Annotated in this window: 97 protein-coding genes and 1 tRNA gene (1 of these 98 running past the window's edge); 45 read left to right on the top strand and 53 right to left on the bottom strand. The window is 37.7% G+C overall.

Annotated elements, in window-relative coordinates; all coding sequences use genetic code 11:
* Positions 1 to 20: 20 nt before the first annotated feature.
* A complete protein-coding gene (locus FRZ67_RS02520; protein WP_147188034.1) occupies positions 21 to 527 on the bottom strand; it encodes a GtrA family protein in 507 nt (168 codons plus the stop codon).
* A gap of 150 nt (positions 528 to 677) precedes the next feature.
* Between FRZ67_RS02520 and argS the strand changes: the two genes are divergently transcribed.
* Positions 678 to 2,459, top strand: coding sequence for an arginine--tRNA ligase (gene argS / locus FRZ67_RS02515; RefSeq protein WP_147188033.1), 1,782 nt, complete (start codon positions 678 to 680; stop codon positions 2,457 to 2,459).
* A 196-nt stretch (positions 2,460 to 2,655) separates the two neighbouring features.
* Here the strand turns inward: argS and FRZ67_RS02510 are convergent, their stop codons facing one another.
* Positions 2,656 to 3,588 (bottom strand): PAS domain S-box protein, encoded by a 933-nt coding sequence (locus FRZ67_RS02510; RefSeq protein WP_147188032.1) that lies wholly within the window; start codon positions 3,586 to 3,588, stop codon positions 2,656 to 2,658.
* Positions 3,589 to 3,672: 84 nt separating this feature from the next.
* Positions 3,673 to 5,703, bottom strand: a complete 2,031-nt coding sequence (glgB, locus tag FRZ67_RS02505) for a 1,4-alpha-glucan branching protein GlgB (protein ID WP_225975482.1) — start codon at positions 5,701 to 5,703, stop codon at positions 3,673 to 3,675.
* A 407-nt stretch (positions 5,704 to 6,110) separates the two neighbouring features.
* Between glgB and FRZ67_RS02500 the strand changes: the two genes are divergently transcribed.
* Together FRZ67_RS02500 and FRZ67_RS02495 are read left to right on the top strand one after the other, a co-directional pair.
* Entirely contained in the window at positions 6,111 to 8,906 is a 2,796-nt protein-coding gene (locus FRZ67_RS02500; RefSeq protein WP_147188031.1) for an outer membrane beta-barrel protein, read from the top strand.
* A gap of 21 nt (positions 8,907 to 8,927) precedes the next feature.
* Complete coding sequence (locus FRZ67_RS02495) at positions 8,928 to 9,668, top strand: GLPGLI family protein (protein WP_147188030.1); 741 nt, start codon at positions 8,928 to 8,930, stop codon at positions 9,666 to 9,668.
* A gap of 259 nt (positions 9,669 to 9,927) precedes the next feature.
* On the opposite strand, the gene FRZ67_RS02490 is transcribed toward FRZ67_RS02495, so the two are convergent.
* From FRZ67_RS02490 to FRZ67_RS02470, 5 genes are all read right to left on the bottom strand, one after another.
* Positions 9,928 to 10,599, bottom strand: coding sequence for a hypothetical protein (locus FRZ67_RS02490; protein ID WP_147188029.1), 672 nt, complete (start codon positions 10,597 to 10,599; stop codon positions 9,928 to 9,930).
* 260 nt (positions 10,600 to 10,859) lie between these two features.
* Positions 10,860 to 11,876 carry an IS3 family transposase gene (locus tag FRZ67_RS02485; RefSeq protein ID WP_147188028.1) on the bottom strand — a complete coding sequence of 339 codons (1,017 nt, stop codon included), beginning with the start codon at positions 11,874 to 11,876 and terminating at the stop codon, positions 10,860 to 10,862.
* Positions 11,777 to 12,142 (bottom strand): transposase, encoded by a 366-nt coding sequence (locus tag FRZ67_RS02480; protein WP_147188027.1) that lies wholly within the window; start codon positions 12,140 to 12,142, stop codon positions 11,777 to 11,779. The genes FRZ67_RS02485 and FRZ67_RS02480 overlap by 100 nt, the downstream gene beginning before the upstream one ends.
* Before the next feature lie 44 nt (positions 12,143 to 12,186).
* On the bottom strand, positions 12,187 to 13,554 hold the full coding sequence (locus tag FRZ67_RS02475) for an IS110 family RNA-guided transposase (protein ID WP_158638286.1): 1,368 nt from the start codon (positions 13,552 to 13,554) through the stop codon (positions 12,187 to 12,189).
* 579 nt (positions 13,555 to 14,133) lie between these two features.
* Positions 14,134 to 14,595, bottom strand: a complete 462-nt coding sequence (locus tag FRZ67_RS02470; protein WP_147188025.1) for a hypothetical protein — start codon at positions 14,593 to 14,595, stop codon at positions 14,134 to 14,136.
* A 327-nt stretch (positions 14,596 to 14,922) separates the two neighbouring features.
* Here FRZ67_RS02470 and FRZ67_RS02465 point away from each other — a divergent pair, with 327 nt between their 5' ends.
* Entirely contained in the window at positions 14,923 to 15,582 is a 660-nt protein-coding gene (locus FRZ67_RS02465) for a M15 family metallopeptidase (RefSeq protein ID WP_147188024.1), read from the top strand.
* 122 nt (positions 15,583 to 15,704) lie between these two features.
* The gene (locus FRZ67_RS02460) at positions 15,705 to 17,111 is read left to right on the top strand and encodes a sialate O-acetylesterase (protein WP_147188023.1); all 1,407 of its coding nucleotides are present in this window, start codon (positions 15,705 to 15,707) and stop codon (positions 17,109 to 17,111) included.
* A 320-nt stretch (positions 17,112 to 17,431) separates the two neighbouring features.
* Here the strand turns inward: FRZ67_RS02460 and FRZ67_RS02455 are convergent, their stop codons facing one another.
* From FRZ67_RS02455 to FRZ67_RS02445, 3 genes are all read right to left on the bottom strand, one after another.
* Positions 17,432 to 18,466: an isoaspartyl peptidase/L-asparaginase family protein gene (locus FRZ67_RS02455; RefSeq protein WP_147188022.1), complete on the bottom strand. Its 1,035-nt coding sequence runs from the start codon at positions 18,464 to 18,466 to the stop codon at positions 17,432 to 17,434.
* A 528-nt stretch (positions 18,467 to 18,994) separates the two neighbouring features.
* The gene (fusA2, locus tag FRZ67_RS02450) at positions 18,995 to 21,130 is read right to left on the bottom strand and encodes an elongation factor G2 (RefSeq protein WP_147188021.1); all 2,136 of its coding nucleotides are present in this window, start codon (positions 21,128 to 21,130) and stop codon (positions 18,995 to 18,997) included.
* 267 nt (positions 21,131 to 21,397) lie between these two features.
* Positions 21,398 to 21,793 carry a hypothetical protein gene (locus FRZ67_RS02445; protein WP_147188020.1) on the bottom strand — a complete coding sequence of 132 codons (396 nt, stop codon included), beginning with the start codon at positions 21,791 to 21,793 and terminating at the stop codon, positions 21,398 to 21,400.
* Between the two features lie 444 nt (positions 21,794 to 22,237).
* Here FRZ67_RS02445 and FRZ67_RS02440 point away from each other — a divergent pair, with 444 nt between their 5' ends.
* Positions 22,238 to 23,125: a hypothetical protein gene (locus FRZ67_RS02440; RefSeq protein WP_147188019.1), complete on the top strand. Its 888-nt coding sequence runs from the start codon at positions 22,238 to 22,240 to the stop codon at positions 23,123 to 23,125.
* A gap of 354 nt (positions 23,126 to 23,479) precedes the next feature.
* Here FRZ67_RS02440 and hisF read toward each other — a convergent pair whose 3' ends face one another.
* The 14 genes from hisF to FRZ67_RS02370 all read right to left on the bottom strand — a co-directional run bounded on the left by hisF (position 23,480) and on the right by FRZ67_RS02370 (position 35,619).
* Positions 23,480 to 24,295 carry an imidazole glycerol phosphate synthase subunit HisF gene (gene hisF, locus FRZ67_RS02435; RefSeq protein ID WP_147188018.1) on the bottom strand — a complete coding sequence of 272 codons (816 nt, stop codon included), beginning with the start codon at positions 24,293 to 24,295 and terminating at the stop codon, positions 23,480 to 23,482.
* Positions 24,292 to 25,011 (bottom strand): 1-(5-phosphoribosyl)-5-[(5-phosphoribosylamino)methylideneamino]imidazole-4-carboxamide isomerase, encoded by a 720-nt coding sequence (gene hisA, locus FRZ67_RS02430; RefSeq protein ID WP_147188017.1) that lies wholly within the window; start codon positions 25,009 to 25,011, stop codon positions 24,292 to 24,294. The genes hisF and hisA overlap by 4 nt, the downstream gene beginning before the upstream one ends.
* Before the next feature lie 3 nt (positions 25,012 to 25,014).
* A complete protein-coding gene (locus FRZ67_RS02425; protein WP_147188016.1) occupies positions 25,015 to 26,421 on the bottom strand; it encodes a pyridoxal phosphate-dependent decarboxylase family protein in 1,407 nt (468 codons plus the stop codon).
* Between the two features lie 114 nt (positions 26,422 to 26,535).
* The gene (gene hisH / locus FRZ67_RS02420) at positions 26,536 to 27,126 is read right to left on the bottom strand and encodes an imidazole glycerol phosphate synthase subunit HisH (RefSeq protein WP_147188015.1); all 591 of its coding nucleotides are present in this window, start codon (positions 27,124 to 27,126) and stop codon (positions 26,536 to 26,538) included.
* Positions 27,126 to 27,896 (bottom strand): tryptophan synthase subunit alpha, encoded by a 771-nt coding sequence (gene trpA, locus FRZ67_RS02415; RefSeq protein ID WP_147188014.1) that lies wholly within the window; start codon positions 27,894 to 27,896, stop codon positions 27,126 to 27,128. Before trpA ends, hisH begins: the two co-directional genes overlap by 1 nt.
* Positions 27,897 to 27,991: 95 nt before the next feature.
* Complete coding sequence (gene trpB / locus FRZ67_RS02410) at positions 27,992 to 29,212, bottom strand: tryptophan synthase subunit beta (RefSeq protein ID WP_147188013.1); 1,221 nt, start codon at positions 29,210 to 29,212, stop codon at positions 27,992 to 27,994.
* Between the two features lie 136 nt (positions 29,213 to 29,348).
* Positions 29,349 to 29,990, bottom strand: coding sequence for a hypothetical protein (locus FRZ67_RS02405; RefSeq protein WP_147188012.1), 642 nt, complete (start codon positions 29,988 to 29,990; stop codon positions 29,349 to 29,351).
* 4 nt (positions 29,991 to 29,994) lie between these two features.
* Positions 29,995 to 30,489 (bottom strand): GNAT family N-acetyltransferase, encoded by a 495-nt coding sequence (locus FRZ67_RS02400; protein ID WP_147188011.1) that lies wholly within the window; start codon positions 30,487 to 30,489, stop codon positions 29,995 to 29,997.
* 13 nt (positions 30,490 to 30,502) lie between these two features.
* A complete protein-coding gene (locus FRZ67_RS02395) occupies positions 30,503 to 30,910 on the bottom strand; it encodes a GxxExxY protein (RefSeq protein WP_147188010.1) in 408 nt (135 codons plus the stop codon).
* A 50-nt stretch (positions 30,911 to 30,960) separates the two neighbouring features.
* Positions 30,961 to 31,596 (bottom strand): phosphoribosylanthranilate isomerase, encoded by a 636-nt coding sequence (locus tag FRZ67_RS02390; protein WP_147188009.1) that lies wholly within the window; start codon positions 31,594 to 31,596, stop codon positions 30,961 to 30,963.
* On the bottom strand, positions 31,586 to 32,383 hold the full coding sequence (gene trpC / locus FRZ67_RS02385; protein ID WP_147188008.1) for an indole-3-glycerol phosphate synthase TrpC: 798 nt from the start codon (positions 32,381 to 32,383) through the stop codon (positions 31,586 to 31,588). Before trpC ends, FRZ67_RS02390 begins: the two co-directional genes overlap by 11 nt.
* Complete coding sequence (gene trpD / locus FRZ67_RS02380) at positions 32,383 to 33,375, bottom strand: anthranilate phosphoribosyltransferase (RefSeq protein ID WP_147188007.1); 993 nt, start codon at positions 33,373 to 33,375, stop codon at positions 32,383 to 32,385. The genes trpC and trpD overlap by 1 nt, the downstream gene beginning before the upstream one ends.
* 51 nt (positions 33,376 to 33,426) lie before the next feature.
* Complete coding sequence (locus FRZ67_RS02375; protein ID WP_147188006.1) at positions 33,427 to 34,008, bottom strand: anthranilate synthase component II; 582 nt, start codon at positions 34,006 to 34,008, stop codon at positions 33,427 to 33,429.
* A gap of 198 nt (positions 34,009 to 34,206) precedes the next feature.
* On the bottom strand, positions 34,207 to 35,619 hold the full coding sequence (locus FRZ67_RS02370; protein WP_147188005.1) for an anthranilate synthase component I family protein: 1,413 nt from the start codon (positions 35,617 to 35,619) through the stop codon (positions 34,207 to 34,209).
* 352 nt (positions 35,620 to 35,971) lie between these two features.
* On the opposite strand from FRZ67_RS02370, the gene FRZ67_RS02365 reads away from it, so the two are divergent.
* Positions 35,972 to 37,153 (top strand): acyltransferase family protein, encoded by a 1,182-nt coding sequence (locus FRZ67_RS02365; protein ID WP_225975481.1) that lies wholly within the window; start codon positions 35,972 to 35,974, stop codon positions 37,151 to 37,153.
* A 3-nt stretch (positions 37,154 to 37,156) separates the two neighbouring features.
* Positions 37,157 to 37,441, top strand: coding sequence for a GNAT family N-acetyltransferase (locus tag FRZ67_RS02360; protein ID WP_147188004.1), 285 nt, complete (start codon positions 37,157 to 37,159; stop codon positions 37,439 to 37,441).
* Between the two features lie 160 nt (positions 37,442 to 37,601).
* Here FRZ67_RS02360 and FRZ67_RS02355 read toward each other — a convergent pair whose 3' ends face one another.
* Positions 37,602 to 38,006 carry an OsmC family protein gene (locus tag FRZ67_RS02355; protein WP_147188003.1) on the bottom strand — a complete coding sequence of 135 codons (405 nt, stop codon included), beginning with the start codon at positions 38,004 to 38,006 and terminating at the stop codon, positions 37,602 to 37,604.
* Between the two features lie 43 nt (positions 38,007 to 38,049).
* On the opposite strand from FRZ67_RS02355, the gene FRZ67_RS02350 reads away from it, so the two are divergent.
* Positions 38,050 to 38,889, top strand: a complete 840-nt coding sequence (locus FRZ67_RS02350; protein WP_147188002.1) for a hypothetical protein — start codon at positions 38,050 to 38,052, stop codon at positions 38,887 to 38,889.
* A 144-nt stretch (positions 38,890 to 39,033) separates the two neighbouring features.
* Positions 39,034 to 39,951 carry a lipoyl synthase gene (lipA, locus tag FRZ67_RS02345; RefSeq protein ID WP_147188001.1) on the top strand — a complete coding sequence of 306 codons (918 nt, stop codon included), beginning with the start codon at positions 39,034 to 39,036 and terminating at the stop codon, positions 39,949 to 39,951.
* Positions 39,952 to 39,985: 34 nt separating this feature from the next.
* Here the strand turns inward: lipA and FRZ67_RS02340 are convergent, their stop codons facing one another.
* From FRZ67_RS02340 to FRZ67_RS02305, 8 genes are all read right to left on the bottom strand, one after another.
* A complete protein-coding gene (locus FRZ67_RS02340) occupies positions 39,986 to 41,866 on the bottom strand; it encodes a T9SS type A sorting domain-containing protein (RefSeq protein WP_147188000.1) in 1,881 nt (626 codons plus the stop codon).
* A gap of 88 nt (positions 41,867 to 41,954) precedes the next feature.
* Positions 41,955 to 42,275, bottom strand: a complete 321-nt coding sequence (locus tag FRZ67_RS02335) for a cupin domain-containing protein (protein WP_147187999.1) — start codon at positions 42,273 to 42,275, stop codon at positions 41,955 to 41,957.
* 107 nt (positions 42,276 to 42,382) lie between these two features.
* Positions 42,383 to 45,040, bottom strand: coding sequence for a PKD domain-containing protein (locus FRZ67_RS02330; protein ID WP_147187998.1), 2,658 nt, complete (start codon positions 45,038 to 45,040; stop codon positions 42,383 to 42,385).
* A gap of 146 nt (positions 45,041 to 45,186) precedes the next feature.
* The gene (locus FRZ67_RS02325) at positions 45,187 to 46,017 is read right to left on the bottom strand and encodes an alpha/beta fold hydrolase (protein ID WP_147187997.1); all 831 of its coding nucleotides are present in this window, start codon (positions 46,015 to 46,017) and stop codon (positions 45,187 to 45,189) included.
* Between the two features lie 49 nt (positions 46,018 to 46,066).
* Positions 46,067 to 47,242 carry a lipoprotein N-acyltransferase Lnb domain-containing protein gene (locus FRZ67_RS02320; RefSeq protein ID WP_158638285.1) on the bottom strand — a complete coding sequence of 392 codons (1,176 nt, stop codon included), beginning with the start codon at positions 47,240 to 47,242 and terminating at the stop codon, positions 46,067 to 46,069.
* A 242-nt stretch (positions 47,243 to 47,484) separates the two neighbouring features.
* Positions 47,485 to 47,892 (bottom strand): RNA-binding regulator, encoded by a 408-nt coding sequence (rbp, locus tag FRZ67_RS02315; RefSeq protein ID WP_147187995.1) that lies wholly within the window; start codon positions 47,890 to 47,892, stop codon positions 47,485 to 47,487.
* A gap of 515 nt (positions 47,893 to 48,407) precedes the next feature.
* Positions 48,408 to 49,697: an MFS transporter gene (locus FRZ67_RS02310; RefSeq protein WP_147187994.1), complete on the bottom strand. Its 1,290-nt coding sequence runs from the start codon at positions 49,695 to 49,697 to the stop codon at positions 48,408 to 48,410.
* 607 nt (positions 49,698 to 50,304) lie between these two features.
* A tRNA-Ser gene (locus FRZ67_RS02305) sits at positions 50,305 to 50,389 on the bottom strand.
* A gap of 221 nt (positions 50,390 to 50,610) precedes the next feature.
* Here FRZ67_RS02305 and FRZ67_RS02300 point away from each other — a divergent pair.
* Positions 50,611 to 52,428, top strand: coding sequence for an ABC transporter ATP-binding protein (locus FRZ67_RS02300; RefSeq protein WP_147187993.1), 1,818 nt, complete (start codon positions 50,611 to 50,613; stop codon positions 52,426 to 52,428).
* 351 nt (positions 52,429 to 52,779) lie between these two features.
* Here the strand turns inward: FRZ67_RS02300 and trmD are convergent, their stop codons facing one another.
* Together trmD and FRZ67_RS02290 are read right to left on the bottom strand one after the other, a co-directional pair.
* On the bottom strand, positions 52,780 to 53,454 hold the full coding sequence (gene trmD, locus FRZ67_RS02295) for a tRNA (guanosine(37)-N1)-methyltransferase TrmD (protein ID WP_147187992.1): 675 nt from the start codon (positions 53,452 to 53,454) through the stop codon (positions 52,780 to 52,782).
* A 9-nt stretch (positions 53,455 to 53,463) separates the two neighbouring features.
* Positions 53,464 to 53,853, bottom strand: coding sequence for an Hsp15 family ribosome-associated heat shock protein (locus FRZ67_RS02290; protein WP_147187991.1), 390 nt, complete (start codon positions 53,851 to 53,853; stop codon positions 53,464 to 53,466).
* Positions 53,854 to 54,165: 312 nt separating this feature from the next.
* Between FRZ67_RS02290 and FRZ67_RS02285 the strand changes: the two genes are divergently transcribed.
* Complete coding sequence (locus tag FRZ67_RS02285; protein ID WP_147187990.1) at positions 54,166 to 56,745, top strand: phosphoenolpyruvate carboxylase; 2,580 nt, start codon at positions 54,166 to 54,168, stop codon at positions 56,743 to 56,745.
* Positions 56,746 to 57,018: 273 nt separating this feature from the next.
* Here the strand turns inward: FRZ67_RS02285 and FRZ67_RS02280 are convergent, their stop codons facing one another.
* Positions 57,019 to 58,323 carry an OmpA family protein gene (locus FRZ67_RS02280; RefSeq protein WP_147187989.1) on the bottom strand — a complete coding sequence of 435 codons (1,305 nt, stop codon included), beginning with the start codon at positions 58,321 to 58,323 and terminating at the stop codon, positions 57,019 to 57,021.
* A 142-nt stretch (positions 58,324 to 58,465) separates the two neighbouring features.
* The gene (lpdA, locus tag FRZ67_RS02275; RefSeq protein ID WP_147187988.1) at positions 58,466 to 59,875 is read right to left on the bottom strand and encodes a dihydrolipoyl dehydrogenase; all 1,410 of its coding nucleotides are present in this window, start codon (positions 59,873 to 59,875) and stop codon (positions 58,466 to 58,468) included.
* Between lpdA and FRZ67_RS02270 the strand changes: the two genes are divergently transcribed.
* Both FRZ67_RS02270 and FRZ67_RS02265 read left to right on the top strand, forming a co-directional pair.
* Positions 59,869 to 60,060, top strand: a complete 192-nt coding sequence (locus FRZ67_RS02270) for a hypothetical protein (RefSeq protein WP_147187987.1) — start codon at positions 59,869 to 59,871, stop codon at positions 60,058 to 60,060. The two genes, lpdA and FRZ67_RS02270, sit on opposite strands and share 7 nt — an antisense overlap.
* A 190-nt stretch (positions 60,061 to 60,250) precedes the next feature.
* Positions 60,251 to 60,922 (top strand): YggS family pyridoxal phosphate-dependent enzyme, encoded by a 672-nt coding sequence (locus FRZ67_RS02265; RefSeq protein ID WP_147187986.1) that lies wholly within the window; start codon positions 60,251 to 60,253, stop codon positions 60,920 to 60,922.
* A 46-nt stretch (positions 60,923 to 60,968) separates the two neighbouring features.
* Here the strand turns inward: FRZ67_RS02265 and FRZ67_RS02260 are convergent, their stop codons facing one another.
* Positions 60,969 to 61,640: an outer membrane beta-barrel protein gene (locus FRZ67_RS02260; protein ID WP_147187985.1), complete on the bottom strand. Its 672-nt coding sequence runs from the start codon at positions 61,638 to 61,640 to the stop codon at positions 60,969 to 60,971.
* A gap of 165 nt (positions 61,641 to 61,805) precedes the next feature.
* Between FRZ67_RS02260 and FRZ67_RS23995 the strand changes: the two genes are divergently transcribed.
* Positions 61,806 to 61,988, top strand: coding sequence for an Imm44 family immunity protein (locus FRZ67_RS23995; RefSeq protein WP_510184716.1), 183 nt, complete (start codon positions 61,806 to 61,808; stop codon positions 61,986 to 61,988).
* A gap of 316 nt (positions 61,989 to 62,304) precedes the next feature.
* Here FRZ67_RS23995 and FRZ67_RS02255 read toward each other — a convergent pair whose 3' ends face one another.
* Together FRZ67_RS02255 and FRZ67_RS02250 are read right to left on the bottom strand one after the other, a co-directional pair.
* The gene (locus FRZ67_RS02255; protein WP_147187984.1) at positions 62,305 to 63,819 is read right to left on the bottom strand and encodes a serine hydrolase; all 1,515 of its coding nucleotides are present in this window, start codon (positions 63,817 to 63,819) and stop codon (positions 62,305 to 62,307) included.
* A gap of 295 nt (positions 63,820 to 64,114) precedes the next feature.
* Positions 64,115 to 65,200: a Gfo/Idh/MocA family oxidoreductase gene (locus FRZ67_RS02250; protein WP_147187983.1), complete on the bottom strand. Its 1,086-nt coding sequence runs from the start codon at positions 65,198 to 65,200 to the stop codon at positions 64,115 to 64,117.
* A gap of 141 nt (positions 65,201 to 65,341) precedes the next feature.
* On the opposite strand from FRZ67_RS02250, the gene FRZ67_RS02245 reads away from it, so the two are divergent.
* On the top strand, positions 65,342 to 65,812 hold the full coding sequence (locus tag FRZ67_RS02245) for a thioredoxin family protein (protein WP_158638284.1): 471 nt from the start codon (positions 65,342 to 65,344) through the stop codon (positions 65,810 to 65,812).
* On the opposite strand, the gene FRZ67_RS02240 is transcribed toward FRZ67_RS02245, so the two are convergent.
* The 3 genes from FRZ67_RS02240 to FRZ67_RS02230 all read right to left on the bottom strand — a co-directional run bounded on the left by FRZ67_RS02240 (position 65,807) and on the right by FRZ67_RS02230 (position 68,801).
* Positions 65,807 to 66,370 (bottom strand): NUDIX domain-containing protein, encoded by a 564-nt coding sequence (locus FRZ67_RS02240; protein WP_147187981.1) that lies wholly within the window; start codon positions 66,368 to 66,370, stop codon positions 65,807 to 65,809. The genes FRZ67_RS02245 and FRZ67_RS02240 overlap by 6 nt on opposite strands.
* A gap of 149 nt (positions 66,371 to 66,519) precedes the next feature.
* Positions 66,520 to 67,785, bottom strand: a complete 1,266-nt coding sequence (locus FRZ67_RS02235) for an alkaline phosphatase family protein (RefSeq protein WP_147187980.1) — start codon at positions 67,783 to 67,785, stop codon at positions 66,520 to 66,522.
* A 254-nt stretch (positions 67,786 to 68,039) separates the two neighbouring features.
* On the bottom strand, positions 68,040 to 68,801 hold the full coding sequence (locus FRZ67_RS02230) for a superoxide dismutase (protein WP_147187979.1): 762 nt from the start codon (positions 68,799 to 68,801) through the stop codon (positions 68,040 to 68,042).
* A 407-nt stretch (positions 68,802 to 69,208) separates the two neighbouring features.
* Here FRZ67_RS02230 and FRZ67_RS02225 point away from each other — a divergent pair, with 407 nt between their 5' ends.
* A complete protein-coding gene (locus tag FRZ67_RS02225) occupies positions 69,209 to 70,039 on the top strand; it encodes a hypothetical protein (RefSeq protein ID WP_147187978.1) in 831 nt (276 codons plus the stop codon).
* A gap of 209 nt (positions 70,040 to 70,248) precedes the next feature.
* Here the strand turns inward: FRZ67_RS02225 and ccsA are convergent, their stop codons facing one another.
* Together ccsA and FRZ67_RS02215 are read right to left on the bottom strand one after the other, a co-directional pair.
* Positions 70,249 to 72,813: a cytochrome c biogenesis protein CcsA gene (gene ccsA, locus FRZ67_RS02220; RefSeq protein WP_147187977.1), complete on the bottom strand. Its 2,565-nt coding sequence runs from the start codon at positions 72,811 to 72,813 to the stop codon at positions 70,249 to 70,251.
* A 27-nt stretch (positions 72,814 to 72,840) separates the two neighbouring features.
* Complete coding sequence (locus tag FRZ67_RS02215; RefSeq protein WP_147187976.1) at positions 72,841 to 73,281, bottom strand: cytochrome c maturation protein CcmE domain-containing protein; 441 nt, start codon at positions 73,279 to 73,281, stop codon at positions 72,841 to 72,843.
* 378 nt (positions 73,282 to 73,659) lie between these two features.
* On the opposite strand from FRZ67_RS02215, the gene FRZ67_RS02210 reads away from it, so the two are divergent.
* The 5 genes from FRZ67_RS02210 to FRZ67_RS02190 all read left to right on the top strand — a co-directional run bounded on the left by FRZ67_RS02210 (position 73,660) and on the right by FRZ67_RS02190 (position 78,789).
* Positions 73,660 to 74,013: an ArsR/SmtB family transcription factor gene (locus tag FRZ67_RS02210; protein ID WP_147187975.1), complete on the top strand. Its 354-nt coding sequence runs from the start codon at positions 73,660 to 73,662 to the stop codon at positions 74,011 to 74,013.
* A 38-nt stretch (positions 74,014 to 74,051) separates the two neighbouring features.
* Positions 74,052 to 74,495: an SRPBCC family protein gene (locus tag FRZ67_RS02205; RefSeq protein ID WP_147187974.1), complete on the top strand. Its 444-nt coding sequence runs from the start codon at positions 74,052 to 74,054 to the stop codon at positions 74,493 to 74,495.
* Positions 74,496 to 74,727: 232 nt separating this feature from the next.
* Entirely contained in the window at positions 74,728 to 76,398 is a 1,671-nt protein-coding gene (locus FRZ67_RS02200; protein WP_147187973.1) for an ATP-binding cassette domain-containing protein, read from the top strand.
* Positions 76,388 to 77,464, top strand: a complete 1,077-nt coding sequence (locus tag FRZ67_RS02195) for a glycosyltransferase family 4 protein (RefSeq protein ID WP_147187972.1) — start codon at positions 76,388 to 76,390, stop codon at positions 77,462 to 77,464. Before FRZ67_RS02200 ends, FRZ67_RS02195 begins: the two co-directional genes overlap by 11 nt.
* 161 nt (positions 77,465 to 77,625) lie before the next feature.
* Complete coding sequence (locus FRZ67_RS02190; RefSeq protein WP_147187971.1) at positions 77,626 to 78,789, top strand: glycosyltransferase family 4 protein; 1,164 nt, start codon at positions 77,626 to 77,628, stop codon at positions 78,787 to 78,789.
* A 17-nt stretch (positions 78,790 to 78,806) separates the two neighbouring features.
* Here FRZ67_RS02190 and FRZ67_RS02185 read toward each other — a convergent pair whose 3' ends face one another.
* The 4 genes from FRZ67_RS02185 to FRZ67_RS02170 form a co-directional block, all read right to left on the bottom strand.
* On the bottom strand, positions 78,807 to 79,961 hold the full coding sequence (locus FRZ67_RS02185) for an amidohydrolase family protein (protein ID WP_147187970.1): 1,155 nt from the start codon (positions 79,959 to 79,961) through the stop codon (positions 78,807 to 78,809).
* Positions 79,958 to 80,698, bottom strand: coding sequence for a class I SAM-dependent methyltransferase (locus FRZ67_RS02180; protein WP_147187969.1), 741 nt, complete (start codon positions 80,696 to 80,698; stop codon positions 79,958 to 79,960). The genes FRZ67_RS02185 and FRZ67_RS02180 overlap by 4 nt, the downstream gene beginning before the upstream one ends.
* 60 nt (positions 80,699 to 80,758) lie before the next feature.
* Positions 80,759 to 81,643, bottom strand: coding sequence for a hypothetical protein (locus tag FRZ67_RS02175; protein ID WP_192903895.1), 885 nt, complete (start codon positions 81,641 to 81,643; stop codon positions 80,759 to 80,761).
* A 165-nt stretch (positions 81,644 to 81,808) separates the two neighbouring features.
* Positions 81,809 to 82,816: a glycosyltransferase family 2 protein gene (locus FRZ67_RS02170; RefSeq protein WP_147187968.1), complete on the bottom strand. Its 1,008-nt coding sequence runs from the start codon at positions 82,814 to 82,816 to the stop codon at positions 81,809 to 81,811.
* Between the two features lie 173 nt (positions 82,817 to 82,989).
* Here FRZ67_RS02170 and FRZ67_RS02165 point away from each other — a divergent pair, with 173 nt between their 5' ends.
* Together FRZ67_RS02165 and FRZ67_RS02160 are read left to right on the top strand one after the other, a co-directional pair.
* Positions 82,990 to 84,450: a B12-binding domain-containing radical SAM protein gene (locus FRZ67_RS02165; protein WP_147187967.1), complete on the top strand. Its 1,461-nt coding sequence runs from the start codon at positions 82,990 to 82,992 to the stop codon at positions 84,448 to 84,450.
* 219 nt (positions 84,451 to 84,669) lie between these two features.
* Positions 84,670 to 85,488 (top strand): class I SAM-dependent methyltransferase, encoded by an 819-nt coding sequence (locus FRZ67_RS02160; protein WP_147187966.1) that lies wholly within the window; start codon positions 84,670 to 84,672, stop codon positions 85,486 to 85,488.
* Here FRZ67_RS02160 and FRZ67_RS02155 read toward each other — a convergent pair.
* Complete coding sequence (locus FRZ67_RS02155) at positions 85,458 to 86,414, bottom strand: hypothetical protein (protein WP_147187965.1); 957 nt, start codon at positions 86,412 to 86,414, stop codon at positions 85,458 to 85,460. The genes FRZ67_RS02160 and FRZ67_RS02155 overlap by 31 nt on opposite strands.
* A gap of 439 nt (positions 86,415 to 86,853) precedes the next feature.
* Between FRZ67_RS02155 and mnmE the strand changes: the two genes are divergently transcribed.
* The 18 genes from mnmE to FRZ67_RS02065 all read left to right on the top strand — a co-directional run bounded on the left by mnmE (position 86,854) and on the right by FRZ67_RS02065 (position 106,024).
* On the top strand, positions 86,854 to 88,236 hold the full coding sequence (mnmE, locus tag FRZ67_RS02150; RefSeq protein ID WP_147187964.1) for a tRNA uridine-5-carboxymethylaminomethyl(34) synthesis GTPase MnmE: 1,383 nt from the start codon (positions 86,854 to 86,856) through the stop codon (positions 88,234 to 88,236).
* Positions 88,237 to 88,389: 153 nt separating this feature from the next.
* On the top strand, positions 88,390 to 88,821 hold the full coding sequence (locus tag FRZ67_RS02145; protein ID WP_225975480.1) for a helix-turn-helix domain-containing protein: 432 nt from the start codon (positions 88,390 to 88,392) through the stop codon (positions 88,819 to 88,821).
* Positions 88,818 to 89,921, top strand: a complete 1,104-nt coding sequence (locus FRZ67_RS02140) for a site-specific integrase (RefSeq protein ID WP_147187963.1) — start codon at positions 88,818 to 88,820, stop codon at positions 89,919 to 89,921. The genes FRZ67_RS02145 and FRZ67_RS02140 overlap by 4 nt, the downstream gene beginning before the upstream one ends.
* A 1-nt stretch (position 89,922) precedes the next feature.
* Entirely contained in the window at positions 89,923 to 91,428 is a 1,506-nt protein-coding gene (locus tag FRZ67_RS02135) for a DUF6617 family protein (protein WP_147187962.1), read from the top strand.
* Between the two features lie 96 nt (positions 91,429 to 91,524).
* Positions 91,525 to 91,827, top strand: coding sequence for a helix-turn-helix domain-containing protein (locus FRZ67_RS02130; RefSeq protein ID WP_147187961.1), 303 nt, complete (start codon positions 91,525 to 91,527; stop codon positions 91,825 to 91,827).
* A gap of 2 nt (positions 91,828 to 91,829) precedes the next feature.
* Positions 91,830 to 92,105: a helix-turn-helix domain-containing protein gene (locus tag FRZ67_RS02125; RefSeq protein ID WP_147187960.1), complete on the top strand. Its 276-nt coding sequence runs from the start codon at positions 91,830 to 91,832 to the stop codon at positions 92,103 to 92,105.
* A gap of 40 nt (positions 92,106 to 92,145) precedes the next feature.
* Entirely contained in the window at positions 92,146 to 94,383 is a 2,238-nt protein-coding gene (locus FRZ67_RS02120; RefSeq protein WP_147187959.1) for a DUF3987 domain-containing protein, read from the top strand.
* Between the two features lie 122 nt (positions 94,384 to 94,505).
* Positions 94,506 to 94,808 carry a helix-turn-helix domain-containing protein gene (locus FRZ67_RS02115; protein WP_147187958.1) on the top strand — a complete coding sequence of 101 codons (303 nt, stop codon included), beginning with the start codon at positions 94,506 to 94,508 and terminating at the stop codon, positions 94,806 to 94,808.
* Positions 94,808 to 97,885 carry an Eco57I restriction-modification methylase domain-containing protein gene (locus tag FRZ67_RS02110; protein WP_147187957.1) on the top strand — a complete coding sequence of 1,026 codons (3,078 nt, stop codon included), beginning with the start codon at positions 94,808 to 94,810 and terminating at the stop codon, positions 97,883 to 97,885. Before FRZ67_RS02115 ends, FRZ67_RS02110 begins: the two co-directional genes overlap by 1 nt.
* Before the next feature lie 4 nt (positions 97,886 to 97,889).
* Positions 97,890 to 99,764 (top strand): HsdM family class I SAM-dependent methyltransferase, encoded by a 1,875-nt coding sequence (locus FRZ67_RS02105; protein WP_147187956.1) that lies wholly within the window; start codon positions 97,890 to 97,892, stop codon positions 99,762 to 99,764.
* Positions 99,765 to 99,769: 5 nt separating this feature from the next.
* Positions 99,770 to 101,848 (top strand): Piwi domain-containing protein, encoded by a 2,079-nt coding sequence (locus FRZ67_RS02100; protein WP_147187955.1) that lies wholly within the window; start codon positions 99,770 to 99,772, stop codon positions 101,846 to 101,848.
* Between the two features lie 10 nt (positions 101,849 to 101,858).
* Complete coding sequence (locus FRZ67_RS02095) at positions 101,859 to 102,338, top strand: hypothetical protein (RefSeq protein WP_147187954.1); 480 nt, start codon at positions 101,859 to 101,861, stop codon at positions 102,336 to 102,338.
* Between the two features lie 524 nt (positions 102,339 to 102,862).
* Complete coding sequence (locus FRZ67_RS02090) at positions 102,863 to 103,240, top strand: ArsR/SmtB family transcription factor (RefSeq protein WP_147187953.1); 378 nt, start codon at positions 102,863 to 102,865, stop codon at positions 103,238 to 103,240.
* Positions 103,237 to 104,514, top strand: coding sequence for a mercuric transport protein MerTP (gene merTP / locus FRZ67_RS02085; protein WP_147187952.1), 1,278 nt, complete (start codon positions 103,237 to 103,239; stop codon positions 104,512 to 104,514). The genes FRZ67_RS02090 and merTP overlap by 4 nt, the downstream gene beginning before the upstream one ends.
* Positions 104,515 to 104,517: 3 nt before the next feature.
* On the top strand, positions 104,518 to 104,733 hold the full coding sequence (locus FRZ67_RS23840) for a GDCCVxC domain-containing (seleno)protein (protein WP_147187951.1): 216 nt from the start codon (positions 104,518 to 104,520) through the stop codon (positions 104,731 to 104,733).
* 9 nt (positions 104,734 to 104,742) lie between these two features.
* On the top strand, positions 104,743 to 105,288 hold the full coding sequence (locus FRZ67_RS02075; RefSeq protein WP_147187950.1) for a hypothetical protein: 546 nt from the start codon (positions 104,743 to 104,745) through the stop codon (positions 105,286 to 105,288).
* The gene (locus FRZ67_RS02070) at positions 105,285 to 105,617 is read left to right on the top strand and encodes a hypothetical protein (RefSeq protein WP_147187949.1); all 333 of its coding nucleotides are present in this window, start codon (positions 105,285 to 105,287) and stop codon (positions 105,615 to 105,617) included. Before FRZ67_RS02075 ends, FRZ67_RS02070 begins: the two co-directional genes overlap by 4 nt.
* Complete coding sequence (locus FRZ67_RS02065; RefSeq protein WP_147187948.1) at positions 105,614 to 106,024, top strand: VOC family protein; 411 nt, start codon at positions 105,614 to 105,616, stop codon at positions 106,022 to 106,024. The genes FRZ67_RS02070 and FRZ67_RS02065 overlap by 4 nt, the downstream gene beginning before the upstream one ends.
* A gap of 1,444 nt (positions 106,025 to 107,468) precedes the next feature.
* Here the strand turns inward: FRZ67_RS02065 and FRZ67_RS02060 are convergent.
* Positions 107,469 to 108,275: a hypothetical protein gene (locus FRZ67_RS02060; protein WP_147187947.1), complete on the bottom strand. Its 807-nt coding sequence runs from the start codon at positions 108,273 to 108,275 to the stop codon at positions 107,469 to 107,471.
* A gap of 95 nt (positions 108,276 to 108,370) precedes the next feature.
* On the opposite strand from FRZ67_RS02060, the gene FRZ67_RS02055 reads away from it, so the two are divergent.
* From FRZ67_RS02055 to katG, 3 genes are all read left to right on the top strand, one after another.
* Positions 108,371 to 108,862, top strand: a complete 492-nt coding sequence (locus tag FRZ67_RS02055; RefSeq protein WP_147187946.1) for a thermonuclease family protein — start codon at positions 108,371 to 108,373, stop codon at positions 108,860 to 108,862.
* Positions 108,863 to 109,074: 212 nt separating this feature from the next.
* Entirely contained in the window at positions 109,075 to 111,099 is a 2,025-nt protein-coding gene (locus FRZ67_RS02050; RefSeq protein WP_147187945.1) for a M13 family metallopeptidase, read from the top strand.
* 537 nt (positions 111,100 to 111,636) lie between these two features.
* On the top strand, positions 111,637 to 113,907 hold the full coding sequence (gene katG, locus FRZ67_RS02045; protein ID WP_147187944.1) for a catalase/peroxidase HPI: 2,271 nt from the start codon (positions 111,637 to 111,639) through the stop codon (positions 113,905 to 113,907).
* A gap of 304 nt (positions 113,908 to 114,211) precedes the next feature.
* Here the strand turns inward: katG and FRZ67_RS02040 are convergent, their stop codons facing one another.
* On the bottom strand, positions 114,212 to 115,343 hold the 3' portion of the coding sequence (locus tag FRZ67_RS02040; protein WP_147187943.1) for a sensor histidine kinase. It continues 593 nt past the right edge of the window; the window shows 1,132 of its 1,725 coding nt (coding positions 594-1,725); its start codon lies off the right edge, out of view — the gene reads right to left on this strand; its stop codon occupies positions 114,212 to 114,214.

Genomic DNA, 115,343 nt, shown 5'->3' with positions numbered 1-115,343 from the left:
CTGCCCGGTTCAAAAAAATACTACTCTGCTTCCTCTTTTGCTTTTTTAAAAGAGAAATGCCTTTGAGATAAATAACTAAATCCAACTACCAATACAGTAGTAACAGCTAAAGAAGGCGTAGGATACCAGCCCCACTGGTCAACAAAGAGTTTCAGGAAAATATAGTTAAGAAAGATGCAGATGAGCACTACCACAAAGTAGCGGAACAACTGAATGCGTTTACGTAAATATGATTCTGGAAAAACCACGAACATGCTTAAATAAAAGCCGATAGGAAATGTAATAAAGAATGAAATGATATATGCAGCAATATGCGGACTGATAGCTGTTACAGGGGTATAAACAATTTGTTTTTTCAGTATAAAATTATAAGTGATAGCATAAATAAGAATATTCAAAGCCATATTGCCACCACCACATGCTGCATAACGAAATGTTTGCAGCGGCATTATCTTTTTGAAGGGCGGGTAAAAAAAGTCAACCACCTCAAGAATAAAATGTTTTAACCAGTGATGCAGTTTTCGCATAATCGGCGGCGAAGGTAAATATTATGATGATTTATGCGTGTTAAAGAATTGAATAACATTGCAGAAAAATATAACTGCTAAGCTATCTGTGAACCAGGAACATAAAACTGGCAACTCTTTCACTATTTTTGCCACCCAAACAAAGATTGAATGAGCGTAGTTAACCAGATAAAGGAATCAGCAGCAACAGCTATAAAAGCATTGTATGATGTTGAAATTAAGGCAACCGATATTACGGTAAATGCCACCAAACCAGAATTTGAAGGCGATTACACCATCGTACTTTTCTCATTGGTAAAACAGTTGCGTAAAGCACCGGATGCGGCTGGCAATGAAATGGGTAGCTATCTTATCGAAAAACATGCAGATTTATTTTCTTCATTCAATGTGATAAAAGGATTTCTGAATCTTGTTGTGGCAGATAATTACTGGCTCAGTTTTCTTGCAGCTAATTACAATAATAATTCTTTCGGACATAAGGCAAAAAATGGCAAAAAGGTAATGGTAGAATATTCATCACCCAATACCAATAAGCCATTACACCTTGGTCATTTAAGAAATAATTTTTTAGGCTGGAGTACTGCTGAGGTTTTAAAAGCAGATGGTTATGATATTGTAAAAACCTGTATTGTAAATGATCGCGGCATTCATATATGCAAAAGCATGATCGCATGGGAGATGTTTGGTAATGGTGCAACACCGGAAAGTACAAATACAAAAGGCGATCATTTTGTGGGTGATTACTATGTAAAATTCAATGATGTTTATAAAAAAGAAATAGAAGAATTAATAGCTACTGGTGTAACAAAAGAAGTTGCAGAAAAAGAAGCGCCGATCATGAAAGCTGCACAGCAAATGCTTGTTGAGTGGGAAGCTGGAAAACCTGATGTGATTGAGCTTTGGAAACGCATGAATAGCTGGGTTTATAAAGGCTTTGACGAAACATATAAACGTATCGGCAGCAACTTTGATAAAGTATACTATGAAAGTGAAACCTACCTGTTAGGAAAAGATCTGGTAGAAGATGGCTTGTCAAAAGGAGTATTTAAACAAAAAGAAGATGGAAGTGTTTGGATAGATCTTACTGCTGATGGTTTGGATGAAAAGATCGTAAGAAGGAAAGATGGAACCGCTGTTTATATAACACAGGATATTGGTCTTGTTGTAAATAAATATGAAGAGTACAAATGCGATCAAAGTATTTATGTGGTGGGAGATGAGCAAAATTATCATTTCAAAGTGTTGAAGCTGATTGCACAGAAACTTGGATTGCCTTCTGCAGATGGCATCTATCATTTAAGTTATGGAATGGTAGAATTGCCAACCGGCAAAATGAAAAGCCGCGAAGGAACAGTTGTTGATGCGGACGATCTTGTTGATGAAATGATCAGCATTTCAAAACAAAAAACAGAAGAGCTTGGAAAGGTAAAAGATTTTACTGCAGATGAATTGAAAGAATTATATAATACAATTGGTCTGGGTGCCTTGAAATTTTTTCTCTTACGCGTAGATCCAAAAAAACGTATGGTCTTTAATCCTGAAGAGAGTATCGACTTTCATGGATTTACAGGGCCATTTGTGCAATACACCCACGCAAGAATAAAAAGTATTTTAAGAAAGTTAGCTGATTCTGGTAGTGATTTATCAGTGGTAAGTAATACACTTGCTACTCTCGAAAAGGCTGTCATAAATCAGCTTGAAATATTTACTGCTGTTATTGAAGAAGCAGCAACAGAGCATGACCCTTCCAAAATGGCTATTTATGTTTTTAATCTTGCAAAGACATTCAATTCATTTTATGCTGAACATTCTATAGCTAATGCAGAGAATGCAGAAAAGAAAGCGCTGCGTTTACAAATTGCACAGCTAACTGCACACACCATAAAAACGGCCATGCAATTACTTGGCATTAATGTGCCTGAGAGAATGTAGTATTGTTTTTTGAAGACAAACTGCAGATACATTTGGCATCGCCGGTTGTGTCACTCACTTGTACGTTTGTAACAGGTATGAGCTATCATGTATCAACATTCAGTAAGCGGAATGTATTTCAACTGAAATCTATTCTTCAGTACAAGAGTGCGACGCAACAAAAGCTTATACATGTTATAAAGCCCGGTACAAAAAATTATTCCTCCTGTAATTTATCTATCACTCTTCGTATTTCGTTATCGAGCTCTGTGGCGCTTAACTGGATGTATAAAAGAATGTTTTTGAAATATTCATTTTCAATTTTATCAGTATCTGCTTTTATTAATTCTATAAGGCCAAGCATATTTGCAAGCGGCCTTCTAACTTCATGAGATTGCAAAAAAGCGAGCTCTTTTAATTTTAGATCGTGGGCAAATATTTTTTGTTCGGCTACTTTACGCTCTGTTATATCAACCGCCCATCCGCCCACCAGTGTTTTATGATCAATTGTATTCAGCGGAAATTTATACACCAGAAAATTCCTGCTCTTGCCATTCCTGTCAATACTTATTTCTTCTGTTTTTAATACTTTATTTGATTCTATTACAATTGTATTATTCCTGAAATAGAGATCTGCAAGTTGTTTTGGATAAATATCCCATAATGTTTTACCTATATCAGCACGGGTTAAACCAGTAAAGTTTAGATAGTATTTATTCATGGTAACCAGCTTACCATCAGGATCACAGATCCACGCAGAAGCAGGACTATTGTTCATAAAACCGTCGATCAAATGATGAATGTTTATCATTGATTCGGCCCTTTTTGTAACGCTGTTTTGTTTTTGCGCAATACCGATAAAATGATCTTGATCAAATAATGAAAATTCCCATTGAATATTGTTTCCTTCGTTACTGGTAGAGATGAATTCTGTGTGGTTATTATTTAAATGCAAACGGTTCAGCTGTTTCCACAATTCTGTAATTTCTTCTGCAGAAAAAATAGCAGAGATATTTTTTTGATCGTGGTTGATAATGATTTCGTTCAATGATTCATTGCAATCTGTTATATTTCCTTTCAGATCAAACAGCACAACTATATTGTTTTCAGAACTTTTAAGCCATGAAGGAAGTTGGATAATTGTTTGCATTTATATATTATATAATTAATTCAAAGATGCAACAATAAATAAAACCCCGGAGATTTAATCTTCGGGGTTTATATAATTTAATGCTTAGCGAATTACCACAGCACTAAGTGCCGGTAAATGTATTTTTAGTTTATACCATTTATCATCCTTGCTTACTTTTTCTGATTTTATATCAGGATTGAACACATCACCTGTTCCCCAGAATGCTACGTTGTCACTATTGAAGATCTCTTTCCATTTTTTCTTGCCATAAACATGTATCTCCCAATCATGACGAACAAGTGGTGTCATGTTTAAGATGATCACAATATCATCTTCAGGATTATTTCCTTTTCGTTTATAACTTATCACACTTTCACTTCTGTGGTTCATATCCACCCATTCAAAGCCGCCCTGTTCAAATTGTTTTTCATACAAGGCAGGTTCACTGCGGTAGAGTTCATTCAATTTCTGCACGCAATACTTCATTCCTTTATGACTTACAAAACTCAACAGGCTCCATTGCAATTCGCTTTTATAATTCCACTCACTGGTAGCGCCAAATTCATCACCCATAAATAAAAGTTTGCCACCAGGATGTGTAAACATATAAGTATATAGTAAACGCAGGTTAGCAAATTTTTGCCATTCATCTCCAGGCATTTTGTAAAGCATGGGGCTTTTCCCATGCACCACTTCATCATGACTAAGCGGCAACATAAAATTTTCATTGTAGTAATACATCATGCTGAAGCCAAACTTATCCTGGTGAAATTGCCTGAATATCGGATCCATTTTAAAATAATCCAATGTGTCATGCATCCAGCCCATCATCCATTTCATCCCAAATCCCAAACCTCCATCATATATAGGTTTGCTGATCTTTGGCCAGTCTGTAGCTTCTTCCGCAATAGTTTGTATTTCCGGAAAATCCTTATACAGCATTATGTTCAGGTCCTTAATAAATTCTATAGCTTCAAGATTACCATTACCACCATGTATGTTTGGTTCCCATTGGCCTTCATTGCGACTATAATCCAAACGCAACATAGAACTTACTGCATCAACACGTAAACCATCTGCATGAAAACGATCACACCAGAATCTTGCATTACTGATCAGAAAACTTTTTACTTCACCACGCGCATAATTAAAAATATAAGAGTTCCAGTCAGGATGATAGCCTTTACGCATATCCGCATATTCGTAAGTATGCGTACCATCAAACATAAATAGTCCATGCGAATCGTACGGAAAATGCGAAGGCACCCAATCGAGTATTACACCAATGCCTGCCTGGTGAAATGCCTCTACCATTTTTGCAAAATCCTGTGGACTTCCAAATCTTGAAGTAGGTGCAAAATAACCGGTGCCCTGATAGCCCCAGCTGCCATCGAACGGATGTTCCATTACCGGCATAAACTCTACATGTGTAAAGCCCATTTCTTTTACATAAGGAACCATGCGCTCTGTTATTTGCGCATAAGTGTTGTAAGATTCTTCATCAAATCTATCGGGCCTCATCCAACTGGCGAGATGCACTTCGTATACGCTCCATGGTGCATTTAATTTATTATGCTCACCTCGTTTACTCATCCACTCTTCATCCTGCCAGTCATGAAATGTTCCCCATGTTATAGAAGCTGTTAATGGCCTTTTTTCCCACAGATGAGAAAAGGGGTCTCCTTTATCAAGCCTGATACCATTAAAGCCATGTATATGATATTTATAAGATTCGCCAGCCGGTAGATTTGGAATAAAACCTTCCCATATTCCCGAATGATCGAGCCGCACAAAAAGTTTATGCGCTTCTTTATCCCAATGGTTGAAATTTCCTGTAACGCTTACCTGTGTGGCATTTGGTGCCCATACCGCAAAATAGGTTCCCCACGTGCCCAATACTTCAAATTGTTTATTGCCAAATAACTCATACAACCTGTAATGTGTGCCACGCTGAAAATTTTCAATGTCTTGCTGCGAGAATAAAGAATAATTCCATACCGGTTTTGTACTGTCAACAAAATGTATGTCCTCATATTTTTTATGTTCATTCATGTGCGTTCCATTTTCGGTAGCCGTTGCTTTTTTTGTTTTGGTTGTGGCAGCAGCTTTTTTTTCTGTTGATTTAGATGGCATATCGCAACCGTTTATATTGATTAAGAACCATTAACGTAAAATTAGGAATAGTAAAATTGGTATCTCCATTTATTTCTACAATTTACAATTAAATACCAGGACTGTGCTATATTGATTTTGTGCAACTAATATTTTTTCAGCTCATTTTTTTTCAATGAATTTTACAATGAACGTACAGTAATTTTTCATGGCATCGTTTGTTGTGTCACTCACTTGTACGTTCGGTATCGTGAATCGTCAATGGTGAAGGGTCAATACTGCAGGCAATGTCTTTTATTCACCATTGCTCACTGTACATTCACCGGTACAAGAGTGCGACGCAACGGATGCTTAATGACAATACAAAACCCTGGCTCATAATATAAATTACAAAAACATTTTTAGCTGCAACTAACCTTATACCAAACATGAAAAAGACTTTATTACTGCTTATTACCGGTTTGTTTTTTTGTTTTTTGGCAAATGCGCAAAAAGCTACTGTAAAAGGCATTATCAGGGATACAAGCAGTAGGGAAAATCTTTACAACACCACTATTTCACTGCTGCACAGTAAAGATTCTATCCTGTATAAATTCACAAGAAGTGATACAAAAGGTAATTTTGAACTGAAAGGTTTAGATACCGGCAAATATGTATTGCTGATAACTTATCCGTTGTATGCAGATTATGTGGAAGTACTTAATATAAAAGATTCTGCTGCCGTAATGGATCTTGGTTCAATACCTGTTATACTAAAAGCAAATTTGCTGAAAGAAGTGATTGTGCGGCAAACTGTGAGCGCTATAAGAGTAAAAGGTGATACAACAGAATATGCCGCTGATAGCTTTAAAGTACAGGAAAATGCATCAGTAGAAGACCTGTTGAAAAAATTGCCGGGCATACAGGTTGACAGAAACGGGCAAATAACTGCACAGGGAGAAAAAGTACAAAAAGTTTTGGTTGATGGCGAAGAATTTTTTGGTGATGACCCTACACTGGTTACGCAGAATCTTCGTGCAGATATGATAGACAAAGTGCAGGTATTTGACAAGAAAAGCGACCAGGCAAATTTTACCGGTATTGATGATGGGGAAAAACAAAAGACGATCAATTTAAAACTGAAAGACAATAAGAAGAATGGATATTTTGGCAGGCTTAACCTTGGTGCAGGTACAGATGGGTATCATGATAACCAGATTATGGTAAATGCGTTTAAAGGCAAACAAAAGTTTGCTGCTTATGGTATAGTCTCTAATACAGGAACATCAGGTCTTAACTGGCAGGACAAGGGCAGTTACGGAGATAGCCCGTTGGGCAATGCTGATTATGATGAAGCTGGCGGATATTTCTTTATTGATGGAGGTGGAGATGACCTTGATTCGTGGGATGGAAGGTATAACGGGCAAGGTTATCCTCTGGTGCAAACCGGGGGCTTGCATTATAACAATAAATGGAATGATGATAAACAAAACCTGAATGCAAATTATAAAATCCTGCAACTGCATGTAAACGGTGGCAGTGCCACGAATTCACAATCTATTTTACCGGATTCAACATCTTTCTACAATAATTCAACACAGAATTTTGTGAATGAGATTTTGCGTAACAGGGGCAATGCCAGTTATGAATACCAGTTTGATTCCAGCTCTTCTATAAAAATTATGGCTGATGGTGGGATTGATCATAAAATAACCAGCAATGTTGCTTATTCGGAAGCGCTTGCCAATGACAAATCTTTAATCAATAAGTCTGACCGCAATACTTCAACCGTTGGTGATAACAGGAGCGTAAACAGCAGTTTGTTATGGAAGAAAAAGCTGAAGAAAAAAGGGAGAACAATTTCATTTAACCTGAAAGAGAATTTTAGTAACAATACTTCGGATGGCTATCTTTATTCTGATAACCATTATTACCAGGATGGCATTGACACTCGTGAGATAACAGACCAGTATAAGGATAATATTTCAAAAAATATTTCTTTCGACTCCAAGGTTACTTACTCGGAGCCTTTGTCAAAAGTTTCTTCACTTATTTTAAATTATGGGATAGTGCTCAACAATAGTAATTCTGAACGCAGTTCCTATAATAAATCCAATGAAGGTAAATACACAGACATTGATAGTCTTTACAGCAACGATTATGCATTCAATGTATTTACACACAGGGCCGGTGCCAATTATAGCCTCTTTAAGAAAAAAATAAAATTTAATGCAGGCAGTAATGTGGGCTTTACAAGCTTCGATCAGAAAGATATGCATACACAAACTTCTTTGAAAAGAAGTTTTGTAAACTGGTATCCACAGGCAAATTTTTCTTATAACTTCTCACAGCAAAGAAGAATATTTTTAAGATACAATGGAAGCACACAACAACCAACTATTCAACAGATACAACCCATAGCAACCAATGATGACCCTTTGAATATTGCTATTGGTAATCCAGATCTTAAACCTTCTTTTCGTAACAGTGTAAACCTTGGATTCTTTGATTTTAAGGTACTCACAGAAAGAAATATCTGGACTAATGTTGGTTACACTTTTACGCAAAACGCTATAACCAGCAGGGATTTTGTGGATGCTTCCACGGGTAAGAGGGTCTATCAAAGCGTAAATGCGGATGGTAACCGTTCTTTATACGCATATCTTGATTACGGTTTTAAGATCAAAAAAATTGACACCAGAATAGGGCTGAACAGCAATATAAATGGAAGCCGGTATGTAAGTATTGTTAATGATAGCATGAACGTTACCAATAGCAGCAGTTATAGTTTTGGTTTAAACATTAATAAAGATAAAGAGAAGAAATACAGCATCTATGTTTCGCCTAATGCAACCTATACTATCAGCAAGTCTTCTATACAGCAAAATCTTGAAACCAAATACTGGACATTTACTGTAAGCACCGGGGCAGATATATTCCTGCCGCTTAAATTTCAGATTCATTCTGATTGTGATTTCAATTTTCGGCAGAAGACTTCTGTTTTTGAAAATAACAACAACGCTATTTTGTGGAATGCGTGGGTAGGTAAAAAGCTTTTAAAGAAAGATGCATTGCTGATAAAAATAACAGGTCATGATTTGCTTAACCAAAACATTGGTTTCGACCGCACTGTTAACAGCAATTATATTTCGCAGAATACCTACAGCACTATCCAGCGTTTCTTTTTGTTATCACTTGTTTGGAATTTTACCAAAGCAGGAACACCCGGACCATCACAAGATTAATCTTATTAAACCTGTTATTGTATGAGATCATTAATAATAATATTCCTCCTTTTTTTTGCAAGCCTTGCAGCGCATGCACAGAATGCTATTTTTCTTAATGAGGGACGTATCGAATATGAAAAGAAGATCAATCTTTACGCGCAGTTAGATGATATTGACGATCCGGCCTGGCGTGATCTTATGAAGAAGACCATGCCACAATTCAAGACAACTTATTTCGATCTTACTTTCAACGGCAATAAAACATTGTATCAACCCGGTCGTGATAACGCAGACAATAACAGGATGTGGCAGCAGCCCGCAGAAGACAATACTATTTATACAGATCTTGAGACACATCAAAGCACCAGCCGCAAAAATGTTTTTGAAGAAGGATTTCTTATACAGGATACAGCACGTACTATTAAATGGAAAATCACAGATGAAATGCGCACCATTGCCGGCTTTGAATGCCGCCGTGCCAATGCACTTATCATGGATTCCGTATATGTTGTCGCATTTTATACAGAGAGTATTTTACCCAGTGGCGGCCCTGAATCTTTTACCGGTTTGCCCGGTATGATACTCGGTCTCGCTATTCCGCACGAACATATTACCTGGTTCGCTACAAAAGTTTATACAGAAACAATTCCAGAAACTTCAGTAAAACCACCGGTAAAAGGAAAGAAGATCACCAATGCAAATTTGCTTACTACACTGCAAGACAGAATGAAAGATTGGGGCAAGTGGGCGAGGAGATACATACTGCAGATAATGATTTAATTTTTTTACTTAGCTGCATTGCTACTATTAAGCATCGTTGTGTCACTCACTTGTGCGTTCTGTTCCACATTCAGCAACATGCTATTACTTCTAAAGAAACTAAATGCTGCACGAAACATGTTCAAAAAGCGGAGCAGACGAGCTTAAGCAACATTTCTTTTTTGATAGCTACGTTAAAGCATTTGTGAAGGCATGGAATTTCGCGTTCCGTCTGCCTGGTACAAACGCCTAATTGAAAAACTAAAGTTGAAGATAAGAACTACTGCCAAATGCTTAATGTCCTGCAAGAGTAGAAGATGATAAGAATTACTGCTGTACAAATACGGCTTGTCAACCATGCTTTTGCAAATGCCTTTGTTGTAGGCAGTGTTTTCTTGCGAAATTTAAGGGTTCGTAAAGCCTGTAACACCTTTTTCTCGTTGTCGGGTGTTAAGTTTTCACCATACAAGTTAAACCGGTCAACGTCAGAACCTGAAACCCAAAGACTGTCAATGTAAACACCAGTTGTCCCGATACCCGATTTTCGTGGGTAAACAATTTTAGCTTTTCGTCCGTCAATTGTGTCCCACAGAACGTTGTTCTTTCTGTATGTGTCGGGGTCAACTTTCATTCTGTTTTTAACGAAAATGACTTCGCTTGTGTCAATCATAGAAGTGTCAATGTTTGCCATCATGCTGCTGTCCAAAATTGTCGGGTCATATTCGTAAAGTCTGTTAGAATACCAACCAAGGTCAAAACCTATGGTATCTTTGTCATCAATAGCAATGCTGCCAACATAACTATCCATTCCATGTTCTTTGATTGCTGTCCAAGATTGCGGGGTTTCAATAGTGAATGAACCAAAGTCCATCGTCTTCGTGTCACCTTTGGGTATTGTCTGATTACAAGCTGTCAGTCCAATTACGATGATTGCATTTAGAAACTTTTTCATGGTCGGGAAACATTGCCTACAACGTTGAAGCATTGGCGATGTGGCGGTATTCTGTGTTCCGTCTGCCCGGTGCCGCTGCTGATTAAAGATATGACCCGTCCTGAAAAAAGTTGACTGGTTTTAGATAATAATCCTGTTAATGGTTGACTAAGATAATACATCCTGAATAAGGTTGATTTATTAAGGTGTTTATTTGTGTGTTGGCAAAAATATTTTCGTGCCCTCTACAGCTAAGGAAATATTTTTTGTGCGCTGGCTTATCAGGTTGGTTGCATGGTTACCTCCTTTTGTTTTGTGTTGTTTTGATAATAGTTTTTCCATCGTCTTATCTGTGGTCCTTTTTGTGTATGCACCTCAGCAGGTATTTGCCAATTTAAACTGCTGTGTCTTCTTCTGTAGTTGTAAATAGTAATGCATCTTGTGATGTGTATGGAAGCAGCATCGATATCATGATAATAACTGCTGATGAGTTCGGTTTTCAGAATACCATTTACTCTTTCTGCAATAGCATTTTCCAATGGGTCTCCATTGTTGGTCATTGATATTAATGCATGATGTTGCTGCAATAATTTTACATATTCTGTACTGCAGTATTGTATGCCCCGGTCACTATGGTGTATCACGATTGTTTCAGGAGGCTTTTGCGCCAGCGCTTTCTTTAATGCCAGTACAGCGGAACTGACTTTCATATCATCACTTATATGAAAGCCAACGATCTTTCTGGAGTACGCATCTGTTATCAAAAACAAATAAGCAAACCGCTCTTTGAGTGGTATGTAAGTAATATCGGCAACCCATAATTCATGCGCCTTTAGTGGAGTAAAATCCTTTACCAGGTTGGGATAGCGGTAAAAGTGATGTTTACTGTTTGTTGTATGAACGCTACGTTTGGTTCTTCTTACCAATAGCTTATTGCGCTTTAGCAGATCAAAGAATTTATCTCTTCCCATATGAAGATTGTGTTGCTCAAAAAAAGACTGAAGCATGATGAATAATTTTCTTCCGCCGCATCTGGGCTGTTGCTTTCTTATACTATCGATCTGTTCCAGTATTAACGCTTCATGATACTGTTGATGGAACTGTTTTTTATTATGCTTATGATAAGCCTGTGAGGAATAGCCCAACAGTTTACATAGTTGTTGTAAACTAATATTACCATGTATCTTTTTTACTGCTTTTACTGTTGGGCACCAGGCTTTTTTCTGATAGAGATATTGAGGTCTTTCTCTGCAATATTGATCATGGTATCTAAAGCTTCTGCGCGTAGCTTTTCCCATTGAAGCTGCTTCTCCAGTGCAGCTATTTTTTGCTGCAATGCTTCTGCAGATTGTAATTGTTCTGAAGTGAGTTTTTTCTTTGAACTGTTCATGCTGCTGGTGGAATAGGTTGACTGCTTTTCTGTGGGCGGCAAGTTATGTATTCCCTGGTGAATGAGCACCCATTTGCAAATGGTGGTTCTGCTGATGCCATACTTTGCAGCAAGCTTCCTGAAGCCGCAGCCTTGCGTTAAATACTCCGCAATAATCTGTTCTTTTAAGTCCATAATTTGGTTGATTTTTAGTCAACCTATTTCTGTACAACATTCATCTAATTAACTAATAGTGAAGTTCTTTCAAAAAGCCTTTTCAGTTCATTCCCATTTAGGTGAAGTGCCCCGATCTTTCTTTCAATTTGTTTTAGATGATTGATTTTATGTTTTTCATTATTCATTATAATTTCATTTTTCTTATACGGTTGAAGTTTAGTAATCATATTCCATATAATGATCGCCAGCTTTCTGGCAGTAGCGGTAATGGCTGCCACCCGTCCTTTTCTGAAGGCAACTCTTTTGAAGAAGGGTGTTAAGTCGTGATCTTTCTGGTTGCCAATAGAGTTAGCTGCCTGCCTTAATGCTACAGCAATGTAGTTTCTCCCTTTCGTAGTGCTATTGCCAATAATTTTGCCACCACTTACTTTGTTATTAGGTACTAATCTTAGCCAAGCCGCAAAACTCTTTGCAGATGAAAATTTATGAATATCATGACCCATGTTTGTCAGCAAGCAAAGAACAGTAGTGTGACTAATTCCCTGTATAGCAAATAAATCTGTACCAAAATATTGATATGCAATTTTTGAAACATTAAATGCAGGAGCGTGTTTTCTATTTTTTTTATTGGTTACCTTAAATTCTTTTTTTTCCTGACTGCGAACCGTGTGTTGTGGAAGATGTTTTATTAGTACCTGTTCTATTGTTTTATCACAATCAACGAGTGCTTTTTCATAAAGCTTATAAAACTCCAGCGCTGCTTTTAGTTCATATAGCAATTCATCGCGCCACCAGCCTCTTAATGAATCAGCAATTTCTTCTTTTGACTTTTTAACTCTTACGTCAACCAAAGATGCAAGATATTCGGGATCCCTATTGCCCGCCAATATGGCTTCAATAATGTTCAAGCCAGATTTTCCTGCAACATCCCTGATAGCAATATCCAACCTAATATTCATAAGCCTCAGAGCCTTCTGAATTTTATGAATATATAAGGCTGCCTGTTCTATCAAATGTTGACGATGATAATAGTATGTACGCAGTTCTTGTAAAACATTGCTTAAAAGAAAACTTCCTGATAACAGACCTAAAGAATGTAATTTTTGTATCCACATACAATCAATAACATCAGTCTTACGACCCTTAACGTTTTTTGTTTGATTACCGCCAACCAGCAATACTTCAAAGCCTTCAGCTTGTAACGCATCGAAAAGTGTTTGCCAATAAGTTCCGGTACTTTCCATTGCTACAGTAGTAATACCATGTGCATGCAAGTACTCAATCATTTGCAGATGATCTTTCGTGTACACCCCAAACTCACGTACATTCTCCTTATCCTGGTCGATGGCTACCATATGGCTTCTTGAACCAACATCTATTCCCGCAGCCTTGACATTAATGATTTGAAGTGTTAATTCTTTTTGTTCCATTTGATGTTTTTTTATTATGAAAAAACCTTCAGGGAACGTCTGAATAATAAAATTTTTTCTGTTCGGGATTCCATTATGGATCACCATTTAATTCAAGAGATGCTTCTACTTTAGCAGAAGTATCAACATTCCAGCCTTGATTTCAGGAGGGACTATAAGTTCCTTTTAGCTTTAGAAGGCTTGCTTCTGAAGGAACATCAAATTTACTGTAAAGCAGGCTGCAAGTTGTACTGGTTATTCAACCGTTTATACGGTCTTGAGATTTCAGGACGAGACATTTGTCCACTCGAATATCTGTCAACTACTTTTTGTGTTGACTCTTTGCAACTGAAAACAAACACGAGAAGTAAAAAGAAAGAGCATCGTCTCATAATCGCAGCTAACGAATCGGTATTGCTGCAGGTGGGATATTTTATAATGTCGAGCCCGAACTGCAGCTTAATATTGTTTTAAAAGTTGAAGTTAAGAACTAAAGCTAAATTATTAACGTTAGCCCAAACCGTTGCTGACAGCGATTTGCAGCCGATTGTTTCAACGCCCCGCCCCACTTGCAGCAATACTTTTGTTGGTGGCAGTTGTTTATTGTCGGTCGTAAATCCTTGCTGCCATTAATAAAATATTCCACAATGCAATTAAGTCGCTCCCTTTGTCTGCATGAAAAATATGTTTATTGTCGGCATAGTCAATAACGGTCACTTCGTGCCATTCTGTTTTTCTTGCATCTTGCAAACTAATTTTATTATTACCATATTTTTCAAAGGCAGTCGGACGAAAATTTCTTATGTCGCTAAAGTTTAGTCTAAATATTTTTTCATTGTCATTACAAACAACTTGTCTTGTGCAAACCAATGTCCACTCCTTTGTCGGCTTGGTAAAAAACAGAACTGGCGTTCCACTTTTTTCTTTGTCCACTTGAGTGTTCAAATAGTCTTGAAGATTTGGCGACAGGTCAGTAAAGAAAAATGCAAACTTGGTCGGCAATTCATATTTCTTTGCCTTCCATGTCAATCTATTTGCTATGAACTCGTCCGTTTTCTGCATTAGAGTTTAAGGAAAATTTAGTGTCTTGTCAAACTTGTTTTGAAAACTTAGGAAGTGTCACGATACAATTGCCACCAACGCCTTTATTGACGTCATTATACGCAATGTAATATTTTTTACCTTTATTGAAAACCAATCCTTTAATCGTTATACATTTTGGATTGTCGTTAGGACAATCCTCCGCCCAGGTGCGTGGCATACGCACCTTAACTTCGCTTCTATGAAAGTTCAATAAGTTATAATCGTACAAGTGTGCGACGCAACAAAAGCATCATGCTTATCCAAATGCCCGGCTCATAACTTATCTTTACTGTAAACGATCATATCATGTTTCAACGCTTAAAGCTGCAACAATTATTTATTTTATTTTTTATTAGTGTATTGCTTATAAGTTGCGCTGCAAAACCACCACAGGAAACAGGCGATTTCAAACAAACAGACCTTGTGGAATTAATAAAACTTGACTCAACGATCAAATTAGATATTCGTTATGCAACTAGTAATAACCTTGTGGGCAGGCCTGTATATGCGGAAGCAAGGGCTTTTCTGCAACGCCCTGCAGCAGAGGCTTTGGTAAAAATAAATGCAGCACTAAAACCATTGGGTTATGGTTTATTGGTTTTCGATGGTTACAGACCATGGAGCGTAACAAAATTATTTTGGGACATTACTTCGGAAGAAAATAAAAAGTTTGTTGCAGATCCCAAAAAAGGTTCAAGACATAACCGAGGTTGTGCAGTTGATCTTAGTTTATATGATCTTGCTACGGGTAAAGAAATTGAAATGACCGGCGTATATGATGAAATGAGTGAGCGTTCTTATCCCGATTATAAAGGAGGCACAGATCAACAGCGCAAAATGCGTGACCTGCTACGTTCAAAAATGGAAGCAAATGGGTTTACAGTTTATCCCTATGAATGGTGGCATTATGATTTTAATGGATGGGAGCATTATCATATTGGTAATATTCCTTTTTCAACCCTCTAAATCTCCCTAAAGGGAGACTTAGAATAAATTCCATTCAATATATTAATTTCACTTCTAATACAGGCATATATAAAAGCAATTGATTGATTCATTCGTATCTTGTTACACATAAAAAATTGCACATGAAAAAATTTCTTACGGTTGCCTTTCTTTTTGTTGTAAATATTTCCTTTGCTAATATTCAATTACCTGCAGTGTTGAGCAGTAATATGGTGCTGCAACAACAAAGCAATGTAAAGTTGTGGGGCTGGGCAGCACCTGCAGAAATGATCTACATCACCACTTCATGGAATAATAAAACAGATTCAGTAAAAGCCACAAGAGATGCCAACTGGCAACTAATGGTGCAAACACCCACTGCTGGCGGGCCTTACACAATTACATTTAAAGGACAGAATACAGTTGTACTTGATAATGTATTGATAGGTGAAGTGTGGATCTGTTCCGGTCAGTCAAATATGGAAATGAATGAGCAATGGGGTTTGCCAGATTTAAAAGCTGAGCTGCCAACCTGTGCCAATAAAAATATCCGTTTCTTTTATATTCCTAAAACAACATCATCAACACCACAGGATGATACAAAAGCGCAATGGACCCTCTGCGATTCCAATACACTCAAGCCTTTTAGCGCAGTGGGTTATTTCTTTGGTAAGAAATTAAATGCAGATCTGAATGTGCCCATAGGTCTTATCAATGCCAACTGGGGTGGCACTCCTGCAGAAGTATGGACGCCTGCCGAACTAGTCAATAATGATCCCGAATTAAAAGCTTCTGCGGCAAAGCAGCAACCATACGATTGGTGGCCATTAACACCCGGTGCAACTTTCAATGGTATGTTGGCACCTGTTACTAATTTTTCAATTGCAGGTGCTATATGGTACCAGGGAGAAGGTAATACAATTGCCCCAAACACTTATGGTAAATTATTTACAACAATGATCGACTCATGGCGCAAAGCATGGAATAAAGACATTCCTTTTTATTATGTGCAGATAGCTCCTTTTACTTATGGTAATAATTATATCGGCAGCATTATACGTGAGCAGCAAACAAAAGTAATGGCGCATGAAAATGTTGGGATGGTTGTTACTACAGATCTTGTAAATGACACCACAGATATTCATCCAAAAAATAAACACGATGTTGGCTACAGGCTTGCCAATTGGGCTTTGGCAGAAACGTATCACAAAGAAGGTATCACTTACAAAAGCCCTATGTATAAAAGTATGGAAGTGCAAAAAGACAAAGCCATTATTTCATTCGATAATGCACCCAATGGTTTAATGGCAAAAGACAAAAATATTACCGCGCTTTATATTGCCGGTGCAGATAAAATATTTTATCCGGCCATTGCAAAAATCGAAAACAATAAACTCATTGTTTCTGCTAAAGAAGTGCCTCAACCAGTAGCAGTTCGCTTCTCTTTTTCCAACGCAGGTGTAGGAAATTTATTTAGTAAGGAAGGCTTACCGGTGGCGCCTTTCAGAACAGATGATTGGGAGTTGGATACAAGCAAAACCGAAAAGTAATTTTGAGCCCGGCTTCCTGATAATATTAAAGCTTTCGTTGCGTCGCACTCTTCAACTGCATCTGGTAACCGAGCTTTCGGGGAAAGCAATTTGCCTTCGAATAATAGATTTTTAGAAAAAAAACTCAATTCATACCAATGATTTGTTAATTGAATCAACTGCTTATTTTATGGCATACTTTTTCTTGTTCTATTTGTATAAACAATTTAGAAAAATGATTTTAGTAAGCATCATATTAATAAGCGCCGGACTTGGAAGAGCGATTTACATTGAAAAGCAGGCTGATAAAAAAAGAATTTTATAATTTAGAAAGTAACTGTTTATTCTTTATAAATTTTTATTTCTTTCTTTCCTTCAGATGTAATGTATGCCCTGTACATCCCTTCTGTATTAAAGGGCATGGCAATGTTCCCATCTTTATCAATAGCAATCATACCGCCGTCTCCTCCAAGTGCACCAAGCTGTTTCATAATCATTTCATCAGATGCATCTTTTAAACTTTGATGCGCCAGTTCCATTCTGTCACTGATAGTTTTTGCCATTACCAGACGAATATAAAATTCACCCCAACCTGTACAACTGATGGCGCATGTTGCATTGTTGGCATAAGTACCTGCACCAATAATTGGCGCATCACCCACACGGCCAAATTTTTTGTTTGTCATGCCACCTGTACTGGTACCGGCAGCAAGATTGCCATACATGTCTAATGCTACACAGCCAACTGTTCCATACTTATAATCTCTGTTGCCTGGTTGTTTAAGTAGAGCTTTTGATGAGTCATGATCAAGCAACGTTTTAGTTGAATCTTCTGCTTTTATTTTTTGCAACGCATCCCATCTTTCCTTTGTAAAAAAATAAGAGGGATCAACAATGGTACAACCTGATTGCTGCGCAAATTTTTCTGCACCTTTTCCCGTCATCATTACATGTTCACTTTTATCCATAACAGCCCTTGCTGCTGTAATAGGATTTTTTATAGTAGTAACACCCGCAACTGAACCGGCTTTTAAATTGCTTCCATCCATAATTGCTGCATCCATTTCATTCCTCCCTTCATTTGTAAATACTGCTCCTTTACCTGCATTAAACAATGGGTTGTCTTCTAACACTTTTATTGCTGCAAGAACTGCATCCAGTGCGGTTCCTCCTTTTGCCAGTATATCATTGCCCGCAGTTAATGCATCGTTCAAACCCTGTGTGTATAGTTTTTCTTTTTCAGGTGTCATCTGACTTTTTAAAATAGTGCCGGCGCCTCCATGTATTACCAATGCAAATTTCTTATTGCCGTTCTGCTGAGCAATGGCACTTACAATACTTGTAAAAAATAAAATTGATAAAATATATTTTTTCATGCGTATAAGTTTAAAAGAGAAATTTTATGAACTCAGCTTTTACAATATTATCAACGCCTGTTGCGTCGCACACTTCAACGTCCAGTTTATTATGCAGCAATATATAACATCGTCATTTATCAGGAATATTTTCAGAAGCTAATGTTTATGAACAGGAGCAATCATTTTCTATATTGCTTGTTTACAATTGCTTAAGTATACTTTGTAATGATTATACTACAAACAGTGTAAAAAAATAATTACAATACATTCAGACATGTGTCTATTGTGCAACAACCATGATTGTAATTCCTTTGTATTACTACTTTGATCTAGTACATCAAAGGTATGTTTTCAAGAATTGGTTATAAGCCTGCTTATTCATAGGCGGGCTTTATTTTTTATAGCATGCATATTTTTTAATGTTCAATAAGGAACAAAGCGTATAAGTGAGTGACACAACGAAAGCTTAATAGTAGCAAAGCAGTTAAGTACATAAAACAAAATGCCCCCAAACTTTGAGAGCACTTTTTTGAGTATAGGTAATAACTAAACCAATTCTTCTTTCTCCGCTTTACTATATTCATCAATAAGCTTGCGTTGCAGGTCGTAAGGCACAGCAGCATATTCATGAAATTTACTTTTGAATTTGGCGCGGCCCTGCGTAATGCTGCGCAGTGATGAGGAATAACCTTCCATTTCTGCAAGCGGCACTTTGGCAATGATCTTTTGAAAATGCCCTTCTGCATCTATGCCTTCAACGATTGCCCTGCGTGTTTGCAGATCGCCCATTACAGCGCCGGTAATATCATCAGGACATAATACTTCTACCTGGTAAATGGGTTCAAGTATTTGTGGATCAGCCTGCTGGAATGCCTGCCTGAATGCCTGCAGGCCGGCTATCTTGAAGGAAATATCATTGCTGTCAACAGGATGCATCTTTCCATCATATACACATACACGCACATCACGTACATAAGAACCGGTAAGCGGCCCGGTCTGCATTTTTTCCATCACACCTTTTAGAACAGATGGAAGAAAACGTGTATCGATGGCACCGCCAACAATACAATTATAGAACACAAGATTACCACCCCAGTCTAATGGATAAGTATCCCGGCCACGTACATTTAAACCCGCAGGTTCGGGCATGCCTTCATGCCATGGCTCAATACGCATAAATACTTCACCAAACTGGCCAGCACCGCCACTTTGTTTTTTGTGACGATAACTTGCATCGGCCATTTTACGTATCGTTTCGCGGTAAGGAATTCTTGGTTTGGTAAACCTTACTTCAAGTTTATGATTGTGTTCAATTTTCCATTTGGCAACTGCAAGATGCATATCGCCCTGGCAATGTATCAGTAATTGTTTTAATTCCTGAGAATGTTCGATAATAATTGTTGGATCTTCTTCTCTTAACTGGTGTAATGCAACGGATAATTTCTCTTCTTCGCCTTTCTTAATTGTTTCAATGGCAACCGTCATATTTGGCAAAGGAAATTCGATTGGGGTTAATTCATAGTTCTTCCCTTTTATGTGCAATGTATTGTTTACATGCGTGTTTCTAAGCTTAAGTGTTGCACCAATATCACCTGCAACCAATTCATTTGTGTTAATACGTTTGTTGCCTTCTACCATGAACAACTGATTGATCTTTTCACTTACACCAGTTGTTTCATTTTCCAGTTCCATCCCACTCTTAACTGTGCCTGAATATACTTTGAAATAAGATAGTTCACCAACATGTGGTTCGCTCACTGTCTTGTAAACAAAGATGCATGCAGGGCCATTGGCATCACATGGAAGTATGTTCCCGGTTCTTGTTATTTGTGATGGCATTTCGTTGGCGCTAGGGCAAACATTGTCTATAAAACCCATCAAACGTCCGCTGCCCATATTGCGTTCTGCAGATAAACAGAAGAGTGGAAACAAGTCGTGATTGATCATGGCTTTTTTCAAGCCCATCTTCATATCATCTTCATCTAACTCTCCCTTATCAAAATATTTTTCCATCAGAAATTCATCATTGCTGGCAATAGCTTCAATCAGTTCTTTGTGCAACTCTTCTGCCCTTGCTTTTTCTTCATCGGGTATAGGTAATTTATCAGGTTTACCACCTGTATCACGAAACTTATACATGGTCATACGCAGCACATCAATGATCTCATGGAAGCCAGCACCTTGTTGTCTTGGGTATTGCACCACCAACACTTTATTTCCGAAATGATTTTTTGCTTCTGCAACTGTTCGGTCAAAATCTGCACGGTCATCATCCAGTTTATTTACTGCAAAGATCATCGGTGTTTTAAACTGCTCTGTATAATCCCAGATAATATCGGTAGTAACTTCAACACCCATAACGGCGTTCAATAGCATAACGCCAGTATCAGCAACGCGCAATGCAGAAATAACTTCGCCAACAAAATCATCATAACCCGGTGTATCAATTATGTTGATCTTGTAACCGCGCCATTTAGTGTGCATGAGCTTGCTAAAAATAGAATTACCACGTTCCTGTTCAAGCTCGTGGTAATCTCCTACGGTGTTCCGTTCGGCAATTGTTCCGCGGCGGTTAATTAGTCCAGCTTCATAGAGCATGCACTCCGCCAATGTTGTCTTACCAGAGCCTGCGTGGCCCAGCAAGACAATGCTTTTTACGTGTGAGGTATCAAATTCAGCCATGGCAAATAATTTTTTAATAGTGATAAAATATATTTCACCAGTATTATCTATTACGGATATTTTTTGAGCCAGGCTGTATTGCTACTATAATGCTTTCGTTGCGTCGCACTCTTGTACGCTTTGTATGCGCGTAAACAGGAATACAACACTATCTCTATGTTGATACAGTTTCAATAAATAAAAAGGTCCAGTCTATAAATTCTTTTACCCGTAATCTTTAATTCCGGAGAAGGGCTTTGTGCCGTTGCACAAGCAATCGTGCAATCGTTAATTATAATTTGCTGTTGCAATACTTCTTACATACTGGTAAAAATCTGTGCGTAATTCATCCAGCATATTTTGCAAAGAATGATATTCATCATAAAGATGTTCATGTTCTGCGTAAGTATCGTCAGTAATGTTTCCTTGATTTTCCGAGACTTCGAATTGGACTTTTTTGTCGTGAGATTTAACAGCCTGCTTAAGATCGTGGATGTTGATGAGTTGGATGTGGAGTTGATTTTGGTAGTGTTCGAGGCCTGTTAACTGATCTTTGGAGAGGGCTTTGTTAGCAACATTCTGAAGTTCGTGTTTGAGCTTGTTAAACTCATCTCTTAAGGAATGTAAACTCTCTCTCCATTGATTACACTCCTTTGAGAGCTGTGAGATGTCTGTCTGAACCATTGGATTAAATTTTAAAAGGTGATAAAATTCCTCGGCGGTTCGTCGGGGTGTGAAATGCTATACTAAATGTAAGATAGTTTTACTGAAAAAAATCATTTTTTTTATTTGATTTTACCCATTACATGAACGATAAAAATGTAGTGTTTGGAAATGAAGTTTTTAGGTTCGTTACAAATATTTTTTAGTAAATCTTTGTAGGGTTACGCCGCACAATATTATAGTGTACAAGAGTGCGACGCAAAGAAGATGCCATGAAACGCGATGGCTTGTAACCAAAAAATAATTATGTTCAATGTTAACGATATTAAAATAAAGTATTTTTCCTGAATCAATTTTAAACTGCGTTAATCTTTTTGATTTCCCTGTTGTCTCATACATTGCTATCATTTTTTTACTCCTGCTTCAAAAACGATTCATTCTTTATTTAAAACAAAAATTTACATCATGAAGCCTTCTTTGTCACGGCGGTTATTACCGCTTTGTGCCTTGCTGACCATATGCGTACTATCCTGTAAAAAAAATGAAAGCTCTGCTTCAACCACATCCCAACAAACCACAGAGACCTTGTTAATGAATGCAACCAATGTTGCTGCTGATGCAACAAATCTTCAAAGTATGGATATGGAAGATGTTATGGGAAGTGATTCTGCTGCAGATTGCAGAACCATAACTTATGACACTTTAAAAACAGTATATCCGCATGTTAAAACAGTAGATTATGGCACAGGCTGCATGGGACCTGATGGCGTTATGCGTAAGGGGAAAAGAATCATCACGGTATATGCTGATGCATTAACAGCAAGTCCCGGAACATTGATAAGCGTAACAACATTCGAGGATTTTTATGTGGATGATATAAATATAAAAGGTATGGTGCAATCTTATATTGATTCTACTTCAACTGCAGATGTGCCTGTCATAAAAAATGTTGCAGAGAAAATATTATCAACTTCAGATGGTGACTCCAAAACGATAAGCTCTGTTAATTACTGGAAAAAGATTGAAGGCGTTAACACGCTTAACCGTCATGATGATGTCTTTGAAATTACCGGATCTGCATCAGGCAATGAAACACTTGATGGCGCTACAGAAATGCAATGGTCTTCTCAAATAAACAGTGAACATCATGTAATTAAACCGGTAAGTTGTGATTTCAGAACCAAGGGTGCTATTGATATACAACTGCACATCATAACAGGTGGCAGTTCGAATTTTACAGAATATCTTGATTATGGTGATGGTACCTGCGATAATAAAGCAACTTTATCAATCAATGGAGGTACAGCAAAAGAAATTACACTACCGCTTTATTTTTGGCCGTTGAGTTTATAAAAACATCCCGGAAACATGCAAACAACAAGCCATCAAATTTTTTTGATGGCTTTGTTTTATAGAGAGATATTTTGATACAAACTGTAGATTGCATGGCATCATCGGTTGTGTCACTCACTTGAACTTTCTATTCGTTATTCTGCAAGCAGTGATAAATTGTTTTTATCTCTCTCCTTTTCGAGATTCTGAAATATTGGCTTTATCTGTTTTACTTTTTAATTCAATTATGTTTTCTAAATATGCTTTTCTTGCTTTATTTAATTGTTCTCTTCGATCTTTCCTTTTTATTTACATAGAATCCAAAATAAAGAGCAATTATTATAAGAAGAAGCCCGCCAGGTAAAGGGATATTATTCATATCCTCACATTTATATGGTGATTTGCTAAATACTCTTTCAATTCAGGAATTCCTACTTCTTTAAAATGAAAAATGCTGGCTGCTAAAGCTGCATCTGCTTTTGCATTTTCAAAAACATCTACGAAGTGCTGCATTGTTCCACCACCCCCGCTTGCAATCACAGGGACAGGAAGTGTTGTGGAAAGTGTATGGGTAATATCCAATGCAAAGCCTTGCTTCGTTCCGTCATGATTCATGGAAGTTAAGAGAATTTCTCCTGCGCCAAGATCAACTGCCTGCCTTGACCAATCAATACATTTCATTTCAGTTTTCGTTCTGCCTCCGTTGAGATATACATACCATTCGCCGTCTGCTTCTTTTTTTGTATCAATCGCAAGTACTACACATTGGCTGCCAAAATCTTTTTCCAGTTCTCTTATTAATGCAGGGCGTTTGAAAGCTGCGGTGTTAACAGAGATTTTATCAGCGCCATTTTGGAGCAACACACTAACATCTTTAACTGAGGAAATACCCCCGCCTACAGTAAATGGAATATTGATGTGATGTGAAATTTTGTTTACCAGTTCGCTAAGTGTTTTTCGTTTTTCAAAAGTTGCCGTAATATCAAGAAATACCAGCTCGTCGGCGCCTTGTTGTGCATACAATGCACCAAGTTCAACAGGATCGCCTGCATCACGAAGATCGACAAAGTTGGTGCCTTTGACAGTGCGTCCATCTTTTATATCAAGGCATGGTATGATGCGTTTGCAAAGCCCCCTCCGCCCCCTAAAGGGGGAACCTGAAACCTGTTCATTAGTTTCTGTCAGATTCATAGTATGAACTTTTTTAAATCGGTTAGCGAAATTCTGTTTTCATAAATGGCTTTACCAACAATAGCACCGCTACAGCCGATCTCTTTCAACTCTTCTAAATCTTTAAGTGAGCTTACCCCACCGCTTGCAATAAAATGCAGTTTAGGAAATTTTGTAATTATGTTTTTGTATAAGTGAATTGACGGGCCTTCAAGCTTTCCATCTTTGCTTACATCTGTGCAGAATATTTGCTGCACACCATGACCAATGTACTTCTGCATAAAGTCATAGATCCAAACATCTGTTGTTTCAAGCCAGCCACTTACTGCAATTTTTTCTTCTTTAACATCTGCGCCAAGTAAAAATTTATCTGCACCAAATGTGAGCAACCATTTTACAAATTCAAATTCATTCTTTACAGCAAGGCTTCCAATCGTTGCGAGAACGGCACCGGAATTGAAAACAATTTTTACATCTTCTTCTTTTTTTATACCACCACCAAAGTCAATCATCAAAGATGTTTTCGCAGCAATTGTTTCCAATACTTTCCAGTTCTTTACAGAACCTGCTTTTGCACCATCAAGATCTACAAGATGCAAACGCTGCAATCCTGCCTCTTCAAACTCTTTAGCTACTTCTAAAGGATGTTCATTGTATATTTTCTTTTGGTCATAATCGCCCTGTGTTAAGCGAACACATTTTCCATCTATAATATCTATTGCCGGAATTATCTGCATCTTTTATTTTGTTAGTTCATAAACTTCTTTCAATTCAGTGATAGCTATTTGTACATCTTCCGTTGTTGTTCTGTAATTAACAAAAGCTGCACGAATACAAAACTGACTTTTGTAAACAGTTGGCGTCATAAAAACTTTACCACGTTTATTTAATTCATTTAGAAGTGTTGCTATCTTCTCTTTAGCATTGTTTGTATCTTTTATGGTAAAGCAAACGGTATTCAACCTTACGGGTGCTGCCAATTTGAAATAAGAAGAATTTTCTAAAGCTTCACCAAGTTGTTGTGCAAGACTGATATTATGTTCAACGATTTGCCTGTGACCATCTTTACCATAAGCCATTAATGTAAACCATGCAGGCAAAGCCCTGAAACGTCTTGAATTTTCCGGCACATAATTTAAATAAGTAAAGTTCTGAAGCGGATCACCAAGGTAGGGCGCATTAGAATTCTGGAATGTCTGTACCTGCAGCATTGCATGTTCTTTGCGTGTAAAGATCACTGCACTGTCATAAGGGACGTTCAACCATTTGTGATTATCAACTGTAATGCTGTCTGCCAGTTCCCAACCTTTTAATAAATTTTTGTATGCAGGCGCACATGCGGCGAACCCTCCAAAGGCTGCATCAATATGCCACCAAAAATGGTATTTCCTTTTTAATGATGCAATGAATTGCATATCATCAAAATCAACAGTGTTAACTGTTCCACCACTTGCTATTAGAATAAAAGGTTCTTGCGGATGCTCGCTGATCATGTATTCAAATGCTTTTGTATCCATGCATTCGCGTTCAGGCAAAGTTGGTATCATGATAACATTGCTGCTGCCGATACCAAGCATTGCCAACGATTTTATTGCAGAAGAGTGTGGCACGGCAGTATAAATTTTTATACTGCTTTTGATACCTTCTATAGCAACATCGTATCCTTTTTGTTTACCATACCATTGCCTTGCTACTGCCAGTCCTGTAAAGTTTGACATGGTGGCGCCTGTTACAAATGCCCCCATAAACACTTCCGGTAATTCAAATAATTGTAACAATAATTTGATGGTATGCAGTTCCAGTTTTGCAGAAACATCACCATTGCCTTTTTCACTTTGTGTATTCTGATCAAACACGGCAGCCAGCCAGTCTCCTGCAATGGCCGCAGGTGTTGTACCGCCAGTAACAAAGCCCCAGTAACGTGGCCCTGATGAGGCAACAATATTGTCAAGAAACCCTTCCTCAAATAATTGTTGCGTTGCTACATATCCTAAACCTGTTTGTGGTAATGCAGATAATTTAAATTCAGCATTTGATTTTGATGTAGCCCTGCCCTGAATATTTTCAAGATAAGTGTTACTCAAATCTTTTACTGATTCAAGTATTGCAGATATATTATTGAGGTCGTTTTGTAAAATGGCATTCATATCTGTAATTTTTTTATGAGTCCTTCTTTTACTTATATATTGAGCTGCGTTGCGTCGCACACTTGTACATTGATTAAAACCTAACAGGTTTTAAAACCTGTTAGGTTTCCATATCTACATCTCTATAAAATTTTTAAGAATGCTTTCTCCGACCTGTGCACTTTTTTCCGGATGAAATTGTACACCATAGAAATTATCTCTGTGCAAACCTGAACTGTAGGGCTGCACATAATTTGTCGTTGCAATGGTATGTGCACCCAATGCGGCATAGTAGCTATGTACAAAATAACAGTAGCTGTTATCTGCGAGTCCTTTAAAAAGATCAGTCTTCAAATTGTAAATATTGTTCCAACCAATTTGCGGTACTTTAATTGATTTATCTGTTGGTTTGAACTGTTTTACTTCTTCGTCAAAAATTCCGATGCATTTAGTATCATTTTCCTCAGAATACTTACACATTAACTGCATGCCAAGACAAACACCAAGTACAGGTTGTGTTAGGCTTTTAAGTAATACATCTAATCCCCTTTCTTTTAAATAACGCATGGCGCTGCTGGCTTCTCCCACTCCCGGAAAGATTACTTTATCTGCAGACTTTATCTTTTCATGATCATCCGTAACAACAGCTTCTGCACCTATTCTTTCCAATGCATAAAGAACAGATTGAATGTTGCCCGCATTATATTTTACGATAATTAAATTCATTATTTCAAAATAGAATCAAGAAATATTTTTGTTGTTCTTTCAATATCTGTTGTATTTTCCAATGCTTTGATGTATGCAGTTCCTATTATTGCCCCATTTGCATGACTGCAAGCCATACCAAATGTGTGCTTATCTTTTATACCAAAGCCAACAAGGATTGGATTCTTTAAGTTCATCTTTTGCAATCTTTCCAGGTAAGTTTCTACAGGTGAAAAATCTTTATCGCTTCCTGTAATAGAAGAGGAGGAGACCGCATATAAGAAACCGCGACTTAATGAGTCTAATTTTTTTATCCGTTCTTCTGATGTTTCCGGCGTTACAAGAAAAATAAAATCTAATCCATAACGCTGAATAATTTCACCATACTCTGTTTCAAATTCATGCTCCGGTAAGTCAGGAAGAATTAATCCATCTATTGGTGCATCGGCACAGTATTGACAAAATTTTTCAAAGCCAAATTGTAAAACCGGGTTCATGTAGCCCATCAAAATAACTGGCACATAAATTTCTTTTCTAAAATCTTTTAGCTGTTGAAATAAAACATCAATGCTCATTCCATTCTCTAAAGCCTTGCTGCCACTGGCTTGTATCACTGGTCCGTCTGCAAGTGGATCACTGTAAGGCATGCCAAGTTCAATAAGGTCAGCACCATTATCCTGTAATGCTTTCATTACTTTTATTGTACTGTCTAACTGTGGATAGCCAGCAGTGCAATAGACGTTAAGTACTCTTTCTTTTTTTCTTTGGAATAATTCTTCTAACCTGTTCATTGATTGATTCTTTATTGCTCAATTATATTCTATCAGTACAAGTGTGCGACGCAACGATGTTTAATGCTTATTCAAAAGATTAGTACATAAAAAAATTATTCTTTAATATCCATGGCTTTCATATACGTCGCCAGATCTTTATCACCTCTGCCACTCAAACAAACAACAACAACATCACTCTGTTTAAATTTCATTTGATGCAACGCTGCCAATGCATGTGCACTTTCTAATGCAGGAATAATGCCTTCAAGTTTAGCCAATTCAAATGCAGCTTTCAAACTTTCATCATCTGTTGCACTTAAGAATGTGCCGCGACCACTCTCATACAAATGTGCATGCAAGGGACCCACACCCGGATAATCCAAGCCCGCTGAAATGCTGTGTGGCTCCACAACCTGACCATCTTCAGTTTGCATAACGAGACTTTTACTGCCATGCAAAATGCCGGGCTTACCAAGCTGCGTAGTTGCCGCACTCATGCCGCTGTTAACACCATGACCAGCCGCTTCAACAGCCACCAACTGCACACTCAACTCATCAAGATAATGATAGAACATGCCCGCCGCATTGCTGCCACCACCAACACAAGCCATTACATGCGTGGGTAATTCGGTGCCTGTTTTTTCTTTCAACTGCCAACGCGTTTCTTCGCTGATGATGCTTTGAAAACGCGCCACCATATCAGGGTACGGATGCGGACCAACCACGCTACCGATGATATAATGCGTATCAAGCGGATCATTGATCCATGCCCTGATAGCCTCATTGGTAGCATCTTTCAGCGTTTGACTGCCACTTGTTGCAGGCACCACTTTTGCACCAAGCATCTTCATGCGTGCAACATTTGGGGCCTGCCGTTCAATATCTTTCGAACCCATGTACACAACACATTCAATACCTTTCAATGCGCACACCGTTGCTGTTGCCACACCATGCTGACCGGCACCTGTTTCTGCAATAATGCGTTTCTTGCCAAGCTTTAACGCAAGCAAAATTTGCCCGACGGTATTATTGATTTTATGCGCACCGGTATGATTCAAATCTTCACGTTTCAGATATATATTTGTGTTGTGCAATTTGCTCAAACGCTTTGCCAGGTAGAGCGGCGTTGGTCTGCCCACATAATCATGCAGCAAATCTTTAAACTCTTTTTGAAACGCATCATCATACATTATCTCCAGGTATCTTGTGCGTAACTCTTCCACATTGCGATGCAGCATTTCCGGAATATATGCACCACCAAAATTTCCGTAGTAACCAAAAATATTTGGTTGCTTATATGTGCCTTTATTCAGCGGTGTTGTTATGTTTATCATTGTATATTTTTTATGAGCCCAACTTTTGAATTACTATGATGCTTTTCTTGCGTCGCACTCTTGTACTGAAAAACATTATTTGACTTCTTTGACTTATTTACAATTGTAAAATCAACTACTGTCCACTTTTTTGATTTTAAAAAACCATTTCTGAATACACATAAATCATTTTCCATGATCCATTTTTGTTGTCCAAAAAAGAATACGAAGAACCTCCACTTCTAAAACCGCTTATTATTGTATCGTGAACAATAGCCTTATTTTTCTCTTCATTAAAGAAAATTGTGGAAAGACTTAAAAGACCAATTGCTTTTGGGAATTTTTTATAAAAACTTTTCCAAAATGCATTTATATCTTTTCGATCATCTTTTATCCCGTCTACATCATTATCCATCTTTTCTATATCACTATCACTTATGAAAGTGATATCAAGCCCTTTGATGTTCGGAATAGCGACCTTTTCTAACTTTGCTTCGCGCAAACCCTCGATAACTATACTCCATGAAGCATCAAGTTCTGTATCTGTCGAAATGGTGTCATTATCAAAAAAATTTAAGAAGCAGATTTTATTATTCTTTACTGCATTGTTTAAAGATTCTTTCTTTATAGCCGACGAGCTTTTTTCATAAATAACGAAAGCATTATTTTTCCCTTCAAAATCCAATAATACCGCCTTATAAATTGATATTGTATCATTGATATTTTTGCTTTGCCCATGTGATCCTATGGAGAGCAAAATAAATGTCACTAATAAATTATACTTAGATAATAATCTCATCGACTCATTTGATTAGTAATTGCATAAAAACCAAGTCCAGCCACCTGTCAAATTTCCAGCCTATTTGTTTTAAATGCCCCGCTTCTTCAAAACCAAATTGTTTATGAAAATCTATACTTAGTTTGTTGTCTGCATCAATGCCTGCAATGATAGTATGAAGCTTCATTTCTTTTGCGGCATCAATCAATGGTTGCATTAATAATTTACCAATTCCTTTGCCACGTTGCCCGTCTTTTACATAAATGGAATTCTCTACAGAATATTTATAACCAGCCCATGCGCGAAATGGACCAATTGAACTAAAGCCAAGCACTTCATTATTCTCTTCTGCTACAAATACCGGAAATCCTTGCTGTTGCTTTGTTTCAAACCATTGCCTGCGCATGTCTAATGTGTGCGGTTCATAATCATACACAGCAGTTGTGTTTAAAATGGCATCATTGTAGATGTCAAGTATTTGCGGTAAATCTTTGTCTGTTGCTATTCTTGTCTGAACCATGATTTGGGTGGATTTATGGATTTACAGGATTGAAGCTGGGATTATATTTGTTGTTGCCAAGTCTTTTAACCTCCAGACTGCTTGTTCCAAAATTTAATAATAACCCAACTTCAACATTGTAAGCTTCTAAATAATTCTTCGCTTGTGCCAGATGAACATTTTCTAATTGTGTCAGGGCTTTTAATTCAATCATAATTTTGCCTTCAATTAAAAAGTCAACTCGTCTTTCTCCAATTTCTTCATCTCTGTAAAATAATTTCATGCTAAACTCTCTTTCAAAACTTAAGCCTGCATAACGAAGCTCAATTGCAAGTGCGCGTTGATAAATTACTTCCTGAAACCCGTTGCCAAGTGTTGCATGAACTTTCATTGCAGCACCAATAATCTTTTGCGTTATGTCTTGATATTTATATTCAGGCATAATTAATAATCTTCAAATCTTTAAATCTCCCCAAATCGAGGTTCAGACAATTAATCCTTCAACTTGTCAACAAATTCTTTAACCTTATCCATATCTTTTACGCCGGGCATTATTTCAAACTTACTGTTAATATCAACTGCGAAAAGATCTTTGGCAACTGGATCATTCTGAAATGTTTTTAAATTTTCTGCGTCATCCGGACTAATACCACCGCTTAAAAAAAATGGCTTGCGAATATTTTGCCCTCTCAACAATTGCCAGTTAAATTTTTTTCCGGTGCCTCCATAGCCCACGCCCTCTGTATCGAACATGTACATGTCAACCGCATCGTAATATTCGCGAATCTTCCACTCAATATTGTCATCGTCACTGATGCGGAACGCTTTGATAACTGAGACATAATTTGCGATGCGCTCACAAACACGTGGGCTCTCATCACCATGCAATTGCACAAGGTACAAACCACATGCATCAACGATCTTGAGCACTTCATCAGGATCAGCATTTACAAACACACCCACTTTATTGATCTTGCCACGAATCTTTTTTATCTCTGTTGCCGGCATACTTTTAAAAACATAGCGAGGCGACTTTGGATAAAAAATAAAACCGGCAAATTCTACCCCCAACTCATCGAGTTGTTTTACCTGCTCAGCTTTGGTCATTCCGCATACCTTAATGCGCATGTTGTTTTGCTTTTAGCTCTGTTACAAAATCAGCAAAAGCAATCGTTGGGTCTGGCTGTTTCATAAAATTTTCGCCGATCAAAAAACCTTTAAAACCTGCTTCTTTCAAAGTTACAATTGTATCTGTATTACTGAAACCGCTTTCGGCAATTGCCAATTTGGCTTTTGGAATGTGCGGAAACAATTGCAACGATGTATTGATATCAACATCAAATGTTTTGAGATTGCGATTGTTTACACCGACAAAATCAACATCATCACAAATATGTTCAAGTTCATCTTCGTTGTGAATTTCGAGTAATACTTCAAGATCAAGTTCTTTTGATAATGCTGCAAATTCTTTTACCTGTGTTGGTGTTAAACAAGCTGCGATCAAAAGAATAACATCTGCACCAATTGACTTTGCTTCGTAGAACTGGTAAGCATCAATCATAAAATCTTTGCGTAATATAGGCGTGTTGTTCACTCTTGCTTTTATCAGATCTTCTTTGCTGCCGCCAAAGAAATTTTCATCAGTCAATACAGATAAACCAGAAGCACCAAATGTTGAATAAGCATTCGTGATCTTTAAAACACCCGCATCAACATTGATAATTCCTTTTGATGGTGATTTCCTTTTAAACTCTGCAATAATCCCTGTCTTATTTTCATCTAAAAGAAATTGCCTGAGTGATAAAGTCTTTCTTGAAAATAATTGTGCATCTTTCAATTCTTCAATTGCAACTTTTGACTTCTGGCTTTCGACCTCTTCCTTCTTATGTTCAACTATTTTATCGAGTATGTTCATTATTGCAAACTGATTAATGTTTGTAATGATTGATATGCTTTTCCACTTTCCAAGCTATCAACTGCTGCATGATACGCATCATCATATATTTTGTATCCACCTGTGCATTGCAAAGCCATTGCAGCATTGGCCAGCACCACTGCATTCTGCGCCCAGGATCCTTCACCTTTAATAATTTTCTTAAAGATCTTTGCTGCTTCTTCAGTTGTATTACCGCCAAAAATATCTTCTGCGGAAACAATGCGTTTTCCCAATTCAATTGGTGTCATGATTTTCTCTCCTTCATTGGTGATGACCTTTGTATCGTTTGTGAGTGATATTTCATCGTAACCATCAAGTCCATGAATGATGGTGAATGCTCTTCCTGTTTGTTGCAGCAGGTAATTATAAATTCTTGCCATTTCTAAGTTATATACACCGACCAATTGATATGCCGGTGAGGCAGGGTTTACCATTGGTCCGAGCATATTGAAGAAAGTTCTTAAGCCAAGATTCTTTCTTATTGGCCCAACCGTTTTTAACGCCGGATGAAAAACGGGTGCATGAAGGAAGCAAATATTCGCAGCTTCAATTTCTTTCTTTAATTGGTCATTATCGCTTTTGAATTTATAACCTAACAACTCCATTACATTACTTGCGCCGCTAACAGAAGATGCACCGTAATTACCATGTTTCGCAACTTTTTGTCCTGTTCCTGCAACAATAAAACAGGAAAGCGTTGAAATGTTGAACGTATTTTTACCATCGCCGCCTGTTCCAACAATGTCCATTGTTTTGTAACCATTGAGATCAACCTGTACGCAAAGATCTAGAAGAGCATCGCGAAATCCCTGAAGCTCTTCGATGGTAATACTACGCATGAGAAACACGGTGATGAAAGCAGTTACTTCATGTTCACTGTACATGCTTTTGGAAATATTGGTGAGTATTTCTTTGGCTTGTTCGCGTGACAAGGTTTTGTGTTCGAATAAGTATTGTAGAATCTTTTTCATATAGTCTTGTTGTATTTCATTTGCACATTTGCATATTTTCAAATTCGCATATTATTGCTTTAGCCAATTTCTCATAATTGCTTCTCCACTTGGTGTTAATACACTTTCCGGATGAAACTGCACACCTTGTACATCAAAAGTTCTATGTTGCAATGCCATGATAAAACCTGTTTCATCTTCTGCGGTTATTTCCAGTTCTTGAGGAAAATTATTTCTGTCAACCACCCATGAATGATAACGACCTACTTCAAATTCTTTCGGTAGACCTTCGAACAAATCATGTTCAACTTTTGACCTTTCACTTTTCACTTGTATTGGTGTTGCCACGCCATGAAATACACTTGTTAAATTAGTAAGTGTTCCGCCAAATGCTTCGCCGATTGCCTGGTGCCCCAAACATACCCCCAGTATAGATTTGGTGCTGGCGTATTCTTTTATCAATGGCAATAACAATCCTGCTTCTTCAGGAATACCAGGACCAGGAGACAAAATTATTTTATCAAACTCTTTTACTTTTTCTAATGGTATCTGATCATTCCTATGCACATGAACCTTCTCATGAATAATTTTTTCTACAAGATGCACCAAATTGTAAGTAAAAGAATCGTAATTATCGAAGACAAGTATTTTCATTTTTTATTTTAATCTTAGTAATCATTTAAATCTCCTAAATCACGGTTCAAACATATTCTTCAGTACAAGAGTGCGACGCAACGAATGTTTAATGCATGCACCAATGCCGGGTTCATAAGCCCTAAATCCCTAAAGGGACTTTGAAGGCTTGTAATTTTATTTTCTTTTTTGCCTTACTCCCCTTTAAGGGATGGGGGCTTACAATGTTTCAGCCATGTCAACTGCTTTTTTCAAAGCGCCGAGTTTATTATTTACTTCCTGCAATTCAGTTTCGGGAACAGACTTTGCTGTAATGCCTGCGCCTGCCTGATAATGCAACGTGTTCTGCTTGCTGAGGAAAGTGCGGATCATGATGGCTTGATTGCAGGTACCATCAAAACCCATGAAGCCGATGCAGCCTGCATAATAGCCGCGAACAGTTGGCTCATATTCATCGATCAATTGCATGGCTTTGAACTTTGGTGCACCGCTCAATGTACCTTGCGGAAATGTAAGCGCCAACAACTCAAAGGGATTTGCGTTTGCACGAACATTGCCACTCACTTCACTCACCAGATGTATTACATGCGAGTAATAATGCACCTGGCGATAATGATTTACTACAACGTTATCGCAGCAACGGCTTAAATCATTTCGTGCAAGATCAACAAGCATCGTGTGCTCTGCATTTTCTTTCGCATCATTCAATAAAGCTTCTGCAAGTTGTTCATCTTTTTCAGCATCGCCAGTACGTTTGAAAGTGCCTGCAATCGGATGTACGATTGCTTTCCCGTTCTTGATGATGAGCTGACTTTCAGGACTGCTGCCCATTAATTTATAATCACCGTAATCAAAATAAAAAAGATACGGAGAAGGGTTTACGCTGCGCAGTGCGCGGTACACATTAAACTCATCACCAATAAATTTTTGCTGGTATCTTCTGCTCAACACAATTTGAAAAACATCACCACGCAAACAACTGGCAATACCTTTCTGCACCATTTCTCTATAGCCATCATCGCTGATGTTACTCACTTCATCAAACTGAATTTTGAAAGGATAGGTGGGGACATCTTTACTCTTGATCAAAGATTCAACAGCCGCAAGATCACTCTCTATTCCATCAATCACATTTTCGCATAAATACATTTCATCTTTGAAATGATTGATCACAATTACATATTGATATAAGCGATAGCGCATCAATGGAATTTCAGGCGTCGTCGTATAACTTTTTATTTTGATCGTTTCAAAGAATTGAACAGCGTCATAAGTTGCATAGCCATAAAAACCCTGTGCAAGCTGAACTGATTTATCGGCAGGCTTTTCCACTTCAAAACGGTTCATAAATTCCCAGATCGTTTTAGGAATATCCTGTACATTTTTGATGCTCTGTTTTTCAGGTTTTTGTCCAGGTATTTTATAATCAATAGAATCATAGCTGCTGATCTCAATACCACCAATGGCGTTGATGCCGATAAAAGAAAAACTGTTTTCCACTGCTCGGTTATCGGCACTTTCGAGCAGCACCGTATCGCGGAAACGGTCACGCAGGCGTAGGTAAATACCCACTGGCGTGTATACATCCGAAAGCATTTTTTTGTAAGTTGTTTTTATCTGAATCTTTTTCATGTTGCCCGTTGTAATTTTTTTGTACCCGGCTATTGATTATTTATTAGACTTTAGTTGCGTCGCACTCTTGTACGAATTGTTCTTTATTCGTCAAAAAATTAGTACAAACAAAAAGCTCCGATGTTATATCGAGGCTTCCTGAATATTATTATTCATTGATGGCAATGCCATTACAAGCCCCGACCGGAGTTTGTGTGCCACCACCAATGATTATTTAATAATTGTTGTTTCATTTGCGATGCGAATATAAAAACAGAAATTGAAATTGAACAAATTTTTTTTATCGTATTCAAAACAAACAGCAAAATATTAGAGAATCTCTAAGTTGGTATATTTATCATTTGATAAAATCATGCAAACGTTTGACGTGTTGAATCTTATTTCTCAGAATGCTTTTCTTCCTATCTTCTCAAAAATTTTCAAAATGCCCCAGCCAACAACAGTTATAAAAAGCCAGCGATTACTTTCACTTGATTTTATGCGTGGTTTTATTATGGTATTGCTTGCCATGGAAAGTACTGGTTTATACGAGCATCTTTTTGATGCTACAAAGGGGAATTTGCTTAACGGGTTTTTTCTGGAGTTCTTTCATCATCCATGGAATGGATTGAGGTTTTGGGATCTGATACAACCCGGCTTTATGTTCATGGCTGGTGTTTCCATGGCTTATTCATTGCACAAACAAACAGAAAGCGGCATACCATGGAATGATCAATTTAAAAAAATACTAAAACGCTGTTTCTGGTTGTTCTTTTGGGGCGTACTAGATTATGCAGTAAGGGGCAGTCATTTGTCATTTGAGTTATGGGATGTATTAACTCAATTATCGTTTACTACACTTGTTGCATTTCTAATTTTTAAATGGAATACAAAAGCACAAATCGGTGTCTGTATAGGATTGCTATTGTTGACAGAAATATTATATCGTTTTACAAATGTGCCCGGCTTTGATCAGCCATTTACAGACCAGCACAACTTTGGTAATTACATGGATACTATTCTTATGAATAAGATCAATCATGATGGCTGGGTTGCCATTAATTGTATTCCCACTGCTGTACATACAATAGCCGGAGCATTGGTTGGTAAACTATTAATGAGTAATCGTAATGATAAAATAAAACAAATGCTTTTGTGGGCTATAATTGTGTTAGTTGTTGGTTTTGGGTTGGATTGGCTGCATATAACACCCATCATTAAACGTATTGCTACAACATCATTCACACTGGCTTCATTAGGTTGGTGTTTAATTGGTTTGGCTTTTTGTTATTGGTGGATAGATATTCTGAATCATAAAAAATATGTACAATTCTTTTTAGTCGTTGGTATGAATTCGATCTTTATTTACTTATTTTTCGAGATAGTTGGTAGCCGGTGGTTCAATGAATACATTACGATCATTGCGACCAATGTATTCAGCTGGTTTAATACACCTGAAATGCTGAGTAATATTCTTGCATCTTTATGCATATTTGCACTGGAATGGACTATGTGCTGGTTCTTATATAAAAAGAAAGTATTCTTCAAATTATAACCTATGCAAATTGAGCAGCAACAAAAAGGTGTAAAGGGAATGTTTTATGTTGGTGATTCCGAAAACCCACAGGCAGCAATGGTTTACAGAAGAGATGCAAAAGACAATATTATTATCGAACATACAGAAGTGGGCGATGAACTGCGTGGCAAAAATGCCGGCTTTCAATTGGTGCGTACTGCTGTTGAATATGCAAGGGTACACAACATAAAAATTTTACCCCTTTGCCCTTTTGCTAAATCTGTGTTTGCAAAGAAACCGGAGTTTGCAGATGTGCTTATTAGATAGTTTACATATTCACGGGTTCCGAAAGTTTACGCGTTGTTACTCAGTTGATGTAAACGCCTGAACTTGTAAACGAGCAAACTGATCAAACTTGCCCCTGGCGTACAAGAGTGCGACGCAAGAAAAGCTCCATACTTATTGTACAGCCGGGCTCATAAATTTTTTACCAGTTAAAGTTTATATCCTGCTCAATATCGGGATGAATACTTTTTGCTACAGGGCATGTACGTGCAGCATTTTCAAGAATTGTCTTTTGTTTATCGTTTAATTGTAACGAAGCAGGAAAATGAAACGCAACTTTGATACCACCAACCCTGCGTGGTTCAGCTTTCATGATTTTGTTGATATCGATCTTCGTACCTTCAAGATCAACATTCATATCTCTTGCTTTAATACCCATGATCGTCATCATGCAGTTACCCAAAGAAGTTGCCAAAAGATCAGTAGGAGAGAACCTTTCACCCTTGCCCTGGTTATCTGTTGGTGCATCTGTTTCAATAACCGTATTACTTTGTAAATGGGTAGCTTCGGTTCTTAACGCCCCTTTATAAATTATTTGAGAAGTCATATTTTTAAATTTGCCTAAATTTACGAGCACAAATATAATCATAGTGAAGAAGATATATTTTTTGATACTGCTTAGCACGATTACTGCCATCAGCTTTGGACAAACAACAACGAGAAAGAGTACGGTTAGTGAGCGTGATAAGAAAAAGCAGGAACGTAAGGATAAGATCAATAAACTGATAAAAGAAGAAGAAGAAGGCGCACTTATTTATTCCAAACAAACGGCGATTGGTTTTAAATTAAATTCTGATGGATGGGGCGCTTCCTTTGAACATGGGAAATATAAGACCATCAAAAAAACAAACCTGTGGTGGCTTGAACTGGGCGAACGTAAAAGCCCCAAAGAAGAAAAGATCTCTACAGGCCAGGATATTGGCGGGGGATTTATTCTTGTAGGTAATCCCTATATATTTGGTAAACAAAATAATTTTTATTACCTCAAAGCAGGCATTGGCCAGCAATTGTTGATAGGCGGTAAGGGTAATAAAAATGGTGTTGCTGTTTCTGCAGTGTATGGTGGTGGCATCAGTCTTGGGTACTTAAAACCTTATTACCTGAATGTGCTCGATGATAATGGCAATAATGTAGATGTAAAATATGTTGGCGGAGACTCTACCGCAAAAGCAAATTTTCTTGATCCTTCCCGCATCAACGGCGCAACTGGTTTTACAAAAGGCTTTGGAGAAGGTAAGTTTGTGCCCGGTGCTTTTGGCCGTCTTGCCATGCGCTTTGATTATGGCCGTTATAATGAATTTCTTTCTGCATTTGAAGTGGGCGTTAATGCAGAATTCTATACTAAAACAATGCCCATCCTTATTAATAGTCCCGAAAAGCGCTTCTTCTTCAACGGTTACATTGCCATTGAATTTGGTAGCAGAAAGTAACTTATTTTTGCAATCTGTATGTGTTGGTTTTATGAGCCGGACAGATGTGCATGCAGGAAACTTTCGTTGCGTCGCACTCTTCAGCGTTTATAACAATACTGAGCAATATTTATTATAATTTTAAAAAATTACCTTAAAGGGCATATGCAGGAATTACCAGTAGTGCAGAAAGTAAAGAAGCCTGATTGGCTGCGTGTAAAATTACCCATTGGCGAAAGCTATAAGCATGTACGCAATCTTGTAGATACGCATAAACTACACACTATTTGCGAAAGCGGCAATTGCCCTAACATGGGTGAATGCTGGGGCGCCGGTACGGCCACTTTTATGATACTTGGTAATATCTGCACAAGAAGCTGTGGTTTTTGTGCCGTTGCAACAGGCAGACCCGAAGCGGTTGACTGGGATGAACCGCAACGTGTGGCAGAAGCCATTCACTTAATGAAAGTAAAGCATGCAGTTATTACAAGTGTTGACCGCGACGAAATAAAAGATGGCGGTTCTATTATATGGTATAACACCATCAAAGCTGTAAAAGCATTAAATCCCGACACTACATTAGAAACACTGATCCCCGATTTTAAAGGGCAAACAGAAAACATACAACGTATTATTGATGCTGCGCCTGAAGTAGTGAGCCATAATATAGAAACAGTAGAGCGCTTAAGCAAACAGGTACGCATACAAGCTAAATATCGTCGTAGTATAGAAGTGTTGCGTGTTTTAAAAGAAGGCGGCATGCGTACCAAGACAGGTATGATGCTCGGCCTTGGCGAAACAAAAGAAGAGATCATACAAAGCATGGAAGATCTTGCTGCAGTAAATGTTGATGTTATCACTTTGGGCCAGTATTTGCAGCCAACACAAAAACATTTGCCTGTTCATCGGTTTGTACATCCTGATGAATTTGCAGAATTAAGAGAGATCGGTTATGAACTTGGTTTTGATTATGTAGAGAGCGGGCCACTGGTGCGTTCTTCTTATCACAGCGAAAAACATGTGTTTAAAGGTTATGGCAGAAGAAAATGGATGGATGAAAAAGAACAGGTATTAAGTTTATAAAAAGAAAGGCTACCCACGGTAGCCTTTCCTGTTTTTATTGCTTAATGAATTTGAGTGTTTCTGTTTTATTACCACTTTCAATTTTTACAAAGTAAGAACCAGCGGGAAGTTGTTTTATATTTTGTGTGAATACACTTGCTGTTGTTGTATTTACGGCAATTACTTTACCTGCTCCATCAATAATAGAAATAATTGTTTTTCCATTTGCCTGCAAGCCTTCGATGGTTAATAAATCTTTTACGGGATTAGGATATAGCTTTATAAAAGAATCTTTTACTGAAATATTTTCAGAGCTTGTTGCATTAAAAGCAAAACCCGGATCATCATTTTTTATAGTGCATGTAGCACTATCTAATGTTCCAAGAATGGCATTAACAGGATTGCTTAATACCAATGCGAATCTTTCGTTTGGTTCTTTTGTATTATCGCCAAGTACGTTTACAATAATATTTCCTGAAACCTTACCAGCCTTTATTCTTAAAGTTCCTGATACGGCAGTATAATCAGAACCTGCGATTGCATTAAGATTTTTGGTTTTATAGTTTACAAATACATCTGTTGTTGCAGGTTTGTATAATATTACTTTGAATGGAGCAGGAGTTGTGCCGGTGTTGCCTTCGGTGATGGAGATGTTTTTCTTGATGCTGACTGTTATGGGCTCATCTCCTTTGAAACGGGCAAGGCGGAAATCAGGGCCCCCAACTGCAATTATTTTTCCATCTTTTTGTAAAGTCCCTGATAAGGTGTTTGTTGAAACTTCAAAAATTGCTGTCGCTTTGCCAAAAGCACCGAAAGATGAATCAATGCTTCCATTTTCATTAAATCGGGATATTATAAAATTCGAAGCTGCTATATTTCCGGCAACAATAAATTTTCCATTCCATTGAACCAATAATTTACCTGAGTATGCAATATAATTCCCAACAGTATTGGTAATAACTTTACCATTAATTCCGAAAGAAGAATCCAATGCTCCGGTAGATTTATATTTAGCAAGCACCATATTATAATTATTTTGATCCGGGTTATAAGAAAACCCGGAAGCAATGCTACTGCCATTGTTTAAAAGTGCGAGAGATTGTGCTTGCGCAAACTCTCCAAGGAAAGTTGTTACAGTTTTGCCATTAATCCCAAAAGAAGAATCCAAATTTCCATTTGGCTTGTGTCGTACTATTTGAAAACCTGAGGTAGAATATTCCGATCTTCCTGCAGTAACTATTTTCCCATCATTTTGAATACTGATGTCACAGATTAACGCCTCATCACTATTATTTGTAAATATTCCGTTGATTGCGAAAGATGAATCTATTATACCATTTGATTTATATCTTATTAAACAATATCCATCACTGTAACCTCCAGCCAATATTTTTCCATCTTGTTGTAAACAAAGTGCTCTTAATGAATTTTCTTTAGGGAAAGGCCCGATGTAAGTAAATACTTTTCCATTTACCCCGAAAGCCGAATCCAGACTACCATCAGTAAGATACCGTGCCATCACAAAATGATCGGTCATTGAATAACTATCAAAAAAACTGCCACCAATCAGGATTTTTTGATCTGGTTGAATTAAGACAGTTGAAGCAATTATAAGTGAAGCACCAAGATTAAATGTTGTTGTTACTTTCCCATTTATTCCAAAAGCTGAATCAAGGTTACCGTTCATTAAATATTGTGCAAGAATTAAATTATTTGGAACATTCCATGGAGACAAGTCGGAATTCCCAACGGAGATAATTTTTCCATCAGCCTGTATAGCACATGCCTTTATACCAGTATAATCAGCACCAAAATTCTTTGTCACTTTTCCATTTACTCCAAAACTGCTGTCTAATGTTCCGGGTTGTGCAAAGGCAAATGAAATGATGAATGATAAACCAAGTGTAGAAAATATTTTTTGTAAAATAGTTTTCATGAAGTAATGTTAAGTGGTTACGGATTGTCTATTCAAGATGCGAAAATAAGCTGAAGTATCCGCTCATCTATATTGCCCGGATTAATTTTTATTTATAATCTTCTCTTACGGGATAAAATATATCAAGCAGTTTGCAATCTGTTATGGCAATTCCAGCATGTGTAGTATTACCCGGAATAACTGCAGTCATGCCTTTGTCCATAACTTTTGTTTCACCATTTACAGTTAGTTCAAATTGCCCTTCTCTTACTGTTACAATTTGTTCATGCATGTGTTGATGCGCAGGCACACTGCTGCCTGCAATAACATCCCAGAAAACAAATGTCTGGTGATCAGTATGAATAAAATGCCCTGTAAAACCGGGGAAGATTTCTTTTGTGTTTAGTGCATCTATGTTTTGAAAATACATAACAAGATTATTTTAGTGAATTGTATTATTGCTGCATAAAGATATGCATGTAAAAGTGTGCGACGCAACAGGTGATGACAAGTGTTATACAGTTGGGTACATAAGCATTATCTTATCAAAACAAAGGTTCCTTTTTTATTAATAGTCTTACCTGTATAATCTACTGCCTGCGCCATGTATACATAGGCGCCTGATGGTTGCAGTATGCCGCTGATGCGCCCATCCCATCCCTGTTCCAATGTGCTTGTACTATACAGCATTTGCCCAAGCCTGTTATATACCCTGAAGTAATTATACTGCTTCATGCCTACCACTTTTGGACGAATGATATCATTCTTACCATCACCATTGGGCGTAAACGCAGAGGGTATGAATATATCGGGCACAGATTTAAATACAATAACTTTTATATCATCAGTTGCAGAACAACCTTCGGGTGTACTTACCAAAACCCTGTAGGTAATAGAATCGTATTGCGAACCAAGTGTTACCACAGGGTTGGCGATGTTTGGATCATTCATACCTGTTGAAGGGCTCCATGCATAAATTGCACCGCCCGTGGCATTTAACTGTAATGGCTGGTTTACTACTATAGTCGTATCATGCCCGGCAAATGCAGCCACAGGAGGTATTACAGTAACAACCACCGTATCGCTGACAGGTTTAGGACAACCCAATATATCTGTTACAGTAATAATATAAGGTGTTGTTGTTTGCGGACCCGCTATGGGTGTTAATGTATTTGCGCGTGCCAGATCAATGAGCGGAGACCAGTTGAAATTTGGCGCAGAGGTAACGGCTGTTAAAGATGCTGTAGAACCATAACAAATAGAAGTATCAATACCTGCATAAACCTGTGGGTATGGCACTGTGTTAATAGTTATCTGATCAGTTGCACTACACTTGCCTACTGTTGCAACAACTGTATAGGTTGTTTTGCCTGATGGTTTTATAAAAGGATTTTTTATAGTTGGGTTATCAATGTCCGCTGTGGGTGTCCATGAAAAATACAAGGCATTAGTATTGGGAAACATTTGAACTGCATCGGTTAGACATATAGTAGTGTCTTCTCCAAGGGTGAGTGTTACAAAAGGTATCACGTTTACTTTTACTGAATCAGTAGCAATACAACCTTTGTCATTTATAGTTACATTATAAACAGTAGTGGAAGATGGATATACGAGCGGTGTTGCAGTAGTTGTGTTATTAATGTTTACGTTAGGAGACCAGCTATAAGTTAGGCCTGTTGTTCCCGTAGTTGCATTAAGCAGCAGGGAATCTTTGGTGCATATAAGTGTATCCCTGAATGCTAACTGAACGGTTGGCTTATCTAAAATGGGCACCTGCCTGGTAATGGTATCCAGGCAGCCTTTTGAATTAGTAACGATAAGCCGTACATCAGCTGTTTGTGGTGCACTATATTTATAAAAAGGATTTTGAAGTATGGATGTATCAGCTATTGTAGTTGTTTCTCCAAAATCCCAATGCCAGCTATCAACAACACCATATTTGGAGGTGGTGCGGTCTATGAATTGATAAGGGTTCAATATACAACTGCCTTCTACTGAAAAATCTGGTATAAAGCCAGGATATACTTTGGCAATAGTCGTGGCTGTGTCTGTACACTGCTGCCCCCGGTTGGTAATAAGGGTAACCTTGTAAGTGCCGGAATCTGCAAATGTATAAGTTGGTGTTGCGCTTATTGAAGTATCAGCATCAATTCCCTGCACACCAAAATCCCAATAATACGAATTGATAATAGGGGAGGTGGAATTATTCTTAAAGGAAAGATCAAATCCATCACAGGTGATATAAGAAGGATCTAACAGTACAGATGGAAAATTGCAGTTCTCTACCCGCATAATAAAATCTTTCTGGTGTTCTGCGATCTGCAATCCATTGCGCCATTCATAAACAATAACATTAACAACATATCTGCCAGGGTATATAGGTGAAATTCCACTGATAAGCCCTGTATTAGGGTTAATGCTAACCGTATTGCCAAGGGGTTGCGTACCACTAAAGCCTAATGATGTTTGGTAAGATACACTATTGTAAGCAGGCGTATTTGGTTCCGTTGCAGGATCGAAAGCAAGAAAATCTCCACCATCATATGCAGGCGCAAAAGCATAGCTAAGAGAATCTCCATCAGTGTCAACAGCGCTAAAATCAAGTGTAAAATTGCTCTGATAACAAACCAGGCTGGTATCTTTTAAATTGAAAATTGCACTTGAATTTGTTCCTGAACTAAGAATTTTTTTTCCCGGCATAACGGCGGTGTAAGTTGCGCCGGGTACACCACTCACCGTAGAAGCATTCCCCAAAACATTTTTTGAATCTGCACGACAACAATTTTGGTAGGCAATTATGTAACCATCGTTATTATCTGGTAGTGTTATAGTTTTTGAGTATGTTTTTACCTCATAGCATACAGGCAATTTTGCAGAAATACATGACGGGTATGTTGACAACGATATTGTTTCTGTTTTTGTTAAAGGCAAAATATAATTTGAATACCTGTTGTAAGGCAAGGCATTGGTAAATATGCCAATTACACTTTCTGTTGGTAAGCAGGCCACGTGTGTATTACCGCCGCAATCAACGTTACAATCCCTGAATAACCTTATCGAGACAGTATACATACTTTGCCCCGGGCCAGATCCGGGACCAATGTATGTATAGAATACTTCGCCGCCAACAATATGAGAAGCGAATAACTGAAACGAGGTCAGTGATAATAATATGAACAATAAAATTTTCTTCATCTATAACATTTATTACCGATGTGGTCTTTTTTATTTTATTAATCCAGCCTGGTTACTTCTGTTTAGCTTTCGTTGCGTCGCACTCTTCAGCGTTAACGATTCTGTTGAACAGCTTCAGTCAAAATTCCTTTTGCAATGCAATGCATTCATAGTCTCAGTCTTTGGTTACTCTCTACATTTTTAATAAATTCAAGTATTGCATTATTCATTTTCTCAGGATGTTCCCACATACCCATATGACCCGTATCTTCCAATATATGTACGAACGATATTATAGGCAGATATGTTTGTTTCAATACATCTTCTAAAGGAGCAGCTACATCTTCAGTACCCATGACAAAAAGGACAGGCTTATTGCTGTTTTTTAAAATATTTGTTCTGTCTGGTCTGTTCATCATAGCTCTATAATATTGTTGTAATGCAACTGTTGAAAAACCTTTTCCCTTTTCTATCAGGGTTTCTACTTTTTCAGGATGGGCAGCCTTAAATTTTGCAGCAAATAAATTTGGTGTGGTGGTTTTTAAAAAAGAATAACCCCCATATTCTTCCATCATTGATATTCCTTTCTGGCGGTTTTGTTTTTTTTCTGCACTATCAGCAAAAGCAGTAGAGTGAATGAGACCAAAACCTTTTAATAATTCAGGATATTTTTCGGCAAAGGCCAGTGTAATATAACCACCCATACTATGCCCCAGCATTAAACAATATTCAATCGTTTCGTATCGCAATAACGCATACACTACATCAGCATAATACTCAATTGTATCTGCATTTTCCTGTTTATTATTTTCGAAAGCAGATAAGCCACTGCCAGGTAAATCAGGGATAATAAGTCTGCAATGATCTTTTAAAAAACTTTTTTGTTCTGACCACACTTCAGAATCTTCGGCAAAACCGTGAATTAATATTACAGGCAGCCCTTTACCCTCAGTATGATAAAATATTTCTGTATTTAAATAAGATAATTTTATTTTCATTTACGTCTATTAACAAAAACGAAAAATATCATTTTTTATTTACCATCATTCACACACTAACGAGTTTTACATACCTGTAAAGCATGTATATTGTAAAAGGCAGAAGTGCTATGTTCATTTGCTGCGGTAACCAAAACCAGCTTAGTAATAATAATGCTGTGACTACGGCCGCAATTTTAAAATATTGCCTTACCCAGGATGGTTTTCTCCACGCCACAAAAGCAGCTGCAAAATTTGTAGGTAATGCCCACGCAATATTATAGTTATTACTGCATGCTTTGTGATCTGTAAAGAACCACATAAATAAAATAAGCAATCCAATAAGACCTGTTATATACAGCAATAAAGTATCAGTGAATTTTACAATCGTTTTTGCACTTGTGGTTTTTAATAAACCAAGCATGAATAACACTATACAAATAAAGCCAATAGTTATAAGCGGATTGTATAAGTCCTGCATTTCGTCATAAGGTTGCGCATTAACAAGTAAATGTTTATTTGAAACAACAGAGATATTATTAACACTGGAAGAATCGACAGCCTTCATCAAATATTCAGGAAGAAACATAGATTGATCATTGGTTACTGGCTTATCAATTTCTGAACCCAGTAAAATATCTATCCCAAGTTTACTCCACGGCTGGCTGCCTTTGTCAAGATAAGAGTAAAGCATATTCCTGAAAGTAGTACCCGGGGGAACAAGACTACCGGATACCTTTATACCAGGTACATTTTTTTCAATGATATCTCTGATCCGTGTTGTACAGTTATCGAACAGAAAATCGTATTTATAAAACCTGTTATTACCAGTCATATTTATACTTACAAGCTGTTTTATTCTCAACTTTTCTGCGCAGGATAAATTCAGTACCTGTTCAGTTACACTTCGGCCTTCATACCGGTATTCATATATAAAATCTTCCAGCCTGTCAGGTGATAAGAAATATAACAGCTTACCACGCATGAATTTGAAATAAAAATTAGGCTCGTCAAAATCAAAAGTTCCCCAATTGTAAATCGAATCTTCTAATCTGTAGCCGCCTGCTGTTTTAAAAGTGTCAATTATTCGCAATGCATTGTGACCAAACAAAGAATAGAGATCCTGTCCAGGCGAACAGGTTAGAACGCTTATGCGAAGACCACAGGAACTATCAGTTTGTGTAATACCGGGTTTAGATAGCAGGGTTAAAATGCAACATATAAAGCCAATAACCGATCTTTTCATGAATACTTTGATTAGGGGCGTAAGTTCGTAATTATTTTCATACATGAATGATGACATCGGTAAAAGCGGAAATATTAACGATTAAGGGTTTATAATAATTGAGATTAATGGAACGGTGCCAACTATAGCAAAACACAAGAGTGCGACTCAATTAAAGTATCATAGCTTTAATGCAACAAGGTTTATAAATAAAAAAGTCCGGCTAATAAGCCAGACTATAATGATCCTATGATGTTGTTTTATTAATAACGGTTGTATCCACCGCCACCGCCGCTGCCGCCGCGACCACCGCCGCTGCCACCACGGTATCCACCACCGCCGCCGCTGCCACCACCGCGGTATCCGCCACCACCGCCACCACCAAAGCTTTTCTTTTTGTAGCCACCGCCGCCACCTTCACCTTCTTTGCGTGGAGCTGATTCGTTAACTACAATTTTACGGCCCTGGATATCAGTGTCATTAAGGCTGCTGATAGCAGTACGAGCGGCTTCATCATCGCTCATCTCAACAAAACCAAAACCTTTGCTACGGTTGTTGTTGAATTTGTCGGTAACGATCTTAGCTGAAACTACTTCACCATAAGGAGCGAAAAGATTGTTTAGGTCATCACTGGTCATATTCCAGTTGAGGTTTCCTACGTAAATGTTCATGTTTTTTGAATTAAATTAAAATTAACCAATAGAGATCAGTAACCCAAAAACCAAAAACATTTAACCAGAAACGTTCAGGAATGGTAGCACTGTTTCTTTGGACAATACGAAAATATAGAAAATCTCACTAAACAAGCAATTAAATTTTTGTTTCTTATGTACTTATAAGTTAAGGCTTTTAGTGCTTTCGAACTTGCCTGATAATTTATCTTAAAGTTGCAAAAGCAACTGGTTCGTTCTAAAGGTTGTAAGGATATTGGTTGCCCTTTTACTAAGGACTCTGATCAGCGAGAATATTTAGCAGGAAAATAGCAGATAACTGAAAGCATTCTTCTCTATTTAAAACCAGTGTTTCTTTGTATACTGGCATAGCTTTCTCAGACTGAATCTAATTTGTACAATTTAATTACAGAACGTACAAGTGAGTGACACAACAGAAGTTGAATAAGGAACAAAAGTTAATAACCAAAAAAACAATATACTAAAACAGATATTCCAGGTGAAATGATAGTAAATTAATTGCTATGGGGAAATATTAATATTGTGGTTATCAGAAGTATGTTTGTTTTAAATATCCAGTGCGAAATTTTAAATGAATTATTATCATTGCAATTCATCCTGAAGTGAATTATCAGGGCAGAGTTAATAGTGAGTAAGCCAATTATTAATACGGATGCCGGTATTCCAAATAAATCTGCAATAATACCTGTGAGAATTGCACCAATAGCATAACCCAAATCTCTCCACAGCCGGAAAATACCAAAGCTGTGTGCTCTGTCTGATGGATGGGTATTTTCAGCAACCGTTGCAAGAAAAGTAGGATAAACCAAGGCAGTGCCTAAACCCAATATGATTGAAATTGTTATAAAGAAAGTGAATGATTGGGCAAAAATAAAAGCTATCAATGCATTACCTTGTACAAACATTCCTATAAAAAGTAATTTTTTTTTACAAAAATAATCTGCCATCCTGCCTGTAAAGAGTTGCCCTAATCCCCATACAGCAGGATACACGGCTGTAATGATTCCAATATCTGCGATATTAAAACCTTTTGATGCAAGAAGTATTGGTAAAATACCCCAGATCATACCATCGTTAAGGTTATTAATTAAACCTCCCTGTGTAACTGAACCGAGATTTTTATTTTTCCATGTTGTTTCCCAAAATATATTTTTTAGTTTAGGAATTTTACTGGTAGTAGTTTCCTGAGCAATGTGATGCTTAGTGTCTTTAATTAAAAAAAAACTACCTGATAAGCCTAAGAAAGATAACGCTATTCCCAAATAAAAAGGATATGGACGCAAACCATATTCAGATGCGATCCAACCTGTAAGAAATGCAACAATTGCAACAGCAATATAACCAGCAAACTCGTTTAAGCCCATCGCAAATCCTCTTTGTTTTTCACCCACTAAATCTATTTTCATTACGATGGTGCTACTCCATGTAAGTCCCTGGTTGATACCTAGCAATACATTAGCTGCTACTATCCAGTTCCAATTGTTTGCAGACATTAATATAAAGGGAACAGGAATAGCAAAAAACCACCCAATAGTCAGCAAATTCTTTCGTCCTATTTTATTTGCCAATGCACCTGTAAAGTAATTAGTGATTGCTTTTGCAATACCAAATACAATGATGAATGAAAGTAATGCTGTCTTTGCAGCAATGTGAAATTCAACTTCTGCAATGCGTGGTAAAATGCTTCGTTCCAAACCAACCATGCCTCCAACAAATGCATTGATTATTACAAGCAATGTAAACTGCTTCCAATTTTCTTTTAATCCTAATCGCACCTGTTTCATAGTAATCATTATTTTGAGGGTGAGGAATTCTCGGTATTTGGAACACTGTCTTAAGAACTGAGTCTCCCAAATTCCTTTCCTTACAAAATTGGAGCTATTGAATTAGTTAAATGAGTAAAAACATAGTAAGCTGTTTTGATGCCATTTAAAAGTATAAAAATTCAAAGATCCTTTTTGTTTTTTATACTCTATAATATCACCTTCAAGGCAGGCTGTGTTTTTCACTTAAACATCTTACCTGTTCAATTGATCTGATTGAAAAGTTCTAATGCCATTTATTCTGGATCTGGCGTAAATAAAGCGTTTGTAATTCATTCTCTTTTGAACTTTTAAGCTGAAAATTTAGGTTCATTGAAGCATTCATTTTATCTATTTTGACGTGTTACAATTTACTTTTTTATGTGTTTCAACAAAACAAAAAATCAATAAAATGGAGTACTGGTGGTGTTGCCGTTTTTGTCGAGACCTGTCATTTTAATTTAGGTCAGGTCTCGGTTTATAGTCATTTTATTTTTGAAAATTTGAACAATCTTAAGTGGTATAAAAAGAAAAAACCCCGCAAACATTGAATTTGCGAGGATTTGATTCTTTTTGAAATGCTATCAGGCGGAGAGAGAGGGATTCGAACCCCCGGACCTGTTACAGTCAACGGTTTTCAAGACCGCCGCATTCGACCGCTCTGCCATCTCTCCGGGTGCAAAATAATAGTGCGGAAAGTTATCTTCCAAAAAAATAATTACGAGTTGATTTTCACCAATGCTGCAATGCAGATGGATCAGGCATTTGCTGTTATATTTTGGTTGGTCATAAAAAGGTGTACAAGAGTGCGACGCAACTATGTTTAACACTTGTACTACAGCCAGGCTCGTAAAAAATAAAATTCATTATGGTAATTTTGATGAAATTTTTGCTTTTGAAACAATTATCCACTGTTCATAAATATTTCTGGAAATACCGCTATCGTTTTAGCATTGGAATAATCTTCGTAGTTCTCTCCAACTATTTTGCTGTGCTTGCTCCAGAAATAACAGGCTATGTTGTGAATAAAGTGCAGGAACACTTGCCCGGAGGAAAACCTGTTCACGGGAAAGAATCTTACAATGGCATAGTGATGCTTTTTATAAAATGGGTGCAACAGATGGACTTTGCTAAACTGGTTTTGATCTGCAGTATAACTATTCTCGTTCTTGCGTTGTTGCGTGGTTTCTTTATGTTCGTTATGCGGCAAACACTTATTGTGATGAGCCGTCATATTGAATATGACATGAAGAATGAGGTATACACACACTACCAAAAACTTGATGCTGGCTTTTTCAAAAGCCACCGAACCGGCGATCTAATGAACAGGATTGCAGAAGATGTAAGCAGAGTGCGTATGTATACAGGACCAGCCATCATGTATTTTGTAAATCTTGTTTCGCTGATAGGGATGTGCATGGTAAATATGTTTAGTAAAGATCTGAACCTAAGCCTTATAGTACTTTCTCCCTTGCCTTTACTTGCTATTACAATTTACTTTGTAAATATTACCATTCACCGCAAGAGTGAGAGAGTTCAATCGCTTCTGTCAGATCTTACAACAAATGCACAGGAATCATATTCAGGCGTACGTGTTATAAAATCTTTTGTGCAGGAAAATGCAATGCTACGGTTCTTTAAAAATAATAGTGAAGCATACAGAAAGAATGCAGTAGGCCTTGCAAAAACCGAAGCTATTTATTTTCCGAGCATGACATTACTGGTCGGTCTTAGTACTTTATTGACCATTTTTATAGGTGGTAAGATGGCAATAGATGATCCACAAAAAGTAGGAATCATTGTTGAATTTGTTATTTACATTAATATGCTAACCTGGCCTGTAACAGCAATAGGATCAGTTGCAAGTATTATACAAAGAGCAGCAGCTTCGCAAAAAAGATTAAATGAATTTTTGCATACCGAACCTGCAATAAAATCAGCAGATTCAAAAGATGAAACACCACTTAGCGGTAATATTGTTTTTGATAATGTCTCTTTCACTTACTTTAACACTGGTATAAAAGCATTAAAGAATTTTTCGCTTTCTATTAAAGAAGGAGAAAAGGTACTTATACTTGGCAGAACCGGAAGTGGTAAATCAACACTTGCGCAATTGCTACTAAGATTTTATGATCCTGATGAAGGAAATATCACAATTGGAGGCAAAGACTTGCGTGCTATACCTTTACAGCATCTCCGTGATAATATAAGTTTTGTTCCACAAGATGTTTTTCTTTTTAGCGATACAGTTTCCCGCAATATCGCATTTGGACTTACCACAGACCCATCTGAAGAAAAGATTTATAAGGCTGCACAAAATGCTGCTATACATAACGAGATCAATGGGCTTCAGAATGGCTATGCAACAATGGTAGGTGAACGTGGTGTAACATTAAGTGGTGGGCAAAAGCAACGTATATCTATAGCACGTGCGTTGATAAAAGATCCGGACATAATGATATTTGACGATTGTTTAAGTGCGGTTGATGCGAAAACAGAAAACCAGATCATCAATAATCTGTATACTATTCTTGGAAAACGAACAGCTATTCTAATTACGCACCGCATTTTTACTGTCCTAAAGTTTGACCAGGTAATTATTATAGAAGATGGAAGTATAATAGAGCAGGGAACTCATGAAGAACTGCTCGCATTAAACGGCTATTATGCCGAACTCTATCAAATACAAACAAACCAGGAAACTATTTCATAGTTTTTTTAATCAACTTAATAAATTGAATTTTAAATTAATAAGTGAAATTATTGTACTTTATGTTTCTTATTAACAAAGGAATATGTAGTAACTAAAAAATCCTGCTCTGCAGGATTTTTAGATCAGGTTAACAATCTAAAAACTTTGAAGGGGGAGAGACTTTGGTTTTTTTGGATAATTGGATATTAAAACGAGTCGTGATTTTGAAAACAATATACGTTAATCAAATCACTACATAAAGGTAATAGAATATACGTTTGAACAAAATCGGAATCGGACTTAATGATATCCAAATAAGACGCTATATGACTTATTTGGATATCATTTGGCTTTTTAAAACTATACTTAATCTTATTTTAAGAGGTCTGGTCTTTTTGCCCCTGTTATCTCTAAAGCTTTTTCATGGCGCCAATCTTCAATAATCCTTGGATTACCAGATAACAACACTTCAGGCACTTTTGAACCCCTGAAATCTTCAGGTCGGGTATACACAGGCGGTGCTAACAAATCATCCTGGAAAGAATCAAAGAGGGCAGAGGTCTCATCATTTAAAACGCCGGGAAGTAAGCGGCCAACACTGTCTACAATAATTGCCGCTGCTAATTCCCCACCACTTAATACATAATCACCAATAGAAATTTCTTTCGTTACATAAAGGTCTCTTATGCGCTGGTCTATTCCTTTGTAATGACCACAAATAATAATTAAGTTATCTTTCATAGAAAGCTGGTTAGCAAGCTTTTGATTTAACATTGCTCCATCTGGGGTTACATAAATGATCTCATCATAGCTTCTTTCTTTTTGCAGAGATTCTATAGCATTTGCCAATGGCTCACACATCATCACCATACCTGCGCCGCCACCGTATTGATAATCGTCAACTTGCCCATAAGCATTAACTGCCCATTGTCGCAGGTTATGTGTATAAACTTGCAGGAGACCCTTGTCTTTAGCTCTTTTCATGATGCTATGATTAAGCGGGCTTTCCAGCAATTCGGGCAAAACTGTTATAATATCAATTCTCATTTTTGGGTATTAGTTGTCAATAATATCTCCTATATCTCGCCTTTGTTTCTTGGTTGGACGACCTACCTTGCTTAATCGCTTTCCGGTATGAAAAGATTCAGTTTGGTATTTTACCACATCCAATGCTTCTGCAGGCGTTATGTCGGTATAATGTTTTATTGCTTCGCTGTATGCTGCGCGTTTGTCTAAGAGGCCTGTAACTTTTATGACCCATTTACGTGCTTCTGTTTTTACATTATATTCATCACCTATGTTTACAGTTTTAGATGCTTTTACTGTATTACCTAAATGTTTCACTTTCCCTTTGTCACAGGCATCCGTTGCCTGGCTGCGTGTTTTATAAAGCCTGATAGCCCAGAGATATTTATCAATACGCAATTTTTCTTTTTGCTCTGTCATGCATCAAAATTATAGATTACTGCTGATGTAAAAATCTTGAACAGTAATTGAAATATGATAAGAAATATTTTTACAGGCTTCAGAATATAAATCAAGCTTCCGTTGCGTCGCACACTTATAGCTATTAGCTAACAGCTGCATTAAGAACAGAGCGTACAAGTGAGTGACACAACCGGCGATGCCATCTAACTCGCCGCTGGTACCATAAAAAATATTTTCAATTGCTGATGCTTACAATTGTTATTACGATTTTATATTATCTTCACAACCTTCGTTGATTGCCTGCATAAAGTATGAAAATTTTATAGTAGTATGGAGATATATTCCAATAGTGCATTGCAGCAATTCAGGAACCTCGTAGGTATACGTTTCCAGTTATACAATAGTTTATTTACGTCGCTGCCATTCCACCGCATTGAGAAAACAGGGGTGTTACTTTCTCTTTTTCTCATTCATTGTGAAGAAGGTTTTTTAAAGAAACAAAGCCCCATAGAAATTGTTGACAGTTTTCTCTCCCAATATACATCTTACAAAAAGGAACAGGAATTTATAGACCTGTTGTTCAGGTTTATTCAATATACCGAAAGACAGGTAGTGTTGTTTGATGCACTTGAAGATGCCGCATTCAAACATGTAAATGATATCAATGGTCCGGGTACGTTAAAGCATCTGCAATCAGAAGTATCGCAAACACAGAAGAAAGAAGAGCTGTCAGAAAAACTGAAAGATTTTTCTGTACGTCTTGTCCTGACTGCACATCCTACACAATTTTATCCCGGTGAAGTGTTGGGCATCATCAATGATCTTTCAGAAGCACTCGTTGAAGAAAATGCAGCTATGATAAACATGTACCTGCAGCAGTTAGGTAAGACGCCATTCCTAAAAAAACAAAAGCCTACACCTTATGATGAGGCTGTGAGTTTATTATGGTTTTTGGAGAATGTATTTTACCAGGCAGCGGGCGCCATATTGATGACCATGAAAGATCAATATGGTGATTCCATTCAAACAAAAAACCCAGTTATAAGAATGGGTTTCTGGCCAGGTGGCGACAGAGATGGGAACCCTTTTGTAACAGCCGATATAACATTGAAAGTTGCAGATGCATTACGTAATGGAATATTACGTTCCTACTATTTTTCAGTAAGAAGATTGAAACGCCGTCTTACTTTCAAAGGAGTAGAGGAACGTTGTATGGAACTGGAAAAGAAACTTTATGATAATCTTTTTGTACCCGGCCATAAAGCAAATATTTCTCAAAAAGAAATACTGCACACTTTACTGACAGCAAGGAAAATATTGATTGAACAACACAATGGTTTGTTCCTTCATTTGCTGGATAATGTGATAAGCAAAGTAGAGATATTTGGTTTGTTCTTCGCGTCACTCGATCTGCGCCAGGACAGTACAATTCACGGAAAAGTATTGGATACAATTGCTACTCTAAGCAATATTCTTCCTCCCGGATATACAGATATGAGTGATGAAGAAAAGATTGCTGTATTGCAGAATATCAATGCAGCCATGCCTATCGAAGTTTTGGAAAATGAATTATACAAAGACACCATCCTTAGCATGCAGGCTGCTAAGTCAATTCAAAAAACAAATGGAGAACAAGGCTGCAATCGTTACATCATAAGCCAGTGCAACAGTGCATTGAATGTAATGGAAGTATTTGGTCTGTTTATGCTTTCTGGCTGGGATGCTGAAGAACTTACCATAGATATTATTCCACTGTTTGAAACAATAGACGATCTTGAAAATGCCGCCGGTGTAATGCGTATTCTTTATGAGAACAAAGTGTACCGCAATCATCTGCAGAAACGTGGCAATACACAAACCATCATGCTTGGTTTTTCTGATGGAACTAAAGACGGTGGTTATCTAATGGCTAACTGGGGTATCTACAAAGCAAAACAGGAATTAACGCGTATATCCAAACAATACGATCTTGATGTGATATTCTTTGATGGTCGTGGTGGTCCACCGGCAAGGGGTGGTGGCAAGACGCATAAGTTCTATGCCTCTATGGGTAAAGATATTTCTAACAAAGAAATACAACTGACTGTGCAGGGCCAAACGGTAAGTTCCAGTTTTGGAACCATAGAAGCTGCACAGTTTAACATAGAACAACTGATACATGCTGGTATTACCAACGAATTATTTTCAACAAAAGAAATAACACTCAATAAAGAAGAAGAAGAGTTGTTGCAAACACTTGCAGACAACAGTTACAAAGCATATATCGATCTTAAAGAACATCCTTATTTTGTAGAATACCTTGCACAGGTAAGCCCGTTACGTTTTTATGCAGAAACAAATATTGGCAGCCGCCCTGCAAAACGTGGTGGTTCTGCAAAGCTTACACTAAAAGACCTGCGTGCTATACCTTACGTGGGCGCATGGAGCCAGTTGAAACAAAACGTTACCGGTTATTATGGTGTAGGTACTGCGCTAAAGAAAATGGAAGAAGCCGGAAAATGGAAACAAGTGCAGAAGCTGTACAAAGAATCACTCTTCTTTAAAACGCTTATTGATAACTGCGAGATGGCGATGAAGAAATCTTATTTCCCGCTTACAGAATATCTTTCCCAACATCCCAAGTATGGCGAAATATGGAGCAAAACATACCACGAGTATGAGCTCTCTATTCGTTACGTACTCAAGCTTTCAGGCAATCATGAGTTAATGGCAGACTATCCCGTAGATCAGTTATCTATCAGCATGCGTGAAAGAATTGTATTGCCACTCGTAACCATACAACAATATGCATTATCAAAAGTGCGCAATATGGAAGAGCAGTTGATACAAACACCCATAAAAGATACCTATGGTAAATTAGCCATGCGTTGTTCTTTTGGTATCATCAATGCGGGAAGAAATTCTGCATAGATAATTTGTTTACCGGCTTTTGTTTTTTTCATGGCATCAATTGTTGTGTCACTCACTTGTGCATTCCGAACTTTAATGAACAAAACAATTAATTATTAAAGTCAAAAACTATTACTTTTTTGGCTAATGGCTTGTTGACTCTTGTTCCTAAGTACAAGAGTGCGACGCAACAGTTGATGCCATGAAAAGCAAATGCAAGGTTCATAAAAAACTTACTAAATAAAAAATGCTCCAAATAATTGGAGCATTTTTTATAAAATGAACTAAAAATATTTATTGTACAACGCTAAATTCAACTCTTCTGTTGAGAGCTCTGCCTGCAGCAGTTTTATTATCGGCAACAGGATTATCAATTCCATGACCTGTCGCAGTTAATATGTCTGCAGAAATTCCTTTTTTGGCAAGATATGCTTTTACCGCATCTGCTCTTTTTTGAGAAAGTGTAAGATTGGTAGCTTGTTTACCGGTGTTATCAGTATAGCCATCTATAGAAAGTTTAAGTGTAGGATGTGCATTTAAAATAGTTACCAGTTTATCAAGCTCTGTTGTTGCGCCTTTTGTAAGCGTCGCTTTTCCTGTAGCAAACTGCACATTCTTGGCGTTGAAATTAAACTGTTCAAGACGTGGGCAACCATTGTTATCCGCAGGGCCTGCTTCTGTTGGGCACCTGTCATTCTCATCGTTTACACCGTCACCGTCTGTATCAGGTATAGGGCATCCGTTATATCTTGGGAAGCCAGCTACAGTAGGGCATTTATCTTCTTCATCATTTACGCCATCTTTATCTGTATCAGGTATAGGGCAACCATTGTATTTAGCAAGGCCAGCAACGTTAGGGCATTTATCTGCTTCATCATTTATGCCGTCTTTATCTGTATCAGGTATAGGACAGCCATTGTATTTTGCAAGACCCGCCACTGTTGGGCATTTATCATCGGCATCAATAACGCCATCCATGTCTGTATCTGCAGGTGGCGGTGGAGCTGCTACTACAACAGGTTTTGCTTTTGGTTCTGTAAGCGGAGCAAGTACACCAAAAGAATAGAACAGATGGTTTACATTTTTATCGCTGTAACTAAGTTTGTATTGAGCCTGTAATAAGAAATTAGCATTTCCTCTGAATGGGTTCAATTGTAACCCCAATCCTAGTGGTGACTGTACACCCCAGTTATCTTTATAGTTATAACCTTCAACACCTGCCGTTAAGAATGGATTTACCGGAGCTTTTTCTTGAAACATTTTCAGATTTACAGCGGCACCCAGTGCGTGAAAATAATCAACAGGCTTATGCGGAAAAGTAGATGGCAGCCTGTTTATAAATGAACCTGTGTACGCAACTGAAACATCAAGGTTTTTTGTTAAGCCTTTCCAGTACTGCGCCACAAATGAGCTGTTCATTTTACTGAAACCCCCGATCTGTGCATCACTGATAGAAGTGTTTTTTATATCCTGAACAGCGATGAAATCAGCAAAGCCAATACTAAATCCTAAAGATGAAGGTTTTTTTTCAACCTGTGCAAAGACTCCTGTGGCCAGTAACAGACAGGAGCATAATGGTAGTGTTAGTTTTTTTCTCATGTGTAAGCATTTAATATTAAAGATAAACGTGACAGGACTAAAATAGGTTGGACATAATAAAATCAATATTATACCAACCTATTAAAAATATTACATCAAACAAAGTTCTATTTAATGTCAACTAAAATGGAACTCAGATACATTAAATGTCTATTGCTTCTCCATAAGCTGCTGCTGTAGCCTCTTTTAAACCTTCGCTCATGGTTGGGTGCGGGTGAATGGCATTTAATATTTCGTGTGCTGTTGTTTCTAACCTGCGTGCAGTAACTGCTTCGGCTATCATTTCAGTAACATTATTACCGATCATATGGCAACCAAGGAACTCGCCATACTTGGCATCATAAATTACTTTTACAAAACCTTCAGTAGCGCCTGATGCACTTGCTTTACCACTGGCCATGAACGGGAACTTACCCACTTTGATTTCGTAGCCTGCTTCCTTTGCTGCTTTCTCCGTCATACCTACACTGGCAATTTCAGGAGAGCAATAGGTGCATCCTGGTACATTACCATAATCAATAGGTTCTGGTTGATGATGGAATTTCTTTTCAAGATAGCCGATATATTCAGCAGCGTTAATACCTTCTTTGCTGGCTTTATGTGCCAATGCCTGGTTAGGTGTACAATCGCCAATGGCAAATATGCCGGGCACATTTGTTTGAAAATACTTATCAGTAGTTATTCTGCCCTTGTCTGTTTTTACACCTGTTTCTTCAAGGCCAATATTTTCAATATTAGCTACCACACCAACAGCGCTTAAAACTATATCTGCTTCAAGTGTTACAGTACTGCCGTCTTGTTTTTTTACCAATGCTTTTACACCGGCGCCACCTGTATCAACACTTTCAACAGAAGCGCTGGTCATTATGTCAATGCCTTGTTTCTTTAGTTGTTTTTCCAGTTCTTTTGAAATGTCTTCATCTTCAACAGGCACAACCCTTGGCATAAATTCCACAATAGTAACTTTTGTTCCAAGGCTGCTATAGAAATAACCAAACTCTACACCTATCGCACCGCTACCCACAATGATCATGCTTTTTGGCTGCTGCGGCAATACCATTGCTTCGCGGTAACCAATTACTTTTTTGCCATCCTGTTTAAGGGTGGGCAGTTCGCGGCTGCGGCCACCTGTTGCAATGATGATGTATTTGCCTTCAATTATTTTTTTAGTCCCGTCTGCAGCGGTTACTTCTACCTGTCCCTTGGCTTTTATTTTGCCATATCCCATCACCACATCTATCTTGTTTTTCTTCATCAGGAACTGTACGCCTTTACTCATCTTATCGGCAACTCCACGGCTTCTTTTTATAACGCCGCCAAAGTCTGCCTGCACATCGCCGGAAATAATACCATAGTCTTTACTGTGTTTCATGTATTCGAAAACCTGTGCACTTTTTAGAAGTGCTTTGGTTGGAATACAGCCCCAATTCAAACATATACCACCAAGGCTTTCCTTTTCAATAATTGCCACTGAAAATCCTAACTGAGATGCACGTATAGCGGCAGGATATCCACCAGGACCGCTGCCAAGCACAATAACGTCGTATGCCATATCTGTTGATAGTTTTAGATGATCAGAAAATCATGCTGTCATTGTTCATGACATTAGCGGGTGCGAATTTACTTGCTAATTATCAAATAGCAAAAGATAGCATATTATGTGTATTTATTTTGGTTGCCGGCAGCATTGCTGCTATTGGTCTTACGTTGCGTCGCACCCTTATACACCGGTACTGATTGCATCAGTGAAAAGGCAAAAGTAAAAAATGAAAGATGCAAAAGTTTTGACTTTTCACTTCTAACCTGATCAAAATAGTTCCGAACGATGCAGTGAGTGACACAACAGGCGACGCTATAAAATACAAATGCCCGGCTCATAAATATTTTTCTCTCCGCACACCCATTTATCTTTACAAAAAAGATTGGCATGGCAATAAATACGGCAGCATACGAGCAATTGATAAAAGAATTAAGTGAAAAAAAAGTAACACTTGTTGCAGTAAGCAAAACAAAACCTGCGGAAGATATATTGGCCTTATATAAGCTTGGCCAGCGCGATTTTGGTGAGAATTATGTGCAGGAACTTACAGATAAAGAAACTGCGCTACCTAAAGATATTCGCTGGCATTTTATTGGTCATTTACAAAGCAATAAAGTAAAATACATAGCGCCTTTTGTACACCTGATACATGGAGTGGATAGCTTAAAATTATTACAGGAGATAAACAAACAGGCTGCAAAATATGACCGTGTTATAGACTGCCTGCTGCAGGTACACATTGCAGAAGAAGAAACAAAGTTTGGTATGAATGAAACGGAATTAAATGAAGCAATATCAGCGTGTGTTACAGGCCAGATAAATAATGTACGCATCAAAGGTTTAATGGGAATGGCATCATTTACAGATAACACACAACAGGTAAGAAAAGAATTTGCGCATTTGAGATCTTTATTTGATGAATGCAATGCAGCGATGCATGCAGATTTTCAAATACTTTCCATGGGCATGAGTGGAGATTATGTTATGGCGATAGAAAAGGGAAGTAACATGGTTCGTATAGGCAGTTTATTATTTGGTGCCAGAACTTATACAAAATAAAAAAGGATCGCAGTATGCGATCCTTTGCTTATTCTATAATCTTATTTTATTTTGATTTTATTTCAAAAAGCCTGAGCGCCGCAGTTAAAGTAAGTACAGAGTTTCTTAAGTTGTTGTCATTCCCAACCCTGTCAACGGTTTCCAATGTTCTTAAAAACGCGATCCTGTATTGTACGCCGAGGGTTATAAATTCATGAATGTTAAATGCCGTTTTTAACTGAAGACCAAAATCAAATCTTTTCCAGTCGTCTAATAAAAGTTTTTTCTTATCAGAGCCTGTAACCTGGTCTCCATTCATGGCATAGCCAGCATATAGCCCTACGCCTGCATGTATGGTGTTATCGCCCTGTAGTTCAAAATAATAAAGTGCATCACCATATGCATACGCATAGTTTAATACTGCTTTGGAAATAGCAGAATCCGGAAATATGGCTGATGATGCAACAGAGTCTTTTGTATTAGTTCCTTGCTGGGAAAGTGATACGCCTGCATCGAAACCCATTAAAGTTGGAAATTTTGTTTTTACATACAATCCTATTACCGGCCGGGTAATATTGCTGAGCTTTAAAGCTTTTTCTGAACTGGCACTTTGATACAGAGTAGAAAGGTTAAGGCCGCCTTCTCCGTATATCATTATCCTTGTCTTGGTATTGTATTGAGCTTGTGAAAATGTTGCAGTAAGGGTTATCAGGGAAAGGATCAACAGTGTTCTTTTCATATTATTGTTCTTTCTGGTAAATGATTTTAGCAAGGATAAATAAATTAATTCTGGTTTTCTTGTATTACAGTTCTTTAAATACGCTGCAATATTATTGATTATTGCGGTAATGCAAAAATTTGGGGCATTAAGTGAGTATTAGAATTGAATAAGTGTAAGATATTTATGAGCCAGGCTTTGGTTTTTCAAAGCATCACCTCTTGCGTCGCACTCTTGTACGTTCGGTTCTTTATTGAGCGGGTGAAGAATAGAGTCAAATTTTCAAAAAGTGATCAAACGTTATATTGGGATGTAATATTAGATTATCAAGAAGTGAAAAATGCATCTTTTGAAGAAAAAAAAGAATAATTGCAATAAAGGTGATAGATTCTTTTGATATCATCGATAAATACAAAACTTAAATTTAGATAAGGATGCTATTAAAAAAGATGCACAAAAATACTATGAAAGTTTGGGATGGCTTTAGAAAAAAAAATTTTGAATTTTCCCCGATAGTACAAGCATATAAACATGTTGCTGGCAGGAATGAGGCGATGGAGTTGTGTGTAAGCTTCCTGTGTCTGTAGCATAGCAATCATATTTTATTGCTGCCATAAAAATTGAATGCACAAGTGAGTGACACAACAACCGATGCCATGAAATACGAAAGTTCACTACTAACAATTTACTCTTTCATAAAAGTATAAGGATCGAATTCTATAAAATCATTGCATTTAACATCCACAGAAACTACCTTATCATTCTCTGCTCTAAACTTAAGTGGAAATATACCAAATGCAGGGTTACTGTAGGTTAGCAGCCATTCATCATTGTCAAGATATTGCAATGTTGCTGATAAATTATTATGATCGGGGAATTTTATAAGCAGGCCATTGTTGTTTTGTGCAATGGTTATTTCACCCATTAATGTATGTGTGTATTTACCTGTGTAAGCAGTCAATGGGAGTGAAGGTTTATTATTCTTCAGTCTTGCTTTCAACACATCTATTTTTGCTAAATTATCAGTACGTTGTTTATTAAAATCTGCAAGTAACATTTGGCTCCTGTTCTTGTAAGGCACACCAAGATAGGCATCGAGTATCTGGTAACGCAGCAGTTCAAAAAAACTTTGGTTATCATTATTGGTGAGAATAGTAATGCCCAAATTTTCTTCCGGTACAAAACAGGTGTTGGTTACAAAACCATCTGCACCACCTGTGTGATAAAACACCTGCCTTCCATTATAATCTCTTTGCATAACACCAAGATTATAACCTGTGTAATGCGAAGGATAATCAGGAGACTTCGTGCTATTTATTATTGTCTGCATTTGCCTGGTACGCTGTAATACCGGCCAGGGAAGGATTTGACGGCCTTCATAACGGCCACTGTCTAACTGCATCAACAACCATTTTGAAATATCTTTTACACAGCTTACTATACTGCCTGCAGCAGCCATGTTATCTATATCATCATAAGGCAGCGGTGTTAATACGCTGGAAAAAGTATTGGTATAAGCCACTGCAGCATTGGGCATTTGTTCCATACCACGCCCGAGGGTATGTGTATTACTCATACCAAGCGGCGTAAGGATGCTATCGTACACATATACTTCCCACGGCATACCGCTTACCAGAGGAATTACCTCACCCGCAGTTACAAAACAACTATTGCAATAACCATAACTCTGCCTGAAATTACCAGAAGGTTTCAGGTACCGCATTTTATACATGATCTGGCTGCGTGATAAACCGGAGTTCCAGAAAGTAAAATCACCCTGAAATGTTTTAGTACCCAGATGATGACAAAGCATATCTCTTATAGTTACCAATGCTGTTGTGTTATCATCATACACTTTATAATCAGGAAAGTATTTGGTGATCTTATCATCGAGCGACAATTTTTTATTATATTCCAGTTGCGACAAAGCTGTTGCTGTAAAGAGTTTGCTGTTGCTGGCAATCATGAACAACGTATTTTCATCAACAGGTTCTTTTGTTTCAAGGTTGCGTACGCCATAGCCTTTCATCAATACAACTTTGCCGTCTTTTATAACAGCAATAGCGAGACCGGGAATACTCCAGTCTTTCATTCCCTGCTCAATATATTTATCAATACTGTCTGTAATAAAAGATGGCTGTTGCGCGTAAACATGCATCATGCAAATACATGCTGCAATGATTGCAAAAAATTTCTTCATGAAACAAAAATTAAAAAGGAAAGATAGAACTAAATAATTTTTTTATGACTTCCTGTGATAAGTGTTTTATGACCCCAACATTTGTACATGCATTAAACTTCTGTTGCGTCGCACTCTTGTACAATACAACAGCTATGAGCTAATAGCTGCGAGCCTTGAGCTTGTGTGTTTTGCTCGAAGCTCAAGGCTCGTTGCTCTCAGCTTGTTCAACATTGTTCAGAACGTACAAGTGAGTGACACAACCAGCGATGATAGCAGCAATGCAGCTAAGTACAAAATAAATAAAACAATTTTTCTAATCTCTCGGGTAAGGCACATCAATAAAGCCACTGCATTTGATAGTAGCTTTTTTGGCATTGCTTTCTTCGGCGAGTTCAATAAGTTTGATAACATTATATGCATGTTCAGGCCTTTCACGCAAAGGAGCATCTTCTCTCAAAGTCTTATACAGGTTTTCGTAGTAATAACCGTAATCACCTTTTACAGAAGGATATTTTTCGTTGAATGTATGTCCACTGATATCTGTGTGTATCAAACCATATATAGATTCATCTTCCATGCCCCAGTTGGGAACTTCGGTGGGCAATTTACCTGCTCGCAAAAAAACTTCCTGCGGATCTTCTCCGTACTTTATAAAAGAACCAATGTCGCCATGTATCATATATCGTGGCCCTGGTTCTCTTACCAGCATGCCAGATTTAAGAATTACTTTTTTATGATCGTAACCAAGTTTTAATTCAAAATTGTCAACGGTTCTGGCATGAGAGCGTTGCATTCTTATATCGGCAGTAATTTCTTCGGGTAAGCCAAATAAATAAAATGCCTGGTCTATTAAATGCGCACCCAGATCATACAGAATACCACTGCCTGGTGCTGGCTCCTCACGCCATGCATTTGGTTTTGCTTCGGGGCGGTAGCGGTCGTAATGCGCTTCAAATTCATGAACCTCTCCCAATAATTTATTATGCAATAGCCTTTTGATCGTGAGAAAGTCTGTTACATACCGCCTGTTCTGGAAAACGCTGATAACCTTATCTACTTTTTTTGATAATTCAATTAGTTCAAGTGCCTCAGCAGAAGTAATAGTAAAAGGTTTATCAACTACTACGTGTTTGCCAGCAAGTAAAGCAGCTTTGGCATAAGGAAAATGCGTATCATTTGGCGTGGTGATAATTATAAGCTCCAGCTCCTTCATGGCAAGCACTTCGTCTAATGACCTTGCTATCTTTGCGTTTGGAAAGAGTTCCCTGGAATCTTCTTTATGACGTTCCACCACTGCTATTACTTCATAATGTTCCGGCTGCGTCTTAATAAATGGGGCGTGCATAAATTTGCCCGCAGCGCCGAAAGCAATAATTGCCGTTTTAATAGGAGTATTCATTTGCAAGATAATTGTGTTTTCCAAAAATAAGGTGCGGATTGTAAAACTAACCTTTATGGAAATAAAATGTTAAACAAGCGTGGATATATTTTTGTATGTAAGTTAAAGGTGTTTATTTCGTTATTGATAAAAAGAATATTTATGAAACAGCATTTTTTACGATACAGTTTATTGGTTGCCGGTTTAGTGGCAGTTATAGTTTCATTTGCATTTATTAATGCAAATCCTGAAAATAAAACGGTGACTACAGAGGAGAAGGGCATTAAATTCATTGAGCAGGACTGGAACAAAGCCATGGAACAGGCCAGGGCTAATAAAAAGCTTATTTTTCTTGATATTTATGCAACCTGGTGTGGCCCTTGTAAAATGCTAAAGAAAAATACTTTTACAGATGAAGCAGCGGGGAAATTCTTCAATGATAATTTTATTAATGTGTCTGTTGACGGGGAGCAGGGTGTAGGGCCTGAACTGGCAAGAAAATATGGTATTGAGGGTTACCCTTCCCTGATCGTTACGGATGCCAATGGAAATATTGTATTACAAACCGAAGGTTATGTTGACCCATCTTATCTTATAAGTTTTGCAAAAGAGGCATTAAAAAGAAAATCATAAATGCAACGAACCATCAAGCAGCATAAGTTTCGTTTTTAAAATAGCTGCTACGGTTACTGCATCTGTTATTTTACCATCTTGTACCATTTGATACACTTCATCAAATGGTACTTTTTTTATAGCCAGTTGTTCTGTTTCTTCCGGCGTTGCTGTATGCTGGGATAAGTCTGTGGCAACATAAATGGCACAGCCCTCATCACTAACAGAGTTAGAGAGATACATGTCGAGTATTTTTATCCAGTGTTTTGCTTTCAAGCCTGTTTCTTCCATTAATTCTCTTTTTGCAGCGTCCAGCGGATCTTCATTCAGCGGGCCACCACCTTCGGGTATTTCCCAGCTGTACCTGTTTATCGGAAAACGATATTGACCAACGAGGTAGGTATTTAAATGTCTATCAAGCGGCACAACTCCAATGGCTGTATTTTTAAAATGCACTTTTCCATAGATTCCTTTACCACCTGACGGATTGATAACATTGTAATGGGTAAGTGTTATCCAGTTATTGTCATAAGCATCATGCTGATCTATTATTTGCCAGGGATTGTGTTGCTCGTTCATACGGTGAATGTAAAATAAAGTTTGCCTGTTTTGAAATAGTATTGATGAATTTACATTTAAAGATTGCTTTTGCTGCTTATTGAATTGAACGTACAAGTGAGTGACACAACAAAAGCTAAACAGTAGCCATGCAGTTTGTTCAATAAAAATTATTTCAAAATATTCTCTAACACTTCAATATTACCATCGATCTTTTCTGTGTAAGAGAGCCCGAGGATTTTTGTAACCAAAGGATAGATATTTACATTTTCAAAAGCGTCAATTTTTGTGTGCCGTTTAAACTGTGGACCCCATGCATAGAACGTTGCATGCATGTCTTTAAATGCAGGATCAAAACCATGCTTACCGGGCGTTATTTTTCTATTGCTGATATTGAAAACTTTTGGCAGGTGCGGAATAAGAATAATGTCGCCGATGCGGCCATAGCGGTCATCCTGCTTACTGTAGTGCCATTGTGCAGGCATTGCTGTGGTTAAATAAACATCATAATCTTTGGCACTTGCTTTTAGGTTTTCATAGGTGGATTGCACATCGTTTTTATCTTTTGCATATAAATGCAGGATAGCATCGCTGTTAACTATTTTAAATGTTGAAGTATCGATTGCTGTGGGTAAGGAAATAGTATTAGTAGTATCAACATCTGTCATACCATGATCTGAAACAAAAATGTAATTAACAGGAAGATTTAATGTTGCAATTGCTAAGGTAAGCTTCCCAATAGCATCATCTACAAAATGAACAGAGTCGCCTGTTTCTTTTGCGTTGGTGCCGAACTTATGTGCAGCATGATCAACCTGCGGCAGGTAGAAAGTTATCAGATGCGGACGTTTACCGGCAGGCAATTGCAACCAATCTTTTACGATCTCTATTCTTATGTCAATACTTATAGCTTCGTTGTAATTATAATCGTAAGTTGGTTTTATGCCATCTACTGCTGCTTCTGAGCCCACCCAGTAAAAACTTGCACTAAGCATTTGCTCGTTTTCTGCTAATACCCATAAAGGTATGCCACCGTACCATGAACTGTCACGCACCACATCCTTTCGGCCCATTGAATAAGATGCTTTTTTCTTTTCATCAAAAAAAGAATTATCAACAAGTCCATGATGTGCCGGATACAAGCCCGTAACAATTGTATAGTGATTGGGAAATGTAAGCGAAGGAAAAGATGGCAGCATTGATTCTGCACAAACACCTTCTTTGCTTAAGCGCAATAAATTTTCTGCATTATATTTTTCAGCAAAGTCATAACGGAAGCCATCTGCTGAGATCAGGATCACGTACGGTTTTTGCTGTTGAGTTGCACTATTAAACCTGTTGGGAATAATTTGTTGTACAGTATCCTGTGCAATTAAATTTATTGAGATGAAAAAGAAAAAAATAAAAGATAATGATCTGATAAACATACGTATCATAAAGTAAAAATAAAACGCAAATGTAGTTTTCATTTTATGTACCCGGCTGTAGAATAAGCATTAAATTTATGTTGCGTCGCACACTTGTACAGCATATCATTATTGTAAACATAAAATACGAAAATGTAAAGACACAACGCCATTTTAGTTTTTACTCTTTGCGTCTCCCCATCTCTGAGGTTAACATTATTGCTAAAACAAAATCAGCGCGGTGTGCGGCCGCGCTGATCACTGTATCTGTTCTATCATGTTATTTATATAGACTCGAAACGTGCTTGAATAAAATCCCAGTTCACCACATTCCACCAGGCATTAATATAATCCGGCCTGCGGTTTTGGTATTTCAGGTAATAAGCATGTTCCCACACATCCAGGCCCATTACAGGAACACCTTTCACATCGCTGATGTCCATTAAAGGATTGTCCTGGTTTGGGGAAGATGTAACAACTAATTTTTTATCAGCTGTGGCTACCAACCATGCCCAGCCACTGCCAAACCTGTTCTTACCTGCATCGGTAAATTGTGTTTTAAAAGCATCAAAAGAATTAAAATCTTTTTCAATAGCGGCTAAAAGTTTCCCGGTTGGCTTGGCGCCATCCATTAGCGGCCTCATGCACTTCCAGAATAATTCATGGTTGTAATGGCCACCGGCATTATTACGCATTTTAGCCGAGTATTTTGAAACGGAACCAAGCAATTGTTCAAGCTTCATTTTAGTGGTATCCACACTTTCTGCAACTACGGCTTCAGCCAGATTTTTAGCATAAGCTGCAGCATGTTTGCTATAATGTATTTCCATGGTCATGGCATCAATGATCTGCTCCAATGCATTATATGCATAGGGTAGAGGTTGCTGGGTATAAGGCGTATCAGCAACACTAAAATCCTCAAAAGTCAAAGATCCGTTTGCTTTTACTAACGAAGGCAATATGGACAATGATAATCCTGCAGCAAGGCCTGCTTTTCCGCTTGTTTTTAAAAAACCCCTGCGGTTACTGGTAGATGACTTCTTCATTTGTTTATTTTTTTCTGGTGTACTAAAGTACATATTATTCAACAAGGCCGTTCAATTCTTTGGCATCAGGAATATTATTAACAAAAAAAAGCTAATGAGAAAAAGTTGTAGAGAATATTATTATGGCATGTGTATTTTTTTACGCATTTTGATATCAATTAAGTGTTATTTTATTCAGTATACAGCATTTTCAGTTCATTAAAATTATGGCATTCCGTTTGTGTATTTTAAAGTATAATACAATAACATTATAGGGGGTTTATAAATAAATCAAGGTTGCTTTTCAAAGCGACCTTTTTTATTTTCAGATTGAAGAGTATAAGCCAAACATCTTCATATTCCTTTATTATCTTTTACAACTTCAGAAAAGTATTTATATTTAATACACCACTAACGAGAACCCGCACATGAGAGTTTTAATTTTTTTTAGCTTGCTTTGCTATTGTTTTTATGCCTGTTCTGAAGCCAAACCAAAACAGACCATACATTTTGAGCCTTTAACTACAAGTGAGTTCAATTTCTCTGCAGATTCATCTTTCGCCATACCTAAAGGAAATGTCTGGGATGAGAGAAAACGTATGCATGATAGCTGCATGGGAGAAAGTTTTCCCGCCAATGCCATATTTATCAAAACACAGGACGCTTTTTTTCTTGGGTGTATTGTAAACAGGAAAACACTGCAGCGGGTAAAAAACCTCGATATTAGAAATCCTCTCCTTTTCGGTAGTGCGTTTAACTTTATAACAAAGCCATGCTATGAAAAACACCAACTGGGTATTTCCCCTGCTGCATTCATTCATGATAAAATTGCACTCAATATCAATATTGACGGCGCAGATGCAGCCATTAATAAGGAGGTAACCAACACACTTTATGATGCTGTTTATACAGAAATAGAATCAGGATCCTGGATAAATATGGAATTCACAGGTGCCCTTGGTAAGATATTAGACACTACTACCAACGATCAATTGCTTGAATACAGGAAATATTTATTAGATACAACTAATATGGTATTAATCAGGAGTTCAAGTATTACCGATATAAGTTTTTACATTACTACACCAAAGCCAATGTCAAAGCAACTGCAGCAGATATTATCGCAAAAACCCTTTGCAAATATTTCCAATTCAAATTTTAAGACGCAGTTATTTTTTATAAGCAGTAATAGCTTGCAGGTAAAATTCAGCGGTATCTTTCAAATAATGGGGCAGTTTATGCAGTGTAAGCTGGAGTGAGTTTTTTGTTGCGGGCTTTTGTACTTTATAGCATCGGTTGTTGTGTCACTCACTTGTGCTATTAGTCCGGAAGTCAGCAAGACTGAAAGTCCGAAAGATGATTATGATGGAGCATAATCTTTCTAATTTTGCTGACTTGTATTCATCAGTACAAGAGTGCGACGCAACGAAAGCCTAATATTTAGTCAAATGCAGTGCTCATAAAAAAATTATACAGCAGTCATCTTAACTCTCTTTACTCTTTGGATAAGGCTTAAGATAAAACCAATAACCATAACAATAATACCGATCCATACCAGTGCTATCATGGGGAATTCATAAACCTTCAGTGTCATCAGGTCATTTAAATTTGATGTTTCTTTTATACCTATTTGAAGCTTGCCTGTATCTCCATCCCCAAGTTTATCAAAACGTACTATAAGGCTTTGTGCGATCACTGTGTCGGGCAGGTTACGAAATGAACTGTCGTGCATGTTTATTGCGAAGCCCGGTGTAAGCGGATATTTTCTGCCATCTTTTGAGATCACTGTCATATCAAGCATTACAGGTGTTTCGCCCGGCAGTACTTCTCTTTTGAATTTTTCAGGATTTACTACCACATTATTCAAAACAATGATGCCATTGGAATAAAAAGTACTGTCGCCCTTTTTTATGCCAATACTTCTGAAACTGGCAGTATCCTTATCTGCAGCAGAACCAACCCATGAAGTTGCATAACCAAAAATATCACCCCAGATATAATGTTGCTTATCGGGATTAGCGGCAAAACCTTCCTGGCCTTTGTTATTTTTCAACACATCAGGATATAGGTAGAATTGTTCTTTGCCATCCTTACTTGTGAATCTTATTTCAAAATATTTCTTGCGATCAAACTCGTTGGCGGTATCACGTACATAGGTTACATCATATTTACCCATATCTGTACGTACACCTTTAAACAATGTAATATTTTCAGCAGGATCCTGGTCCTTTGTTTTTTCAAAAACACTGATGCCTGTTGTATTCTCACTCAGTACTTTCTTTTTGCTTGAAGAGATAAGCACACCCACAAGGAATAATGCAAAACCTACATGCGCTATGGAAGCACCTGCTGCTTTCATTTTACCTTTTAACCCGATCCACAGATACATAGCGTTGGCAACAACCGCATATACTGCAGCAAATATGGCTATGTGTATTGCACCAAGAAAACCTGGCCCGTGTTTATCATAATTGATGTTGCCAAATATGCTGATGGAAAGGCTTATAGCCAGCGATACAATTGTTGGAACTAAAAGCTTTTTAAAAAAGAAAGGCTTTGGTGTGTCTTTATATTTGAAGTATTGTGTAACTGCAGTTAACATGCCAATAATAATGGCTATAAATATTTGTATCTGATTGTAAGAAAACTCACGGTCTTCAGGGTCTGCATGCTTCTGGTTAAATATTTTATTGATTACCGGCAAGGAGGTTTGGTAAGTAATAATGATAGCTGCAAGAAAAAGTACCAATGCTCCGATAAACATCCAGAATTCACGACTGTAAGTGCTTTCTTCTTTTTTAATTGAAGGAATATATTTATTAAGAAAGTAAAACAGGAAACCAAAACCTGCCAGACAGGATGCCAGCGCAAATACAGGATACAAAAAATACAAACCAGTTATAACAACTGCTGATGCCAATACTATATATTTTTCTTTAAGTGTGTGTGTGGCAACAAGCGTTGTCAACCAAATGAAAATATTTAAAAAGAGGTAAAGCTGTTCGGTCATATCTGCACCGGTAAAGGCATGAACAGATGTATCTCCAAGAATGCCTGTACGTGTAAGAAACGTAGAATAGAGAACGAGTATAAAACTACCTATATAAAAGAAGTAAGTACTCTTTAAAGAATAACTGCTATGGTTATAAATAAGATTTGTGTGTAAGCCCGCAATCAATATAAGCCACGGTACCATAGAAGCATTCTCTACGGGATCCCATGCCCAGTAGCCGCCAAAGCTCAGGCTCTCATAAGCCCATGCTGCACCCATCATTACACCTGTGCCCAGTGCTGCTGCAGAAAACAAGGCCCATGAAAGAGATGCTTTTGTCCAGGTATGGTCTTTATTAATGAGGCCTCCATAAGCAAAACCAAATGGAATAATAGTAGAAGCAAACCCCAGAAATAGTATGGGTGGGTGAATCACCATCCAATAATTCTGAAGCAGTGTATTAAGGTCATTGCCTTCTTTTATGCGGGGGAAGTTGAGATAATCAGGATTATGAAATAAAGGAATATCACCCAACTGCTCACGCATTAATATAAATGGGTTGTTTCCAACTTTCCAGCCAAATAAATAAATACCCACAAGCATCGTGGCAATGCAGAACTGAGCAAAACTTAGAACTGTTAATACAGGTGCTTCCCATTTTTTATTCCGCCATATAAATACCCAACCTATTATACAATGCCAGAAATTCCATAGCATAAAGCTGCCTTCCTGGCCTTCCCAGAAACTTGCTAAAAGATATTGCGGCTGCAGGGAACGGGATGAATGGTTCCAGGCATAATAATATTCATGGTAATGGTTCGAAATAATATGATAGAGTGTTAAAAAAATGCCGAATACAGCAATGGTCTCTACAAAAAAGGCAACTCTTGCAAAACGAAGCCAGCTTTCCTTTTCAGGAATATCAATTATTTTATTCGCTTTAAAGAAGGCAATCGTAGCAATTAAAGAGGCAACTAAAGAAAGAACGGCAAGAAAATGGCCGAGCTGACCCGGCAATAAATGTTCACCTATATACTCCATCGTAGCTGTTAATTTTTTATTCGTGCATTATTTGGCGTCTTTGGTCGCATCCGCGCTGTTGTAAGAAGTAGCGCCGGCGTTTTCTTTGGCTTTATTTAAATCGTCTTTGTATTTGGATGGGCATTTCAACAAAATATCCTTACACTCAAAAAGGCCATCTTTTACACTGCCTTTCAATACAATTCTTTCGCTTTTCTCCATATCTGTAGGCTTGGTATTGCGATACACAACTTTTATAGAATTACCCATTGTATCAATAGCCGTGAATGTAAGATAGTTTGGATTTTTTACAGGATCGTAGTCCATGGGTTGGGTCTTATCGATCTTAGCTACCAGCGTAACCGCTTTACCAGGTTTTTCTTTGGCTGCAGCAATCGTATCGTAAGTGGTTACATTGCCCATAAAGCTTATCAGCACAGCAATTGAAATGGCAATCAGTACAAGCGCTATAATATGTGTCTTTTTCATTCAAGGAGTTTTCGCTGCAAAGGTAGTTCAAAAACGATTGTTTTAACATTCAGTTTAAATACATATTCGTTAAAGCTTTTTAAAGGTTGGTGAAATGACTGATAATACTGATAAACCCGAATTTTCGATTGTTGAACCGGCAACATTTTTTCATGGCATCGCCGGTTGTGTCACTCACTTGTACTTTCTGAAAACCCTTCATCAATCATTGAACATGATCAGGTAAATATTATTATAACGATTTGCTTTTTTCGGTACAAGAATAGGGGCGCATCAGCAGCCTAATACTTATTCCTTCTTGTGGTTCAAAAAAACATTTGCGTAACCGAATAGTTACACATAAATTTGTAACCGAACGGTTACATAAAAATATAAGAGATGAGAAGAGATGTATTCCAGGCAATAGCAGACCCTACACGCAGAGAGATTATTAATATGGTGGCACAGCAATCACTTAGCCTTAATGCTGTTGCCGGGAATTTTAATATCAGCAGGCCAGCTATATCAAAGCATATTAAGATACTTACAGAATGTGGCCTGATTGTTATTAAACAACAGGGTAGGGAAAGATATTGCGAAGCAAAACTTCAAAAGCTGGATGAAGTATCAGATTGGGTTGAGCAATGCAAAATATTTTGGACAGCTAAACTTGATGCTTTGGATAAATTTCTGGCGAAAGAAACTGCTAAAACAAATAAAAAGTTACCTGTTAAAAAAACCAAACGAAAATAAACCGGTATCATAAATACATAATCTAAAATTTACAACAAATGCAAAACAGCGAACCATTTGTAATCGAGAGAACCTACAACGCATCTGCCGAAAAAGTTTGGAAGGCAATTACTGATAAAGACCAGATGAAACAATGGTATTTTGATATTCCTGAATTTAAGCCCGAAGTGGGCGTTGAATTTAGCTTTGAAGCAGGAGATAAGAATACTAAATATTTACATCTTTGCAAAGTAACTGAAGACGTTCCTGGCAAAAAAATCACTTATAGCTGGCGATATGATGGGCATGAAGGAAATTCATTTGTAACATTTGAATTATTTCCCGAAGGTGATAAAACCCGCCTGAAACTCACACACAGGGCTTTGGAAACATTCCCGGCAAGCAACCCTGCTTTTGCAAAAGAGAATTTTGCAAAGGGCTGGAACAGTCTTATTGGTTCTTCGCTTAAAGCTTTTTTGGAGAAAGAAGCAGTGACCCGGTAATTTGGATAGTTATACATTCACAGATAAATTTATACTGCGAAGCCGAAGGCTTCGCAGTATTTTTTAAAAGCTGAATAAAGTTATAACGTACAAGAGTGCGACGCAACAGTTGCCGCCAAAAGGGATAAAAACCTGGTTCATAAAAATTCCCTTCTTAAAATAATAGCGTTAAAATAATCTTTGCTTTCTTATATCTTCTATATTGCCGCCGCAGCAAACTGTTTATTACATTTTGAAAAATATATTCCGCAATATCATTTTTATTCTTTCAGCAAAAGAAAGAAAGAAACTATTGCTAATAATGCTGCTGAATACTGCTGTAAGTCTTGCAGATATTCTTTCTATTGCTTTTCTTTTTGTAGTTATCAACTTTTATTCTCCGCAGTCTATTTCTGTAAATACAAACATTTTAGCAAGCTGGCATTTTAGAGCAGGTTCTCTTTTACCAGCTGCATTACTAATCACCGTTTTCTTAATCAAAAGCCTGTTTGGATACTACGTTTATAAATTGCATTACAGGTATATAAATAATGTTTCATCAGGCTTGTCTAAAGAGAACCTTTTGCGATACCTGGAAGGTGGTTATGAAGACTATGTAAATATTGATTCTGCTTCATTCATCAGGAAAATATGTTACTACCCGGTAGAGTTTGCACATTTTATTTTATCAGGCTTTATGCAGGTTGCAACAGAGCTTATACTCATCATTCTTACTATTACTGCATTATTGATATATGACGCTCAGCTATTGCTGATCATATCGGCTGTGTTAATACCAGCTATTGGTTTTCTAACTTATATTACCAGGAAAAGATTAACCGGCATCAGAAAGAATATCAGCACTGCTAATGAGCGCAACATCCAGTTCCTGCACGAAGCATTGTATGGTTTTGTGGAAAGTAATATCTACGATAAAAATAAATTGTTTGTTGATCGCTATGCAGCTATTCAGCAAACTGTGAACAATTATGTTGCAGACCTGCAGATTGCACAGGGTATGCCATCCAGGTTTTTTGAGGCGTTTGCAGTATTTGGTTTATTCCTGCTTATTGTAGCCGGCCGGTTTGCAGACTCAGAAAATGCAACAGGTATTTTTACACTTGGTGCGTATATGGCTGCAGCTTATAAAATAATCCCCGGCATTTCCAAGATCATTAATTTCAACAGTACGGCAAAGACCTATTATTATGCAATGGATGAATTGGTGAGAGGAAAAAAATTATGGGTTAAACCTACGGTATGTTTTACTGCAGAAAAATTACAGGAAATATCTCTTGATGATATTTTCTTTTCTTATAAGGATAATAAAATTTTTAATGGATTTAACTGTACATTTTCTGCAGGCTCTTTTACGGGTATACAAGGGAATTCAGGAAAAGGTAAAACAACACTTATTAATATTTTGCTTGGGTTTTTATCTCCGGATAAAGGAAGCATTTTATATAACGGAAAAGCTATTGATAATTTAGAACAAAGAAATTACTGGAACCGCATTGCCTATGTTAAGCAGGAAGCTTTTATGCTGCATGATTCCATTCTTAAAAACATTACGTTGCTGGAGGATAATTATGATGGCAGCTTGTTGCAGCATGTAATTAAAAAAAGTATGCTTACAGAGTTTGTCGATACCTTACCCGAAGGTATCGGCAAAATAATTACAGAGAACGGAAAGAATATCAGTGGTGGTCAACGGCAACGTATTGCTATTGCAAGGGCATTGTATAAAGAAGCAGATGTAATAATTCTTGACGAACCTTTTAATGAGCTTGATGAAGCTACTGAGCTTGTTTTAATGCAACATTTTAGAGAACTTGCTGATTCAGGTAAAATTGTGATACTTATCACGCATAACAGCAACAGCCTGCAATTTTGTAATCAAGTTATTTCATTAGATGAAGAATAAGCCTGAAACACTGGTGATCTTTTCTCCGGCATTTCCAAAAGATGAGGATGATACAGAATGGTTGCCCTGGCTGCAGGCAATTGTAAAAGCATTGAATAAAAATTTTCCTTCATTAAAGATTATTGTTTTTGCCTTTCAATATCCGCATCACACAAAGACTTATCATTGGAATGGCAATACAGTAATTGCTTTCAGTGGAATGCATCGTGGAAAGTTTAGTCATGTATTTATGTGGCTAAATATAATTAAGAAATTCTATGCAGTTAAGCGCAAACAAAACATAAAAGGCATCTTCAGTTTATGGTGTGGAGAATGTACGTTACTTGCAAAATATTGTTCCCGCTTTTTTTCCTTGCCTTATTATTGCTGGATTCTGGGTCAGGATGCACGTCCTTTTAACACCTATGTGAAATGGATAAAGCCAAAACCGCAGCAGCTAATAGCTATGTCAGACTTTTTGGTGCAGCAATTTTATGATAGTCATGGTATAAAGCCATCCGGTATTATTATAAATGGCGTGGAGCCATCCATGTTTGGGCCGCTTCCATCAAAAAGAGATATCGATATCATCGCCGTAGGCGGCCTAAGCGTATTGAAACGTTATGATATATTTATTGAAGTCATTGCCTCATTGAAAGAAGCTTTTCCAACAGTCAATGCAATGCTTTGTGGAGATGGTGAAGAAACAGATCGCTTCAAAATAATGATCACTGAACTTGCTCTCGAAAAGAATATCGAACTTACAGGAGCTGTAAAACATAAAACTGCTATTCAAAAAATGCAGCAGTCTAAAATATTATTGCATCCATCTTCTTATGAGGGCTTTAGTTCGGTTTGTCTTGAAGCATTGTACGCCGGGGCGCATGTAATAAGTTTTATAAAACCGATGAAGCATGACATAAAGAACTGGCATATTGTTCATACAAAAGAAGAGATGATCAGTAAAGCAATGGAATTATTGAACGACAAACAGCTATTGCATGAAAGTGTGCTGGTACAATCTATGGATGGTATTGCAAAAGAAATAGCAGCATTATTTGGCTTCACTGAAAATAATAGTAAATAATTTTTGTAGTCATCTTTTGTAATACTTGTCATCGCCTGTTGCGTCGCACTCTTTAGCTTTCAGTTCATTATTGAACAAAGCGTACAAGTGTGCGACGCAACGGAAGTTTAATAATGAATCAACAGTTGGGTACATACATTTATCATTACAACAAAAAATGAATGCGGGTAGTTGATGTTTCTTTTTCTTATGATGCGCAACTTAATTCTGAAGAAGAATTGTTGAAGCAGCATTATATTACTGCAGGATGGGCAGAGGCATTGCAACGCAAGGGTGTAGAAGTGATCGTTGTAAAAAGATTTAGCAGGGAAAATGCTTTCAGGGAAAATGATGTACAATATTATTTTGTAAAAGATAAATTTAAGGCAGAACTAAAATATTTTCAGCTTCCGTTTAGAGTTTTTAAAAAAATAGTTGAACTCGATGCTGATTTAGTACACCTGCATACTTTTCCATCTTCTTTTCAAATAGTTATCCTACGATTTTTATTGAAGAAAAAGACTGCAATCATTATTCAGAATCATGGTGGCAAAGTAGCAACAGGTATAAAAGCCAGAGTGAATAAGTTTTTGAGTATTGTAGCAGATGGTTTCTTTTTAACCACTACCGAACAAGGTAGGCATTGGTTCAATACTCAAAGACAGTTGAGAAAAGTTATGCCCGTTATGGAGGGAGGAACTTTTTTCAATTACGAAACCAGGGATAAAGAAAGGGATTATGTTTACTTCGACAGGAACATTGCAAGAGAAAAAACGGGTATGTATGGCAACCCTGTTTTCCTATGGGTAGGAAGACTTGATGATAATAAAGACCCTTTAACCATACTTAACGGAATTGAAATTTTATGTACGCAATACAGCAAAGCTTCATTGTATATGATATATAATGAGTATGATTTGTTGAATGAAGTAAAGAAAAGAATTGAAGGTTCTGATGTTTTGAAAAACAGCGTTCATTTATTGGATGCAGTTGCGCATGAAGCTATGCAAATACATTACAATAGTGCTGATTATTTTGTGTTGGGTAGTCATTATGAAGGCAGTGGGTATGCACTAAGTGAAGCATTAAGTTGTGGTTGTATTCCTGTTGTTACTAACATTCCCAGTTTTAGCATGATGACTGATAATGGTGCACTTGGCGCCTTATGGGAAACGGGCAATTCAAATTCTTTTATAGAGGCTGTAACTAAAGCCATGCAAAAAAATATTATTCATGAAGCAAGCAGATGCATTGAATTTTACAAAACCAATCTTTCGTTTGATGCAATAGCTTCAACTGCTGTTAAACATTATCAAAACGTAATAAATAAACGGGCCGGCAAATAGAAGCGCTGCATAATAATTTATTCCACTTCTACAGGAAAAATAATTTCGGGTTCATATTTTTTTATTTCATTCATTAATGCAGGAATATTTCCTTTTACAAATTTGCCGGTGTTATTGATAAATATTTTGCTGTAATCACTCATTTGTATATGATCTTTCAATTGCGAAAACAATTGCTCATCAAATAAAATAACCCCTTCATTTTTTATAATAAGTAAGATGTCTTCCGGGTTCAATGAAAAAAAGCTATCCAGCTTATCCTCTTTGTTTTTCAATTTAGCAATAACAATATCTGCATTTTTATTTTCGGCAATCGAACCAATGGAGGACAGACCCCAAACAAGAGCAGGCGATAAGTTAAGTGTGTTAAATAATTCATCATCTGTTAGCATGCCAGTAGCTCTAGCCATTCTTAACTGCTTCCAGATATTCCAATCAGCAGATACAGTCGAATCAGTTCCAAAGAGAACTTTTGTTTCCTTTTTTAGTTTATCAATTTGTGCGGTTGTATTGTACAAAAAGAAATTGGAGTCCGGGCACCAGATTAATGCATCGAAAGCTTTTGCCTGTTCATTATTCATAGCAATACCGTGAACTGCTATTATTTTTCTTTTGAGAAAATTCCATTTTATTAATTCATCTATTTCTTTGAACACAACATCATCTGTTCCTTCACCGATGTGTATTACATAAGGCTGATTTTTAGCAAATAGCTTATTCAACTTGTATTTCCAGTGTTTTTCAAGACCTATAGAATGCAATGAAAAACTATCCTGAAAAATATCAATGGGAGCATTAAGATTAAAGACAGCGCCATGTTGAACGACTGTTGTAACACCACTGACCAGGTTTTTATACATTCCCCATTTAGCACGCAGTTGTTTAGGTACTTTTAAAACTGCATTGATTATATCTTTATCCTGTTGATGAATGTCAGATCCCCATTCCAGGTAGTTGTTATAAATAAAATTTCCGAGTTGTGGAAAGAGGTTGAATTCAAGATGATCATGCGAATTGATAAGGCCTGGAAATATAAAAGCATTATCAAAGTACAAGTGTAATGCATTGTCATTACCTTTTTCTTCAGCTTGAATGTCTGTTATCTTTCCGTCTTTAAGAATAACATCTATTGTGCTTTCCTCTATAGTATGAATATTATGTAGTACCGTCATGATTTTCTGAAATGAAATCCATATAAAACGGGTGTACCTATACTTTTCCCATAAACAATAAGTGCATCTTCTCCAATAAAGAATCTTTTTACATTTTCATCAATTCTTTTTTCTATTAAAGAAATTTCTTCCCATTTCATTTCTTCTGCCAGAGTCCTTATTTTGTTTAAAGAATGAATATAGTTTTTGATGTGAATAGTTTTGTCTTCATTCCTGAATGATCTTGTTGCGCCATTTTGTAAAGATTCAGGATGGAAGTCTGTAATAATGATTTCAGCACCTTTTTTTAAAACCCTGTTCCATTCAGTGAAAGCTGCTGATAAGTCTTTAATGTGCGCTACAACGAGTGTCGAAATAATCATGTCGCATGACGCATCTTTTAATTCTTTCAGAATATTGTCATGTAATAGGTGTGTTTTAGCAGCAGGATACTTTTGATGAAGTTTATTCAACATTTCAACTGATACATCATAGCCTATTAATTCAGTTGGATTCTTTAATAATATTTTTTGCCAATGCCTGCCTGTGCCACAGCCAATATCGGCTATTATTTTCTCATACAAAGTGATATTGTCAAGTAGGTTATTTACGACTATTTCATCTAAATGCAGAACCATGTTACCGGGCTGGTCATCATAGGTTGAGGCCCACATATTATATGCTACAGACGACTCAACTTTTTTACGGGATTGAAATGAATATTTTAATACTTGCTGTATTTTATTTAGTAAAGTCATAATAACATTCAATAATAACAATAAAGAAAACTCATAATAAATTTTTCAAAGAGGACCTACCTATTTAAATAAACCTGATAATGCATATCTTATTCGTGGCTTTAATCCCTTAACCCATATTTTAAAATTCATGAACATTTTTTCTTTTATAGGCCGCTTTTTTCCATCATGTGTTAAATTAAATAAATAGTGATGCTTAAGCTTTTTGGCATATTCCCTTTGTTCTTTATTTCCTTTCATTAACTCATCAATAAATGGCCGTATATTATGATGCAATGTGCTATTGTAAGAAACTCCCTGGTATTCGTTTCTTCCAATTGGGTTAATATTTTTGTTTATTGGAGCATTGCCATTCTGGGCAAAATAATCTATATGTATTATTTCAGGTGCAAGGATCTTTAATCTTTCAGAAGCATTTTGTTCATTCTGCCATGGCTGCTCATTTTTAAAAAGCTGCGACAATAAAAATTCTTTTTCAAACAAAGTAACCTGGTGAGAAAAGAGAAATGCTGAATTTTCAATATCCACCTTTGTAACGTTAAAGCCTTCAATATAATTTGGTGTTGGTATTGTTTTGTAAACATCAGAACTATGAAGCTTAACCATCTTCCAGTTTTTTTCAGCAGCCATTCTAAAAAGTTCATTAAAGAATGTGCCGTTTACTTTTTTAGTCAACCACATATCTTCCTGGAAAAAAAGTATATAATCCTCTTTTATTTTTTCACGCAAAAGAAAGCTAAAACGATCCGCCCATTCACCTTTCCCGGATTTAATATTTTCAAAACCCGGGATGTTTGCATCTTTTGTCTCCGTTGAAAGATAGCAGTTACACATAATGCGCTCATCCCAGTATTGAGAAAAAAAATAATAAAACCCTTTGTATAAAATCTCATACCTGTCGCAACTATGAACCAGCAACGCCACATTTATATTTTCGTCATTCATTTTTAAATATCAATACTTCTTTTAAAAAGGTCTCTTTTAGTTATATACTTTTTATACCAACAATAGTTTTCATGGCATCACCTGTTGCGTCGCAAGCACTTTAACTGTAGCACACCGGGTATCTAAAGTTCCATTATGCAAAAGCTTCCATGAAATCAAATAAACTTAAACAACAGGCTCTTGTACCTTCCTGTGGTTTTTAGCTGCTATGAAATAAGGATTTTTATTAAACCCAATAACAAACAGCAGTTTCAAACTTGCTATTATCATGTTTCCATTGAGCCTGGAAATAAACGCAAGTAAATTGCCGCATAAAGACCACAATAACCAAATCTTTTTTACATGACCAGGCTGTTTCTTTATCCTTCTGAAATAATCAAGCGCTAAAACTCTTCTATAATATTGCACCGTATTTTGTAAGCGGTTTGCTTCTTCATGATGATGATAAACAAAAGCGGTATTTAAAACATGAACTTCATGTAAGGGAAATCCTGCTATTACACCATAATGATCCCCTATGCCATGCCTGTCTAATACTTCATCAAAAGCTGAGTTTATTAGCCATGTTTTCTTGACCAGGGAAGCACCTAATGAATAAAGCGGTGTTACGAAATATTCTCCCGAAAAATCTGTAATTACGGGCCAGCCAGCTTTTGAAATATGATTATGTTTTTGTTTATAATATTGCTTAACTCCCTTGGTCAATATATTGTCTTTACAATTGATCTCTCCCCATAAGCTTAGGTTAAAAATATAATTCCATAATAAAGTTTTACCTGATGTGATATTATATTTTGCAATCCATTCACCTTTGTCTTTCTGCAAAAAAAGCCCTGAAACACAAACTGATTTTTGCGGGCTATCAATATGGCTTACTAATTTTTCAATGTAATTAGCAGGTACTTCAATATCATCATCACAAACAAATATCCATTCACTTTTTGCTATAGCAATCCCTTTGTTACGTTGTTTGCAAACAGATTTTTTTGAACTTACATAAGTAATATCAAGATTTTGAAAAGAACTGCATTCCATTTCACTAAGCCTGTCTTCACCTGAATCTACGATGATCACTTCTTTTAAAGGGAATGTTGATCGCTCCAGGTTGTGCAATAATGAGATCAATCTTTCTTTGCGATTACATGTTGGTATTACTACGCTAATTTCAATCACCTGTTCTCCTGTTTATAAAGATGGAAGCAATTTATAGATAAAAGAACACAAACAGGTTTTCAGTAAATAATTTATATGCCCTTTCAAAAACATTATTTCCTGTTTTATATCTGTTCTTTACCCGCTCCGCAACAATGATTGTTTATTCCTGACAAAGATTTTAACTTGCACCAATGAGTGCCATTCTGTTCACACATTCTTATTTTCTCCGTTTCGATCCAAAACAATGGAAGACAGGGCAGCCATATGCCCCGCTTGGTACATTGTATGCAGCAGCAGTAATGAGACAGGAAGGTTATAGCGTATCATTATTCGATACCATGTTTGCGCATAACGCAGCAGAAGTAATTCCCTATATCGAAAAGCAGCAGCCTGAATTCTTTGTGATCTATGACGATGGCTTCAACTATCTCACAAAGATGTGTCTTACCAATATGCGGGAAGCAGCTTTTGAAATGATTGCCAAGGCAAAACAAAGAGGCTGCACCGTTATTGTTTCCAGTTCTGATTCAACTGATCATTTTGAAAACTATCTTACTAAAGGTGCAGACTTTATACTGATCGGCGAAGCAGAATTAACATTAAAAGAACTGGTTCATGCCATTGAAAATAATGTAACTGATTTTTCAGGCATACAAGGGCTTGCTTATAAACATAATGATCATGTTGTAAAAACAGTAAAACGTTCTGTAATAAAAGAGCTGGACGATCTGCCAATTCCTGCATGGGATATTGTTGATATAACACCCTACCGCGAAATGTGGATGCAGCATGCCGGTTATTTCTCTATGAATATGGGAACCACAAGAGGTTGCCCTTTTAAATGCAACTGGTGCGCCAAACCTATTTATGGTAACCGTTATAATTCCCGTTCACCGGAAAATGTAATTGCAGAATTAAAGATGCTGAAAGAAAAATATCAATATGATCATATCTGGTTCTGCGATGATATATTTGGCCTGAAACCCGGATGGGTAAACCGTTTTGCTGATCTTGTTGAAAAAGAAAACCTGCAATTGAAATTTAAGATCCAGGCAAGGGCCGATCTGTTGTTGCAGGAAAATTATATCAAAGACCTTGCACGAGCCGGTTGTGATATGATATGGATGGGAGCGGAGAGTGGTTCGCAGAAGATACTTGATGCAATGGATAAAGGCACAACAGTTGAACAGATCTATACAGCAACAAAGCTTATCAAAAAGCACGGCATGAAGCCCTGTTTCTTTATACAGTTCGGTTACCCCGGCGAAACAAAAGAAGATATTGCCAGCACCATCAACATGATCAACACCTTGCTGCCATACGACATGGGCATCTCGGTTTCTTATCCATTGCCCGGTACAAAGTTTTTCGAAAATGTGCAATCGCAGTTAAAAGAAAAAGCAAACTGGACAGACTCTGATGAACTGATGCTTATGTTTCACAACACATATAAACCGGAGTATTATAAAAAGTTGCACCGTTACGTGCATAAAAATTACCGTAAGCATAAAGCAATGCAACAGGCAAAGGATTTATTGCGCAAGCCCGGCACACTTACATTACAAACCCTAAAAAAAGCGCTTTCATTTATGTATTATACACCTGCAACTTTTATTGATGAGCGAAGATTAAATAAACTGGCGAAAGAATAATTTTATTGAACCAGCTACAGTACTTGTGGCATCGCCTTTTGTGTCACTCACTTGTACTACCAGGCTTCGAGCAGCGAGCTGTGAGCTTTGAGCCCGTAAACCAGATTTTAGTTAAAAAGCTCGTGGCTAATAGCTCATAGCTGTTTTAAAAGTGCAAGAGTGCGACGCAACAAAAGCATCATAGCGATACAAAAGCCGGGTACAAAATATAAATAACACATGCAATCTGCCATATCAAACATTCAGGAACAAAAAACTGCAGAAGCTTTCAATAAACAGTCTGCTGTGTTTGATACTATCTATTCTCCCAATATCATTATACAATACAAACGTAAACGGGTAAGAGATCATGTAGAAAAATATTTACCAGCAAACAGCAACATACTGGAATTAAATGCAGGCACAGGCGAAGATGCCGTTTACTTTGCCTCCAAAGGCCATCATGTACATGCAACCGATATTGCTGCAGACATGCAACAGCAACTTATAAAAAAAGTACACGATGCAGGTTTATCAAATGTTTCCACTGAAATATGTTCTTTCAATAATTTAAGTAAGCTGCAAAACAAAGGCCCGTATGATCTTATTTTTTCCAATTTTGCCGGGCTGAATTGTACCGGTGAATTGGATAAGGTGTTGCAATCATTTACACCATTATTAAAACAAGGCGGCATTGCTACACTTGTTGTGATGCCTGACTTCTGCTGGTGGGAAACACTACTTGCACTAAGAGGAAATTTTAAACTGGCATTTCGCAGGTTCAATAGTAAGCATGGCGTAAAAGCAAACGTGGAAGGTGTAAGTTTTACCTGCTGGTACTATTCTCCTGGCTATATAACCAAAGCTTTGAAAGATGGATTTGAAATATTATCTGTTGAAGGATTATGCACTATAGTTCCACCTTCTTATTTTGAAAACTTTCCTGTACGTTTCCCGAAATTATTTATGTGGCTGCAGAAAGTGGAAGGAAGATTAAAAAGCCTGTGGCCCTGGAAAACAACCGGTGATTATTTTATTATCAGCTTACGAAAGAAATGATCATTGGCTTCTTGTTTTGATAAAACAGCAGACATTATCTTTTCAGTTTTCTCTTTGTGGAGCGTTAATACTTTTCGCTGAAAATGATGTGGGTATGGTTTGCAATAATGTTTATTCACCATCATGCTACCCAAAATAAAACCACTTTCAGTAACCTTATTTTTAGACTGCAGTTTACTCCAGTGTCTTTCAAAATAACGCATAATGCTGTTGTCAGCTTTTTGCCCTATCCTGTTCTGCATCAACCATTCAGCAGATTTTGTAAAAGCATTTTTTGCAGGGTCTGTAAGCGTGTATTCAATAAACCTGTGGTTTGGAAAATAATTATATATCCATTGATTGGCTGTAAAAAAATCAGCAAACACGGAGCGGCCGTAAAGTGGCATTAACGTAGCAATTTCAGTAGCAGTGAAAACATTTTTTTCCTCCACCTCCATGTAAGATTCATCTATAACATAGTTGAGACAGAAATATTTTTTTAATCCAAACACTGCAGCCAATTTTATAAACGCAGAAAAAATAAACCTGCAACGCCATAAACAATTGTACTGCGTTACAATAAAAAAATCATAGTCACTTTTACTGGTGGCCACTTTTTTTGAGAGTGATCCAGACACTGCAATGCCTTTAATAAAAGGAAACCAGGTAAGAAACGAAGCGATCTTTTTTGCACGGGCTATATTTTCTTCAGCCAGTTTATTTGCTTTTATGCGTTCGGTGGTTAAAGATTCGTCGTGCTTTAACTGGTAGAAGTTTGTAGTTCTAAAAAGTATCTTTTCTTTTACAAGATTGGTTAAAGCTATATCAAGGTCCTGTTCATTGCATGCCGTATCCATATATGACCTTATCTCCACGGCGGTCATGGGGTAATTGAAGATGTCAAAATAAGCAACAGTTTTTATGATGCTTTGTTGAAGTATATCCATTTACAGGGTGTTGGTTCAAATATATGCGTAAAATAACTTACATTTTGATAAGGGTAGTATTACGCATTATACAGAAAACTAAAGTTCAGTTTTCTAAAACCGGTACTGTTCTGAAATGTACTGAGCAGGAATTATTTGCATCCGAGCAGGAGTTTTTTGTTAGCCGGGCTTCAATACCTTGTAGCATCGCCTGTTGCGTCGCACTCTTATACTGATGAACAGGCTTCAGCAATCAGTCATCAGGTTTCAGGTAAAATACATCTTGTTTACCAATTGCTGATACCTGATAGCTGAAAACTGTATTAAACGTACAAGTGAGTGACACAACCGGCGATGCCATGAAACGTTGCAGCCGGTAACATAATGCATGTAAATATCATACAGTTATCATGTTTATCATTTAGATGCATTGTATCAGTTACTTTTGAAAAAAGTTTTTATGCAGGGACAATTAGCAGGATGGGATGATACAATAGCAGCGCTGGCAACACCACCGGGTATTGGGGCTATTGGTGTAATAAGAATAAGTGGTAAAAAAGCATTGGCTATAACCGACAAACTTTTTACAGCAAAGAAAATTTCTGAGCAACCATCACATACTTTGCATGTGGGGCTGCTGAAACTTAATGATATTGTACTGGATGAAGTAGTGGTTGCATTATTCAAGAGCCCGAGGTCTTATACAGGTGAAGATGTGATAGAAATATCCTGTCATGGATCTAATTATATTTTACAACAGGTATTACAGGCCATAACATCTTTAGGTGCAAGACCCGCCAAACCGGGAGAATTTACGCAGCGTGCATTCTTAAATGGCAAGCTCGATCTTGCACAGGCAGAAGCTGTTGCAGATCTTATTGCCAGCAATACAGAAGCATCAAAGAAAGCTGCTTTGAGCAGTATGCGGGGCGGTTTTTCTGAGGCATTAAAAAACGTGAGGGAGCAACTGCTGAAGTTTGCTGCGTTGATAGAACTTGAACTTGATTTCTCGCAGGAAGATGTAGAGTTTGCTGACAGAACCGCCTTGTATAAACTGGTTAGTGAGGCAGGTCTGTCTATCAATAAACTGATCAGTTCTTTTCAGTTGGGTAATGTTATAAAAAATGGAGTAAGCGTTGCTATTATTGGTAAACCCAATGCAGGCAAATCTACTTTACTCAATGCATTACTGAACGAGAACCGGGCTATTGTAAGTGATATACCGGGCACTACAAGAGATACCATTGAAGAAGTACTGAATATTGATGGTATCTTATTCAGATTAATTGATACTGCGGGCATTCGCCTGCATACAAGCGACATTATTGAAAGTGCAGGCATAGAGCGCAGCCTTGAAAAAATGAAACATGCTGATCTTGTGCTGTTCATTTTTGATGTAACGGACGATAAGAAAGAAATAGAAAAACGGGTGCATGATATGAAAGCTGAAGGGCTCCATTATATTTTGGTGGCCAATAAAATTGATAAGACAAACGAGATTGAAGCGAGACGGCAATTTGGCCATTTAGAAAAGATCATTTTCATTGCTGCAAAGGAAGGAAAGCATACGGAAACCTTAAAGGAATATATGACAGATACTGTGTTGCATGGTAAAGTGCAAACAGAAAGTAATATAGTTACCAATGCGCGGCATTACCATGCGTTAAAAGAAGCGGCTACTTCACTTGAAGAAATACAGGCGGGCCTTGATAATAACCTTGAAAGTGACCTGCTTGCCCTTGATATACGCCGCTGCCTGCATTATCTGGGAGAGATAACAGGGCAGGTTACGAACGAAGATATGCTGGATTATATATTCAGTAAGTTTTGTATCGGAAAGTAACTATCCTTCTCTTGTTTGTTACACAGTTGTTTTTCAATGATTTATGTGTATAAATGTTTCCCTTTTTTGTTGCCAATTTGTTGTTTTTTACCTATCTTAGTTGCCTGATTGTTGCCCAAAGTAGTAAAGTTTGTTGCCCAGCAACAAATGAGGATGAAAGGAGAAAAGATGCTACATCCTGCTACATACTGCAACAACCAGCTACACAAGGCAACAAAAATGAGTAGTAACATTCGTTTAGAAAAAACCTGCAACTTCTGCGGTAATCACTTCACCGCAAAGACTACTGTTACACAGTTTTGCTCTGATAACTGTGCTAAAAGAGCATACAAACAACGTAAGAGATCAGCGAAGATTGAAACAGCTATCCAGGAAGAAAAGCAAAAAGTTACTGCCTCATTCAATCCGGTTGTAGTTCAAAAAGATTTCCTAAGCATAGATGAAACCTGCCAGCTTTTGGGTGCAAGCCGTTGGACCATTTACCGGCTCATTGATAAAGGACAATTGAAAGCAGGTAAGTTAGGAAGCCGCACAATTATTTCTCGGGTCGCAATTGATAACCTTTTTAATACTTCAGTCGTATGAATGTAACGCTTAGACAACGTCAGAAAGGCGACAAAATCAGCCTTTATCTTGACTACTACGAAGATGGTAAACGCAAGTATGAGTATTTAAAAATGTACTTGTTTCCTACACCTGAAAAGGGCAAGCTCACTAAAGAGCAGAAAAAACACAATGATGATACTTTGGCTTTAGCCGAAGCCATCAAGTCTAAGCGGCATGTTCAAATCAAGAACGAAGAATTTGGTTTCAGAGATACCGAAAAAGTGAAAGGCAGTTTTCTTGCTTACTTTGAAATGCTTACAGAAAAGAGAAAGGATAGTGAAGGCAATTGGGGCAACTGGAGCAGCACATTAAAGCACCTGCAAGAGTTTGCAAAGTTTGATATTACTTTCAAGGAGATAGATAAAACTTGGCTGGAAGATTTCAAATACTATTTGAAGCACACAGCCAGAACCAAAAACAAAAAGCCTCTATTACAAAACTCTCAATCTTCTTACTATAGCAAAGTAACAGCGGCTTTGAAAGAAGCTGTGAAAGCTGGCATCATTCTAACTAATCCGGCTAACCAGGTTGATTGCATAAAGCCTGATGATCCTAACAGAGAGTTTCTAACTTTTGAAGAACTGCAAGCCGCAGCCAAAATAGAATGTGAGCTTCCAATACTTAAACAGGCTTTTATTTTTTCAGCACTAACCGGGTTAAGATGGTCGGATATAAAAAAACTGGTTTGGTCAGAAATACAAAGCTCCGGTGATAGCAATTACATAAGGTTCAGGCAGAAGAAAACCAAAGGTGCAGAAACATTGCCCATATCAAAACAGGCTTTTGATTTATTAGGTGAAAGAGGCAAGCCGGAAGAAGAAATTTTTGAAGATTTAAAGTACAGTGCCTGGAATAACTTAAAGCTAAGGGAATGGGTGATGAAAGCAGGCATTACAAAGCATGTTACCTTCCATTGTGCAAGGCATACTTATGCTACATTGCAATTGAATTTGGGTACTGATATTTACACAGTCTCAAAAATGTTAGGGCACAGGCATTTAAAAACAACAGAGGTTTATGCAAAAGTGATTGATAAGAGGAAGCAGGAAGCAGCAAACCGTATTCAATTAGAACTATAGAATGGAGCTACCTGTATTTGATAACATAATCTTTGGAACATTGCAACCGTGGCAGGTCGTAAATCAGAATGAACAAACATTCTACGACCTGCTTCGTACTTGTAAGAGCGACATACCTAAAACGGTGCAGGACCTGAATAAAAAGTTACAATGCCTGCTTAGAGATCAGCCCAACTTATACAAGGCAACAACCGGCAACAATTCAGATCCCTTGCCCGAGCCATTTTATCAAATAGCATTGCCCAGGCATTTCAATGCAACAACAGAATTTTATTCATTGCTCATGCAATGCACAGCTTTGCAGTTTATGTACGAGCTGACTAATTCAATTCAGCAAACAACCCACGACACAGAAGCCTACTACATCATAAATTCAACCTTAGAAAAAATAAAATACCTGGCTGCTGGTGCAGCAAGTGAACTGCAGCGACAAACTTTAACTGACACTCCAAACTACCAGACTGCAAACAGTCTTTCGGCAGATGAAACAGTGAAGCGAAATACTCACTTCATTTTGTATTCCGCAAAGCAGGTTACAACGAGAATATTTTTTGAAGTACAGGAAAGGTTTAAGAGCCATGTTAGAGCAGTTGAAACCGAAGAACAGTTTTACCTGCACACAATTAAAGAAACTGCACCGGCACAAACTGTTTTAACCCCGACCCTTGCTTATTATTCCTGGCAAGTGGAGCAGCTAATAAACAGCAACGATTTTTCTTTAGACGATGCCAAAAGTTTGCTAACACAACTTTATGCATTCACACAAACTGACCCTCAGTTAAAAATTATTCAAACAGCTTTAGAAAATTTCATTTTCTCCAATTTATTTGAAATTCAGGTGGACGGCAACAACGTTGCAGACTTTGCCAAAACTGAAACAACGAACGCTTTGTTTAAGGAAGTGAAAGAAGATACAGAGAAACTAATTGCACGGCTTGACAAAGGTTACAAACGATTAGAAGTAATAACGGCAGCTTTAGACAAAATAACTGTTGTTCCTGAACAGGACACACAATCTGCATTAGCGAAGCTGCATAAATGGCTACAGCAACAACAAGCAGTATTAGCAGCGATGCTAAACGAAAAGTTTCCTGTTGATACAGATGAACCAGAAACAGAAGAAGCAAAGAAAGCTCCGAAAATTTCATTCGGCTTTACTGGCAAGGAAGACAAGCTAAAGAATGTAATCATTGAGCTTTGCAACAAAGTTGAACTGCTTAATGAAGACAAGACCAAACCAACAGAGTTGCTTTCGTTTCTTATGAACAAAGACATTAAGCCAGGCATTACACCCATCTATCTGAATTGTGAAACGGTGCAATTCCGCTACATAGTAGACAAACTAAAAAATTACTTCTCAAATCTTACTCCAACGGAGATACAGAAAACGGAATGCTTCTACTCCAAAAAAGCCAATCTTATAAAGGCTCAAAACCTTTACTCCAACAAAATAGGTGCTCCCAAAGACCAGTCAACAATTGACAACATTATTAATCAACTGCAATAAAAAACAGTGAGTTCAATGAGATAACTCAATGAGTTCTCATTGTCTCATCCTTTCCGCTTTGGCATTGAAAGAGGTTTGTTCTCAAATCTCATAAAGATGTCAAACGAAACATTAATTCTCGAAAAGCTCTCACAGATAGAGCAAAAATTACAGGAGCAAAACATCCTGCAAAAAGCAGTATTAAATCTCAATGAAGCTGCCACTTACTTAGAAGTAAGTCCTTCCCACCTGTACAAACTAACCAGTACAAGACAGATCCCACATTTCTGCCCACAGGGTAAGAAACTCTATTTCAACAGAACCGAGCTGGATGCCTGGTTACAAAGAAACCGGCAGACCACTAACGAAGAAATAGAGAAACAGGCAACCAATTATGTGATCAAAAAAGGGAGGGCTTAATCATGGCACAAATCATTTTTTCAGAAGAAGCCTATCAGGAAATAGTACGACGCCTTACAAGGTTGGAAGCAATGCTAAAGCTAAAGCAGGGAGACCCGGAAGATGTGTTTGTAGATAATCAGGAGTTCTTGCAGATCATGAATGTCAGCAAGCGAACAGCCCAGGCATGGAGAGATCAAAAAGTAATTGCTTTCTCACAGGTCGGTAACAAAATCTATTACCGGATGGGCGACATAATGAAGCTCTTGGAGAAGAACCGGATAGAAGCAAATCAATAAGGGTTCAACAAATTCTGGTCACAATTTCAACGCTTAGAAAATGGCATCAGCTACAATATTTAAAGGGTTCAATAATCCTGTAGAAAATACATCACTCATCATACTTACCAAGCAGATAAAAGAAGGTAAGTTCAAAGAAGAAGTAGAAAGAGTTACTGCTTTAGCACAACACGGCAATAAAGATGAAGCCGACAAGCTCAAAAAGCAACTATTGGCTTTCACTCCATCCGGCACTTTTGAAGGTGGCAGAAAAATGGAGTTCCTAATACAGTACAGCCAATTCATAATACTTGACCTGGACAAACTTACACCGGAACAATTGCAGGCTGCTTTTGACAAAGCCGCTGCAAATCCTTACACCTTTTGCTGCTTTCGCAGCCCAAGCGGTAACGGTTTAAAAATTCTCATTGAAGTAACCAGCACACAGGAACACCATGAGCAGGCATACAAGCAGGTTGCGGACCATTACGAGCTACAAACAGGCTTACCCATTGACCGTTCAGGCAAGGACATTACACGGCTTTGCTTCGTCTCTTATGATCCACAAGCCTACCGCACAATCAACAACGAAAAATTTCCGGTAATCATTAACGGTACAGTGCAAAAAGAAAGTCAGGAGCCAACACCTGCAAAGCAGGTTGTTGCCACACCTGAAGAAGCAAACGAGTTTGCTTTAGCCTTTGAAATGCAAATCAATTTCACCAATCAAAAATCAGAGTATGGACCAAACAATCGCAACAATTACATTTATCTTCTGGCATCTAATTGTAACCGTGCCGGTATTCCCGAGCAGGACACTTTGCAACTTTGTTTGCAAAGGTTTGATCTCGATGCTAAAGAAGTAACTACTTCGGTTCGCAGTGCCTACAACTACCACACGAACGAGTTTGCAAAGTTTGCAAACGTTGCAAAGCTGCAAACAGACAAAGAGCAAAACACGGAAGACTATTTAAAAAACACCCCTTCTATTCCCGCAGAATTATACAACCAAATGCCTGAAATACTAAAGCAGGGTGCTTTAGCATTTATGGATGAAAGAGAAAGAGACGTTTTCCTAACAGGAGCTTTGGGTATCCTTAGCGGATGCCTGCCAAACGTAAAAGGCATCTATGCACAACAGGAAGTTTTTCCAAACCTGTTCACCTTCGCTATCGCTCCGGCTGCAAGTGGAAAGGGAGCTTTGAAGTTTGCAAAGCAACTGGCAGACGAATACCACACACAGGTTTTAAATGCAAGTAAAGAAGCAGATGCACTTTACCAGCAACAGGAAGCAGCCCACAAACAGGCATTGCGAAATTGCAAGAGAGGTGAAACAGTAAATGAAGAACTACCTGTAAAACCTGCTTTCAAAGTGGTTTACATTCCTGCCAATACCAGCTATGCTAAAATCCTTTCTCATCTTGAACAGAATGAAGGCACAGGCATTATTTGCGAAACCGAGGCAGACACATTAGGTAATGTGTTCAAACAGGAATGGGGTTCTTATTCCGACATGCTTCGCAAGTCTTTTCACCACGAAAGGCTTTCCAGCAGTCGCAAAACAAACAACGAGTTTACAGAAGTAAACAACCCTTGCCTTTCAATTGCATTGTCAGGCACACCCAACCAGGTAACAGGATTAATTGCTTCAGCCGAAGACGGTTTATTCAGCCGCTTTCTTTTCTATGCTTTCAAAGTAGAACAGCTTTGGAAAGATGTTTCGCCTTACGGCTCACATGTAAATCTTACAGATCATTTCAGAAACTTATCATTGCAGGTTTACAGTCTGGTTAAGTTCTTAAAAATGGGTGAGACTAATGTAACCTTATCTAAAAGTCAATGGCAGCAACTAAACCAATGTTGCACTACATGGCTACAGGACATAACCACATTCACCAGCGAAGATGCAGCCAGTATTGTAAAACGCTTAGGGCTTATCCTGTATCGCATGGCTATGCTGTTTACAGCCGTAAGAAAATTTGAAAATGCAGAGGCAGCAGAGCAGGTACAATGCACAGATACAGACTTTGATACAGCATTGCGGTTAACAGAAATTTTCATGCAGCACAGCATCTTAATGTTCAATAATCTGCCCAAGCAGCAAAACGCTACGGTTTTTCAAACCGGCGACAACAAACGCAAATTCTTTGAAGCCCTGCCAAAAGAATTTACCAGGGCAGAGGCAGTAGAATTAGGCAAGCAACACAAACTTTCTCCCCGGTCGGTTGACGACCTCCTGCACAATGCCACTCCGGGCATTCTTACCAAACTAAAGGCAGGTCATTATCAGAAGATATAGTTTGCAGACTTTGCAGGCTTTGCAATTTGCACAACTTGTGAATAATTTCTTTTCTCTTATTTGTTCTTACTAAATTTCTTAGGTTTACATTTGTCAATATTTGACAAGTCAAATCCAACAAAGTGAACTATTTTGGTGTCAGAATTAAGCAGTTGAGAGAAGAAAGAGGCTTGCTACAGAAGCATATAGCTTCTAAGTTAGACATTGATACCCCAATGCTTAGTAAAATTGAACGAGGGGAGCGGAGGGCAAAAAAGGAGCAAATTTTTGTTCTTGCGGATATTTTGAAAGTCCTCCCCACCGATTTATTGACCTTATGGTTAGCAGACCAGGTTTATGAAATAGTGAAGGATGAGGATGTTGCATTAAAGGCAATACAAGTTGCAGAAGAAGAAGTAAGGTATCATTCAAAAAAGAAAAATTAATGACTTCAGCTGAAAGACTGGAAACTTTAAAAAAATTAGTTTCTGAATACAAAGTATTCAAGGAAGCTGGGAAACTGGACTTGACTTCAGAAGAAACTATACGTACATGGCTGAACCCTTTATTACAAATTTTTAATTGGGATGTTAGGGATACTTCACAAATTCTGCAAGAGAAAGTTTTATCCAAAGAGGAAAAAGAAAAGCTGAAAGAAATTGGCTCGCAAAATACCCGTCCCGATTATACTTTCAAATTAGCCAAACAAAAACTTACTTTTCTTGATGCAAAAGATATTTCTGTAAATATTAAAGATGATGGGGTTGCTGCTTTTCAAATTAAATCTTACGGCTGGTCAATCATAGCGCCGTGTGCATTTATATCAAACTTTGAAGAATTTGCAATTTATGATTGTACGTATGTACCAGAGCAGGGACAAGACCCGGTTTTAGGTAGAGTATATCTTACAATAGATGAATACATCGAGAAGTTTGATTTGCTGGAAACTCATCTCCTAAAAGAGAACATCTATTCCGGTAAACTGAATGAATTATATTCTTCAACTCTTTCTGATAATAAACTTGTTGTAAAAATTTCACCTGACCTAAAATTTGCACAGCAACTTTCAGATTTCCGGTTAAAATTAGCAGATAACATACTAAACAACAATAAAGACTATATACAGGATAACTCTGAAAATCTTAGTTACATTGTTCAAGTAATAATTAATAGAATACTTTTTGTTCGTGTCTGTGAAGCAAGGAAAATAGAAGAAGAAGGGCTTCTACTTTCCTTTAAAGAAGCCGGTTTTTGGGAACAGTTTAAAAACTCATCTTATTTCAATTTTTATGACCACTACGATGGTCCTTTATTCGAGAGAATAGATAGCATACACAGTATTATTATAGATGACAATGTTTTTGACAGCCTTTTGATTTACTTGTATTATCCATCTCCTTATCGTTTTGATGTAATACCGACAAAACTTCTTAGTGATATTTATGAAATCTTCTTGTCAAGAAAATTGTTAATTGAAAACGATGAAGTAAAAGATGAGATCAAAAGCGAATATTCCAAAACTAAGGGAGCAGTAAGTACACCTCAATTTATAGTTCAGGAAGTTATTCAAAAAACCATTCATAGGGATGTGATCATTGCCAATGGTATAGAAAATATCCTAAGTATAAAGGTGCTTGATATTGCTTGTGGAAGTGGCGTTTTTGCAATCGAAACATACGATTACCTTGAAGAGCTTTTTAAGGATCTGTATATTTCTACAGGTAATGCAGACTTCAGTAAATATTTTATCGAAACCAATTCAGAAACCGTTCTCAACTTATTAGGCAAAAAAGCAATAATAGAAAATTGCATTTTCGGAGTGGATATTGATCCCGAAGCTGTGGAAGTAACAAAAATGTCTTTGTCACTTAAAATTGTTGATGCAGCAGAATATGCGGAAGCCTATAATGAGATAGGTATTTTTGGTAGCAAAATTCTTAATGGTATAGGCAACAACATACGGTGCGGTAATTCTCTTGTTGAAAATGATATTCTTGAAATGTACCCTGCTCTTGAAGATGATGAAGAAGAGCTCTTGAAAACAAATATTTTTGACTGGTCAGAAGAACATGGTTTCAAAGAGATATTTGAGGATCATGAAGGGTTCGATTATATAGTTGGTAATCCACCTTACGTAGAGGTGAAGAACTATAATGTTGAGCTACCTCACATGCACGCATATATCAAAGACAAGTTCGCTTCCTCTCAAAATGGCAAAATTGATTTGGCTATTCCTTTCATTGAAAAAGCACTTACCTTATTAAATCCAGCTGGCAGATTAGGTTTTGTAATTCAAAAACGTTTTTTCAAAACTGATTACGGTAAAAAAATCAGGGAAATAATTTCCAATGGTAAACTGCTATCGTTGATTTCTGACTTTGAAACAACTACAATCTTCAAAGACCGGATAACCTATGTTGCAATACTTATTCTGGATAAAACAGGTCCTGAAGATTTCAAATACAAGTTGTATAAAAACAAGCTGGAAACACTTGCCTCTGAAGTCCGAGAAACTGCGATAAGTCAATATGTCGATCTACCAGCAAGTACTATTTCTGCTAATCCGTGGAGCTTTGATGATACAGAATTGATTGCAATTAAATCAAGGTTGCTGGCATTAGGTACGTTAGGCAATTATGCAAAGGTTAGAGTAGGTGTACAGGTATTATGGGACCGAGCTTACCACATTCGGGCACTCTCGATTAAGAAAGGAATAATAAGTGGGAAAACACATCTTGAAAAAGCTTTTGAAATTGAAGTAGATGCTTGTCGTCCACTTATTGCAAACGAAAACTTCTATCCTTACAAAGTCGCTGATCCCGACTTATTTGTCATTTTCCCTTACGATGTAGAAGATGGTGAGGTAACCGCAATAAAATTCAGCGAGTTTAAGAAAAGGTATCCATTAGCTGGCGCATATCTTACGAGGAATAAGAAGACAATACAAGAGAACGTCGAACATTATAATGACGATGAGTATTGGCACTTATATACCAGGGCAAACAATCACGGAGCAACTTACGCAAAAGTCTTAGTGCCAATGACATCATTGGACACATTTGCATCCGTAACATTCTCTGATAAGATTTACTGTGATAATGCGAATATGTTTTTCATTGATATTCCTAACAAGGAAGAAGTCTATCTATATGCGTTATCAGCGGTAATTAATTCAACAGTTTATTCTGTCTTAGCACGTTCAATTGCTAATCCTCAACAGAGTGGTTATTTTAAGTTTAATAAGCAATTTCTTGAACCAGTTCCTTTTCCAGCGGAAACATTTAGAGATAACGAGGCTCTGATTAATGAAGTTGCGGCAATTGCGAAAAAAATAGAGACTGCACAAAATAAATATTTAGGTGGCTCGCCATTGCAGCAAAGAACCTATGGTAAAGCACTAACGAAGCTGTGGAGCGATTTAGATAACAAAGTGTTTGAGATGTACGGGTTATCAGATGATGACATAAATTTCTTTCGGGCAAAAGGTAGAAGTGTAAACAGAATAGATATTCTAAAAGGTTAATGAAATGAATAATCAATTCAAAAAGATAATGCAGGCTTATAAAGAGGATGAATTACTCTTTAACAGGATTATCGTTTCTTCTTTTGTAAAAGCTAATAAATTAGTTGTTACAAATAATAAGCTAATAAAGTCTCTTCTTTTGAAGGAAGGGAACAGTGCCACGTTGTTGCCTGAAACAAATTTTAAGTTTGGCTTTGATGAATTGATTGAAGCATTTGAATTAGCAATTCCTAACGAAGACAAAGTAATTAATGGAGCAGTTTATACGCCAAACTATATCAAAAACTTTATAATAAAAAAATGCATCTCAAAAATTAAAAAGCCATTAAATAACTGTTTGGTAGCTGACATATCTTGTGGTTGTGGCGCATTCCTATATACCTATGCCCTTCACTTACATGAAGAAAGAGGAAAACTTTATTCTGAAATATTTCGTGACAATATTTATGGGTTAGATATTAGCAAACATAGCATTGAACGAACTGAAATATTATTGTCATTGTTAGCAATATCTTCTGGTGAGGATGAAAAAAGTTATCAGTTCAATTTATTTGCGGTCAATGCACTGGATTTTGATTGGTATAAATCTTCATCAAGAATAAAAGCTAATGAAGGTTTTGATTTAATCATTGGCAATCCACCTTATGTCCGTTCAAAAAATATAGACGAGCCGTCAAGAGTTTTATTATCAAAATGGTCAGTTACTAATTCAGGCAACACAGATTTGTATATCCCCTTTTTTGAAATTGGTTTAAACCTTTTGAATAAGCAAGGAGTTTTAGGTTATATCACAGTTAATTCATTCTTTAAAAGTGTAAATGCTCGCCTTCTTAGAAAATATTTTCAGGATAACCGATTTGGTCTTACAATCATAGACTTTGGAGATGAGAAAATCTTTGGCAATAAGTCAACATACAGTTGCATTTGTATTGTTACGAAAGAAGAGAGTTCTTCCGTCTTATTTATTAAGCAGAAAAGTATTGATTTAAATAATCCAATCTCTAACTACAATTCTATCCCTTACATAACCTTAAATTCAAAAAAGGGATGGTTACTAAACGATAAGAAAATAGTTGAGAACATTAAGAAGATTGAAGGTTGTGGTAGTCCTTTAGGTGAGCTGTATAAGATCAGAAACGGTATCGCCACTTTGAGCAATGATATATACATATTCAAACCCATAGCTGAAGATGAAAACTATTTTTACTTACTTCAAGATGAGAAAAAATTTAAGATAGAAAAAGCTATTTGTAGAGACATCATCAAACCCAATATTCTAAAATTTGAGCATGAAATACCCACAGTAAAAGAAAAACTTATTTACCCTTATACAAATGGTATTTCACCATTTTCCCTTATGCCTGAAAAGATATTGTCGAAGAGCTTTCCTAAAACATTCAAATATCTTTCAGAAAATCGAGAAACCTTAGAAAAAAGAGATAAGGGTGAAGGTGAATACCCAGCCTGGTATGCCTTCGGCAGGACACAAGCACTGACGGATAAAGGGTTTAAATTGCTTTTTCCTTATATGGCGAAGTTGCCTCATTTTGTTTTTACTGCCGATAAAAGTTTACTTATTTATTGCGGGTATGCCATTTTTGGAAGTTCAGCCGACGAACTAATGACGTTAAAGAAAATACTTCAATCGAGCATATTTCATTATTATATGCAGAATACAAGCAAGCCCTATTCAGCTGGTTACTTGTCGTATGCTAAGAATTATGTAAAAAACTTTGGTGTGTGTGAATTGAAGATTGAAGAGAAGAACTTTTTATTGAACGTTGAAAGTGTGAGAGAGGTTGATGAGTTTTTAATGGATAAATACAAGATAAATATCCCCAAAGACAAACTTATTAAATCTGTACCGTTAGAAATCTGATCAATATGTCTCAACAGTCGCTAATCTTAAACATCATTCCATTTCAACCTCCTATCCTGGAGAAAGAGTTTGCTTTTTATACAAAGAAACAAGATAGCTTTTGCCCCATTCACGTTGATGATCTGCAAGGTCTAATTGAAGGCTTAGTTGATACACAGGACTTAGATTTTGAACAATGGCTTTACACAGACTTTCAGGAGCCAAGAGAGGATGCAATAATAATATCGGTAAACCTCCAGGAGAGCATACACTTTGCAGCACACTATTACCGCTATCTGATAAGGCAACATTTCAAAGGCATAGCAGATGCCATGAGACCAAGTTTCACGAACGAAATTGAAGTTTGGTTTAAGCATTATTCGCAGCCAGATCCACGATATACTATTTACAATCTTTTTACCTTAAAAATTCAGCACCACAGAATTACCAACGGTCCTGAAATGATAGTTTCTTATGACGGCACAACCAAAGTGCTCAACATGAGTTTAGCAGAGTTAGGCAGCATTGACACAACACAACTAAACTGGATAAAAGCAGATAAGGAACTGCATAAATACAAATACTTGCCACTTGACTACAAGCAACACCTGGACAAGCTGCATATTGTTTTAACCAACACCTTAAAGCCTGCCTTTGATATTGCATTCGACATTCCAAGCACCGGCAACAGATACCCGAAATATTGGGAACTGCTTAATGATTTTTACAAGAAGTATCTGAACACGGCACACTTTAAAAATGTGATACCGCTTTGCAACAATGGCTTTCATTTCGTACCGGAAGACAAAGTTCAAATGACCTTACCCGGCTCAAATGATTTGTTATTTGGCTTAGACAGGTTAGGCACGGAACCTAAGACCGACATGAAGCGGAAAGGACCGTACAAGCCAACAGCAGCAAATAATGTTCGTTTTATTTTCATTTATCAGCAATCAGATAAGAATGGTGCAGTAGCAAGGCTTTACAACTATTTCAAGAACGGCATGAAAGCAAAAGACCAGCAAGGCAATGAGTACACAGCTTTCCCGCCAATACACGATTTCATAAAACAACCATTATTATTTGATGATGGTGCAGGCATAGCTTTTCAAAACATTACAACTGCAGTTCAGGAAGTACAAAAGGGAGTGAAGAATTTGCAGAAGAAGCCAGGCATTCAATACATTGCTATTTATGTTACACCGGTAAGCAGGTTTGTAGATGATGAAGAACAAAAGAAAGTTTACTTCCGCATAAAGGAAATACTGTTGCAGGAAGGCATAACCTCACAGGTTGTTTACAAAGACAATATTTCAAAAGATGCTTTTAAATACTACCTGCCAAATATTGAGATAGCAATACTGGCAAAGCTGGGCGGCATTCCGTGGAGATTGAACCGTATCAAGTCAGATGAACTCATTGTGGGCATTGGTGCATTTTATTCAGTAACCCGTAAGACAAGGTATGTAGGAAGTGCATTTTGCTTCAACAATGAAGGAGTATTTGAAGGCTTCGACTGCTTTACCGCAGATGATACAAAAATGCTTGCAGGTTCTATAAGAGTTGCAGTAAGCAAATATGTAGTTGACCACTACACAACAAAAAGGCTCATCATTCACTTTTACAAAGACATAAGCAAAAAGGAAATACAGCCGATTGTTGACACGTTGCACACATTAGGTTTATCAATACCAGTAATCGTTGTTACCATCAATAAAACAGAAAGCAAAGAGTTATTGGCATTCGATACAAAGAACCAAAACCTAATGCCTTACAGTGGTACTATTTTAAAAGTTGGTAAGAAAGAATATTTGTTATTCAACAACACACGCTACAATCCAACATCACAGGTAACAGCAAAGGAATATCACTTTCCTGTAAAGGTCTCATTTGCGGCAACAAAACCTGAATTATTGGAGGACGAAAACCTGATAACTGAATTGATGGATCAGGTTTACCAGTTCAGCAGAATGTATTGGAAAAGTGTAAGCCAGCAAAACCTGCCGGTTACAATAAAATACCCTGAAATGGTTGCACAGATTTACCCACACTTTGAAAGCAATACCTTACCAGAGTTCGCAAGAAAAAACCTTTGGTTTTTATAAATCGATGCACATGGCAAACTATTGGAACATACCAGGAGTGCCACATAAGGGTTGGGAATATGAAACCATTATAGACTTGCGGGAAGAAGGTGAAGAATACGAAACTTGCATGATGTGCGGCAAAGAAGAGATACGCTATGTTCATATCCTATCACATGATGAAGTTGCAGAAACTTACAGGGTAGGATGTGTTTGTGCAGAGAAAATGACAGGCGATTATGTTAATCCAAAAGAAAGGCAACGTCAATTAGAAAATAAAGCCAAACGTAAAGAGAATTGGAAGTACAAAGATTGGAAGCAAAGCCAGAAAGGCAACGACTATTACAAGTTTGAAGAACATCTGTTGGTAATCTTCCGTGATAAAAAAACAAACAAATTCAAGTACACAATTGATGGCAATTTTGGTTTGAACTCATATCAATACCTAAGTGAAGCAAAAGAAGCAATCTTTAATAAGATAGAAGAAATGAAAGAGCACGGAGATTGGTAAGAACTAATTGTGATTAGAGCACAGGAGCAAAAATAAAATCTTCCGCAAAGTTAATTGCCGCCCCGGCAGTAGTACAAAGCCAAACATAACTAAAGCCGAGCAGCCAAAAGACTACGGCATAAACACAGCCCCACCACACAAAGCCATCATTTATTCCGTTTCCTTTTGGCTTGGGAACGGCGGCAATTGTAGCATAGCATCATTTTATTTTTTCATCATTAAATCATGTGTTATGTCTACTATCAGCGTTTCTGTTCATCAACGTTCTTCCTCATTCAGCATTTTCCTTTGTGCTACTACTGCCAATGGTGTTGTGTTTCTTCCCATCACCTTGCAGCAGTTTAAGTCGCTGTTTGGTTCTTGCATTGGTTGTTCCATTCAGCCTGGGCAGCGTACTTATTATTTTCAGTGTTTGCCTTTTTAAGCCTTCGGGCTTTTTTTTTGCTTATCTCACCAGAGAGTTAAAGTAAGGCTAACCTTATTTAAGCATTTGCTTAAATAGTTATTTCTATTATCTTTGCCTCATGGACAATACCACTTGTATTAGACTGTTTGCAGATCACGAACAAATAAATAATTGCAAGAGCAAATTAAAAACAGCTCAAAAATCATTTTATCAGCTATCAAATATTTTGGCTTTAGCAGGCAATGAAGTCAGACTGAAAATGATTTATTTATTGGAAGAAGAAAGAGAGTTATGCCCTTGCGACCTTGCCGACATTTTAGGAATGAGTATTCCGGCAGTATCACAACATCTAAGAAAGTTAAAGGATGGCAATATTGTAGAAACACGAAAAGAAGGGCAAACAATTTACTATTCACTTACACAGGAAAATCTAAAGATTTTAAAGCCTTTCTTCAAACACATTAACGTACAAACTCAAAAACTGGAAACAGTATGATAAGTATAAAATCACCGGGCACTTATACAAGTGCGGGACTTCTTTCAGCATTCGCAGCTTCGCTTTGTTGCATTACACCTGTTATCGCTTTGCTTGCAGGAAGTAGCAGCATAGCTGCAAACTTTTCCTGGATAGAACCGGCAAGACCTTACCTAATAGGTTTATCAATTGCTGTACTTGCCTTTGCGTGGTATGTAAAATTGAAACCAACTAAAACTAATGATATGGATTGCAATTGCGAAACAACAAAGAAGGCTTCATTCTTTCAATCAAAAACATTTCTTGGAATAGTAACAGTGTTTGCTGTTCTAATGATGACATTCCCACTATATGCAAAAGTATTTTATCCCAAGCCTGAAGCACATGCTGCAACAGTTGCCCTTGTTGACAACAAACAACAGGTAAAGTTTGCCATACAAGGCATGACCTGCGAAGGTTGCGAAGAGCATGTAAACAATGAACTAACCAAAGTGAACGGCGTATTAGCTTATAAAACTTCTTATGCCAGCAGGAGCAGCTTAGTCACTTTTGATAAATCAAAAGTTGATGTAAAGACGATTGAAGCAGCCATTAACAAAACCGGTTACAAAGTAAAAAGCTATGATGTTATGAATGCATCCAATACAGCAGTCACATTTTATGAAGCTCCGTTAGTTTGTCATGCAGCACCCTCAATTGGTTGTGGCAGCAAAGCAAAATTTATGTTGGCTGATTTGGAAAAATATAATGATGCAGTAGAAGGAGCATGGTTAAATAAAAGGGGAACTATTGTAGCAGTAAAATGGAACACAAATACAGGTGAGGACAAAAAAACTGAAATCATAAAAACCGTTAGTACCTCTCATAGTGTTGAACTTTCAGAATTGTCTTCAACAGAAGCTAATGCCTATGCCAAATCATTTCCTAACGAAAGCCAATGGTTTAAAGGTAAAGAAGTGGACCAGTTAAGCAAGGAAGAAGCAGGCATCATTGCACAAAATACTATTGCCAGTTACAAGGCAAAAAAATTATTGAAGCCATCATTTGAAAAACAATTCCAGGCAGACATTGCTAAGATTTATGAAAATTTATTTCTTTCAATTTCATCCTACAAAGATTTAAATACTGAAACTTATAATAAGGTAGAAGATCAAATACAGCAAGCCGGTGAAAAATATGTAGGCAAAGGTAAAATGCCTCATGTTGAACTTTGTATAGCACCGGAAGCAAGTTGTGAAAAAGATAAATCATGTTCACAAGGAAGCGGTAAATCATGTTGCGATAAAGAACAATAAACTATGGCAAAAACAATAACACTACAATCAACAATCACTTGTCCTGAATGTGGCTTCCAGAAAGAAGAAACTATGCCTACAGATGCTTGTACATACTTTTACAAGTGTACAAATTGCGAAACATTAGTAAAACCAAAGCACGGTGACTGTTGTGTATTTTGTACTTATGGTACTGTTAAGTGTCCACCAATACAAGAAGGAGTTTCTTGCTGCTCCTAACAATAAATAATGTTGATAGATAAATATCTTCCAGCTTACCAGTTTAACGAGTTTCACTCTGTTGAATTAAATGGTTTTGTTGACGATATTTACCAGAAGATGTTACAATGTGATTTTAGCAACAGTTCATTGATAAAATTACTTTTCAGGATCAGAGGAATGTCAAAGGAGGTTTACTCAATTGAGCATCTTACCAAAATGGGTTTTATAAAACTCGATGAAGAACCAGGGAAGGAAATACTTTTCGGAATGGTTACCGATAACCCCATGTTCAATACTTGCCGCTCAAATGTTTCTTCAAAAGAGTTTATGCAAAAAGATGATGATGGAATAATAAAAGCAGTCATCAATTTTAAGCTCCATGATAAAAGCAATTCACAGCATATTATTTCTACAGAAACAAGAGTTTGGTGTGGCGGTAAACAATTGAAGTCACAGTTCAAAAAGTATTGGTTTTTTGTAAAACCATTTAGTCAGTTAATAAGAAGATCCATGCTGAAACAAATGAAGCAGCAGATACTTAACTCAACAACCGAACCTGTATGTACACCATGATCAGAATAATTTCTTACATCATTATTCTACTTGGCATAGTGCATATAAGTTTTGCTTTTCCGTTACACATGAACCCGGAAACACTCTGGTTTGTTGGTGCGGGAATGGCAATCATTTTTTCAGGATTACTTAATCTTGTAGCAATAGATAGAGGCGGTTCAAAATTTACAAAAGCAATAGCAATAATTGTAAATGCTTTCAACTGTACAATGTTTTGTTTTGCCTTACGAATACTAAATGAGCCACAGGTTTATGTAGGTATAACAATCTTCCTGATAGCTGCGATAGCTTTTATTATTGATTTAGTAAAAAACAAAAACAGCTTATGAGAATGCAAAAGACCATACCTGCACTACCTGTTCAAAGTGTGAAAAAATCATGTGAATATTATACAAAAAGGTTAGGCTTTACAATTCGCCATCAGGAAGAAACTTTTGCTATTGCAGTCCGTGATGAAATAGAAATACACTTATGGCAATCCTGCGATAAATCTTGGAAATGGAGAAGTGTGTTTTTAGTTCTAAGACCAATATGGACAGGTGCAGAAAGTTTTATCGCAGGCACAGCAAGTTGCAGAATAGAACTGCAAGGTGTAGATGAACTATACGAAGAATACAAAAAGCAAGGAGCATTGCACAGCCCTGATACTGTAGTTATAGAACAATATTGGGGACACAGGGAATTTGCTGCTGTAGATAATGAAAGAAACTTACTTACGTTTTATGAAGTAATGTGATTTTTTATGTTACCAGCTTCAGTACCTTGATTGAACTTTTGTTGTGTCACTCACTTTTACCTTTTGTAATTCTATTCGGCAATTTTGCTTCAGCCTACGGTAGCTATGCTAACACACAAAGCAATAAGATAGCAACCTTCGGCTTCCCACAGCAAGAGCCCTTCGTACCTCATGGCACTTGCTTTTTGCCAGGCTTCTTTTCAGCTTCAGTATAAATCCAGGCATCAGTAATTCTCACATCAGCACGACCCACGCTGCAAGGTAATAAGGTGTTCGTCATTTCGTCGTCCGCAAGCAGATGCGCCAAACCATTGCAGCATTGCCAATAGATCTGTTTATGTTCCTTTTAAGGTATTGGCAAAGCTGACAATGCCCTTCGGGTGCTCCGCTACGCTTCGCAGTTTGTCACACTTCTTGCAGTTCCTCCTCATTTCTCACGGCAGCTCCTGTGTCCTTCATGCCACTTCGTTCATTTCGTCCTTCGTTCCGCTACATTACACCACGTTTGCAGCTTGACCATTTGCTGCAAGGCATGGCACACTATGCCAAACACACAAGGCAAAGCACAAGTGATGCACATACCTTTTCGCAAACTAACGCTACAATACTCACTGGGTTCCATTCCGCTACACTACGTCCTCCATTCACTTCAGTCGCATTCAGTCCACCCGCTGCCAATAATTTTGCTCGCCTTGCTTGCCTGCCGCAGCTGCGGGTTTGTCATGGTTTTTGTCCTGCCGCACGAAGCCTTGACGAAAACAAAAACACACGCCAAACCCTTGCATTCTTAGTAGCTGTCTACCGCCGTTTCACGGCTCTGTAGCCACCACTGCGGCAGGCACTCGCAGCCACCTTCGTTCGTACCTCTCTACGGTGTCTTTTGACGGCTCGCTACGCTTCCACGCCTCACTGCGGACAAGTGTGCCGCAGGGCTTTAGCTTCTTTTTGCCGCAGGCGCTATTACCTTTCCTGCCAACGCACAGGGAATACAATTCAGCAGGAAGAAAAACAGCATCCGGTATTGAATGGATCTGCAAGCAAGGAAGGGAAGCAGGAAGAAATTATTTAGAACAATAAACCAATAAAAAAAGTCCAGCAAAGTTAGGTGGCTAACACAAAGCCCACTCACATAAAGACTGCAAGGAACTACGGCATAAACACAAAGCCATCGCACAAAACCCATCATTTATTCCGTTCCTCCTTGCAGTCTTTGCCACGCCACCAATGCCAGTGCTTTCTTTTTCTTTTTTTCGGTTTTTCTTTTTCTTTTAAAAATTATTGATAGAAGAAATGCAATAGGTTGAAGTGTCTCGTACATATCCCTACCATGAAGCAAGGATGAAAGCACCATGAAGCACCACATTAGAAAAAATAATGCAAACAGGTGGACAATAAAAAAGCCCTGCAAGAATGCAAGGCTGTTTCTGGTCGTAATATTTATCGCTTAGAAAATATCCGCAACTTTTAAAGCATTACCTGAGTTGAACAGATAATAATTAGGTCCTACTTTTTGATAGAACTCAATTCCGATACAGAATAGAACACTTGCATCAGCAGTAAGAGTAGGAGAGCCAGGGAGAGTAGCAGTTACAACAGTTGATGTTGCAATAGCTGCAGTTAAATCCAAATAACCGGAGTAAGCAACGTTTGAAAGCTCATTGTTTGCAGGATCAATTGGCTCATAAGTTCCTGTTTGATCGTTGTACTCAAAATCCGATACACAAGCCAGTGCAACCAACAAGCGAAAATGTGTAGAGCCTGCCGGAGCATTTACAAGGTTTGCCGGGTTGAAAGCTGGTACGGTTAAAGTACCTGCATCACGGGCAACACTGTTGCTTAATGTATAAGGTGCAGTGAAAACACCTTCAAGGCTGACGTTTTTATCAAAAGCAAAGCCTGTTAAATATTGCTTTTCCTGGGAGATCAAAATAGCACGATAACCCCTTGCTTCTGTTTGGTCTTCCAAATTGATTTTCTTAATAACCCCGGTAAGCCGTCCGGTCATTTGGGGATCACTCATTTGCTTAATCACCTGGCTTAAACCTACACGAATAGATTTTCCGGCAGTAGCACAACCGCCAAATTCATTCATGTTTTCACGAGTTCTTTCAAATTCAGGAGCAGTTAAAATCTGATCACCTGAAGGACCGCCGACCATGCCGGCGAAGTCGCCAGACAAGCCTTTAATTTTAAAATGCCTTACCCCGCCCATTGTGCCGGAGTATTTTACTAAACCTGTTTGCTTTGCCATTTTTTATAGAATTTAAAGAGTTTGTAAATCAAATTTTTCTTCTCAAATTTACACTGCAATACATTGATTTACAGTATAATAAACGAAGTAAACAAGTGCAAATCAAAGCATACGGACAGGCAATAATCAAAACACACCTCAAAATCACTAAAGTGGTTGATGGTGATGGGTTATGTGTGGTTGATATGTTCGGCAGGAAAGAAACAGAAATTCGCTTTCTTGGCATAGATGCCCCGGAAGTAAGAAGATCAAGAAAGCTGAAACAAGATGAAAGAGAAACGCATTTGCCTGGGCAATTGCTTTTAGAATTGGGGCAGGCATCAAAGCAATATCTTTCTTCAATTGCTCCGATAGGTACTTCAATAACTTTAGTAATGGAGAGGCAACACAGCGTTGATCTTTATGGAAGAACCTTAGCTTATGTGTTGTTGCCCGATGGAAGTTGCTTAAACGAGATGATGATTAATGAAGGTTATGCAAAGCCCTATGATAAATATTATTGCGAAGCATTGCCAGAGTATCAGAAAATAAATACATTTGCTAAAGCAGGGCAACGAGGTTTATATCAAACAGTTTCTGTCTTCTAACTTTGAAAACATTTTGTTCTTTTCTTCTCTTGTTTTTAAATTCATGTTGCCCATTTGTTGCCCAATCGCTGAAACCCCTTTATCTACAGCATTCTTTACTTTTTGTATCGGAAAGTAAATCCATAGCTTTCCCAACAACTTTTTGAACGGTATTTCTCATCATGCACAGATCATTATCTTTAACTGCTTATTTACTCACCTAAGATTTATGTATGAAAAAATTGCCATTACTAATTACAGCAGTCCTGTTCTTTACAGCTTGCACAAACAAACCGGAGAACAATAGTGAAACATCATTTGTAGCCATACAGGGCATAGATTCTACTCTAAAACCCGGCGATAATTTTTTCCGTTACGTAAATGGCAAATGGTACGACACTGCGCAAATACCACCGTCACAAGCAGGCGTGGGGACCTATATGTTCATGAATTACCCGCAGCGCATGCGTTTACAAAATATATTAGATAGCGTTTCAAAGGCAACTAACACCGCAGGCAGCATCGAACAAAAAGTGGGTGATTTTTATGCTTCCGGTATGGATACAGCTACCGTCAACAAACGTGGGTATGATCCTGTCAAACCTACACTGTCTGCTATTGGCAACATTACTGATGTTCCTTCTTTAATGAAATTTGTAGCTGCGGAAACAAGAGTTAACAATACATCTATCATAGCTTTTGGTGTAGGTCCGGATAATAAAAACAGCAGCATGAACATAGCACATGTTTCACAGACAGGTATTGGTTTGCCTGAGAGAGATTATTATTTCAACACAGATCCGCAAAGCATCGCCATACAGCAAGCGTATAAAAAATATTTGGCAACACTATTTCAACTCACAGGAAAAGATGCAGCAGTTGCAAATAAAAACGCAGCACTTGTATACAGTATCGATAAACAACTCGCTGCATCGCACAGAACAAATATTGAGCTACGCGATATAAATGCCAACTACAATAAAGTGGCTGTTGCAGAAATTGCAAAAAAGCAACCCAATATTGGATGGGCAACTTTTTTAGATAACCTCGGTGCCAAAACAGATTCTATTGATGTATCGCAACCTGCTTATTACGAGAAACTAAATACACTTTTAAAATCTGTTGCCATTAACGATTGGAAAGTTTATCTGGAAGCTTATTCTTTAAACAACTATGCAAGCGTGCTAAGTAAACCTTTTGTAGATGCGGCATTTGAATTTAACAAAGTAGTGTCCGGTCAGGCTATACAAAAATCACGTGGTGAGATCATGGCAAGTGTGGTTGACCAATCACTTGGTGAAGCGCTCGGTCAGTTGTATGTAAAGAGATATTTTTCAGAAAATGCCAAGAAGCGCATGTTCGAACTTGTAAATAATTTGCAGAAAGCATTCGAAACAAGAATAAATAATCTCGAGTGGATGAGTGACAGCACCAAACAAAAAGCAAAAGAAAAGTTATTCGCCATCACAAAAAAAATAGGATACCCTGATAAATGGAAAGACTATAGTAAAGTAAATATTGCACGCTCTACATATTTTGAAAACACCGTATCTGCTAACGCCAACAGTTATCAATATCAACTTGCAAAACTCAATAAGCCTGTTGATAAAACAGAATGGTTTACTACGCCACCAACCGTCACCGCCTATTATAATCCTTTCGCAAACGAAGTTGTTTTTCCTGCGGGTATTTTACAAACACCTTATTTCGATGATGCCGCAGACGATGCACTTAATTATGGTGGCATCGGCATGGTAATAGGTCATGAAATGACGCATGCCTTCGACGACCAGGGTGCACAATTTGATAAGAACGGAAACGTACAAAACTGGTGGACGAAAGACGACTACGCAAAGTTCAAAGCAAAAACACAACAGATAATTGATCTCTATAGTTCATTTACCGTACCCGATACATTGCATATAAAAGGTGCCATGACTGTTGGTGAAAACACTGCAGATGTTGGCGGCGTTGCCATTGCATACGATGCTTTTAAACTCACCAAACAAGGGCAGGATACTGCAACCATCGACGGCTTTACGCCAGACCAGCGTTTCTTCCTCTCCGTAGCACTTATCTGGCGTGTAAAGATGAAAGATGAGTTCCTGCGTTTATGGATCAACAATAACCCACACTCACCACCCATGTGGCGCGTAAACGGTCCGCTCATGAACTCAACACATTTCTACGATGCGTTCCATATACAACCCACAGATAAAATGTATCTGGCAGATTCTGCGCGGATAAAAATTTGGTAGGAGAATTTTTGTAGCCCCGCTACAATGCATGTGGCATCTTCGTTGTGTCACTCACTTGTACTGCAGACTATATGTCATCATAGCGAAGACAAAAGCCAGGTTGCTTTCAGTGAATACCAATTGCGAAGGAGCTTCTTCGTATAGTTACTATGCAAGCGCATTCTATGATAAAAACACATAACCAATGCTGCATACTTTTGCTGGTATCTGCTTAATGGTGCCCAAAGAACAGAACTTTGAAGTGAGTAACACAACCACTGCCGCATGATACACCAAAGCCTGTCAACAAAAAATTATTTAAGTAATAGCATCAGCCAGCAAATTATCCAGGCACCAATGGCGCATTCCCTGTTATTTTTTTGAGGTGCAAAAAGGGGTTTGTGTTATTATAGTTTTATTCTATGCGATTATAAAATTAATTGATTTCTATTATGATGCAGTTATCATAGATTTGATGCCGGAAACAATCACCAGTGCTTGCCTTTGTTTGGTAAGATGTAAAAAACATATTCATTTCTCAGCACAAACTTTTTATTTATGGAATCAAATGACATTAGTAAGTGCCCGTTTCACAACGGCAGTTTAAAGCAAAATGTTGGCGGCGGTGGTACAAGAAACCGTGACTGGTGGCCAAACCAATTAAAGCTGAATATTCTTCGTCAGCATTCTTCTTTGTCAAATCCTATGGACAAAGATTTTAACTATGCGGAAGCATTTAAAAGTCTCGATCTGGAAGCAGTAAAAAAAGATATGCATGCACTTATGACAGATTCGCAAGACTGGTGGCCTGCAGATTTTGGTCACTATGGTGGCTTGTTTATACGTATGGCATGGCACAGCGCAGGAACGTATCGTGTAGGTGATGGACGTGGTGGAGCAGGAGCAGGCCAACAACGTTTTGCACCACTTAATAGCTGGCCTGATAATGTGAGCCTTGATAAAGCACGAAGGTTGCTTTGGCCTATCAAACAAAAATATGGCAGCAAAATTTCATGGGCAGACCTGATGATCCTTGCCGGTAATATAGCACTGGAATCAATGGGTTTTAAAACATTTGGGTTTGCAGGCGGACGTGAAGATGTTTGGGAGCCTGAAGAAGATGTGTACTGGGGTGCTGAAACGAAATGGCTTGGTGGTGATATACGATACGCCCATGGTTCAGATGGTGTGGATAAAGCGCATGGTGTAGTTTCATCTGATGATAATGCAGATGGTGATATACATTCCCGTAATCTTGAAAATCCTTTGGCTGCTGTGCAGATGGGATTGATCTATGTAAACCCTGAAGGCCCTGATGGTAATCCTGATCCTGTAAAAGCAGCAAAAGATATCCGGGATACGTTCGGCCGCATGGCAATGAACGATGAAGAAACAGTTGCGTTGATCGCAGGTGGACACAGCTTTGGTAAAACACATGGTGCTGCACCCGCAACGCATGTAGGCAAAGAACCCGAAGCTGCTGAAATGGAGTTGCAGGGTTTTGGCTGGAGTAGCAGCTATGGATCTGGTAAAGGTGCAGATACTATCACCAGTGGCCTTGAAGTTATATGGACAAAAACACCAACCAAATGGAGCAATAATTTTTTTGAGAACCTGTTTGGCTTTGAATGGGAGTTAACCAAAAGTCCTGCTGGTGCACACCAGTGGGTAGCAAAGAATGCTGATGACATAATTCCTGATGCATTTGATAGTTCGAAAAAACATAAGCCTACAATGCTTACTACTGATCTTTCTTTAAGGTTTGATCCTGTTTATGAAAAGATATCCCGGCATTTCCTTGAAAATCCCGATGCTTTCGCAGATGCGTTTGCACGTGCATGGTTTAAGCTAACACATCGTGATATGGGACCACGTGCTCGCTACTTAGGCGCAGACGTACCTGCAGAAGAATTGCTTTGGCAGGATCCTATTCCCGCTCTGGATCATACATTGATTGATGAAAATGATATTGCTGCATTAAAAGCAAAAGTGCTGGAATCAGGGTTATCGGTTTCAAAACTGGTATCTGTTGCATGGGCTTCAGCTTCTACTTTCCGTGGCTCAGATAAACGTGGTGGTGCAAATGGTGCACGTATCCGTTTGGCACCACAGAAAGATTGGAGGGTGAACAATCCTGCGCAACTTTCAAATGTTCTGGATGTATTGGAAGGCATTCAGTCAGTATTTAATGCAACGCAAACAGGTGACAAAAAGATATCACTGGCAGATCTTATTGTACTGGCAGGTTGTGCAGCTGTTGAAAAAGCGGCTAAAGATGCAGGTCATAACATTACTGTTCCTTTTGCACCAGGTCGTATGGATGCATCACAGGAACAAACAGACGTAGAATCAGTTGGCTATTTAGAACCGCAGGCAGATGGCTTCCGTAATTATCGGAAGGCAAATTATCCTGCATCAACAGAAGCATTATTGATTGATAAAGCGCAACTACTTACACTAACAGCACCTGAGCTTACCGTGCTGGTTGGCGGCATGCGTGTGCTGAATACCAACTTTGATGGTTCTGCTCATGGCGTTTTTACCCAAACCCCTGGCAAGCTTACCAACGATTTTTTTGTGAACCTGCTGGATATGAATACTGCGTGGAAACCTGCTACTGAAGATAAAGAACTATACCAGGGCTATAACCGTGCAACAACAAAACCAACATGGACTGCAACACGTGCCGATCTTGTATTTGGTTCCAACTCAGAACTGAGGGCTATTGCAGAAGTATATGGCAGTTCAGATGCACAGGAAAAATTTGTGAAAGACTTTGTTGCGGCATGGAACAAAGTAATGAATTTAGACAGATTTGATTTAGTGTAAAACAAATCCGATAAAAAAGACGATAGAATAGCTATCGTCTTTTTTTATTTAAAACTGCTGAGATAAATGATATTATTATTGTGATACCGGCTTTAGTAACCCGGTTGAACATCGTTGCGTCGCAATCCTTTCATCGTCGGGATTATACATTGAGCTATTATGTAAATTGAAAACACCTCTTGAAGATAACACCATTACCTGCAAATGCAAAGTGTTTTATACGATGGGTTTTAAAAGCCACTCTGCAAATATACTATTCAAGGTATGCCTGGAGAATGTAAGTAAGCAATACTCAGATGCCAGTTTATTCTGGCACTCTTACGATGATCGTTACCCCTTTTCCTGTTGCTGTTTCAAAAGTACATTCGCCATTCATGCTTAAAACACGCTCTTTTATGCCCACTATTCCCAACCTTTTTTTCTCTTTCACTTCTTCAGGATCAAACCCGTTTCCGTTGTCGGCAATCCGTAGTACAAAAAATCCGTTGATACTGTCGTATTCAAAACCAGCATCTACCTGAGTGGCGTTTGCGTGTCTTGCGATATTGGTCAGCGCTTCCTGGTAAATTCGGTATAGACCAAAAGAAACGGATGTTTCCATTTTTGGATGTTGCAATAAAGAACTGAACCGGCAGCTAATGCCTGTTCTGTTCTGGAATTCGTTTGTCTGCCAGCGCAAGGCCTCAATAAGACCAAGGTCATTTAAAATATCTGGTCGTAATTGCGATGAAATTTTACGTGTTGCATGTATGGTTTCATCCAATAATTGAAGCGTGCCTGACAGCTTATTATCTGTCTCGTCATTATCTGGCTTCATTTTTTTTCTTAGCCAATGTACATCAAATTTGATTGCTGTAAGCAACTGTCCAATTACGTCATGAATTTCACGTGCAATACCCAGGCGCTCTTCCTCACGGATGTTTTGAAGATGCGCCGCCAATTGCCGCAATTGTTCCTGTGATAAACGAAGCTCGTCTTCATACTTTTTTCTCTTAATGCTCATCGTATCAAATGCATTGGCAAGTTTTCCCAATTCGTCTTTCCGTTTAATATTTAACCGGTGGCTATAATTGCCTTTGGCTACGGATTCTGCTGAAACAATGAGTTTTTGAAGGGGCGTTGTAATACTGCGGCTAATAAGCCAGGCAAAAAAAATACCGAATACGGTGAGTGCAGCACCAATGGCTATCATCTTATATAAAAACTGATTTGCTGTCGCTGTCACTGCCTCCTGTGAAAGGGTGATGAGTATGAGCCAATGCGTGTTTGCAACCTCCTTTGCCGATGCAATCAAAGGGCTACCATCATAATCATAGCTGATCACTTTTTGAAGGTTCTTAAGATCAACAGGCGGAGCCTTTATCTGAACAATACCATTTGTCCAGAAACTACCATCATCATTGCCAATATAAAAAGCGCTCCTGGCTCCCATCAAT

The sequence above is a fragment of the Panacibacter ginsenosidivorans genome (genome assembly GCF_007971225.1).
Classification (GTDB): Bacteria; Bacteroidota; Bacteroidia; order Chitinophagales; family Chitinophagaceae; genus Panacibacter; species Panacibacter ginsenosidivorans.
The sequence above is the reverse complement of the archived record's forward strand: the minus strand, read 5'-3'. Positions and strand labels throughout refer to the sequence as shown.

Coding starts and splice junctions, on each gene's coding strand:
- FRZ67_RS02400 (WP_147188011.1), bottom strand. CDS start 30,489: ATGGTTCAGACAAGAATAGCAACAGACAAAGATTTACCGCAAATACTT.
- katG (WP_147187944.1), top strand. CDS start 111,637: ATGGAATCAAATGACATTAGTAAGTGCCCGTTTCACAACGGCAGTTTA.
- FRZ67_RS02425 (WP_147188016.1), bottom strand. CDS start 26,421: ATGAATGCCATTTTACAAAACGACCTCAATAATATATCTGCAATACTT.
- FRZ67_RS23995 (WP_510184716.1), top strand. CDS start 61,806: ATGAGCCAGGCTTTGGTTTTTCAAAGCATCACCTCTTGCGTCGCACTC.
- FRZ67_RS02215 (WP_147187976.1), bottom strand. CDS start 73,281: ATGAAAAAGACACATATTATAGCGCTTGTACTGATTGCCATTTCAATT.
- FRZ67_RS02330 (WP_147187998.1), bottom strand. CDS start 45,040: ATGAAGAAAATTTTATTGTTCATATTATTATCACTGACCTCGTTTCAG.
- FRZ67_RS02280 (WP_147187989.1), bottom strand. CDS start 58,323: ATGAGAAAAAAACTAACACTACCATTATGCTCCTGTCTGTTACTGGCC.
- FRZ67_RS02355 (WP_147188003.1), bottom strand. CDS start 38,006: ATGACTTCTCAAATAATTTATAAAGGGGCGTTAAGAACCGAAGCTACC.
- FRZ67_RS02065 (WP_147187948.1), top strand. CDS start 105,614: ATGAGAATGCAAAAGACCATACCTGCACTACCTGTTCAAAGTGTGAAA.
- FRZ67_RS02465 (WP_147188024.1), top strand. CDS start 14,923: ATGTTTCAACGCTTAAAGCTGCAACAATTATTTATTTTATTTTTTATT.
- FRZ67_RS02340 (WP_147188000.1), bottom strand. CDS start 41,866: ATGAAAACTATTTTACAAAAAATATTTTCTACACTTGGTTTATCATTC.
- FRZ67_RS02510 (WP_147188032.1), bottom strand. CDS start 3,588: ATGCAAACAATTATCCAACTTCCTTCATGGCTTAAAAGTTCTGAAAAC.
- FRZ67_RS02235 (WP_147187980.1), bottom strand. CDS start 67,785: ATGATACGTATGTTTATCAGATCATTATCTTTTATTTTTTTCTTTTTC.
- FRZ67_RS02120 (WP_147187959.1), top strand. CDS start 92,146: ATGGCATCAGCTACAATATTTAAAGGGTTCAATAATCCTGTAGAAAAT.
- FRZ67_RS02460 (WP_147188023.1), top strand. CDS start 15,705: ATGAAAAAATTTCTTACGGTTGCCTTTCTTTTTGTTGTAAATATTTCC.
- FRZ67_RS02140 (WP_147187963.1), top strand. CDS start 88,818: ATGAATGTAACGCTTAGACAACGTCAGAAAGGCGACAAAATCAGCCTT.
- FRZ67_RS02175 (WP_192903895.1), bottom strand. CDS start 81,643: ATGAATGACGAAAATATAAATGTGGCGTTGCTGGTTCATAGTTGCGAC.
- FRZ67_RS02100 (WP_147187955.1), top strand. CDS start 99,770: ATGTCTCAACAGTCGCTAATCTTAAACATCATTCCATTTCAACCTCCT.
- FRZ67_RS02135 (WP_147187962.1), top strand. CDS start 89,923: ATGGAGCTACCTGTATTTGATAACATAATCTTTGGAACATTGCAACCG.
- lipA (WP_147188001.1), top strand. CDS start 39,034: ATGCAGGAATTACCAGTAGTGCAGAAAGTAAAGAAGCCTGATTGGCTG.
- FRZ67_RS23840 (WP_147187951.1), top strand. CDS start 104,518: ATGGCAAAAACAATAACACTACAATCAACAATCACTTGTCCTGAATGT.
- FRZ67_RS02485 (WP_147188028.1), bottom strand. CDS start 11,876: ATGGGAAAAGCTACGCGCAGAAGCTTTAGATACCATGATCAATATTGC.
- FRZ67_RS02130 (WP_147187961.1), top strand. CDS start 91,525: ATGTCAAACGAAACATTAATTCTCGAAAAGCTCTCACAGATAGAGCAA.
- FRZ67_RS02285 (WP_147187990.1), top strand. CDS start 54,166: ATGGAGATATATTCCAATAGTGCATTGCAGCAATTCAGGAACCTCGTA.
- FRZ67_RS02405 (WP_147188012.1), bottom strand. CDS start 29,990: ATGAGATTATTATCTAAGTATAATTTATTAGTGACATTTATTTTGCTC.
- merTP (WP_147187952.1), top strand. CDS start 103,237: ATGATAAGTATAAAATCACCGGGCACTTATACAAGTGCGGGACTTCTT.
- FRZ67_RS02240 (WP_147187981.1), bottom strand. CDS start 66,370: ATGAACGAGCAACACAATCCCTGGCAAATAATAGATCAGCATGATGCT.
- FRZ67_RS02490 (WP_147188029.1), bottom strand. CDS start 10,599: ATGAAAAAGTTTCTAAATGCAATCATCGTAATTGGACTGACAGCTTGT.
- FRZ67_RS02365 (WP_225975481.1), top strand. CDS start 35,972: ATGCAAACGTTTGACGTGTTGAATCTTATTTCTCAGAATGCTTTTCTT.
- FRZ67_RS02180 (WP_147187969.1), bottom strand. CDS start 80,698: ATGACTTTACTAAATAAAATACAGCAAGTATTAAAATATTCATTTCAA.
- hisH (WP_147188015.1), bottom strand. CDS start 27,126: ATGAATTTAATTATCGTAAAATATAATGCGGGCAACATTCAATCTGTT.
- trpB (WP_147188013.1), bottom strand. CDS start 29,212: ATGATAAACATAACAACACCGCTGAATAAAGGCACATATAAGCAACCA.
- FRZ67_RS02270 (WP_147187987.1), top strand. CDS start 59,869: ATGCCATATCTGTTGATAGTTTTAGATGATCAGAAAATCATGCTGTCA.
- FRZ67_RS02310 (WP_147187994.1), bottom strand. CDS start 49,697: ATGAAACAGGTGCGATTAGGATTAAAAGAAAATTGGAAGCAGTTTACA.
- FRZ67_RS02440 (WP_147188019.1), top strand. CDS start 22,238: ATGAAGCCTTCTTTGTCACGGCGGTTATTACCGCTTTGTGCCTTGCTG.
- FRZ67_RS02390 (WP_147188009.1), bottom strand. CDS start 31,596: ATGCGCATTAAGGTATGCGGAATGACCAAAGCTGAGCAGGTAAAACAA.
- FRZ67_RS02375 (WP_147188006.1), bottom strand. CDS start 34,008: ATGAAAATACTTGTCTTCGATAATTACGATTCTTTTACTTACAATTTG.
- hisF (WP_147188018.1), bottom strand. CDS start 24,295: ATGAATCTGACAGAAACTAATGAACAGGTTTCAGGTTCCCCCTTTAGG.
- FRZ67_RS02260 (WP_147187985.1), bottom strand. CDS start 61,640: ATGAAAAGAACACTGTTGATCCTTTCCCTGATAACCCTTACTGCAACA.
- FRZ67_RS02125 (WP_147187960.1), top strand. CDS start 91,830: ATGGCACAAATCATTTTTTCAGAAGAAGCCTATCAGGAAATAGTACGA.
- FRZ67_RS02455 (WP_147188022.1), bottom strand. CDS start 18,466: ATGAAAAAATATATTTTATCAATTTTATTTTTTACAAGTATTGTAAGT.
- FRZ67_RS02070 (WP_147187949.1), top strand. CDS start 105,285: ATGATCAGAATAATTTCTTACATCATTATTCTACTTGGCATAGTGCAT.
- FRZ67_RS02190 (WP_147187971.1), top strand. CDS start 77,626: ATGCGGGTAGTTGATGTTTCTTTTTCTTATGATGCGCAACTTAATTCT.
- FRZ67_RS02210 (WP_147187975.1), top strand. CDS start 73,660: ATGAGAAGAGATGTATTCCAGGCAATAGCAGACCCTACACGCAGAGAG.
- FRZ67_RS02155 (WP_147187965.1), bottom strand. CDS start 86,414: ATGGATATACTTCAACAAAGCATCATAAAAACTGTTGCTTATTTTGAC.
- FRZ67_RS02160 (WP_147187966.1), top strand. CDS start 84,670: ATGCAATCTGCCATATCAAACATTCAGGAACAAAAAACTGCAGAAGCT.
- FRZ67_RS02395 (WP_147188010.1), bottom strand. CDS start 30,910: ATGCCTGAATATAAATATCAAGACATAACGCAAAAGATTATTGGTGCT.
- mnmE (WP_147187964.1), top strand. CDS start 86,854: ATGCAGGGACAATTAGCAGGATGGGATGATACAATAGCAGCGCTGGCA.
- FRZ67_RS02290 (WP_147187991.1), bottom strand. CDS start 53,853: ATGACAGAGCAAAAAGAAAAATTGCGTATTGATAAATATCTCTGGGCT.
- FRZ67_RS02370 (WP_147188005.1), bottom strand. CDS start 35,619: ATGAAAAAGATTCAGATAAAAACAACTTACAAAAAAATGCTTTCGGAT.
- FRZ67_RS02520 (WP_147188034.1), bottom strand. CDS start 527: ATGCGAAAACTGCATCACTGGTTAAAACATTTTATTCTTGAGGTGGTT.
- FRZ67_RS02060 (WP_147187947.1), bottom strand. CDS start 108,275: ATGGCAAAGCAAACAGGTTTAGTAAAATACTCCGGCACAATGGGCGGG.
- trpD (WP_147188007.1), bottom strand. CDS start 33,375: ATGAAAAAGATTCTACAATACTTATTCGAACACAAAACCTTGTCACGC.
- FRZ67_RS02250 (WP_147187983.1), bottom strand. CDS start 65,200: ATGAATACTCCTATTAAAACGGCAATTATTGCTTTCGGCGCTGCGGGC.
- FRZ67_RS02445 (WP_147188020.1), bottom strand. CDS start 21,793: ATGGTTCAGACAGACATCTCACAGCTCTCAAAGGAGTGTAATCAATGG.
- fusA2 (WP_147188021.1), bottom strand. CDS start 21,130: ATGGCTGAATTTGATACCTCACACGTAAAAAGCATTGTCTTGCTGGGC.
- FRZ67_RS02325 (WP_147187997.1), bottom strand. CDS start 46,017: ATGAAAATAAAATTATCTTATTTAAATACAGAAATATTTTATCATACT.
- FRZ67_RS02335 (WP_147187999.1), bottom strand. CDS start 42,275: ATGTATTTTCAAAACATAGATGCACTAAACACAAAAGAAATCTTCCCC.
- hisA (WP_147188017.1), bottom strand. CDS start 25,011: ATGCAGATAATTCCGGCAATAGATATTATAGATGGAAAATGTGTTCGC.
- FRZ67_RS02195 (WP_147187972.1), top strand. CDS start 76,388: ATGAAGAATAAGCCTGAAACACTGGTGATCTTTTCTCCGGCATTTCCA.
- FRZ67_RS02265 (WP_147187986.1), top strand. CDS start 60,251: ATGGCAATAAATACGGCAGCATACGAGCAATTGATAAAAGAATTAAGT.
- FRZ67_RS02075 (WP_147187950.1), top strand. CDS start 104,743: ATGTTGATAGATAAATATCTTCCAGCTTACCAGTTTAACGAGTTTCAC.
- FRZ67_RS02095 (WP_147187954.1), top strand. CDS start 101,859: ATGGCAAACTATTGGAACATACCAGGAGTGCCACATAAGGGTTGGGAA.
- FRZ67_RS02320 (WP_158638285.1), bottom strand. CDS start 47,242: ATGAAAAGATCGGTTATTGGCTTTATATGTTGCATTTTAACCCTGCTA.
- FRZ67_RS02225 (WP_147187978.1), top strand. CDS start 69,209: ATGAGAGTTTTAATTTTTTTTAGCTTGCTTTGCTATTGTTTTTATGCC.
- FRZ67_RS02470 (WP_147188025.1), bottom strand. CDS start 14,595: ATGCAGAAAACGGACGAGTTCATAGCAAATAGATTGACATGGAAGGCA.
- FRZ67_RS02205 (WP_147187974.1), top strand. CDS start 74,052: ATGCAAAACAGCGAACCATTTGTAATCGAGAGAACCTACAACGCATCT.
- FRZ67_RS02475 (WP_158638286.1), bottom strand. CDS start 13,554: ATGGAACAAAAAGAATTAACACTTCAAATCATTAATGTCAAGGCTGCG.
- ccsA (WP_147187977.1), bottom strand. CDS start 72,813: ATGGAGTATATAGGTGAACATTTATTGCCGGGTCAGCTCGGCCATTTT.
- FRZ67_RS02500 (WP_147188031.1), top strand. CDS start 6,111: ATGAAAAAGACTTTATTACTGCTTATTACCGGTTTGTTTTTTTGTTTT.
- trpC (WP_147188008.1), bottom strand. CDS start 32,383: ATGAACATACTCGATAAAATAGTTGAACATAAGAAGGAAGAGGTCGAA.
- FRZ67_RS02145 (WP_225975480.1), top strand. CDS start 88,390: ATGAAAGGAGAAAAGATGCTACATCCTGCTACATACTGCAACAACCAG.
- FRZ67_RS02185 (WP_147187970.1), bottom strand. CDS start 79,961: ATGACGGTACTACATAATATTCATACTATAGAGGAAAGCACAATAGAT.
- FRZ67_RS02245 (WP_158638284.1), top strand. CDS start 65,342: ATGAAACAGCATTTTTTACGATACAGTTTATTGGTTGCCGGTTTAGTG.
- argS (WP_147188033.1), top strand. CDS start 678: ATGAGCGTAGTTAACCAGATAAAGGAATCAGCAGCAACAGCTATAAAA.
- lpdA (WP_147187988.1), bottom strand. CDS start 59,875: ATGGCATACGACGTTATTGTGCTTGGCAGCGGTCCTGGTGGATATCCT.
- trmD (WP_147187992.1), bottom strand. CDS start 53,454: ATGAGAATTGATATTATAACAGTTTTGCCCGAATTGCTGGAAAGCCCG.
- glgB (WP_225975482.1), bottom strand. CDS start 5,703: ATGCCATCTAAATCAACAGAAAAAAAAGCTGCTGCCACAACCAAAACA.
- FRZ67_RS02360 (WP_147188004.1), top strand. CDS start 37,157: ATGCAAATTGAGCAGCAACAAAAAGGTGTAAAGGGAATGTTTTATGTT.
- FRZ67_RS02110 (WP_147187957.1), top strand. CDS start 94,808: ATGACTTCAGCTGAAAGACTGGAAACTTTAAAAAAATTAGTTTCTGAA.
- rbp (WP_147187995.1), bottom strand. CDS start 47,892: ATGAACATTTACGTAGGAAACCTCAACTGGAATATGACCAGTGATGAC.
- FRZ67_RS02495 (WP_147188030.1), top strand. CDS start 8,928: ATGAGATCATTAATAATAATATTCCTCCTTTTTTTTGCAAGCCTTGCA.
- trpA (WP_147188014.1), bottom strand. CDS start 27,896: ATGAACAGGTTAGAAGAATTATTCCAAAGAAAAAAAGAAAGAGTACTT.
- FRZ67_RS02255 (WP_147187984.1), bottom strand. CDS start 63,819: ATGAAGAAATTTTTTGCAATCATTGCAGCATGTATTTGCATGATGCAT.
- FRZ67_RS02230 (WP_147187979.1), bottom strand. CDS start 68,801: ATGAAGAAGTCATCTACCAGTAACCGCAGGGGTTTTTTAAAAACAAGC.
- FRZ67_RS02105 (WP_147187956.1), top strand. CDS start 97,890: ATGAATAATCAATTCAAAAAGATAATGCAGGCTTATAAAGAGGATGAA.
- FRZ67_RS02165 (WP_147187967.1), top strand. CDS start 82,990: ATGAGTGCCATTCTGTTCACACATTCTTATTTTCTCCGTTTCGATCCA.
- FRZ67_RS02090 (WP_147187953.1), top strand. CDS start 102,863: ATGGACAATACCACTTGTATTAGACTGTTTGCAGATCACGAACAAATA.
- FRZ67_RS02050 (WP_147187945.1), top strand. CDS start 109,075: ATGAAAAAATTGCCATTACTAATTACAGCAGTCCTGTTCTTTACAGCT.
- FRZ67_RS02480 (WP_147188027.1), bottom strand. CDS start 12,142: ATGGACTTAAAAGAACAGATTATTGCGGAGTATTTAACGCAAGGCTGC.